72 protein-coding genes, 3 pseudogenes and 1 riboswitch are annotated in these 102,852 nt (G+C 69.0%); of the genes and pseudogenes, 36 read left to right on the forward strand and 39 right to left on the reverse strand.

Features of this window, described 5'->3' with window-relative positions; translation table 11 throughout:
• The 4 genes and pseudogenes from FFS72_RS17340 to FFS72_RS17355 all read right to left on the reverse strand — a co-directional run.
• Positions 1-188, reverse strand: a pseudogene (locus FFS72_RS17340) (methylmalonyl-CoA carboxyltransferase); the annotation flags it as partial.
• A gap of 190 nt (positions 189-378) precedes the next feature.
• On the reverse strand, positions 379-2,319 hold the full coding sequence (locus FFS72_RS26820; protein WP_249353379.1) for a DUF4185 domain-containing protein: 1,941 nt from the start codon (positions 2,317-2,319) through the stop codon (positions 379-381).
• A 91-nt stretch (positions 2,320-2,410) separates the two neighbouring features.
• Positions 2,411-5,242, reverse strand: a complete 2,832-nt coding sequence (locus FFS72_RS17350) for a CHAT domain-containing protein (protein ID WP_137875092.1) — start codon at positions 5,240-5,242, stop codon at positions 2,411-2,413.
• Positions 5,243-5,252: 10 nt separating this feature from the next.
• Positions 5,253-6,644: a lipase/acyltransferase domain-containing protein gene (locus tag FFS72_RS17355; RefSeq protein WP_137875093.1), complete on the reverse strand. Its 1,392-nt coding sequence runs from the start codon at positions 6,642-6,644 to the stop codon at positions 5,253-5,255.
• 252 nt (positions 6,645-6,896) lie between these two features.
• Here FFS72_RS17355 and FFS72_RS17360 point away from each other — a divergent pair, with 252 nt between their 5' ends.
• The 4 genes from FFS72_RS17360 to FFS72_RS17375 all read left to right on the forward strand — a co-directional run bounded on the left by FFS72_RS17360 (position 6,897) and on the right by FFS72_RS17375 (position 14,597).
• Positions 6,897-7,100, forward strand: coding sequence for a cold-shock protein (locus FFS72_RS17360; protein WP_137875094.1), 204 nt, complete (start codon positions 6,897-6,899; stop codon positions 7,098-7,100).
• 187 nt (positions 7,101-7,287) lie between these two features.
• Positions 7,288-9,012: an Ig-like domain-containing protein gene (locus FFS72_RS17365; RefSeq protein ID WP_137875095.1), complete on the forward strand. Its 1,725-nt coding sequence runs from the start codon at positions 7,288-7,290 to the stop codon at positions 9,010-9,012.
• A gap of 113 nt (positions 9,013-9,125) precedes the next feature.
• Positions 9,126-10,826, forward strand: coding sequence for an Ig-like domain-containing protein (locus FFS72_RS17370; RefSeq protein WP_137875096.1), 1,701 nt, complete (start codon positions 9,126-9,128; stop codon positions 10,824-10,826).
• 192 nt (positions 10,827-11,018) lie between these two features.
• Positions 11,019-14,597, forward strand: coding sequence for a serine/threonine-protein kinase (locus tag FFS72_RS17375; RefSeq protein WP_137875097.1), 3,579 nt, complete (start codon positions 11,019-11,021; stop codon positions 14,595-14,597).
• A 36-nt stretch (positions 14,598-14,633) separates the two neighbouring features.
• Here FFS72_RS17375 and FFS72_RS17380 read toward each other — a convergent pair whose 3' ends face one another.
• On the reverse strand, positions 14,634-15,650 hold the full coding sequence (locus FFS72_RS17380; RefSeq protein WP_137875098.1) for a beta-ketoacyl-ACP synthase III: 1,017 nt from the start codon (positions 15,648-15,650) through the stop codon (positions 14,634-14,636).
• Between the two features lie 355 nt (positions 15,651-16,005).
• Between FFS72_RS17380 and FFS72_RS17385 the strand changes: the two genes are divergently transcribed.
• The 4 genes and pseudogenes from FFS72_RS17385 to FFS72_RS27135 form a co-directional block, all read left to right on the forward strand.
• Positions 16,006-17,148 (forward strand): glycoside hydrolase family 183 protein, encoded by a 1,143-nt coding sequence (locus tag FFS72_RS17385; protein WP_137875099.1) that lies wholly within the window; start codon positions 16,006-16,008, stop codon positions 17,146-17,148.
• A gap of 36 nt (positions 17,149-17,184) precedes the next feature.
• Entirely contained in the window at positions 17,185-17,802 is a 618-nt protein-coding gene (locus FFS72_RS17390; protein WP_137875100.1) for a class I SAM-dependent methyltransferase, read from the forward strand.
• A gap of 129 nt (positions 17,803-17,931) precedes the next feature.
• Positions 17,932-19,767 (forward strand): acyl-CoA dehydrogenase, encoded by a 1,836-nt coding sequence (locus tag FFS72_RS17395; protein ID WP_137875101.1) that lies wholly within the window; start codon positions 17,932-17,934, stop codon positions 19,765-19,767.
• Positions 19,768-19,901: 134 nt separating this feature from the next.
• Positions 19,902-20,301, forward strand: a pseudogene (locus tag FFS72_RS27135) (DUF8020 domain-containing protein); the annotation flags it as partial.
• Between the two features lie 84 nt (positions 20,302-20,385).
• Here the strand turns inward: FFS72_RS27135 and FFS72_RS17405 are convergent.
• From FFS72_RS17405 to FFS72_RS17445, 9 genes are all read right to left on the reverse strand, one after another.
• Positions 20,386-22,155: an alpha/beta hydrolase gene (locus FFS72_RS17405; RefSeq protein WP_137875102.1), complete on the reverse strand. Its 1,770-nt coding sequence runs from the start codon at positions 22,153-22,155 to the stop codon at positions 20,386-20,388.
• A gap of 124 nt (positions 22,156-22,279) precedes the next feature.
• Positions 22,280-22,600 carry a GYD domain-containing protein gene (locus FFS72_RS17410; RefSeq protein WP_137875103.1) on the reverse strand — a complete coding sequence of 107 codons (321 nt, stop codon included), beginning with the start codon at positions 22,598-22,600 and terminating at the stop codon, positions 22,280-22,282.
• Positions 22,601-22,767: 167 nt separating this feature from the next.
• A complete protein-coding gene (locus tag FFS72_RS17415; RefSeq protein ID WP_137875104.1) occupies positions 22,768-24,978 on the reverse strand; it encodes a VanW family protein in 2,211 nt (736 codons plus the stop codon).
• A 306-nt stretch (positions 24,979-25,284) separates the two neighbouring features.
• The gene (locus FFS72_RS17420; protein ID WP_249353380.1) at positions 25,285-27,084 is read right to left on the reverse strand and encodes a GMC oxidoreductase; all 1,800 of its coding nucleotides are present in this window, start codon (positions 27,082-27,084) and stop codon (positions 25,285-25,287) included.
• Positions 27,081-28,604, reverse strand: coding sequence for a flavin-containing monooxygenase (locus FFS72_RS17425; protein ID WP_137875105.1), 1,524 nt, complete (start codon positions 28,602-28,604; stop codon positions 27,081-27,083). The genes FFS72_RS17420 and FFS72_RS17425 overlap by 4 nt, the downstream gene beginning before the upstream one ends.
• Entirely contained in the window at positions 28,601-29,179 is a 579-nt protein-coding gene (locus tag FFS72_RS17430; RefSeq protein ID WP_050063926.1) for a TetR/AcrR family transcriptional regulator, read from the reverse strand. The genes FFS72_RS17425 and FFS72_RS17430 overlap by 4 nt, the downstream gene beginning before the upstream one ends.
• Before the next feature lie 77 nt (positions 29,180-29,256).
• Positions 29,257-30,084, reverse strand: a complete 828-nt coding sequence (locus tag FFS72_RS17435) for a glycoside hydrolase family 19 protein (protein WP_249353381.1) — start codon at positions 30,082-30,084, stop codon at positions 29,257-29,259.
• A gap of 664 nt (positions 30,085-30,748) precedes the next feature.
• Positions 30,749-31,744, reverse strand: a complete 996-nt coding sequence (locus tag FFS72_RS17440) for an aldo/keto reductase (protein ID WP_137875107.1) — start codon at positions 31,742-31,744, stop codon at positions 30,749-30,751.
• Between the two features lie 94 nt (positions 31,745-31,838).
• Positions 31,839-33,164, reverse strand: a complete 1,326-nt coding sequence (locus FFS72_RS17445; RefSeq protein WP_137875108.1) for an acetyl-CoA C-acetyltransferase — start codon at positions 33,162-33,164, stop codon at positions 31,839-31,841.
• Positions 33,165-33,295: 131 nt separating this feature from the next.
• Here FFS72_RS17445 and FFS72_RS17450 point away from each other — a divergent pair, with 131 nt between their 5' ends.
• Both FFS72_RS17450 and FFS72_RS17455 read left to right on the forward strand, forming a co-directional pair.
• On the forward strand, positions 33,296-34,642 hold the full coding sequence (locus FFS72_RS17450) for a 3-oxoacyl-ACP reductase (protein ID WP_137875109.1): 1,347 nt from the start codon (positions 33,296-33,298) through the stop codon (positions 34,640-34,642).
• Positions 34,642-35,544 (forward strand): MaoC/PaaZ C-terminal domain-containing protein, encoded by a 903-nt coding sequence (locus FFS72_RS17455; RefSeq protein ID WP_137875110.1) that lies wholly within the window; start codon positions 34,642-34,644, stop codon positions 35,542-35,544. Before FFS72_RS17450 ends, FFS72_RS17455 begins: the two co-directional genes overlap by 1 nt.
• Positions 35,545-35,626: 82 nt before the next feature.
• Here the strand turns inward: FFS72_RS17455 and FFS72_RS17460 are convergent, their stop codons facing one another.
• The 3 genes from FFS72_RS17460 to FFS72_RS17470 all read right to left on the reverse strand — a co-directional run bounded on the left by FFS72_RS17460 (position 35,627) and on the right by FFS72_RS17470 (position 37,792).
• Positions 35,627-35,836, reverse strand: coding sequence for a hypothetical protein (locus FFS72_RS17460; protein ID WP_137875111.1), 210 nt, complete (start codon positions 35,834-35,836; stop codon positions 35,627-35,629).
• Between the two features lie 2 nt (positions 35,837-35,838).
• Positions 35,839-36,432 carry a TetR/AcrR family transcriptional regulator gene (locus FFS72_RS17465; protein ID WP_050063932.1) on the reverse strand — a complete coding sequence of 198 codons (594 nt, stop codon included), beginning with the start codon at positions 36,430-36,432 and terminating at the stop codon, positions 35,839-35,841.
• A 175-nt stretch (positions 36,433-36,607) separates the two neighbouring features.
• The gene (locus FFS72_RS17470) at positions 36,608-37,792 is read right to left on the reverse strand and encodes a glycoside hydrolase family 3 N-terminal domain-containing protein (protein ID WP_137875112.1); all 1,185 of its coding nucleotides are present in this window, start codon (positions 37,790-37,792) and stop codon (positions 36,608-36,610) included.
• An 89-nt stretch (positions 37,793-37,881) separates the two neighbouring features.
• On the opposite strand from FFS72_RS17470, the gene FFS72_RS17475 reads away from it, so the two are divergent.
• The 3 genes from FFS72_RS17475 to FFS72_RS27060 all read left to right on the forward strand — a co-directional run bounded on the left by FFS72_RS17475 (position 37,882) and on the right by FFS72_RS27060 (position 43,054).
• Positions 37,882-38,349, forward strand: coding sequence for a universal stress protein (locus tag FFS72_RS17475; protein ID WP_050063934.1), 468 nt, complete (start codon positions 37,882-37,884; stop codon positions 38,347-38,349).
• Positions 38,350-38,467: 118 nt separating this feature from the next.
• Positions 38,468-38,638, forward strand: coding sequence for a DUF2613 domain-containing protein (locus FFS72_RS17480; protein WP_084734126.1), 171 nt, complete (start codon positions 38,468-38,470; stop codon positions 38,636-38,638).
• A 36-nt stretch (positions 38,639-38,674) separates the two neighbouring features.
• Positions 38,675-43,054, forward strand: coding sequence for an alpha-(1->3)-arabinofuranosyltransferase domain-containing protein (locus tag FFS72_RS27060; protein WP_137875113.1), 4,380 nt, complete (start codon positions 38,675-38,677; stop codon positions 43,052-43,054).
• A 23-nt stretch (positions 43,055-43,077) separates the two neighbouring features.
• Here the strand turns inward: FFS72_RS27060 and FFS72_RS17490 are convergent.
• Positions 43,078-44,139, reverse strand: a pseudogene (locus FFS72_RS17490) (acyltransferase family protein); the annotation flags it as partial.
• Between the two features lie 199 nt (positions 44,140-44,338).
• On the opposite strand from FFS72_RS17490, the gene pgfA reads away from it, so the two are divergent.
• Positions 44,339-45,496, forward strand: a complete 1,158-nt coding sequence (gene pgfA, locus FFS72_RS17495; RefSeq protein WP_137875114.1) for a cell envelope lipid trafficking protein PgfA — start codon at positions 44,339-44,341, stop codon at positions 45,494-45,496.
• Positions 45,497-45,670: 174 nt separating this feature from the next.
• On the opposite strand, the gene FFS72_RS17500 is transcribed toward pgfA, so the two are convergent.
• Positions 45,671-46,852, reverse strand: coding sequence for a polysaccharide biosynthesis protein (locus FFS72_RS17500; RefSeq protein WP_137875115.1), 1,182 nt, complete (start codon positions 46,850-46,852; stop codon positions 45,671-45,673).
• 33 nt (positions 46,853-46,885) lie between these two features.
• Here FFS72_RS17500 and FFS72_RS17505 point away from each other — a divergent pair, with 33 nt between their 5' ends.
• Positions 46,886-48,667, forward strand: a complete 1,782-nt coding sequence (locus FFS72_RS17505) for an MmpA family trehalose lipid delivery protein (protein ID WP_137875116.1) — start codon at positions 46,886-46,888, stop codon at positions 48,665-48,667.
• Here the strand turns inward: FFS72_RS17505 and FFS72_RS17510 are convergent.
• A complete protein-coding gene (locus FFS72_RS17510) occupies positions 48,599-49,840 on the reverse strand; it encodes a glycosyltransferase family 4 protein (RefSeq protein ID WP_137875117.1) in 1,242 nt (413 codons plus the stop codon). The two genes, FFS72_RS17505 and FFS72_RS17510, sit on opposite strands and share 69 nt — an antisense overlap.
• Positions 49,841-49,977: 137 nt before the next feature.
• Here FFS72_RS17510 and FFS72_RS17515 point away from each other — a divergent pair, with 137 nt between their 5' ends.
• From FFS72_RS17515 to FFS72_RS17530, 4 genes are all read left to right on the forward strand, one after another.
• Positions 49,978-50,748 (forward strand): class I SAM-dependent methyltransferase, encoded by a 771-nt coding sequence (locus FFS72_RS17515; protein WP_249353382.1) that lies wholly within the window; start codon positions 49,978-49,980, stop codon positions 50,746-50,748.
• 65 nt (positions 50,749-50,813) lie between these two features.
• The gene (locus tag FFS72_RS17520; protein WP_137875118.1) at positions 50,814-51,701 is read left to right on the forward strand and encodes an ROK family protein; all 888 of its coding nucleotides are present in this window, start codon (positions 50,814-50,816) and stop codon (positions 51,699-51,701) included.
• A 140-nt stretch (positions 51,702-51,841) separates the two neighbouring features.
• The gene (locus FFS72_RS17525; RefSeq protein WP_137875119.1) at positions 51,842-53,008 is read left to right on the forward strand and encodes a phosphotransferase family protein; all 1,167 of its coding nucleotides are present in this window, start codon (positions 51,842-51,844) and stop codon (positions 53,006-53,008) included.
• A gap of 117 nt (positions 53,009-53,125) precedes the next feature.
• The gene (locus tag FFS72_RS17530) at positions 53,126-54,574 is read left to right on the forward strand and encodes an aldehyde dehydrogenase (protein ID WP_137875120.1); all 1,449 of its coding nucleotides are present in this window, start codon (positions 53,126-53,128) and stop codon (positions 54,572-54,574) included.
• 79 nt (positions 54,575-54,653) lie between these two features.
• Here FFS72_RS17530 and mgtA read toward each other — a convergent pair whose 3' ends face one another.
• Both mgtA and FFS72_RS17540 read right to left on the reverse strand, forming a co-directional pair.
• Positions 54,654-57,338, reverse strand: a complete 2,685-nt coding sequence (gene mgtA, locus FFS72_RS17535; RefSeq protein WP_137875121.1) for a magnesium-translocating P-type ATPase — start codon at positions 57,336-57,338, stop codon at positions 54,654-54,656.
• 309 nt (positions 57,339-57,647) lie between these two features.
• A riboswitch (M-box (ykoK) riboswitch) is annotated at positions 57,648-57,817 on the reverse strand.
• A gap of 186 nt (positions 57,818-58,003) precedes the next feature.
• Positions 58,004-58,588, reverse strand: coding sequence for a hypothetical protein (locus FFS72_RS17540; RefSeq protein ID WP_137875122.1), 585 nt, complete (start codon positions 58,586-58,588; stop codon positions 58,004-58,006).
• A gap of 212 nt (positions 58,589-58,800) precedes the next feature.
• On the opposite strand from FFS72_RS17540, the gene FFS72_RS17545 reads away from it, so the two are divergent.
• Positions 58,801-59,778, forward strand: coding sequence for a cation diffusion facilitator family transporter (locus tag FFS72_RS17545; protein WP_137875123.1), 978 nt, complete (start codon positions 58,801-58,803; stop codon positions 59,776-59,778).
• Positions 59,779-59,833: 55 nt separating this feature from the next.
• On the opposite strand, the gene epsC is transcribed toward FFS72_RS17545, so the two are convergent.
• The 7 genes from epsC to FFS72_RS17580 form a co-directional block, all read right to left on the reverse strand.
• The gene (gene epsC / locus FFS72_RS17550; RefSeq protein ID WP_050063945.1) at positions 59,834-60,418 is read right to left on the reverse strand and encodes a serine O-acetyltransferase EpsC; all 585 of its coding nucleotides are present in this window, start codon (positions 60,416-60,418) and stop codon (positions 59,834-59,836) included.
• Between the two features lie 3 nt (positions 60,419-60,421).
• Positions 60,422-61,357: a cysteine synthase A gene (gene cysK, locus FFS72_RS17555; protein WP_137875124.1), complete on the reverse strand. Its 936-nt coding sequence runs from the start codon at positions 61,355-61,357 to the stop codon at positions 60,422-60,424.
• Between the two features lie 163 nt (positions 61,358-61,520).
• On the reverse strand, positions 61,521-63,347 hold the full coding sequence (locus FFS72_RS17560; protein WP_137875125.1) for a phosphoenolpyruvate carboxykinase (GTP): 1,827 nt from the start codon (positions 63,345-63,347) through the stop codon (positions 61,521-61,523).
• A 318-nt stretch (positions 63,348-63,665) separates the two neighbouring features.
• Entirely contained in the window at positions 63,666-64,388 is a 723-nt protein-coding gene (locus tag FFS72_RS17565; RefSeq protein WP_171018729.1) for a hypothetical protein, read from the reverse strand.
• 287 nt (positions 64,389-64,675) lie between these two features.
• Positions 64,676-64,990 carry a DUF6802 family protein gene (locus tag FFS72_RS17570; RefSeq protein ID WP_137875126.1) on the reverse strand — a complete coding sequence of 105 codons (315 nt, stop codon included), beginning with the start codon at positions 64,988-64,990 and terminating at the stop codon, positions 64,676-64,678.
• A 43-nt stretch (positions 64,991-65,033) separates the two neighbouring features.
• Complete coding sequence (locus FFS72_RS17575) at positions 65,034-66,428, reverse strand: hypothetical protein (protein ID WP_137875127.1); 1,395 nt, start codon at positions 66,426-66,428, stop codon at positions 65,034-65,036.
• Entirely contained in the window at positions 66,421-67,173 is a 753-nt protein-coding gene (locus tag FFS72_RS17580; RefSeq protein WP_137875128.1) for a hypothetical protein, read from the reverse strand. The genes FFS72_RS17575 and FFS72_RS17580 overlap by 8 nt, the downstream gene beginning before the upstream one ends.
• A 217-nt stretch (positions 67,174-67,390) precedes the next feature.
• On the opposite strand from FFS72_RS17580, the gene trmB reads away from it, so the two are divergent.
• From trmB to FFS72_RS17595, 3 genes are read left to right on the forward strand one after another with little or no spacing between them, the layout of a single operon-like run.
• Positions 67,391-68,170, forward strand: a complete 780-nt coding sequence (gene trmB, locus FFS72_RS17585) for a tRNA (guanosine(46)-N7)-methyltransferase TrmB (RefSeq protein ID WP_171018731.1) — start codon at positions 67,391-67,393, stop codon at positions 68,168-68,170.
• The gene (locus FFS72_RS17590) at positions 68,167-68,868 is read left to right on the forward strand and encodes an NYN domain-containing protein (protein WP_050063953.1); all 702 of its coding nucleotides are present in this window, start codon (positions 68,167-68,169) and stop codon (positions 68,866-68,868) included. Before trmB ends, FFS72_RS17590 begins: the two co-directional genes overlap by 4 nt.
• A complete protein-coding gene (locus tag FFS72_RS17595; RefSeq protein ID WP_137875130.1) occupies positions 68,868-71,873 on the forward strand; it encodes an MMPL family transporter in 3,006 nt (1,001 codons plus the stop codon). Before FFS72_RS17590 ends, FFS72_RS17595 begins: the two co-directional genes overlap by 1 nt.
• Before the next feature lie 16 nt (positions 71,874-71,889).
• Here the strand turns inward: FFS72_RS17595 and FFS72_RS17600 are convergent, their stop codons facing one another.
• From FFS72_RS17600 to macS, 4 genes are all read right to left on the reverse strand, one after another.
• Positions 71,890-72,537, reverse strand: coding sequence for a DUF1707 SHOCT-like domain-containing protein (locus FFS72_RS17600; protein ID WP_137875131.1), 648 nt, complete (start codon positions 72,535-72,537; stop codon positions 71,890-71,892).
• Positions 72,538-72,591: 54 nt separating this feature from the next.
• Entirely contained in the window at positions 72,592-74,481 is a 1,890-nt protein-coding gene (locus FFS72_RS17605; RefSeq protein ID WP_137875132.1) for a DUF2339 domain-containing protein, read from the reverse strand.
• Between the two features lie 111 nt (positions 74,482-74,592).
• Complete coding sequence (locus tag FFS72_RS17610) at positions 74,593-75,222, reverse strand: response regulator (protein ID WP_249353383.1); 630 nt, start codon at positions 75,220-75,222, stop codon at positions 74,593-74,595.
• Positions 75,223-75,245: 23 nt separating this feature from the next.
• Positions 75,246-76,400, reverse strand: a complete 1,155-nt coding sequence (gene macS, locus FFS72_RS17615) for a MacS family sensor histidine kinase (RefSeq protein WP_137875134.1) — start codon at positions 76,398-76,400, stop codon at positions 75,246-75,248.
• 191 nt (positions 76,401-76,591) lie between these two features.
• Between macS and FFS72_RS17620 the strand changes: the two genes are divergently transcribed.
• A complete protein-coding gene (locus tag FFS72_RS17620) occupies positions 76,592-78,046 on the forward strand; it encodes an adenylate/guanylate cyclase domain-containing protein (protein ID WP_050064503.1) in 1,455 nt (484 codons plus the stop codon).
• A gap of 56 nt (positions 78,047-78,102) precedes the next feature.
• Positions 78,103-79,278 (forward strand): lysylphosphatidylglycerol synthase transmembrane domain-containing protein, encoded by a 1,176-nt coding sequence (locus tag FFS72_RS17625; RefSeq protein ID WP_502704129.1) that lies wholly within the window; start codon positions 78,103-78,105, stop codon positions 79,276-79,278.
• Positions 79,279-79,285: 7 nt separating this feature from the next.
• Here FFS72_RS17625 and FFS72_RS17630 read toward each other — a convergent pair whose 3' ends face one another.
• On the reverse strand, positions 79,286-79,975 hold the full coding sequence (locus FFS72_RS17630; RefSeq protein ID WP_137875135.1) for a FadR/GntR family transcriptional regulator: 690 nt from the start codon (positions 79,973-79,975) through the stop codon (positions 79,286-79,288).
• A 165-nt stretch (positions 79,976-80,140) separates the two neighbouring features.
• On the opposite strand from FFS72_RS17630, the gene FFS72_RS17635 reads away from it, so the two are divergent.
• Complete coding sequence (locus FFS72_RS17635) at positions 80,141-81,853, forward strand: 2-isopropylmalate synthase (RefSeq protein ID WP_137875136.1); 1,713 nt, start codon at positions 80,141-80,143, stop codon at positions 81,851-81,853.
• 122 nt (positions 81,854-81,975) lie between these two features.
• Positions 81,976-82,530 carry a YceI family protein gene (locus FFS72_RS17640; RefSeq protein WP_137875137.1) on the forward strand — a complete coding sequence of 185 codons (555 nt, stop codon included), beginning with the start codon at positions 81,976-81,978 and terminating at the stop codon, positions 82,528-82,530.
• Positions 82,531-82,593: 63 nt separating this feature from the next.
• On the opposite strand, the gene FFS72_RS17645 is transcribed toward FFS72_RS17640, so the two are convergent.
• Positions 82,594-84,141, reverse strand: a complete 1,548-nt coding sequence (locus FFS72_RS17645) for an FAD-binding protein (protein WP_137875138.1) — start codon at positions 84,139-84,141, stop codon at positions 82,594-82,596.
• A gap of 105 nt (positions 84,142-84,246) precedes the next feature.
• Here FFS72_RS17645 and FFS72_RS17650 point away from each other — a divergent pair, with 105 nt between their 5' ends.
• From FFS72_RS17650 to FFS72_RS17660, 3 genes are all read left to right on the forward strand, one after another.
• Complete coding sequence (locus FFS72_RS17650; RefSeq protein ID WP_137875139.1) at positions 84,247-84,624, forward strand: DUF3054 domain-containing protein; 378 nt, start codon at positions 84,247-84,249, stop codon at positions 84,622-84,624.
• Between the two features lie 64 nt (positions 84,625-84,688).
• Positions 84,689-86,158: a peptide MFS transporter gene (locus FFS72_RS17655; protein ID WP_137875140.1), complete on the forward strand. Its 1,470-nt coding sequence runs from the start codon at positions 84,689-84,691 to the stop codon at positions 86,156-86,158.
• Positions 86,125-87,534, forward strand: coding sequence for a chloride channel protein (locus FFS72_RS17660; RefSeq protein ID WP_502704127.1), 1,410 nt, complete (start codon positions 86,125-86,127; stop codon positions 87,532-87,534). The genes FFS72_RS17655 and FFS72_RS17660 overlap by 34 nt, the downstream gene beginning before the upstream one ends.
• A gap of 1 nt (position 87,535) precedes the next feature.
• On the opposite strand, the gene FFS72_RS17665 is transcribed toward FFS72_RS17660, so the two are convergent.
• Together FFS72_RS17665 and FFS72_RS17670 are read right to left on the reverse strand one after the other, a co-directional pair.
• Complete coding sequence (locus FFS72_RS17665) at positions 87,536-88,273, reverse strand: sulfite exporter TauE/SafE family protein (RefSeq protein ID WP_137875141.1); 738 nt, start codon at positions 88,271-88,273, stop codon at positions 87,536-87,538.
• Positions 88,270-90,153, reverse strand: coding sequence for a penicillin-binding transpeptidase domain-containing protein (locus FFS72_RS17670; protein ID WP_502704128.1), 1,884 nt, complete (start codon positions 90,151-90,153; stop codon positions 88,270-88,272). The genes FFS72_RS17665 and FFS72_RS17670 overlap by 4 nt, the downstream gene beginning before the upstream one ends.
• Before the next feature lie 132 nt (positions 90,154-90,285).
• Here FFS72_RS17670 and abmR point away from each other — a divergent pair, with 132 nt between their 5' ends.
• The 3 genes from abmR to FFS72_RS17685 all read left to right on the forward strand — a co-directional run bounded on the left by abmR (position 90,286) and on the right by FFS72_RS17685 (position 94,020).
• Positions 90,286-90,837: an ATP-binding transcription factor AbmR gene (abmR, locus tag FFS72_RS17675; protein ID WP_137875142.1), complete on the forward strand. Its 552-nt coding sequence runs from the start codon at positions 90,286-90,288 to the stop codon at positions 90,835-90,837.
• 198 nt (positions 90,838-91,035) lie between these two features.
• Positions 91,036-92,616 (forward strand): ABC-F family ATP-binding cassette domain-containing protein, encoded by a 1,581-nt coding sequence (locus FFS72_RS17680; protein WP_137875143.1) that lies wholly within the window; start codon positions 91,036-91,038, stop codon positions 92,614-92,616.
• A gap of 9 nt (positions 92,617-92,625) precedes the next feature.
• Positions 92,626-94,020, forward strand: a complete 1,395-nt coding sequence (locus FFS72_RS17685) for an amidase (RefSeq protein ID WP_137875144.1) — start codon at positions 92,626-92,628, stop codon at positions 94,018-94,020.
• Here the strand turns inward: FFS72_RS17685 and FFS72_RS17690 are convergent.
• Positions 94,010-96,052: an MMPL family transporter gene (locus FFS72_RS17690; RefSeq protein WP_137875156.1), complete on the reverse strand. Its 2,043-nt coding sequence runs from the start codon at positions 96,050-96,052 to the stop codon at positions 94,010-94,012. The two genes, FFS72_RS17685 and FFS72_RS17690, sit on opposite strands and share 11 nt — an antisense overlap.
• 145 nt (positions 96,053-96,197) lie before the next feature.
• Between FFS72_RS17690 and FFS72_RS17695 the strand changes: the two genes are divergently transcribed.
• The 3 genes from FFS72_RS17695 to FFS72_RS17705 all read left to right on the forward strand — a co-directional run bounded on the left by FFS72_RS17695 (position 96,198) and on the right by FFS72_RS17705 (position 98,962).
• Positions 96,198-96,635 carry a MarR family winged helix-turn-helix transcriptional regulator gene (locus FFS72_RS17695; RefSeq protein WP_137875145.1) on the forward strand — a complete coding sequence of 146 codons (438 nt, stop codon included), beginning with the start codon at positions 96,198-96,200 and terminating at the stop codon, positions 96,633-96,635.
• Positions 96,636-97,053: 418 nt separating this feature from the next.
• Positions 97,054-97,710, forward strand: coding sequence for a M50 family metallopeptidase (locus FFS72_RS17700; RefSeq protein WP_137875146.1), 657 nt, complete (start codon positions 97,054-97,056; stop codon positions 97,708-97,710).
• Positions 97,711-97,822: 112 nt separating this feature from the next.
• The gene (locus FFS72_RS17705) at positions 97,823-98,962 is read left to right on the forward strand and encodes a metallophosphoesterase (RefSeq protein WP_137875147.1); all 1,140 of its coding nucleotides are present in this window, start codon (positions 97,823-97,825) and stop codon (positions 98,960-98,962) included.
• A gap of 76 nt (positions 98,963-99,038) precedes the next feature.
• Here FFS72_RS17705 and FFS72_RS17710 read toward each other — a convergent pair whose 3' ends face one another.
• On the reverse strand, positions 99,039-102,485 hold the full coding sequence (locus FFS72_RS17710; RefSeq protein WP_137875148.1) for a DEAD/DEAH box helicase family protein: 3,447 nt from the start codon (positions 102,483-102,485) through the stop codon (positions 99,039-99,041).
• Between the last annotated feature and the right edge of the window lie 367 nt (positions 102,486-102,852).

The raw sequence follows: 102,852 nt of genomic DNA on the forward strand, positions 1-102,852 counted from the left end.
AGCAGCGCCTCGATGCGTTCGCGGGCCGTGAGCTTGCCCTTGGCGTGCACCCGCTCCACAGCGGCTTCACCGGAGGGGAAGTGCGCCTCGGCCTGGCGGCGGTGCAGATCCGCAAGCTTGCCCGCGGTGGTGTGGATATCGGGGACGTTCGACGCCGCGGTGGCGGCGGGTTCCTGGACGGTGGTCACGGGCAGAACCTCTCGACTTAACTCGGATGTGCGACTCGATTGTGGGTCACGATACATGGCCCCAGTTAGTTAACTAGGTTGTATTTGTTAGCTGATCAGGGGTCATATCTTCGCTGTACAACGTGCAGTCTGACGTAACTACAGCCCTGACCGCCGCACTTTCGGCGTCCCAATCCGCCCGCGGATTCCGCTACGTCGGACGAGCGCCGGGCTCGGGGCCCGCCACGACGGGAATCTTGAACTGGAGTACCCGGTACGGCCATCCCACCTCGGTGTTCCACTGACTCAGCAGAATGTGGAACCCCCCGCCCGGCCGGGAACCGGGCACGATCGACGGTCCGTACAACTGGGCGACCGCGTCATCTCCCTCCTGTCCCCAGGCGACTCCCCGGATCGGCGTGCTCGTGTGCACGTCGTAGAGGTTGTCGGTGATGTTCGGAAACACCCTGACATCGATGTCGTACCCGTCGACGTCGGAAGAATCGAAGTTGACGAGGACCCACACGCCGTCGGTTCGGCGCAGGCACAGTTCCCCGAATTTGCCTGCGGCACCGTCCCCTTCGAGTACGGGTGTCGGCTCGTTGCCCCACGCCCACACGCCGTCACGCCACCCCCAGCCCTCGTAGGCCGAGGGGTCCGCGACCCGACCCCTCGGGACCCGACGCAGGATCAGCGGTGCGTCGCGCTGAAAGCCGGTGGACATCACGTACACCCAGCCGTCCTCGGCGACGTCCCAGGTCCACAGCTGCGCCAGCCCTCCATGCAGGCCGGCGTCGAACTTCGCTCCGGTGTGCTGCCAGGTGCGACCGTCGTCGACGGACCGCCAGATCTCGGTCCACACGACGTTGCCGAGGCCCTGGTTGACCATCACGTGCAGATACATCGAATCCCCGACGGTGAGGACGTCGGACGGGAGCACGGTCGAGAACACCGGGTTGTCGTGCGGGTAGTCCCACAGCTGCCGGGCGTAACCGGGGTCGCTGCCCGCCGCCTCGCTCCACACGATGCCCTCGTCCAGATTCTTCGTGTCCGAGAACAGCGCGACCGGCGCGCGCCAGTCCCCGTCACCCACCGCGGGTCCGGTGAAGGTGTCGCCGAACACCGCCAGTATCCGTCCCGACGGGGTTCGCGCCATGACGCCGAGATCCGTCGCCGCCATACCGAACCGATCGGTCAGGCCCGGACCGGTGACGGCCTTGACCATCCGCGAATGTCCCACCGGCGGCCCCGGGTCGATGGGTGACGCCTGCGCGGGCGAGGGCAGCCTCCAACCGTTCCGGACGACCTCGTTCCACTCGCCCTCGTAGACATGTCCTGTCACGGGCCACCCGAACGCCCGCTGCATCCGGATGGCCGCGTCGCGGGTGGCGTCGTCGTAGACACCCGTCTGCGGGATTCCCAGGGCCGCTTGCCACCGCGCGAGCGCGTCCTTCGAGTACTGGGGTTCGGTGCCGAAGGAGTTGGACCACGACTCGTTCGGGCCGTCGAGCGGCCCCCAGTAGTGGCCGGGCGGTAGCGGGAACCTGTCCGGGTCGTCGGGCATGGCCGCGTAGCGACGCGCGGCGGCCAGCACCACGTCGTACGGGAAGGTGTCCGGCACGTCCCAGTGCGTCCCGTCCTTGAACCCCTTCAGTGCCACAGATCCGTACGTGTAGTTGTTGTGACTGCTCACGCCGCGGCGGTTGGCGCCGACTCCCGCGACGTCCACACGTTCGATCGGTATACCGCGTTCCCGTGCGACGGTGGCGATGACGAACGCCACCATGTCGAGCATCTTCTCGTGTTCGAGCCACTGCTCTCGGGACTTGGGCCGGTCCTCCCGGTTCGGGTTGGGGCCACTCCAGTTCCCGACTGCACCCGACGTGCCCACCATCGCGATCTGCACGCTCACAGGGTTGTCGTCGAGCACGCCCCACGCGGTGTTCCCGATGTCGACGGTGTTGACGATGTGCGAATCGTCGACGAGGTAGTGATAGCTGCCGTCCCGCACGCGGGCCTGGTAGTCGGCGACGTCCTCGGCGCGGGTGATCCAGTCCTGATTCTCGGTGGTGTGCAGGTAGATCCGCAGGTACGGGCCGTGACCCGGCGTGTAGCCGGGCCCTGGATACCGGGTGATCGGGTATCCCTGCATGGTGACCTCGCCAGTCGGTCGGGGGACGGTGTCCGAGTCGCGGCTCTCATCATCCCTGCTGACACCGACACGGTGGGGCTCCCGCGATCGGCTATCTGACCGGATCGGGTGCCGCCTCGAACTGCTCCACACCACCACGTACGACTTGGTGAACGGCACCCGCGGCAACGAGGTCGTCGAGAATCGGCACGGCCAGTTCGGGGCGGACGGATGTCTCGGCGAGCAATTGACCCAACTGCATCGATTCGCCACCGAGCGCCCTCTCGACCGCCTTGCGGCGGGTCGCCGTGAGAGCCCTGTCGATGCTCAGACTGCCGGGCTTCGTGCCTCCGCCCGCGGCGATCGGCGACGAGGAGGCGATCAGGATGTCGCGGACCTCGCCTGCTGCGAGGTCACGATCAGTCGCCCAGACCAGCATGGCTGCGACTGCGACGTAGAGCGCGGCGCACGTCGTGCCCTCCAACTCGAGTACGGGAGCGGCTGATTCCTTCTTCGTGATGGTCCTCGGCGCGTACAGGTACGGCATTCCCGCCGCGGCACGGCCACCGTCCTCGCGGCCGAGGAACACCGGGGCGTCAGGGTGATCCCCGGATTCGATGACCAGCTTCCCGTTCACCGCGACCACCTGGACCAGCGCGTCGCCGTCGGCGATCTGTTCACTCTCGCCGTGATCGACGACAACGATGTCCGCACCGGCCTGCGAGACGTCGCGCAGCAGACGATCGGCGTCGCTGGTTGCCTCGTCGTGGAACGCCTGCTCTGGCGGAACCAGCTCCCCCAGTGCAGATTCGCCGTACCCTGTCGCCCCGGACACCACCACGCGCCCGGGCACACCCTGCGCGATGGCGCACTGGGTGACCACGGAGGCGATCTCGTCGTGGCGGTCCGCCGTGTGCGGTCCGGCGACCGCCAGCCGAAGGGGCCGCCGGAGCGCCGCCCCGTAGAACTCACCACCAATCGGCGCCGAAGCCGCCTCGTGCACGACATTCACGCTGAAACGACGGACCAGTTCCCTCAGATCGTCCCCCCTGTCCAGTTCGTCGTCGGAAACGGCGCCTGCCAGCCGTTCCCAGTCTTCGAGGTGACGAATGTCGTCGTAGTACCGGCGCAGATCCGCCTCGCCGAATCGTGCGAGCGCGGGCAGGTTTCGCCGGATCCACTGCCACACCTCCGACCACGACAGCGGATCGAGCCGGATGACGCGGACCTCCGAATCCTTCATGCCCTTGGTGAGACCCTCCAACTGCTGTGTCGCGACCACGGCCAGCCGGGCGCTGCCACGCCGAGAAGTCAGTACACCGAGCGCCTCCAGCACGTCCTTGCCGCCGGGTTCGCCACCCGCCAACAGGTCGCCGTCGTCGATCACGATCGCCAGACGCACCTTGTCGAGTCCCCCGACCACCCGGTCCCACCATTCACTCGAATCGCGGTCGCCCCGCGGCACCGTGGACACCCCCTTCATCTCCAGCACCTCGACGACGAGCTCGGCGAGCATCGCCACCGGATCGGGTTTGTCGAGCAGGGTCTTGGAACTGATGAACAGGTACGCGATCGAGGGGTCGAACTCCTCGATCACCCGGTCCAGCAGCGCGCTCTTTCCCGTCGCGGGCATACCGACGACGTGCAGCAGTCGCGCGGGGGTGCGCCCCGACAGGACGTCGACCGCCTCACGCAGCTCGGCGAGTCGGGAGATGAACCGCAACTCCCCCTGCCGCACGCCGAGCCGCAACCCGACCTGCTGCCGCACAGCCACCGGGGTCGCGGCAGCGTCCGGGTCGACGACCGGGCCGGGTGTACTACCGCCGACGAGAAGTGAGGGCACCGCCCAGTTGAGCAGTGGACCTCCGCAGTCCTCGTCGCCGTCGATCGCCAGCCGCGCCAGGCGCAGCGACTCCGCCACCGAATGCCCCGCGGTCAGTGCCTGGTAGAAGAATCGGGTGAGCAGCCGCTCCGTCCCGAACGGCAGGACGGCCCGCATTCCGATCACCATCGGGCTGGCGTCCCGGACACACAGGTCGGCCGTGGACACCGGACCCGCCCACCCGTCATCCGCCCGCTCCTCGTCCGGCGCTCGGGCGGTCTCGCAGCCGGCGAACACCGCGAGACGCAGATCCGGGAGTTGGTGCAGCAGCATGGCGAACTCGCGGCTGTGCACCAACGTGCCTCGCCCGTTGGGCCGTTCCAACTTGAGCCCACTCGGGTTGGCGTGGCCCAGATAGTGCAGCAGGTGAAAACCATTGCGCTGCTGACCCATCAACGCGCGTAGACCCTCGACGGTCGGGCGGTCCTCGACCACGATCCGCAGCAGTCCCGCCTGTTCGAGAGGTCGGAGTTCACGGAGCAGGCTTCGTTTCTCGGCGTACAGGTCGAAAGGCGTCTCCGTGTCCGCCGACCCTTCCTTCGGAGGGCTCGACATGACCAGCAGCAGGTTCAGCGGTGGCGCGACGGGCTCCTGCCGGACCGGGTATGTACGCGACCGTCCCGATCGCACGACGTGCACATCGCGTGCCATCGTCAGGTACCGACCCGGCCGCTCCGGATCATGCATCAACTCCCACGGCCAGGCACTCACCTCGTGCGGCGCGGCGAGAACACGAACCAGCACCTGTGCCCCCGAGGTCCCGGCCACCCCACGCGTGCGCTGAAGGAGCGCTCCGATCTCCGGTACACCGAAGACGAGGTCGGTCAGCGCCCGTCCCACCGAACGGGCTTGCGTCGCAATATCGCCGTCCTTACGGGCGTATCGGACCGCGTCCCGCAACCAACCCGCAGGCGACGGCCTCCCGTCGACACCCAGGACATGGGACCAGTTGGGCGGCCTGCAGCGCACCGCGAACACGGCGCCGAGCCGCGACTGCGCCGACACCCAGACGTCGCCGCCCGTCGCGAGGACGCTGATCTCGAGTTCCTCGAATCCCACCATCGCGAGTCACCTATATCCCTACGGAGTGCTCGACCGCAGCGAGGTCGACAACACTGGCGACATCGGTGACCGGTCGCACGCCGTCGCCGTGCACGGTGATCCGGTAGTCCTGGGCGGCGAGCCCCTCGATCGTCGCCTCCTGCCACCCGTCGCCGTGCAGCGGCACCTCGCGTCGCTTCCCGGAGGCCCCCTCGACCGTCGCCGTCAGCGCGGCGCCGCCACCCTTGACCTTGGCCCGGACAACCATCGGTTCCGTGGTCGTGACGTCGTCGACCTCCAGCGACACCGCGAGGTAGTCCGCGGGGAACACATCCGGGCCGGTGAGATCCGCCGCTGTCAGCAGACCGCCGACGTGATTGATCACCGATTCGTCGTTCTGCAGTGACGCGTGCCGCTGCCCGACGAACGTCGCGTTGCGCCACCCGTCCATCGCCTCGTGCGGGATCGCGGAGACCTTCGGCACAGTCCCGTCACCCATACTCTTGTCCGGGCCCATCGTGAACACCGACTCGATCGCGTTCCCGTCGAACCGGGCCGCCCACCTCGTGCGCTGGAAGTCCCCGATGACCGGACGGATGTCGTATCCGGGTTCGCCGGTCTGCAGTCGCTCGTTCACTCGGGCCCGCAACTGCCGGTGCAGGGTCACGGCCTCACGCATCCTGGTGCCGTCCATCGCGGTCCCGGCCCAGTCGATGCTCGGGTCGTCGAGATTGAGCCACGAATCGGCGGGACCCTCGACGCAGCGGTACGACGGCAACAGTTGATAGGTCGAGGTGAACGACCGGATCAGGTCGCCCAGGTCGATGCTCAGCGGACCCCAGCCCTTGCGGAAGCCGTTGACGAGGAACTCGAGCGCATTCACCGAGCCGGAGTACGGCGTCCCGAACGTGACGAGGGATTTCGTGTCCTGCCACCCGTCCAGCATCTCCAGGTACAACCGCGCGACGATCCCTCCCATCGAATGGCCCACCAGGATCAGCTCGGCATCGGAGTTGCCGGACTTCTCCCGCCATGTGGCGAGCCAGTCGTGGGACAGCCGTGCCAGGTTCCGTGCAGCGACGCGGTTGTCGCGACGCCAGTCGTAGGGAAACTCGAAGTAGTTCTCCCCCGGCACCGCACCGAACTTCTCCACGAGCTCGTTCCGGACCCTGGTGTAGCCGTCGATCTTCCAGTCGAGCCCGGGCAGGACGTGCAGGTCCGGGACCAGGCGGGTCGCGACGACGCCGTCGCCGAGGTCGTCGGCATCTGGGTCGTCCCCGTCGAGTTGCAGTTTCTTGATGCTTCCACCCAACGACAACGCAGCTGCCAGCGCGGCGCCAGGAGTGGGCGCCCACACCTCCTTGCCATCCTTGGCGAGTACGGACCCGGTGATGCCGGGTATGAGGACCACGATGTCTTTCATGCTCGCTACTCCGATCCCAGACGATCCCCCCGTCGCTTTCCCCTGCCAGGGTCCACCGCGTTGTCTGCGACGTCACGCGTAGCCGACTACTCGTTTTGTTCGTCCACCGGGGATCCGTTTCCGAGTGGCGACGACGCGCCGAATGACCGCGAAAAACCGCCCCACCGTCGACACAAGCGTCGCAACCTGGCATTCTGTATATGAGACCCGCTCTCGACCTGAGGGCAGGCTCGCAGTAACAGGAGCAAAAAAGTGGCACAAGGCACCGTCAAGTGGTTCAACGCGGAAAAGGGATTCGGATTCATCGAGCAGGACGGTGACGGACCCGACGTCTTCGTCCACTACTCCGAGATCCAGACCAACGGCTTCAAGACCCTCGACGAGGGCGCGCGCGTCGAGTTCGAGATCGGCCAGGGCCAGAAGGGCCCGCAGGCCACCGGAGTCCGCGCAATCTAAGCGACTTCCAACCCGAAGGGCGTCTCCATTCGGAGGCGCCCTTCGGCGTGTCCGGACCGGCGGTAACCGCGCCGTTGCTGGACGGGTGTTCATCCTATTTTTCCATTCCCCTGTGCCGGGGCAGGTCGACGTGCTGCAATCGCGGGCAGTTTGTGCCCATCATTGACACGAAAGACCCGGTACACCGATGCATCGACCTTCCCTGCGCGGCAGCGTGGCGCCTATCAGCGCCGTAGCCCTGGCCGCGGGACTCGCCCTGATCGGCACTCCCGCCTCCGCAGGCACCGTTAACTTCCAGACGTCCTGCCAGGCCACCCCCTCGACCTCGCTGGCAGGCCCGCAGCACAAGGTCGTCGCGGCGTCCGCGATCGTCACCGCGCCCGCGACGGTCAACTCGGGGCAGACCTTCACCTACCGCATCCAGCCCGGACCCGGCTCCTACCCGGACTCCGAATCCGGCGGCACCACGGCAGGCCTGTCGCGACTCAAGTTCGACTTCGAGATCCCCGCGAACACCACCTTCGTCGACGCGACCGTCGTCGCGGGCACCGGCGGCAACCTCGCAGGCGTCGCCCCCAACGTGTTGCGGATCGGAACCTCGGGCAGCGTCGACGCCGCGGGCCCCCTGCTGCGCCTGTCCGGCAACAACCAGGTCATCGGCAACAGCCCCACGTCGAGCGGCAACAGCGAGGGCGGCATCACCGCCCCCAAGCTCAAGAAGAACCTCGACGGCACCGCCAACTCGGGCGGCAACAGCATCTTCCAGTTGCCCGCCGTCGACGTCACCGTCGTCGCCGGGTCCGCAGGCACCATCACCCCGAAGCTCCGGGTGGCCGGCAACGCCGCGAGCTACAACTCGGACGAGAACTACAGCACCTCCCTAGCCAAGGCCAGCGCCCCCTTCGTCGGCACGGTGTGGGCCCCCACCCGCTGCTCCCCCAGGGACTCGAGCTCCGGCGCACTGAACGCCGGTGGCGGAGCCCTGGCCACGATCGCCGTCTCCACCCCCGAGGTCTCCACCACCACCGCCGTCACCGTCCCCGCGACGGCGACCGCAGGCGCCCCGGTCACACTGTCCGCGACGGTGTCCCCCGCCCCGAACGGCGGCACCGTGCAGTTCAAGGACGGTGACGCGAACATCGGCGCCCCGGTGACGGTCACCGGCGGAACCGCGACCCTGAACCACACCTTCGCCACCGCGGGAGCGCGCTCCGTCAGCGCGGTCTTCGCCGGAGTGGCCGGGTTCACCGGATCCACATCGGCCCCGCAGACCGTCGACGTGCAGCCGGCTGCCGTCGTCGCCGTACCGACGTCGACGACCGTCACCCTGCCCGCAACCGCGACCACCGGTTCCGCAGCAGGCCTGACCGCGACGATCGCACCGGTCCCGGCAGGCGGCACCGTCCAGTTCAAGTCCGACAACACGCCGATCGGCGCACCGGTCGACGTCGTCGGCGGGGTCGCCACCCTGGCGCACGCCTTCACCACCGCGGGACACCACAACATCACCGCGTCGTACAGCGGGGCGATCGGGTTCGCTCCCTCCCAGTCCGCTTCGGCGACTCTCTCCGTCGACGCCCCGGCGCCGTCCGATGTCGCCACCGTGACCACCGTGACCGCGCTGCCGAACGCAACCGTCGGCACCAACGTCGACCTGTCCGCCACCGTCGCACCGAGCACCGCAAGTGGCACCGTGCAGTTCAAGGACGGCACCACCCCGATCGGTGGCCCGGTCACGCTGGTCAACGGCGTCGCCATCCTGCCGCACACCTTCACCGCCGAGGGTGGTCACTCGATCACCGCCGAGTACAGCGGGGCGGACGGCTACGTCGCGTCCACCTCGTCCGCGTTCGCCGTGACCGTCACCGGCGCATCCACTGGCGGCGGCAGCAGCAACCCGTTCGGTTCGTGACCACTCGTCCTCTTCGCACCACCACATTCAGCAGTTCCCCTATCCACTCGAAGCCCGAGCTTTGAACAAGCCTCCGCTTCCAGTTGGTCGTTCCCATTGAGAGGTTCGAGAGAATGCAGAACAGAAAACTGCGTCGGCTGGTAGCCGCCGCGAGCACGGCAGCGATGGCGGCGGGTTTCGCCGCATCGTTGGGCGTTGGGGCGGCATCCGCTGCGCCCGTGAGCCAGTCGACGAACTCCGGTGACTGGACGTTCAACCGGACCATCAGCAACGGCACGCCGGCCCCGGGCGAGACGATCACCGTCACCAACAACATCCGTTGGAACGGCGGCCTCGCGCCGACCATCTCCTCCTTCAAGGACTACCACCCGGCCTGCCTGACCTACGTCGCAGGTTCCTCCCGAGTGACCGGCAAGACCGTCACCACCAACGTCACCAACACCACGTTGGTGACCATGACGGGATCGTGGATTCGTAGTGCCGTCGACCGCAACATCGACTACACCGTCCAGTACACCGTCGGCGCGGACTGTGGCCGCGACCTCGCCCTGACCACGGGTGCGGGCATCTCCGCGAACCAGGGCCTGAGCTCCGAGAATCAGACCGCCGGTCCGTCGCTCACCGTTCCGAAGTCCGCCTCGACCGCCAGTGTCGCGGTGTCCCCGGCCCCCAAGGCCGGTGCCGCCTCGACCCTGACGGCCACGGTCACCGCGGGCGCCACCGGCACCGTCGAGTTCGCCGACAACGGCACCGTCCTCGGCACCGGAACCGTCAACAACGGCACCGCCACCTACGCCTGGACCCCCAGCGCCGCCCAGCCGTACTCCATCACCGCGAAGTACCTCGGCGACGCCGCCTACCTGCAGTCCACGTCGGCTCCGCAGACCGGCACCGTCTCCGCACCCGATGTTGCGACGGGCACTGCCCTCGCCGCGCCGGAGACCGCGAACAACGGTGCGCCCGTCGACCTCACGGCCACCGTCAGCCCTGCCCCGGGCGGCGGCACCGTGCAGTTCAAGGACGGCGCGACCGACATCGGAGCGCCCGTCGCCGTGACCGGTGGCAGCGCCACCCTCTCGCACACGTTCAGCACCGACGGCGCGCACGAGGTGACCGCGGTGTACAGCGGCGCCGACGGATTCACCGGATCCACCTCGGCGGCGCGCACAGTGACGGTGAGCACCCGTGCTGCCGACACCACTACCGCACTGACCGCGCCCAGCCACGCGAAGACCGGTGTCGCGGTGAGCATCGCGGCCACCGTCGACCCGGCGCCGAACGCGGGCACCGTGCAGTTCCTCGACGGCGGTACGCCGATCGGCGACCCGATCGCCGTCGCCGGCTCCGTCGCGGTCCTGGCTCACACCTTCGACACCGCCGGATCGCACTCGATCACCGCAGTCTTCAGCGGCGCAAAGGGATTCGCGACGTCGACGGCCGCAGCCGCGACCGTCCAGGTCGCCGTCCCGGCACCGAACGAGGTGGCCACGACCACCGCGCTGGCGGCGCCCGCGACGGCAGGTGAGAACGAGGCGGTGACACTGACCGCCACCGTGGATCCCGCACAGAACGGCGGCACCGTCCAGTTCTTCGACGGCACCACCGCGATCGGTGGCCCGGTCGCCGTCACCGGCGGCACCGCGACCCTCTCGCACGCCTTCGCCAGCGCAGGCGCCCACGGAGTGACCGCGGTCTACAGCGGCACGCCGGGCGTTCTCGGATCGTCCTCGGACGCGCGCGTGGTCAACGTGTCCGCGCCGACCGATCCCGGCACCGGCGGCGGCACCGGATCGCTGGGCAACCTGTTCGGCTGATCCGCTCCGCAGTACAACGGCGGCGGGCACCTTCTCACGAAGGTGCCCGCCGTCGTTTCGTTCTCCGCGCAGGTCGGAGGGGCCTTTCCGAGCTATTCTGGACTGCGACCGCACGACGAAACGACCCATCATGACGACGGAACCCCTCGACACCGGGTCCGCGCAGGTCACCGCGGCAAGCCGGGGGCCGCGATGAACGCGGACGGCACGGGCGCGACCGGTCGAGATGCCCTCGGCGGCGTCCCGGAAGACCTTCTCGCGGCCGGATTCGCCGATGCCGAGGAGATCGGCCGGGGCGGCTTCGGCGTCGTGTACCGGTGCGTCCAGCCGACGCTCGACCGAACGGTCGCGGTGAAGGTCCTCGGCGGCGACCTCGACGCGGACAGTCGCGAGCGGTTCCTCCGCGAACAGCGTGTGATGGGCGCCGTGTCCGGGCATCCGCACATCTGCAACATCCTGCAGGTCGGAACCACCGCGGCCGGGCGGCCCTACATCGTGATGCCGTATCACCGGCACAACTCCCTCCAGGAACTCATCCACCGCACCGGCCCCCTCGACTGGCCCGACGTCCTGGTGCTCGGCGCGAAGATGGCGGGTGCGTTGGAGACCGCCCACCGGTCCGGCACGCTCCACCGGGACGTGAAACCCGCGAACATCCTCCTCACCGAATACGGAGAACCCCAGCTCACGGATTTCGGGATCGCCCGCACCACAGGAGGATTCGAGACCGAGACCGGTCTCATCACCGGGTCACCCGCATACACCGCACCCGAGGTTCTCGAAGGACGCTCGCCCAGCGTGCGCTCCGACGTCTACAGCCTCGGTGCAACCCTGTTCTGCGCGATGACCGGGCACGCCGCGTTCGAGCGACAAGAGGGAGAGCAGGTCGTCGCTCAATTCGTCCGCGTCACCACCGAACCCGTTCCGGACATTCGCGGCGGGGACGTTCCCGCCGACGTGTGCTCGGTGATCGAACAGGCGATGGCACCGGATCCCGCGGATCGACCTGCAAGCGCCGCAGATTTCGGCGCGCAACTGCAGGATCTCGCCGCAGCACACGGACTCGGCGCCCTCGAGATGGCACTCCCCTCGTCCGACGCGGGATCACCCGGCGTCACCGGAGCGCCGACCCTGACGCGCGGACGCACCGGGACGCGATCCGACGCGGCGCCATCGCCCCTCCCCGGTGTGCGATCCGGAACCACCGCCTCGTCCAGCACCGGCGGCACCGCCGCCTCGTCAGGCACCGCCGCCCTCGGACCACCCACCCCTGCCACCCGATTCCGCGCACCCGTGATCGGTCGCACACTCGTCACCCGGCAGCGGCTGGTCGACATGCTGCGGGCGGGAGAACGTCGGCGGCTCACCGTCATTCACGCTCCGGCAGGATTCGGGAAGACGACCCTCGCCGCGCAGTGGGGAGGCGCCCTCGTCGACGAGGGCGTCACCGTCACCTGGTTGACGGTCACCGCCGACGACGACAACGTCGTGTGGTTGCTCACCCACCTCGTCGAATCCGTTCGCCGGGCCGCCCCGGAATTGAGTGCCGAACTCGACCAGGTCCTCGAGGACCACGGCAGCGACGCGGCCGACTACGTGATGTCCACCCTCATCAATCGAATCCACGACGCACGGCGACGCGTCGCCGTCATCATCGACGACTGGCATCGCGTCACCTCGCCGGAATCCCGTGCAGCACTGGACTACCTGCTCACCAACGGCTGCCACCACCTGCAGATCGTCGTGACCACCCGCACCACCACCGGCCTCCCACTCGCCCGGATGCGCGTCCAGGACGAACTCGTCGAGATCGATTCGACCGCACTGCGGTTCGAAGAGGACGAATCCCAGCAGTTGCTGGTGGGACTCGGCGGGCTCCACCTCACGAACACCGATGTCGCGGGCCTGTGCCGCTCGACGGAAGGTTGGGTCGCGGCACTTCAACTCGCCTCGTTGTCCCTGCGCAGCGGCGACCGCCCCGAAGACCTCATCGACACCCTCGTCGGCAGGCACGCGGTCGACGAGTTCCTCACCGAGAACGTCCTCGACACCCTCGAACCCGACGTCCTCGACTTCCTGCTCGCCACCTCGATCACGGAACGGATCACGGGGTCGCTGGCGTCCGCGCTCGCGGGCGTCACGAACGGTCGCGCACGACTCGAGGACGTCGCAGGCCGCGACCTGTTCCTGGTGAGACTCGGCGACGACGAGTCGACGCCTCTGTCCACGGGCCCGATCGACACCTGGTTCCGCTACCACCACCTGTTCGCCAAATACCTGCGCCGACGCCTCCAACGCGACCATCCGGAGCGGTACCCCGCGCTGCACAGGATCGCGGCCGACTGGTTCGCCGACCGCCACCTGCTCAGCGAGGCCGTCGACCACTGCCTCGCCACGGGTGACGCCGACGCGGCGGTGAAACTCGTCGAACGCGACGGGGTCTTCCTCATCGAGCACTCCCGGATGACGACACTGCTAGGACTGGTCGACAAACTGCCCCCGACCACGGTCGTCGGACGCCCGCGACTCCAACTGATGCTGGCCTGGTGCAACGTCCTGCTACAGCGTCCCGGCGCAGGCCGCCGCGCACTCGCCCTCGCGCGCGGCGCGCTCGAGGGCTCACCCGAGGGCGCCGACGGCGAGCTGTCCGTGGAGGCCGATGTCGTCGAGGGGGTGGTCGCCGCCTTCACCGACCACCCCGCGGGCATCGAGCACTTCACCGAACGCTGCCTCGCGGCGCCGCAGCGACACAACCCGTGGGTGGTGACCGCCGCCGCGAACACGCGAACGTTCGCGGCGCTGTACCGATTCGACTTCGACGACGCACGCCGCTGGCAGAAATGGGCGACCCCGTACCACGAGGCGATGAGCGGCCCGTTCGCGACGATGTACAGCTACTGCATGGTCGGGATGGCCGCGAACGAGGAGCTCGCGACCGAATCCGCCGAGGACTGGTTCCGGCGTGGCCTCCGGGTGGCCCGCGAATTGTCCGGTCCGCGTTCGCATTCCGCCCGTCTGGCCGCGGCGATGCTCGGCGAACTGCTGTACGAACGAAACGAACTCGTCGAGGCCGAGCGCCTTCTCGACGAGGGGTTCGAACTCGGCGGCGAAGGCGGGATCGTGGAGTTCATGATCGCGCGGTACGTCACCGGTGCGCGGCTGAAGGTGTGCCGCGGCGACCGGGAGGCCGCCGCGCAGCGCCTGGCGGAGGGCGCGAGAACCGCGGACAGCCTGGACATCCCGCGACTGCGCGCACGCATAGACAACGAACGGATCCGGCTCGGCTTCACCATCACGACCCGCACCCGGACGCCGCGCTACCCGACTCTTCCTCCGGTCGATTCCGTCCCCGACGGGAGCGCCGAGATCACCGCGCAACTGGAGGATGCGACGACCGCGCGACTGCTGACGGGCACCGGAACGGGGGCGAACACCGCACAGGCCTGCGAGATCGCCCAGGCGTGGGTGGACCGGCTCGCCGAAACCGGCCGAGCTCGCGCCCTCCTCATGGCCGACCGACTGCTCATCGCCTGCCTGTTCGCGGCAGGACGGGACGAGGAGGCCCTGGTCGCGCTCGCGCGGCTGACGGCGCAGTGCGCTCGGCACGGACTGGTCAGGTACCTGCTCGACGGAGGTCCCGCTGTGGTCGCCGGCCTGGCCGTGCTGCAGGCCAGGGCGACAGCAGGCACCTGGGATCCGGGGTGGGAGCCTGAACCCGCCGGGTTCATCGACGACTGCCTCGAGGTCGCGAAAGCAGACGGCGCGATGTGACTCCCACCCGGTCCGGTGGGATCGAGAAGAAGTGCCCTAGCCTGCGAGCACCGGCATCGTGACGACCTGGCCCGCGTAGGCGAGGCCGGCACCGAACGCGAGGAGCAGGGCCGTGTCGCCCGGCTTCGCCTTGCCGGTGCGCAGCATCTCTTCCATCGCGAGCGGAATCGACGCGGCGGAGGTGTTGCCGGTCTCGGCGATGTCGTTGGACACCGCGACCGTCTCGGGCAGGTGCATGCTGCGGGCGATGACCTCGGTGATGCGGGCGTTGGCCTGGTGCGGGACGAACGCATCGATGTCGTTGACGGTCATTCCGGTCTTGTCGAGGATCCGCTGCGCGACCTTGCCCATCTCGAAGGCGGCCCACCGGAACACGGAGGTGCCCTCCATGATGATCCACGGGCGCTTCTGCGTCGGGTTGGTCGCGAAGTCGACCCAGTCGGGCTCCTGGCGGATGGCCCGGCCCTGGGCGCCGTCGGAACCCCAGACGACGGGACCGATACCGGCTTCCTCGCCGCGGCCGACGACGACGGCTCCTGCGCCGTCACCGAAGATGAATCGCACGGACCGATCGGTCGGCTCGGTGGAGTCGCTCATCCGCTCGACGCCGACGACGAGGACGTACTCCTCGCTGCCGGAGCGGACGAGGTCGTTCGCGAGCCCCAGCGCGTAGCAGAAGCCCGCGCATCCGGCGGCGACATCGATCGCACCCGCACCACCCGTACCCAGTTCCTCCGCGACGAGCGCCGAGCACGCCGGGGTCTGCACGGGGTAGGTCGAGGTCGCGATGATGACGGTGCCGATCTGCTCACCGGTCAGGCCCGCGGCCTCGAGCGCCTTGCGCCCGGCCGAGATCGACATGGCCAGCACGCTCTCGTGCGGACCGGCGAAACGTCGGGTCTTGATTCCGGAGCGGGACTGGATCCACTCGTCGGTGGAGTCGATCTGCTGGCAGATCTCCTCGTTCGTCACGACACGCTCGGGCCGGTAGACACCGAGCCCGAGGATCGAGGTGTGCCGAAGCTCGGTGGGGTTCGTGATCGCTGCACCCATTGACCTTTGTTCTCCTTCTTTCTCCGGATGCTCGGGCGAATCCACGAACGCTCCTCGCCCGACACGGTACTGCGCGTCGGTCGGCCGTGGTGACGCCTTCGCAGATGAACTGGACGGTTCACCATTTCCGTGTGCAGTTTCCCGCCTGTCGGATGCGCGTTGTCGCACGCGAAGCGTGGGTCCGACGCCACCTGCGGATCGCCACACCCGTCACTCCAGTCGACACCCGTCTCACTCATCCCCACAAAGCACGAAGGAGTTCATTAGCATCGTGCTGCGGCGGGAGTCACATCCTCCAGTCCACGCTATTCGTGCAGCACGACCGAGAGCGACGCAAGTCGAAGGGTGAACGAGCATGGATCAACGTGTCATTGGCCACCGCATTGCGGCGCGTGCGGGCGCAGTCGGCGCCACCGCGACGCTGGTCGCGGGGACATTACTCGCAGTAGCCGCTCCTGCGGGCGCGAATCCGAACACCGTCAATCCAATTCCCGGCCTGAACGGAACCAGCGGCCTTCCGCAGCTCCCGGGCCCGGCCAACGCGGTAGCCCAGGCCACCGGGATGCTCAGCCCGAACCGGACGCAGGACGAGAACGTGCTCGGCACGGATCTCGGCATCATGTGGGACAACGGCAACGGTGAGATCCTCACCGCGTTCGGCGACTCCGCTGGTCTCGGAGTACCCAATCTCCTGGCGGGCAGCCTGTGGTCGTGGCGGAGCAACACCCTCTTCCGCAGTGCGGACCGCGACCTGTACGACGGGATGACGTTCGACAGCACCCCCAGGGACCTCCTGGGCCAGTCCAAGGAACTGATATTCAGCCCGAAGATCCCGTACGTCGAGATCAGCCGCATTCCCACGGCGGGCGTGGCCGTCGACGGCGTGCAGTACATGTCGACGATGTCGGTGAAGAACTGGGGCGACCCCGGCAAGTGGGAGACGAACTTCGCGGACATCGCCGTGTCGACGGACAACGGCGAGAACTGGGTCGAGGCACCGGAGACGAGACGCCCGAACGCGGAGGGCAACCGGAACTTCCAGATGGGCGCCTTCATGAAGGACGGCGGCTACGTCTACCAGTACGGCACCCCGCCCGGACGAGGACAGCTGGCGTACGTGGCGCGGGTGCCCGAACGGGAGATCCGGAATCTCGGCGCGTACGAGTACTGGAACGGCGGGGAGTGGAAGAAGGGCGACGTGAACGCCGCCGCTCCGATCGTCTTCGGCGGCGTCGGGGAGCTGTCGGTCCAGTACAACCAGTACCTCGGCCAGTACCTGATGCTCACCACCGACAACCTCAACTCGGTGGTCATGCGCCGTTCTCCGACACCGACGGGCCCGTGGGGACCGCCGGAGGTACTCGTGGACACCCGCGCTCTTCCGTCCGCGTACGGCGCGTACATCCACCCGTGGTCCAGCGGCCCCGACCTCTACTTCCTCACGACGGTGCACTCGAACTACAACGTCCTGCTGCTCCGCACCACCCTGAACCGCTGACGCCGTCCGGGACGTCGGGGTCGCTACGGTCGCGGCATGGACGCACACGAGTGGGATCGGCGGCATCGCGAGGAAGTGCCGGCGTCGGGGTCGGCGCCCGACCCCGACGTCGTCGAGTTCGTGACCGCACTGCCCGCGGGTCGGGCACTCGACCTGGGCTGCGGCGCGGGCAGGCACGCACTGTGGCTGGCGCTGCACGCCTGGCAGGTCCACGCGGTGGACTTCTCGACCGCGGCACTCGCCGCATCGGTCAGGGCCGCCTCCCCGCTCCCGCGTGCGACGCGCGACCGGCTGACCTGGGTCGACGCGGACGTCACGACGGTCGAGTACCGCCCCGAGTACGACCTCGTGCTCGCATGTGACCTGCATTTGTTGCCGGAATCACGCCGCGGCCTTCTGCGCCGCGCGGCGGGCGCGCTCCGACCCGGCGGCACCCTGATCGCGCGGACCGAAACCATCTGGGAGGAGGAAACCGGCACCCACGGATCACCTTGCACCCCCGAGGAACTCGCGGACGACGTCCGCGACCTCGTGACGATCGTGGCATCCCGTCCGGCATCGGTGGAGACGCCCGCCGGAATCGCCGGGGCAGGCCCGCACCAGCCGCGGGCCGGTGCCCTGTTGGTCGCTTTTCGCCGATCTGTTGGCAGCTAACTGAATCGCGAGTAACATCGGCTAAGTTACCGACGAGTAGCCGCTAGGGCGGTACTACGCAGGCTGGACCAGACCAGAACGTGGTCACCCACCAAGGCTGGACCGCACCATCTCAGGGAGACAGAAGACATGGGGCATTACAAGAGCAACGTTCGTGACCTGGAGTTCAACCTTTTCGAGGTCCTCGACCTCGCGAAGCCGCTGAGCGAAGGTACGTGGGGCGACCTCGACGCCGACACCGTCAAGAACATGCTCAGCGAGGTCGCGCGGCTCGCCGAGGGACCGCTGGGCGAGTCCTACGCCGACGCCGACCGCAACCCGCCGGTCTTCGATCCGGAGACCCACGAGGCCACCCTCCCCGAGTCCTTCAAGAAGTCCTTCAAGGCGATGTGGGACGCCGAGTGGTACCGCATGGGCCTGAGCGAGGAGATCGGCGGCGTGCCGGTGCCCCGGTCGGTCGTGTGGGCCATCGCCGAGATGATGCTGGGTGCGCAGCCCGCCGCCTTCATGTACCAGGCAGGCCCGTCGTTCGCGGACGTGTTCTTCAAGAACGGCACCGACGAGCAGAAGAAGTGGGCCGAGACCTGCGTCGAGCGCGGCTGGGGCGCCACCATGGTCCTCACCGAGCCGGACGCCGGCTCCGACGTCGGCGCGGGCCGCACCAAGGCGATCAAGCAGGACGACGGCACCTGGCACATCGAGGGCGTCAAGCGGTTCATCACCTCCGCCACCTCGGACGACCTCTTCGAGAACATCTTCCACCTCGTGCTCGCGCGCCCCGAGGGTGCAGGCGCGGGCACCAAGGGCCTGTCCCTCTTCTTCGTCCCGAAGTACCACTTCAACTTCGAGACGAACGAGATCGGCGAGCACAACGGTGCGTTCGTCACCAACGTCGAGCACAAGATGGGCCTCAAGGCCTCCGCCACCTGTGAGCTCACCTTCGGTGGCCACGGCGTTCCCGCCGTCGGCTGGCTGGTCGGTGACGTGCACAACGGCATCGCGCAGATGTTCGACGTCATCGAGCACGCCCGCATGATGGTCGGCACCAAGGCGATCTCCACCCTGTCCACCGGTTACCTCAACGCACTCGACTACGCCAAGCAGCGCGTCCAGGGCGCCGACCTGACCCAGATGACGGACAAGGCCGCCCCGCGCGTCACCATCACTCACCACCCCGACGTTCGCCGCTCGCTGGCAATGCAGAAGGCGTACGCCGAGGGCCTGCGCGCCGTGTACCTGTACACCGCCGCCCACCAGGACGTCGAGGTCGCTCAGCAGGTCTCCGGCGCCGACGGCGACCTTGCGCACCGCGTCAACGATCTGCTGCTCCCGATCGTCAAGGGTGTCGGCTCCGAGCGCGCGTACCAGTACCTGACGGACTCGCTGCAGACCTTCGGTGGCTCCGGCTTCCTGCAGGACTACCCGATCGAGCAGTACATCCGCGACGCCAAGATCGACTCGCTGTACGAGGGCACCACCGCGATCCAGGCGCAGGACTTCTTCTTCCGCAAGATCGCCCGTGACCGCGGCGTCGCCCTGGCGCACGTCGCCGGCCAGGTCAAGAAGTTCATCGACCTCGAGGGCGGCGACAACCGCCTCAAGACGGAGCGCGCTCTGCTCGCCACCGCGCTCGAGGACGTCCAGGCGATGGTCGCGACCCTCACCGGCTTCCTGATGGGCGCCCAGGAGCAGCCGACCGAGCTGTACAAGGTCGGCCTCGGTTCCGTCCGCTTCCTCATGGCCGTCGGCGACCTGCTGATCGGCTGGAAGCTGCTGGAGCAGGCGGAGATCGCACTCGGCGCGCTCGATGCAGGCGCGTCGGACAAGGACAAGCCGTTCTACGAGGGCAAGGTCGCGACCGCGTCCTTCTTCGCCAAGAACGTGCTGCCCGAGCTGACCGCCTCGCGTGGCATCGTCGCGAACGTCGACAACGACATCATGGAGCTCGACGAGGCTGCTTTCTAAGAGCAACACCACAATTCGGGTAACAGACCCGAACAGAACGGTGGCCCACGATGCCGCCCACCGAATTTCGGTGGGCGGCATCGCCATTCCCGCGTCAACAGAATGCGAAGATGTCGGAATCGGGTAGATCGACCGAGACCCTCCTCGTCCACACCACCGCAGGCTCGCTCACGACCGAGGGCAATCACCTCGTCGTCCGAGACGGCGCAGGCAACCTCGTCGACTCCGTGCCGCTGACCTTCACCTTCGACGGCACTGCGCACCCGATCTCGGCCCAGGTCGACGGCGGATTCATCGGTGGCGCTGCGGGTCTGGCCACCGGCTGTGTGCTCGGCGCAACCGCTGCCGGAGTCGTGTCGGCCCCGCCGCACTGCTGTTCGGTGCGGGCCCCTGGCCGGCTGTGTGGGTGGCGCACTGCTGGTCGGTTCCGGTGCCTCGCTGCTCGGGACCGCTGTCGGCGGCCTCGGCGCCGTCGCGGCGAACGCCCAGCCGTTCATCACCCTGCTGAACGCGCCGCCTGCCGCGAAGAAGTAGTCGCCGCCGAAACCGGATCGGCCCGCCTCCCCCTGTCAGGGAAGGCGGGCCGATCGGTGCGCAGGGGGCAGCGCCCCGCCGCTGTCAGTCTCCCGTCAGTGCCGCGTCGATCCGCTCGAGGTCGGCGTCGGTCATCCCCTCGGGCTGGAGGACCGCGTTCCAGCCGTCCACGTACTCGGTCGTGTAGTGATGCCCGTGCCCACCGGGGACGCCCGTGGAGAACGGAAGGTCCGCGGACACCTGCCAGAAGGTGACGAACGGCAACCACACCATGTCCTCGAGGACGTCGTCCCCCGGCACCTCGCGAATCCAGTCGGGTTCGCTGAAGATCAGGTCCGGGCTCCACCACACGATGGGGTCGGACGGGTGCATCAGGTACAGGACGCGGGTGCCGTCCCAGGGCTTGTCGGCGGGCGGGATGTCGGCGGCCGCGTCATTGGCGAAGCGGACCGTCCGGCCGTCCTTGTAGATGGGTTCGCCCGCGCGACTGCCCGCGTCACGCCCCTCCCGGAACTCGGCGAACAGGGTGTTGAAGTTGGGCGGGCCCGCGAAGAGCGTGCCCGACGTCCGGTTGCGCAGGTCGTACTCCCCGCTGAAGGCGGTCTCGCCGCCGAAGGAGCCGAGCGACTCGCCCGCGACGTACAGGCGCGGGCGCTCGTCGGCGGGCAGTCGCAACCACCGGTCGTAGACGGCGTCGAACAGGTCCCGGCCCGCATCGCGCGCCTTCGACTGGTCGACGAGATACGAGATCCACGACGGCAGGTACGAGTACTGCATCGAGACCGTCGCGGAATCGCCCGCGGTGATGTACTCGAACGAGTCGACCGCCGCCGGGTCCACCCAGCCGCTGCCGGTCGTGGTCATCACGAGCAGGTTCTCGCGCTCGAAGCCACCGGCGCGAGCGAGGTCGTCCACCGCGAGCGCGGCCCGCGCCTCGCTGTCGTCCGCCGATTCCAGGCCGGCGTACGCCCGAATCGGCTCGCTCGCCGGACGCCCTGTCACCTCGGTGATCTCCTGGGCGGACGGCCCCCCTGTGACGAACTTCTGCCCCTCGTAGCCCAGCGTGTCCCACGGCACGAGACTGTCGGGACCACCCGATCGGAGCCCGGTCGTCGGCGCTTCGACTCCTGCGGCGGTCGTGTCGTTCTTCACCGAGAACGCGCTGTTCGCCATGTCGGACAGCGTGCTCAGGAGCACACCGGACACCACCAGCCAGACCGCGACGGCGACGGCGATCCACCCGACCACGGCTGCGGACCTGGCGCCGATCCACCGCTCGAGCAGCGTCGCGAGCCGGCGATACGCGCTGCGGATGCCGCGGCCGAGGGCCAGAAGAAGGCAGAACACGATCACGGCGATCACCGGGGACGCGACCACGAGAACGAGGTTGTACTCGGTGACGCCCATCAGGGCCCGGATCTCGTGCTGCCAGTACTGACCCGCCGCGAACGCCGCGACGACCGCCACGGACCCGACCACCACGAACACCAGCCACGACCGCGGCCTGGCCGGACGTGCCGGACGGTCGGCGAGCGCTCGCCACATCGCCGCGAACCACACACCCAGTCCGTACCCGATCGCGGCCGTGATGCCGCAGAGCAACCCCTGGAGGAATCCACCGCGAGGCAGCAGCGACGGTGTGAACGAGAAGCACGCGAGGATCAGCGCACCCCAGCACCCCGGCAACGTGAACCGTCCCACGTAGCGGCGCCACCAGGACGGGCGCGCCGCCGCATCCCCACTCGCCGGGCCACCTCCACCCGGACTGCCACCACCTGGACTGCCACCACCCGGATCGACCCCGTCGTCACCCGGTGGCGCCACCTGAACCCCGACCGACCCGGTTCCGTCCATGCGTCCTCCTCGCGATCAGTACCGCCATCCAGATCTGGTACATGGTCGCGTGGAATCCCTTCGGACGCGCGGCAACATGCGGGAGTGTCGAGCATTCAGCGTGGATCACGTGCGGGTGGCGGGGTCAGCGTCCCGGTGGCCGGTAGTCCGCGGGGCGCTTGACCGCCTCGTCGATCTCGGCAGGTGTCAGTAGCGCGATCGTCTCGGTATGGGCTCCACCCGCCGCGGCGGTGCGGATGCTCATCGCCGCGGCCGCGACCGCGTCGGGGACGTCGCCGATGACGTACAGGTCGTCGGTGCCGAACGCGAAGTAACAGCACTCGACGGTGCCTCCGACGCTCTCGACTGCGGTACGTATCGCGTCGCGGCGGGCGGCCCCGCCCTCGGCGAGCAGTCCGCCCGCGCCTTCCGCGGTGTAGCCGACCCGCCACAGGTACTTGGGCATGATCCTCGACCTCCTCGGTTGCCGGAGATTCCATCGTGCTCCTCCGAGGCGCCAGCGGTACTGACAACAGTTGTTGTCAGTACCGCGGCGAGATCGCGGACGTGGCACCGTTTCCGTCGGTGGATTCCCGCCGACCCGGAACTACGTGAAGATGCTCACGCAGCGGGTCACTCGTCGTCCCGGTCGCGTTCCCGTTCGCGCTCCCGCTCCTGTTCCCGTTCCTGCCTGCGCTCGGCCGCGGACGGCTGCGAGGTGTTCGCGGCCGGCGCGGCGGGAGCGGCAGCCGGAGCGGGGGCCGCGGCCGGAGCGGGTGCGGGTTCGGGACTCACGCAGCGAACGATCGGCACCGGGTCGTACTTCACGGTCCGCGTGTTGCGGGACAGTTCCGCACCGGTCGCGGCGTCCGTGATCACCCGGGTGTCACTGGTCGTGAAGCCCTGCGCACCACCGGAGGCGATGCAGTCGGACCCGGCGGGCAGTGTGATCGTGTTCGGCGACGTGGCCGCGTAACGGTCCCCGGTGATCGACTCGACGTCGACCCGCTTGGTCCCCCACAGCCGCACGGTGATGTCGGAACTCGTGCCGATCGTCTGGATGAGAACGCCTGTGTCCGTGTCGTTCTTGAACTTCAGGTCGATCGCGCCCTCGAAGACCGTCGCCTCGCGAGCCTCCGGGTACCGCGAGATGTAGTAGCTGTGCTCGGTGTGGTCCACGTCCTCCATGCCCGCGAAGTAGGAGGCGTTGTAGAGGGTGGTGGCGAGCTGGCTGATGCCGCCACCGACGGCACGGTCCGGCCTGCCGTGGTTGATGATGCCCGACGCGACATAGCCTTCCGCTGTCCCACGCGGACCCGTGTGGCCGTTGAGAGAGAACGTCGCACCCGGCTTGACCAGTGCACCGTCGATCTCGCTCGCCGCGAGGCGGATGTTGACTCCGGATGCGTATTCGAAACCGCCCGAAGTGAATTCGCCGATCACCTCGGTGATGCCGAGCTTGTTCGCGGCCTCCGTCGTCAGCTCCGGCTGCTTGGGCTCGTAGACCGCCGCGGCCGTGCGCGGACCGGACTGCGCGAGCAGTGTCGGCAGCGATTCGAGCGTCTTGTGCCACTCGATCATCTCGCCTGCCACTGCAGGAACCACCGTGGGTGACCCACTGGCGAGAGTGAACGACGCATCCTTCGGTGCCACCTCGGTGCCCGCCAGCTGTGGGCCGAGCAGACCTGCCGCCGCATCGACGTCGAACTGCGGCGCGAGACCACCGTCGCCGTCGGGCGCGAAGGACACCACGGTCCCGACCTGATCGCGCGCGAGCACCGCCTTCTTGTCGTCGCGGCCCGTGACAGTCAGGTCGGCAGCGACCGCGGGCGTCGCCACGTCGTTCAGTGCGCGGTCAACGCCGGACTGGGTGACGGTGACGGCCGAGACCGTCACCGGCACGTCGACGCCGTCGACCGCGGCCCAGCCATCGGCCAGCGCGTCGGCCGCGGCGCCTGCATCGAGCGCCTGCCCTGCCTGCGGGGCCACCCCGACCGGCTTCGCACCCTCGAACACGACGGTGCCCTCGACCGGCGCCCGGTCGACCCGGGGCCGAAGCCCCTCGACCGCCGCCGAGAGGGCCGCGTCGTCACGCGTCGACGTGACACCCACCTCCTGGTGGGTGAAGTACGAGGTGAGTCGGGTGATCGGATTGAGCGGCTGGGATCCGACACGGTCCACGGTCGCCTCCCAGTCCACGGCGAGCCCCGCCTCGGCGGGAACCAGTTCCGTCGTCACGTCACCGGCCCGCACCGTCACCGCCTGCTGGGCGCGGGGATCGATCGCTGCACGCAGGGTGGCCTCGGCGTCCGCATGGGACTGCCCGCCGACCGCGACACCGGCAACGGTGACTCCGCGTGGCACCTGACCCGACGACGTTGCGAGGTCGACGACGTACCAGGCTGCCCCGACCGCGAGGACACCGGCAGCGGCGCCGATGGCGATCCGTCGCCGCTTGGCGGAGTCGACGCCGCCGGAACCATCGGAACCGCCGGAATCGGCACCGGGCGTCGGAGGTGCGGACGGAGGCGGGGCCATCCCGCCGGGCGGGGGCCCGGACGGCGCCGGCCGGCCGGTAGCGAGCCGAGGAAGGACGGTGGTGGGCACGTCCTCGGGGAGGACGTCTTCGGCGGTGGGGGCCTCGACGGTGATCGCCTCGGTCACTCCGTCCGGGCCGCTGTTCTCGGCGACGGGGCCGGGGGCGTCGACCGGGGCGTCCGCGTCGACCTGGGGATCCGAGTCGGCGATTTCGGCACCGTCGCGTTGCACGGCGTCCGAGGACTGCCCATGCGCAAACCCCGGGCGCTGCTGGGCACCCGAATGCTTGCCGATTCCGCCTGACATTCGCGGACCTCCCGGTATCGTCGTTCTGCTGGGCCAGGACCCGCTTCGACTGCCAGGGTAACCGGGCACCGGGCGGCGCGGCACCGAGGTGTGCGCCCGCAGAGCCGATGCGACGACCACGAAACGCAGGTGTCCCGCGCTGCAACCGGGTCGGGGGTCTGGCTGCAACGCGGGACGACCTGACTATCGACGCCCCGTAACGTGGCGTTACATCGCGTCCGAAGAAAATCCGTGCGCATCGTTACCGGTCCCGGTGAACCAGTGCCCACCTGGGCGAACGCTCGATTCGACCGAGTGAAACGTGTCCTAGCTCACGTCGGTGGGCCGCACTCGAGGCAAGGGAAGGACCAGCGCCCCCGGGGCGCCTGCGGGCACGGCGGGCCGCCGCGGCGCGACCGGGTCGACCCTCCGGTAGGGCGCCCCCGGCGCAGGTCGGGCGTCCACGTCACCCCGGTTGGGCCACAACGCGAACGCACGCTCGGCGAGCGCGGTGATCGTCAGCGACGGGTTGACTCCGAGGTTCGCGCTCACCACCGACCCGTCCGCGACGTGCAGACCCGGATGCCCGTGGACGCGCTGGTACGGGTCGACGACACCGGACTCCGCGGTGTCCCCGATGGGGCACCCACCGAGGAAGTGCGCCGTCATCGGGATGTTCGCCAGATCGGCGAAGGACCCGCCGGGATCGCCGTCGATCCTGTCGGCGACCGACCGGATGACCGCATGACCTTGCGGGATCCAGGTCGGCGGCGGCTCACCGGGCCCGCGGCGACTCACGAGGCGGAACCCACCCCTGGGCCCCCTCTTCACTCCGAGTTCGAGCGAGTTCTCACCGGTCTGCATCACCAGGGCGATCACCGTCCGCTCCGACCACCGGCGCACGGACAGTCCCCGGGCGAATGTCACCGGGTGCCGGACCACCGCGGCCAACGCCTTGAGCGGGCGCGGGACCCGACCCCCTCCGTCGACGAGCAGTGTCTGCAGCAGTCCGATCGCGTTGCTGCCCTTGCCGTACCGGACCGGTTCGATGTGGGTGTGGTCGTCGGGATGGAATGACGACGTGATCGCGACACCGCGGTGATAGTCCGCGGGTTCTCGTGCCGTCGCCGCGAGCACCGCCTCGGAGTTGGTCCGGACCTGGGTACCGAGCCGATCGGACAGCGCAGGAAGCTCGCCGGTCACCTTGGTGCCGAGGAGCAACTTCTGGCTGCCGTACGTACCGGCAGACACGACCACCTGCGCGGCCGTCATGACCGTCTCGCGCCTACGGAGCGATCCGGTGCGCCGGGTGCGGACCTCGAAGCCGCCGCCAGGCAGTGGCCGCACCCCCGCGACCGTGGTCAGCGGGTGAATCCGTGCCCCCGCCCGCTCGGCGAGATGGAGGTAGTTCTTCACCAGGGTGTTCTTCGCACCGACCCGGCACCCCGTCATGCACGACCCGCATTCCGTGCACCCGGTACGGTCCGGACCCGCGCCGCCGAAGAAGGGATCGGACACCGCCCGGCCCGGTTCGTCGAAGAACACACCGACGGGCGTCGCCGTGAACGTGTCCTCGACCCCCATCTCCCGGGCGACGTCCCGGACGATCCGGTCGGCGGCGGTGACACCGGGATAGGTCCGGACACCGAGCATCCGGGCCGCCTGGTCGTAGTAGGGGCCGAGTTCGTCCTCCCAGTCGGTGATGTGTCCCCACTGTGGGTCCTCGAAGAAGGGCCGCGGCGGCCTGTAGAGGGTGTTCGCGTAGTTGAGCGAACCGCCGCCGACGCCCGCACCCGCCATCACCAGCACATCCGCGAGGAGGTGGATACGTTGAATTCCGAAGCAGCCCAGTGCCGGTGCCCACAGGTAGCGACGCAGACGCCAGCTGGTCTCGGGGAGCTCGTGGTCAGCGAATCGCCTACCCGCTTCGAGCACGCCGACCCGGTACCCCTTCTCCGTCAGCCTGAGTGCGGCGACGCTGCCACCGAATCCGGAACCGATCACGACGACGTCGTAGTCGCAGCCGCCGCCAGCGCTCGTGTCACCGCCGCCACCGGCGCTCGTGTCACCGCCGCCACCGGCGCTGGTGTCACCGCCGCCACCGGCGCTCGTGTCGCTGGCGCTCATGCGACCTCCTCCGCGGGTCGGGGCTCGATCGCACGGTAGTTCTCGGCGTCGAACCTGCGTACCTGCGCGCGGTACCTCCAGGTGAAGGTCGGCCACATCACCGAGTTGCGGCCACGCTTGTCCATGTACCAACTCGAGCAGCCACCGCTGTTCCACACCGTCGTCGCGAGCGCACCCCCGACCCGGTCGGCGTAGCGTTCCTGCACCGCGGCGTCCACCTCGAGCGCGGGTACACCCTGAGATTCCATGTACCCCAGCGCCTTCCGGACATAGGATGCCTGACTTTCGAGCATGTAGACGATCGAGCTGTGCCCGAGATTGGTGTTCGGGCCGTACATCAGGAACAGGTTCGGGAACCCGCTGACCGTGATCCCGCGATGAGCGCTGGGGCTGCCGTCCCACCGTTCCGCGAGGGTGCGTCCGTCCCTACCGTGCAGGAGCTTCGCGATCGGCGGCTCGGTGGGGGTGAAGCCGGTGCCGAAGATGATGGTGTCGACGTCGCGCTCGACTCCGTCGGAGCCGACGACACCGGTGCGGGTGACGCGCTGCAGACCCGAGTCGACCAGGTCCACGTCATCGCGTGCGAGCGTCGGCAGCCACTCGTTGGACAGCAGCATCCGCTTGCACCCGATGGTGAACGCGGGCTTCAACTTTCGGCGCAGGCCCGGGTCGCGAACCTGCGTGCGTAGCTGCGCCTTCGAGACGAGCGCGATCGCGGGCAGCAACCACGTCAGGTAGGCGAAGACCACCACGTATGCCTCTCGCATGCCGTAGACGAGGCCGCGTACCACCTTCTGCGTGAGGGGAATTCGGCGATACAGCGCCTTCTCGAACCTTCCGAGTGTCCGGTTACGTCGCGGGATCACCCAGGAGGCGGTGCGCTGAAAGACTGTGACCCGCTGCGCCTTGACGACGATCTGCGGCACGAACTGAATGGCGGACGCTCCGGTGCCGACGACCGCGATCCGCTCACCGGTCAGGTCGTGGTCGTGATTCCAGGCCGCCGAATGGAAGACGGTGCCGCCGAAGGTGTCCAGTCCGTCGATGTCGGGCAGGTTCGGCGTGGACAGTGCACCGCTGGCGGCGACCAGTGATTGCGCGGTGATCTCGCCCCGACTGGTCGTCACCCGCCACAGGGCGGAGCGCTCGTCCCAGCGGGCACCGAGAAGTTCGCAGTCGAAGAGGGTGCGCGCACGGATTCCGCTGCGCGTCGCCACGCCCTTGAGGTACTCGAACAGTTCGGACTGCGCGGCGAAGGTGTGACTCCACTCCGGGCTCGGGGCGAATGACAGCGAGTACAGCGACGTGGGCACGTCGCAGGCACAGCCGGGGTAGGTGTTGTCTCGCCACGTGCCACCGACCTCCCCTGCGCGTTCGATGATCACGACGTCCACCGATCGTCCGTCGCGGACCAGGGCGCCCGCGGCCGCGAGGCCGCCGAAACCGGCTCCGACGACCAGGACCCGGGTGTGCGCGGGGAGTTCGGTCAGGGTCTGCGTGCTCGGGTTCCGTGCGCTCATCGCGACGTCACCATCGCTTCCCAGATGGGAAGCAGACGTTCGCGGCGCTCCGCTTCCTCCTCCGGAGTGCGGAACAGCGCCGACACGGCGAAACCGCGAGCCAGTTCGATGCTGAGCTCGATGGAGTCGGGTCCGAAGCTCTCGCCCATCACCTCGGCGGCGCCGCCGGTGAGTGCGTCCGTGACGCGACGTTCGAGGGGCACCATCGCCTGGAACAGTTCGGCGTCGGTACGGGCCGCCACCCACAGTTCGAGCGCTGCGTAGAAGAGCGGGCCGGTGAACGCGCCGGCCAGCACCTCGAGTCCGCGTTCGGGGTCGGGGTTGGTCGCGAGGATCTCGGCGAGCCGTTTCTCGACGAGATGTTCGACGGCGGCCACGACGAGGGACACCTTGGTGGGGAACTGGTGGAGCTGGGCGCCACGCGACACCCCGGCTCGTCGGGCGATGCCCTGCGTGCTCGTCCCTGCGTATCCGAGTTCGACCAGGGAGTCGATGGTCGCGTCGAGGAGCTTCTGTCGCGTCTCGGCGCTGCGTTGCGCCTGCGTCCGTGTTGGACGATCCGTGTCCTGGGTCACACACTCACGGTAGCAACAAACAGTCTGGACTGCTTGTAAATCGTGAATTAGTCACCTCGGGCCACCGGCCGCAGGCGTCAGGGATGCGCCAGGACGGCCAGGCCGCGAGCGAAGTTGTCCATCCGCTGGGCCAGCGCGTGATGACCGCCGTTGACGAGCTCCGACACCCGCACGATGCCCGGGCCGTCGGCGACATTGTTCAGATTCCGCGAGGACCAGTACCAGACTGCCGTGGTGAAGGCGTTCTCCGGCGCGGCGACCAGTTCGGGGTGCGCGACGAAGTCGATACCGGTGAACCGGCTCACTTCCTCGTAGTTGTGACGACCGGTCACCTGGATCGCGCCGCGACCCTTGTACCGCTCACCGTCGCCGGGCTGTGTGTTCCCGAGGTCCGAGCGGCCCTCGTAGGCCCGTCCGGAGGCGTACTCCTCGAAGGTGCGGAACGAGTCGGATTCGACCGCGAGCTGGGCGATGAACGCCGCCTGGCGCACGGGGGTGTCGATGCCACCGCGCACCATGGCGTCGTTGAGCGGTGCGACGAACTGCGCGATCTTGTCGCCGGGCATCTGCGGCACGATGCGGGCCAGCTCGTCGCCCGACACTGCAGGCTCCGGCGCAGGGGCAGGCGCAGGCGCGGGCTCGGGGGCGGGAGCGGGGGCGTCGACCGACTCCTCGACAGGGGCCTCGGCCGCTTCCTCGGAGGTGGACCCGACGCTGGGCAGTTCGGGGAACTGCAGCGCCGTGAACAGGTCGCCCGCCTCCTGATAACGGGGCGCGACCGACGTGGCCACCGGGTCTGCGTTCGCAGCGGATGCGGCGCCCACACCGGTGAGGGCGGTGCCGGTGGCGATCAGTACGGTCGAGGCGACGGCGGCACGGAAATGGCGCGACTGTGAAACGTGCAAGACTCTGCTCCAAGATTCGACCGAGAACATGGCTCGGCCTCCGAGGGGTGTCGTCAGCGTGATCAGAGGGAGGCTTCCGGCCCTCGTCGATCACTGCAACGCACCAATAAGGTCACAACCAGGTAACGCGGGGGGTTACGAAGTTTTCAACCGATCGTGACGAGCGCCACGTTGACAGCGTAAAAGTGACCCACTTCACATTTGCTGAAAGTTCGCCCAATTCGGACCCGCAGGCCCGAGCGGCGACGCACCGCCAACCCCCCAGCGGGTGAGAGCTACTACACACGGTCACAGACAGCGCGCATGATCCGCCAATCACATTGCAGCAGAGTCGTATTGGCGAATACTGATCACGTGCAAATTTCCGTCACGTCAGGCTGGGTATCGACCGGCGCGCCATCGTTTCCCTCACAGTTGCCGGACCGGACCCAGAGGGGGCACCCTCGCCCAGCCGCCCGAGCACACCGATCGGTTCGTGTTCCACGCAACACCTGGGGCCGACACCTTGCCGTGACCATCACGGCCCCGCGATAACGCTCCGGGCGTGATTCGTGACCATTCGAACCGCGCAAACAGGCACTCCGGCGGCGCCCGGTGCCGATAGCCGCCGCCCGGCGCCTCACGGCACCGGGCGGCGGAACAACCACTCACTGTCCTGCCGGCATCACTCCCGGCCGAGGGAGACCCACGTCGGGTCGGCAGCGCGGGCGCCGACGGTGAGCTCGGCGAGCTCGTCGAGCCGTGACACCTGGTCCGCCGTCAGGTCCAGTTCCAGCGCCGCGGCGTTCTCGCTGACCCTGCTCGCGAACCGCGTCCCCGGAATCGAGACGACGGGCAGCCCGAACTGCCTGCCCTTCGCGTCGAGCCACGCCAGGACGACCTGCGCAGGTGTGGCCTCTGCGTCGCGAGCGACGTCCTGGACCACCCCGAGCACCTTCGCGTTGCCTGCCAGCGCCTCGTCCGTGAACCGGGGGAAACGGCGACGCAGGTCCGACTCACCGAGCACGGACGGATCGAATGTGCCGGTCAGGTAGCCGCGACCAACCGGCGAGTACGGGACGAACCCGATACCGAGCTCGGCCGCCGCCGGAATCACGTGCCGCTCGACGTCGCGGCTCCACACACTCCATTCGCTCTGGATCGCGGCGATCGGATGCACCGCGTGCGCCCGGCGCAGTTCGTCGCCTGTCGCCTCCGACAGTCCGATGTGCCGCACCTTGCCCGCGGTCACCAGTTCGGCGATGGCGCCGACGGTGTCCTCGACAGGGACGTTCGGGTCGACGCGATGCAGGTAGTAGAGGTCGACGCTGTCGACACCGAGACGACCCAGCGACGCGTCGAGGAATCCGGCGACGTGCTCGGGGCGCCCGTCGATGCCGCGCTGGCCGGCGGCGATGTTGCCGACGAGTCCGAACTTGGTGGCGAGCTGCACCTCGTCGCGTCGGGTGCGGAGCACCTCACCGACGGCCTTCTCACTGGCGCCGTCGCCGTACACGTTGGCGGTGTCGATGAAGGTGACGCCGATGTCGATCGCGTGATGCAGGGTGGCGAGGGCTTCGGCCGGATCGACCGGCCCGTAGACGGGGGCCACCGACATGGCGCCGTATCCCTGAGCGCTGACGTCGAGGCCGGGTGCGAGTGTGGTGCTGCGAACGGTCATGTCCGCATTCTCGTCGGGCACGACAGACGACGCACGGCCTGGAATCAGTGTGATTCCAGGCCGTGCGTGTGCGGTCTCCCCTACCGCTCGATGATCACCGCTCGATGATCGCCGTGACGCCCTGGCCACCCGCCGCGCAGATGGAGATCAGGCCGCGGCCGGATCCCTTCTCCGCCAGCATCTTCGCGAGCGAGGCCACGATGCGTCCACCGGTCGCCGCGAACGGATGCCCCGCCGCCAACGACGAACCGTTGACGTTGAGCTTGCTGCGATCGATCTTGCCGAGCGCACTGTCGAGGCCCAGTCGCTCCTTGCAGTACTCGTCGGACTCCCACGCCTGCAGTGTCGCGAGCACCACGGAGGCGAAGGCCTCGTGGATCTCGTAGTAGTCGAAGTCCTGCAGCGTCAACCCGTTTCGGGCCAACAGACGCGGCACCGCGTACGTCGGAGCCATCAGCAGACCGTCGTCGCCGTGCACGTAGTCGACGGCGGCGGTCTCGGAGTCGACGAGGTGCGCGAGCACCGGCAGGTTCCGCTGCGCCGCCCACTCGTCGGTGGACAGCAGCACCGCGGACGCACCATCGGTCAGCGGGGTGGAGTTGCCCGCCGTCATCGTCGCGTCGCCGAGCTTGGTACCGAACACCGGCTTGAGAGTCGCGAGCTTCTCCACCGTCGATCCGGGCCGCAGGTTGTCGTCGCGGGTGAGGCCGAGGAACGGGGTCACCAGGTCGTCGAAGAACCCGCGGTCGTAGGCGGCTGCCATGTTCTTGTGGCTGGCGGCCGCGAGCTCGTCCTGATCCTCACGGCGAACACCGAACTCCTTGGCGGTGATCGCGGCGTGATCACCCATCGACAGTCCCGTACGCGGCTCGCCGTTGCGGGGGATCTCGATGCCGACCATGGACGGGCGGACGTGGCCGAGCAGCTTGACGCGCTCACCGGTGGTCCGGGCACGGTTGACCGAGAGCAGGAACTCCCGCAGCTCGTTGTTCACGCCGATCGGAGCGTCCGACGTGGTGTCGGTACCGCCGCCGATGCCGGCATCGATGCGTCCCGCTGCGATGGCGTCGCCGACCGCGACGATCGACTGCAGGCCGGTGCCACACGCCTGCTGCAGGTCGTAGGCCGGGGTGTAGGGGCTCAGCGCGCTGCCGAGCACCGACTCACGGATCAGGTTGAAGTCACGGGCGTGCTTGAGGACGGCGCCGCCGACGACCATGCCCAGCTGCTCGCCCTGCAGGTTGAAGCGGCTCACCAGTCCGTCCAGTGTGGCCGTGAACATGTCCTGGTTGGACGCCTGCGCGTACGCCTTGTCGGACCGCGCGAAGGGGATCCGGTTGCCGCCGACGATGGCGACGGGACGCAGCTGACGGCCGGTCGGTGCGGCCGGCTTCTTGGTGGTGCGCGCTCTGGGGGTCACGGTGTCTCCATCTGGACGAGGTCTCCAAGTCGGCGTTTCCTGCCTCGACACCAAACTTACTTCAGAGTAAGTTAGTTTGTCGACACCGCATCCGCACTGGATGCACGAACACGCGACGAAGAAGGTGGACCGTGGCAGCCAGCAAGGGCGCTCCCGACCTCTACTCCCAGTTCCTCAACTCCGCGCCGGGCGCATTCATCGCCAAGCAGGCCGGTCTGCCGCAGCCGGAGAACCTCCGTCGGTACAAGGCAGGCGAACCCGCCCTCGCAGGCCCGATCGTCATCGGCGGCAGCGGCAGGCTCGTCGAGCCGTTGCGCGAACTGCTCTCCGACTACCCCGCCGCCCTCCCCCACGACGACCGCTACGGCGCCCTCGTCTTCGACGCCACCGGCATCACCCAGGTCACCGAGCTGGTCGAGCTGTTCGAGTTCTTCCAGCCGATCGTCCGCAAGCTCGCCTCGTCCGCCCGCGTCGTCGTCCTCGGCACCACCCCCGAAGAGACGTCCGGCATCGACGAGCACATCGCGCAGCGCAGCCTCGAAGGCTTCACCCGTAGCGTCGGCAAAGAGGTCCAGCGCGGCGCCACCGCCCAACTCGTGTACGTCTCCCCGAACGCGTCGACCGGGCTCTCCGGGGTCGAGTCGACGCTGCGATTCCTGCTGTCCGCGAAGTCCGCGTTCGTCTCCGGCCAGGTCATCCGTGTCGGCGCCGCCGACTCCACCGCCCCGCAGTCGTGGGACAAGCCGCTCGACGGGAAGGTTGCCGTCGTGACCGGTGCCGCCCGCGGCATCGGCGCCACCATCGCCGAGGTCCTCTCCCGCGACGGCGCGCACGTCGTGTGCGCGGACATCCCCGCCGCAGGTGAGGCACTGTCCGAGACCGCGAACAAGGTGGGCGGCACCTCCCTGGCGCTCGACGTCACCGCCGCGGACGCCGCGGACGTCCTCGCCACCCACCTGCTCGAGCGCCACGGCGGCGCCGACATCGTCGTCCACAACGCGGGCATCACCCGCGACAAGCTGCTCGCCAACATGGACGAGTCCCGCTGGAACATGGTGATCGGCGTGAACCTGCTCGCACCGCAGAAGATCACCGAACACCTCGTCGCCAAGGGCGCACTCAAGAACGGTGGACGTGTCATCGACGTCTCGTCCATCGCGGGCATCGCGGGCAACCGCGGCCAGACCAACTACGGCACCTCCAAGGCAGGTGTCATCGGCCTCGTCCAGGCCACCGCACCCGTGCTCGCCGCGAACGACATCACCATCAACGCCGTCGCCCCCGGCTTCATCGAAACCGCGATGACCGCGGCGATCCCGTTCGCCACCCGCGAGGCAGGCCGCCGCATGTCGTCGCTGCTGCAGGGCGGGCAGACCGTCGACGTCGCCGAAACCGTGGCGTACTTCGCGAGCCCGGCGTCGAACGCGGTCACCGGTCAGATCGTCCGCGTCTGCGGCCAGTCCCTGATCGGCGCCTGATGGCCGGCCGCAAGGGCACGGTCGTGCAGCTGCGTGAGCAGCCCGGCACCCTCGACAACTACGCGCGCGCCGCGTTCGGCGCACTGCCGTTCGTCAAGCCGTCCGGCCGCCGCAGCCTCCCGAAGGACACGCTCTCACTGTCGGGCCTGCGAATCGACACCGACAACCTGGCGGCGTACGCGAGGGTGTGCGGGCTGCGCTTCGGCGACACACTGCCGATCACCTATCCGTTCACCCTCGTGTTTCCCACCGTCATGCGGTTGCTCACCGAACGCGAGTTCCCCTTCCCCGCAATCGGTTCCGTCCACATCGAGAACGTGATCGAACAGCTGCGCCCGATCTCGGTGTCGGAACCGCTTGACATCGCGGTGCATGCGGAGAACCTGCGCCCGCACCCGAAGGGCACCCAGGTCGACTTCGTCAGCGAGATCAGCGTCGGGCGGGAACTGGTGTGGCGTCAGGTCAGCACCTTCCTGAAGATGCATCCCACCGACGCACCGAAGGAGCCGAAGCAGGTTCACGCGGACGAGGTGCCGCCGCGCCCGATGCGGACGCTGCGCGTCGACCAGAAGGCGATCAGCCGATACGCGGCCGTCTCGGGAGATCGCAACCCGATCCACGTGTCGTCCCTGGGCGCCAAGGCCTTCGGGTTTCCGGGCACCATCGCGCACGGCATGTGGAGCGCTGCGGCCGTGCTCGGCGCGGTCGAGGGACGCATCCCCGACGCCGTCACGTACAGCGTGAAGTTCGGCAAGCCGGTGGTCCTGCCCGCGACGGTGAACGTCTACGCGGACGCCGTCGCCGGTGCGGAATCGGCAGGCACCGGTAGCGGCTGGGACCTTGCCCTGCGGAACCCGAAGAAGGGCTACCCGCACCTCACCGCAACCCTGCGCCCGCTGTAGCGGCGCCGCACTCGGCGCTCCGGAGTCGCAGGACTCCGGAGCGCCGAGTGGTCTCGGTCCGGCAAGTGTGGCCGTCAGGCCGTCATCTCAACCTGCGTTTCCGGACAACGGCCGCAGTACCCCCCACCGCGACAGCGACAGCGACAGCTGCGACGACGAGGTACCAGATCTCCGAGGTGGGTGAGTACGGCGTGCGGTCGACCGCATCGAGCCCGACGCGGACGACGCCGCCGCCCGCCACCCAGCAGAGTGCGACGAGGCCGGCCGTACCGAGCCGACGTCTCACGTTCACTGCTACTTCTTCTTGCCCGCCAGACCGCGCCAGGCGAGGTTCTCGAGCAGGTCCGCGGCCTTCTCCACATCGATCTCGCCGCCGGCGACCCGGTCCGCGACCGCCTCACCCGCGCCGACGAGCGCGACGGCCATGATGCCGAAGTCGGTGCCGGGATCGGGATCCTTCGTGCTCGACTCGAGCAGCTTCGCCGTCAGTTCGATCAGGCGGGCCCGACTGGTCCGAACCTGTGAGGCGAACGCCTGCTCGCCCATCGACTGCCGGTACAGCACCATCCACGACGGGCGGTGCTCGTCGACGAAACCGAGAAATCCGAGGAGTGCCGCACGCAGCTGCTCGCGCGGAGTGAGGGTCGGATCGGCAGCGGGGGTGATGGCTTCGACGAACCGTTGCCCCTCGCGGGCGATGCCTGCGGCGAACAGTTCGTCCTTCGAGCCGTAGTAGAGGTAGAGCATCGGCTTGGAGATCTCGGCTGCGGCGGCGATCGCGTCCATCGAGGTGTCGTGATAGCCCTTGGCGGAGAAAACCTCGACGGCCGCGTCGAGCATCTGCTGCTCGCGCACGGCCCGCGGGAGTCGTTTCGTTCCGCCTGCCATCGTTCCTCCAGAGTATGGGCACCGACCTCGGCCGAGTCCCCAGTGGTCGATCTTACTCTAGAGTAAGAATTGGTGTCTCACCTGGCATTGCGCCCGGAGCGTCACGACCATTCTGCCCGGAGCCTCGCGACCCCTGCGCACCGGAGCGTCGCGGCGATCCTGAACGGCACTGCCGTCAGCAGTGCACGACACCCTTCGCGGTCGCCACCCGCAGCACCGACGCGTCCACCTGGGACTGCGGCAACCGACCCGCAGCCATCTCCGCCTCCAGGTGATCCAGCACGTCGGGCACCTCATCCGTCGTCAGCCACAACGCAACGTCCGCGCCCGCCGTCAACGCCGCCGCCACGGCCTGCGGAACATCCATCCGATCCGTGATCGCCCGCATCCCCGACAGGTCGTCCGTGAAGATCGGCCCCTCGAACGGCGGCGCCCCGTACCCGGTACCCGTCCGCAACAACGACATCGCCGCCGGACTGATACTCGCCGGAACCCCCGGCGCCGTGAGACCCGGCACCTCCAGATGGCCGACCATCACGCCGACGCCCGTCGTCACGAGCGTGCGGTACGGAACCAGGTCCGACGTCTGCAGCTCGTCGAGCGGCGGAGTCGTCACGGCACCGGTGTGCGAGTCCCCCGACGCCGAACCGTGTCCCGGGAAGTGCTTGATCACCGGGAACACCCCGGCGTCGCGCAGCCCGTCGGCGTACTCACCCGCATAGGCCGTCACCACCTGCGGATCGTCGGAGAAGGAGCGGTCACCGATCACCGAGTCCGCGGGTTGCGCGCTGACGTCGACCACCGGGGCGAAATCGACGGTGATCCCGAGATCGCGCAGTCCGCGACCACGCTCGAGTGCCATCTCGTACGTTTCCTCGGGCGTCATGGTCTGCGCGACCGTCCGCGGCGCCGGGTCCGCCCCGAGCAGGTCCGACACCCGCGACACCCGCCCGCCCTCCTCGTCGATGCTCACCATCACCGGCACGGTCGCCGCGGCCTGCACCTGCGGAACCTGACGGTTCGCGAGCATCGACTCATCAGTCCAGCTTCCGACGAAGATGCCCCCGACCTGCTCGTCCCGGACAACCGCGACGGCGTCCGCGGTCCCGGCCACTCCCACGTTGAGCAGCTGCGCCAGCCGCTGCCTGGGCGTGAGCCTCGCGAGGAAGTCGGTGCCGCACATCGGAGCCGCCATCGACGCGATCTCGGTCGTCGGAGCGGGCTCCGTCGTGGTGGCCGTCGTCCCGGTCGTCGAGGAGTCGGGGGCCTCACCCTCCCCCGACTCCGAGTTCGCGCACCCGGCCACCAATCCGAGACCGAACAGCAAGGCCAGAACACGGGTCGAACGGGTTGCAGTCACCCTGCCAGGGTAGGCCACGGCACCCGCCCGACCCAGCCCGGAACAGGTAGCCTGGCACCAGGATCGTTCCCCGGCACCAGGAGGTTTCGATGCCCGCAGATCTGATGCTCATCGCCTACGACGGAACCGAGAACTCCAGGCGCGCAGTCGAATACGCCGGCCGCTTCCTCAGCTCCGAACGCGCCGTCGTCATCACAGCCTGGGAACCGATGGTGCGCCAGGCGGCCCGCATGTCGGGACTGTCCGGTGTCATGCAGCCCGAATGGGTGCCCGACGAGGACACCGAGGACATCGCCCTCACCGACGCAAAGACCGTCAACAGCGAAGGCCTCGAACTCGCTCGCAGCGTCGGCCTCAATGCCGAAGGCCGCACGGTCGAATGCGTCACCACCATCTGGACGACCATCGTCGAGACCGCCGACGAACTCGACGCCGACATCATCGTCACGGGCACCCGGGGCACGACGGGACTCAAGTCGCTGCTGCAGTCGTCCGTCGCCGACCACGTCCTGCGGCACAGCCACCGACCGGTGCTCATCGTCCCGCCCGGACGCTGACGTCACGTTCACCGCGAATCGGGTGCACGGACCTGCGCCTGCCGACCCGAATCCGGGCCCGCAGGTGATACCTTGGCGCGAACGTTTCCGTCAGGCAGCAGCAATTGGGAGATCCGAGATGAAGTTCCTTGTCCCCGGTGTGGCAAGTGCAGTGATCGGCGCGGTCCTCGGACTGGCCGCGGTCTTCGGCGTCACCGCCGCCGCCTCGGACAACACTCGCCCCGACGTCGACCGGAGCGGCAACGCGAACTCCTCGCTGCTGAACCAGGTGGAGTACGGCAGCCGTTAACAGCAGTCCAGGGGAGAGCGGCCCGATCGCTCACCCGTGACGAACGCGCACCATTCGACCGCCGAGGCGCCGAACACCGAACCGCTGACCAGGCGGTGGCTGTTCGGTGTCTCGGTGGTCGCGTTCGTTCTGGCCTTCTTCCAGGCGCCCGGCCTGCTCGTCGCCGACACCAAGTACGACCTGACGCAGAATCCGCTCGGCTTCCTGGAGCGGGCGTCCCACCAGTGGTCGTCACTCGCACCGCTCGGCCAGGTGCAGAACCAGGCCTACGGGTACTTCTTCCCGCACGGCGCCTTCTTCAGCGTCGGCCACATCCTCCACATTCCGCCGTGGATCACCCAGCGGATCTGGTGGGCACTGCTCCTGATCGCCGGGTTCTGGGGCATCGTGCGGCTCGCCGAGGCACTCGGCGTCGGTAGTCGCAGTTCCCGCATCATCGCGGCGCTCGCCTTCGCACTCTCCCCGCGCGTCCTGACCACCCTCGGGTCGATCTCGTCGGAAACCCTTCCGATGATGCTGGCCCCCTGGGTGTTGCTGCCGGTGGTCCTGGCGACGTCGTCGCCCGTACGACTTTCCGGTAGCCCCCACTACCGAACAGGCACACAGGCGCGGCTTGCCGCGCAGTCCGCGGCCGCGGTCGCGTTGATGGGCGCCGTCAACGCCGTCGCGACCGCCGCGGCCTGCCTCGTCGCCGGGCTCTGGTGGATCGCGCACCGCCCCAACCGGCGCTGGTGGATCTTCACGGCCTGGTGGCTGCCGCTGTGCCTGGTCGCCGTCGCCTGGTGGATGGTTCCGCTACTGCTGCTCGGCCGCGTCAGCCCACCGTTCCTCGACTACATCGAATCGTCGGGTGTGACGACGCAGTGGACCAGCCTCACCGAGGTTCTGCGCGGCACCGACAGTTGGACACCGTTCGTGTCCCCCGAGCGGATCGCCGGCGCCGTCCTCGTCACCCAGCCCGCCGCCGTCGTCGCGACCGGTGCGCTCGCCGCCGCGGGCATGGCCGGACTGGCGATGCGCTCGATGCCCGCGAAGGGCCGCCTGGTCCTGATCCTGTTCGTCGGTCTCGCAGGCCTCGGCGCCGGCTACATCGGTGAACTCGGCTCGCCCATCGCCGACTCCGTTCGACTGTTCCTCGACTCCGGCGGCGCGCCCCTGCGCAACGTGCACAAACTCGAACCGCTGGTCCGGCTCCCCCTCGTCCTGGGGCTCGCACACCTGCTCGCGAAGGTGCCGCTCCCCGGATCGGTGTCGTCGGCGCGGTGGCGCAGCGCGTTCGCTCACCCCGAACGCGAACCGATGGTCGCGCTGACCAGCCTGATCCTCGTCGCGCTCACCCTCGCGACCTCGCTCGCCTGGACGGGCAAGCTGGCACCGCGAGGCGCATACGACGAGGTTCCCTCGTACTGGCACGAGGCCGCCGACTGGCTCGGGGACAACGCCGCCGGGAACTCGCCCGACGGCTCCGACGCCGTCCGCGCGCTCGTCGTGCCCGGCGCCCCATTCGCGACGCAGATGTGGGGTCTGACCCGCGACGAACCGCTGCAGGCCCTGGCCACGACGCCGTGGGCGTCGCGCGACGCGGTCCCGCTGGTGCCGCCCGGCGCCATCCGCGCCCTCGACTCCGTCCAGCGCCTCATCGCCGACGGCACCCCGTCGGACGGCCTCGCCGCGACCCTGCGCGGCCAGGGCATCGGATACGTGGTGATCCGCAACGACCTCGACCCCGAGACCTCACGCTCGACCCGTCCACTGCTCGTACACCGGGCGATCGAGGGATCACCGGGCCTGACGCGGGTCGCGACGTTCGGCGACGACATCGGTCCCCCCAAGATGGACGACATCGTCACCGACGGCGACCTGGACCCCGACTACCCGGCGATCGAGATCTATCGCGTCGACACCGTAGATGCCGCCCCCGCAGGCCCCTACACCGTCGACCTGGCGGACGTCCCGCTCGTCCAGGGCGGCCCCGAGTCGGTACAGCGACTCGCCGCCCGCCGGGCTCGCGACGGTGACGGTGTCCCCGCCGGGCCGGTCCTCCTCGCCGCCGACGCCGCCCGCGCCGGGCTGCCCGTCGACGCCGTCACCGTGACCGACACACCGACCGACCGCGAAACCGACTTCGGTCAGGTCGACAACCACAGTTCGGCGCTGCGAGGGCCCGACGACGCGCGGCGCACCCACAACCTCGTCGCCGACTATCCCGTCCCGGACGCCGACCTCGTCACCGCCCGATGGGAGGGCGCGCGGATCACGACATCCAGCTCGGCGGCCGACGCCACGCAACTGGGCGGGACGGCGCCGGGCAGCGGGCCTGCCGCGATGATCGACGGCGACCAGGCCACCGGCTGGTTCAGCAACGGTCTGGAAAGCGCGCTCGGCCAGTGGGTTCGCCTCGACTTCGACCAACCGGTCACGAGCGGGCTGCTCAACCTGCGCACCAGCGCGGCCGCACTCGGTGTTCCGGTCCGGCAACTCGAGGTCACGACCGCGAACGGCAGCACCGCCGTCCGGATCGGCGAGCCCGGCGAACCGGCCGTCGTGTCCCTGCCGCCGGGCCGCACCGACTGGGTGAAGGTCACCGCGACGCACACCGAGGACGGGTCCGTCGGAACCCAGTTCGGGATCAGTGAGATCTCCGTCGACGACTACAGCGACCGCGACAACCCGGTGACCATTCCGATCCGGCACCTCACCGTCCTGCCCCCCACCCCCGCGGGCGCAGCCGTGACGGGATGGGACCTCGGCCAGGAACTTCCCGGGCGCACCGCCTGCATCGACGGCCCGGATCGCGTCCGCTGCCATCCCGGATTGGGACTGCAACCCGAGGAGCCCGGCACCTTCGAACGGACGCTGTCCGTGCCGGCCGACACCGCCGTCGCGCCGCGACTCCTGGTGCGGTCCCGGCAGAGCCCCGAACTCGACGACCTGCTCGCGGACCCGACGCGTGCCCGCGCGAGCGGCGACGCCACCGTCGTGGACGTTCGCGGGTCCGCAGCAGCGAGCGTCGACGGCGACGACCGCACCAGCTGGACCGCCTCCCGCGACAGCATCACCGCGCCTGGAGCGAAACCGACTGTGACGGTGACCCTTCCGGAGCCCACCCTGGTGTCGGGACTCGATCTGACGCCGAGCCTGGGCACCGTTCCCGCGCACGCCACCCGGGTCGCGGTGAACCTCGGAACCGGTCCGCAGGTACGCGACCTGGACTCGGACAACCGAATCGGCCTGGCGCCCACCGTCACCGACCGCATCGTGATCAGCGTCGTGGACTGGGACGACGTCCTCGACCGGACCGCACTCGGATTCGCCCAGCCGCACCCGCCCGGATTCGCCGAGATCGGCGTGCTCACCAGCGGCGGCGCCACCGTTGCAGGCACCGGAATCACCGAGGCCCCCGGCGACCGTGTCGTCACCGTCGGCTGCGACGCCGGACCCGTCATCTCGTTCGCCGGATCGGTGGTCCGCACCACGATCACTGCGACCGTCGACGAACTGCGCTCCGGTGCCACGGTTGCCGCGACGGTGTGCGATGCCGAGAACGCGTCCGGAGCACCGGTGCCACTGCCCGCAGGCGAGCAGTCCGTCGTCGTCGCGCCCGGTCCCACGTTCACCGTCGACAGCCTCCGACTCGACGCCGCGCCCGCGACGTCGCAGGCACAGCACCTCGTGCCGACGTCGACGAGCGCCTGGACCGCCAACCACCGCGAACTGACCGTCGACGCGGGCGACGGTCAGTCGACCGACGGCGACCGCATGCTGGTCAACCCCGAATCGCAGAACGTCGGCTGGATCGCCACCGCGCCCGACGGCACCGAACTCACCCCCGTCGTCGTGAACGGGTGGCAGCAGGGCTGGATCGTGCCCGCAGGCACCGCGGGCACCGTCACGCTCGAGTTCCCCACCGACCGCTGGTATCGCCTGGGAATCTTCGCGGGCCTGCTGGCACTGATCCCGCTCTTCGCGCTCGCGCTGTGGCCGCGCGGGCGTCGCACCGACTCCGATCCGGGTCCCGCACCGCGCACCTGGCACAGCACCGGTGTCGGCGCGGCAGGCGTGCTCGTCACCGCGACCGTCGTCGCGGGATGGGTCGGCGCACTGGTCGCCGTCCTGACCGCCGTCGCGGTCGTGCTCGTCGGACGACGACGCGGAGCCCGCGTCGCGTCACGCTCCCTCGTCGCCGCGGCAGGAATCGGGACCGCCCTCGGCGCCGCCCTGCTCTCGACCGGACCCTGGCGGTTCCCCGACGGCTACGTCGGGCACGCATGGCTGGTTCAGCTGGCCGCGCTGGTCGGCGTCGTCGCCGTCGGCTGGTCCGCGGTGCCGCTGCCCCGGACCGCCTCCCGGCTGCTGCGGCGGCGAGCCTCCCACCGGGCCAACGCCACCCGCGATGGCTCCTCGACGAGCGCGTAACTCGCCGACGCCACCGCCAGGCTCAGCACCACCGTCACCACCAGCACGAACACGAAGTCACCCTGGAACGGGACGATCCCGAAGACGGGGAACACGATCGACAGCACCAGCAGGTGCCAGATGAACACGCCGTACGACCAGCGTCCGACCGCAAGCGCCAGCGGCGACCCGAGGTACCGATGCCGGCCGTGGTCCCCGAACACCAGCGGAGCGAGCAGGCCGAACGCGATGACCGCGCCCAACGCGATCTTCACCGTGTACTGCCACGGCTGCGCCCGCTGCAACCCCTCCGGTCCCGCGAGATCGGTGCACGTGAGACCGAACGCAACCAGCACGATCAGCATCATCAGGCCGCGCCTGCGCAGGAACCGGTGCACCGGCCCCTCCGACAGCATCACCAGCTCGGCCAGCACCATGCCCGCCCCGAACCACGGCAGATAGCCGGGCAACCAGTTGTCGGAGTGGATGCCGTCCGGGGTCGACACCGGCACGAACCCCCACCCGAGACTCACCGCCATCGCGCCGAGCAGCACGGGGATCCGCCACCGCGCCGCCGCACCCCGCAGCCGGACGAGGGTGAACGCCAGCAGTGGCAGCACCAAGTAGAACGCCACCTCCACCGACAGGCTCCACATCTGGGTGAGGCCGTCGGTCAGTGTCAGCGGCACGAAGACCTGCACCAACCCCAGATTCGACAGCCACACCCGCCAGCCGCCGCCCGCGCTCGGCAGGAACGTCAGCACCACCACCACGACCACCCAATAGGCAGGCAGGATGCGGACCGCACGGTGCAGGAAGTACCGTCCGACGGCCGGGCGGGTGGCGAACCCGCGGGCGGTCGCGGCATGCGGACGCCACAGCAGGAACCCCGACAGCGCGAAGAACACGGCCACAGCCAGATCGAAACGCCCGAAGATCCGGCCGAGGACGGGAATCGACACGGCACCCGTCTGGAATGCGACGTGAGTGACGAGGACGCCGAGCGCGGCAAGCCCACGCATCCCTTCGAGGGACGGCACGAACCCTCGAACCGCCTGGTGAGGCGGGGCCGAAGGCTGGTCGACGTGGTCTGCGGAGGTGTTCATATCGCGTCCAGTGTGCGCGGAGGTCGCCGATTCGACCTACCGGTGAGTTTTCTACGGTGCCCGATATTAGGCGTGCCAGCGCAATCGAACACCGGACACTGTTACTGTCTCGTCTCACTGGGTGTCTCAGGACACTCCGCGATCAGTGCGGCCACCGCGCCACGCTGATGGGGCCATCAGGAGACTAAGGAGATTCGGTATGGCGGAACGCTCAGGGCCGAGCAGGATACTCGCCTGCATTCTGGTGGGGCTCGGCGCTTTCCTACTGGCTGCCGCCCTACTGATCCCGACCTACACCGTCGGCAAGCTCAAGAAGACCCCGCTCGACCTCGAGGTCACCACCATCGCCGAAGGCACCGGTGACGTCCTCGACGCCAAGTCGCTGACCTCGGGCAAGGCCGTCGTCAACACCGGCGTTCCGCTCGTCGCGCAGCGCTACGTCACCGTCGTCGACCCCTCCGACGCCGACCGCATCACGGTCCAGGCCGGTCAGACGCTGCGTCGCACCGACAAGCAGGGCGACACCGGCCTGCTGACCGCGACGATCGACCGCGTCACCCTCGACCGCGTCACCTCGATGCCGATCCAGGACCCGATCGGCACCATCCAGACCGACGCCAGCAAGCCCGCCGAAGAGGTCGAGCACACCGGCCTGCAGTACAAGTGGCCGTTCGACGGCGAGCAGAAGGCGTACCCGTACTTCGACCTCAACTCCCGCTCCACGCAGGACATCGACTTCGTCGAAGAGACCGAGATCAACGGGATGAAGGTCTACCACTACAACCAGAAGGTCGGCCCCGTCGACCTGTCGAAGGTCGTGGCCTCGCCCACCAACAAGCTGTCCCTCCCCGCCGACACCTGGGGTGTCGAGGGTGGCGCCGCGCCGATCACCATGTCCCGCTGGTACGAGAACGAGCGCGACGTGTGGGTCGATCCGGTCACCGGCGTCGTCGTCAAGGGCCAGGAGAAGCTGTTCCAGTACTACGCCCGGGCCGCTGGCAAGCCCGAGGTCACCGTCCTCAAGGCCACGCTGCCGTTCAACGAGGAGACCATCGAGTACCAGATCGGTCAGGCCAAGGACGGCGCCGACAAGCTGTCGACCTTCGGCCGCACTGTCCCGATCGTCGCCGGCATCCTCGGCGTCATCGCACTGGCCGCGGGCATCTTCCTCGGCACCCGCGGTGGCCGTGGCCCCAAGGACGCTCCCGTCGACGGCGGCGCGCCGGTCACACCGGCACCGGCCTACCAGGGCGACGCCGACACCGAGCTGATCCCCCGCCACGACTACACCTCCGACCAGACCGTCGAGATCCCGCAGGTCCGCCCGGACCAGGATCCGCCGACGACGCGTCAGTAGTAGCTCCACACGACTGGGCCCCGCACTCGACTCGAGTGCGGGGCCCTTTCGTATGTCCGGACGGGTGACGCCCATCTCGGCGTCGGGCAGCGTCGTCGCCTGCCACCGTTCCCTGATGTCACATCGGGTAACTCAGCGGTACCCGATGTGACATCAGGGAACCTCGGGAGGCGGTCAGGCGGGGCTGCGTAGGGCCAGCAGTGCCGCAGCCGCCGCGGTGAGGGCAGCCACGGACGCTGCGACCGCGATCAGCTGCGCGATGGTGGACACCGCCCCGAGGATCAGTGCCACCTCCGCGGCGAGTCCGATCCACGCGACGGCCGCGAGCCTGGTGCGCTCGCTGGCGATCGCGGACAGCAGTGCGCCCTGCAGGACGGCGAGGCACGCCCCGTTCAGCGCGAACGCCCACAGCAGGCCCTGCACGGGCGCGTACGACTCCCCGAGCAGGGCCGGCACGAGGGGCGCGGCGACGGCGGCAGCACCGACGGCGAGGGCGCCGATTCCCACGAGGACACCCAACGCGGACCGCACCGCCTGCCCCGAGTGCGCCGGATTGGCCATGCGCGGGTAGAGAACGACGCCGACCGCGGCGGGCAGCCAGAACGCAACCTTGGTGGCGACGGCGCCGAGGGCGTACTGCCCGGCGGCCTCGTCGCCGAGGACCACGCGGGAGAGCAGGACGTCCACGGACGACAGCACGATCAGCGCCAGCTGCACCTGCGATGCGCGCAGGACCGCCGCGACTCCGACGTCGGCGCGTGCGGTGTCGGTCGCGGGCACGCGACCGACGAACAGCCGGGCCGCGACGGCGACGACACCCGTGCCGACGGCCGACGCGGTGAGCGCTGCGCCCGGACCCCCTCCGACGGCCAGCACCGCGACCGCGGGCGCGACCTTGCCGAGTCCGGCGACGGCGAGAACGACTGCGAGGGCAGCGAATCGGCCTGCTCCCTGCAGCAGACCCTGTTCGCCCGCCAGCAACACAAGCATCGGCGCGGTGAGCAGCGCGGCCGCGGTCGCGGCGACGCTGGTGCCGAGGGCCGCGGAGATCGGTACGACGAGCAGTGCCGCGAGGACGACGACGATGGCCGTGCACCGCCAGGCCAGTGCCCGGAGCGCGGCCGGGTGGCGTCCGAGGACCACCTCGCGCGCGACGACGGTCTGCAGGGCGAGGGCAGGCACGGCAAGGACGAGTTGCGCTGCGGTGAGGGCGGCGAACTCGCCGTAACCGGCGGGCCCGAGCCACCGCGCCGCGAGCAGCGCGAGGAGGTAGGACGCGACGTTCGCGGTCATCGACCCTGCGGTCACCATCGTCATCCCGGCCACGGCAGAAGTCGTGGCGGGCCGCGGAGTCATCCGCCAATGATGACACCCATTAGTCTTCGGTCCATGATCGCGCGGCCCGCGGGGCTCACCCGGCCGGCCGAGCCCGCGTTCGGTCTTGCTCTCGCGTTGGTGATACTGGGGCCACTGCTCGGGCCGGGTCACCTACTGGTGCGGGATGCGGTCAGCACCCCTCGGTCGTACCTCACCGACTCGGCGTTGGGCCTGTCGGACGCTGCGGCGCGCGCGGTACCGCAGGACGCGGCGCTGGCGGTCGCGTCGACGGTGGTCGACGGCGGCGTGGTCGTGAAGGTCGTTCTGCTGCTCGCACTGTGGGCGGCGGGGTGGGGCGCGGCGCGCATGGTCGCGGTGCTACTGCCGACCGTCACCCTGCCCGCACGACTGCTGGCGTCGACGGTGACGCTGTGGAATCCGTACGTCGCGGAACGCCTGCTGCAGGGGCACTGGAGTCTACTGACGGGGTATGCGGCGTTGCCGTGGATCGTGGTCGCGGTCGTCGCGATCAGGCGGTCGACGCCGGGAGTCCTGGTGTGGTGTCCGCTGGTGTTCGCGCTGGCCGCCGCCGGGTTGACGCCGACGGGCGCCGTCATGGCGTCCCTGCTGGCGTTGCTGCTGCTCGCGACGCCGGGCGGTCGGTCGAGGCGCGGCGTTCGCGTTCTGGTCGGAGCACTGATCGCAGCGGGGGTGTCGGCGCCGTGGCTCGCGGCGACCGCCCTGTCCGGGGCGGGCGCGCAGGGCGCCGATCCCGCGGGGGTCGCGGCGTTCGCGGCGCGCGCCGAGCCGGGTCTGGCGACGGTGGGCAGTCTCGCGGGGTTGGGCGGGATCTGGAATGCGGACGCCGTACCGGGCAGCCGGACGTCGCTGTGGGCGTTGATCGCCACCGCCGTGCTGCTGACGCTGGTCGCGTGCGGGCTACCCGCGCTGTGGCGCAGGCGCCGGAATCCGATGCTGGTGGTGTTGGCCGCTCTTGCGGCGGTCGCCGTGGTGCTGCCCGCGGTCGGGGCGACCGGGTGGGGACTGACCGTCGCGGAGTGGGCGGTCGTGCACGTGCCGGGGTTCGGGCTGCTGCGCGACGCCCAGAAGTGGGTCGCGCTCGCGGTGCCGTTCTACGCGCTCGCGGCAGCGGTCGGAGTCGGGGTGCTCGCGGCGTTCGGCCGTCGGGTGTTCACCCCCGACCGGGCCGACGCCGGCCCGCCTCGCGCTGCGGCAGGCGTCGCGATTGCCGTCGTTCTGTTGTCACTACCTGACCTGGCGTGGGGTGTCGGGGGCGCACTGCGGCCGGTGCACTATCCGGACTCCTGGCAGCAGGTGGCGGCCGTGCTCGACGGTGCCGACGGCGACGTCGCGGTGCTGCCCGCCGGGACGTTCCGCCGGTTCCCGTATTCGGGGTCTGCACCGGTGCTCGATCCGGCACCCCGGATGCTGCCCCTCGACGTCCCGCAGACGGGGGAACTCCTGGTCGTCGGCGCCCGTGACTCCGACGTCGCCGGGGAGGGTGGCCGGGCAGCCGAGATCGAGGAGCTGCTCGAGAAGGGCGGTGCGCCGGAGGATCTCGCGGCACGCGGTGTCGGATGGGTGCTCGTCGAACACGGCACGCCGGGTGAACCGGGGGACACTCACCTGCTGGACGCGTTGGAGCCGGCGTTCACCGACGAGCACCTCACGCTGTATCGGGTTCCGGGAGACGTTGCACCGCAGGACTATTCATCAACGCATCGGGCCACCCTGGTGGCCGCGCACCTGCTGTGGGCGCTGCTGCTAGCCGGCGGCGCGCTCGGCTGCGTAGTCGGCGCGGTCCGTCGTCGGGTCCGCCCCGATCAGTCCTGACACGTGCCGTCCCGCCGCCGATTCGGCGAGGACGGTGTGCACCCCGGCCGCGGTCTGCGCCCAGGAGAACTCGGCGGCCCGCACCCGCGCCTTCTCCCCCAGTTCGGTGCGACGCTCGGCATCGAGCAGTAGCTCCTCGACGGCTCCGGTCAACGCGGCGACGTCCTCGCCGCCGCGGTCCGGGTCCGCGATCTCGGCGCCGACCACGACACCGGTGACGCCGTCCACGATCGAATCGGTCAGTCCGCGGGACGAGCGGTAGCCGACCGTCGGGACGCCGTGCTGCGCCGCTTCGATGACGGCGAGCCCCCAGCCCTCCTTGCGGGACGGCATCACGTGTACCCATGCCCGGGCGAGGAGTTCGTGCTTGCGCTGTTCGGGCACGTGCCCGTGGAACGTCACCGCGTCGGCGATGCCGAGTTCGGCGGCGCAGTCGCGCAGGTTCTGCTCCCACCAGCCACCGCCGACGACGTCGAGGTGCAGCCCCGGGATTCGTGACCGCAGCGTCGCGACGGCGTTCAGCGCGTCTTCGATCTGCTTGTGGGGCACGAGACGTGACAGGACACAGATGCTGGGGTGCGCCGTGCGGGTGGCGTCGTCACCGACGGGCGCGGTCGGCGGGACCGCGTCGACGCCGTTGCGAACCACGGCGACCCTGCCTCGGTCGACGCCGAGTGCATCGAGTTCCTCCGCGGACGGCAGCGACACCGTCAGGTACTGGTTGCTGCTGTGTACGCGCGGCGACAGTCGGGATTCGACCCACCAACCGATCCGGCCGACGAGCTTGCCCGCGACGGGCCACTGCTCGCGGTGGCAGTGGTGCACGAGGACGGTGCTGGGTGCGCCTGCGACGAGCCGGGCGAAGAACGGGATGCCGTTCTGGGTGTCGACAACGGCGTCGGGCCTGATGCCCTTGAGCGGGCCGAAACCGAGCCGACCTGCGGCGATCGCGGCGAGCGCCCGCGGATAGACCGTGAACCGTCCGCCACCCCGGCTGATCCGGATGCCGTCGACGACCTCGTCGCGGGGCGCCCCCGGGTACGAGGCGGTGCGGAGAGTGACGGTGATCCCGCGTGCGGCCAGCCCGGCGCCGACCTGTTCCAGGTAGCGTTCGCTGCCGCCGCCCTGGGGATGCCCGGTGTCCCGCCAGCACAGCAACAGAACCTCGCGCACGGCACTACTCCTGGAACCCTCGGGTGTGTCGACCGCGGCGGCGGCCGTTGCACACCTTATCGGCTTTGTCCTGCCGCGTGGTGCGGGTCGGTGCCGACGTGATCGCGTCGTTGTACGTGTCGATAGGCTGGCTCGCCGTGACCGCGCTCCCCGTGACCCGCCTCTTCGCCCGTCGGGCCACCCTCCGCCGCTCGGTGCGGCTGCTGTCGGACTTCCGGTTCGAGCAGACCGATCCGGACCGCTTCTACGGTGCGCTGGCGACGGATTCTCTCGAACTGATCGGCGACCTGCACGCCGGTGCGACGGGCCGGACGTTGGAAGGCCTGACGGTTCTCGATGTCGGCGGCGGTCCCGGCTACTTCGCGGACGCGTTCCGCGGCGCCGGTGCGACCTACGTTCCGGTGGAGCCGGACCCGACGGAGATGCACGCCGCGGGTCTGCCCGCACACGGCGGCATCCGCGGGTCGGGGATGGCGTTGCCGGTGCGGGACGCGTCCGTCGACATCTGTTTCTCGTCGAACGTCGCCGAGCACGTGCCGCAGCCGTGGACGATGGCCGACGAGATGCTGCGGGTGACCAAGCCGGGCGGGCTGATGGTCCTGTCGTACACGCTGTGGTGGGGTCCGTTCGGCGGACACGAGACGGGTCCGTGGCACGCGTTCGGCGGCGAGTACGCGGCCCGTCGTTACGCCCGCAAGCACGGCAGGGAGCCGAAGAACCGGTTCGGGGTGTCCCTGTTCGACGTCGGGGCCGCGGACGGTTTGACCTGGGCGCGCTCGACGACCGACGGCGACCTGCTCGCCGCGTTTCCCCGGTATCACCCACGCTGGGCGTGGTGGCTGGTCAGAGTCCCACTGGTGCGCGAATTCCTGGTCTCGAACCTGGTCCTGGTGGTGCGTCGACGCTGACGCGCTTGTTCGCCTTTCCGGTGGCCGGAACGACGACACAGGTGCACGGGCGATAGCCTGCGGCGATGACCGCACTCGCCCTCGACATCGGCGGCACCAAGTTGGCGGCCGCGCGGGTCGAATCGGACGGGACGCTGGCCGGCGAACAGCAGGTCGCGACACCGGACGTCGGCGTGTGGGCGGCCGCCGAATCCCTGCTTGCCGCCGTGGCAGCCGGGCGCCGGGTCGAGCGGGTCGGGATCGCGTCCGCCGGACCCGTCGACGCTCTGGCAGGCGCCGTCGGCCCCCTCAACATCGCGGAGTGGCGTCACGGTTTCCCGCTCGTCGACGCGGTGCGCAGCCTGTTTCCGAACGCGGACATCACCCTCGCGATCGACGGCGCGTGCTGCACCCTCGCCGAGTACCGGTTCGGCGCGGGACGCGGCATCGACAACCAGATCGGGATGATCGTGTCGACCGGCGTGGGCGGGGGGATCGTCCTGGAGGGTCGGATCCTCGGTGGGCGAACCGGCAACGCAGGCCACATCGGGCACGTCGTGGTCCCGGGAGCGGAGGACGTGCCCTGCGCGTGCGGCGGTTTCGGGTGTCTGGAGGCGGTCGCGTCGGGTCCGTCCGCGGTCCGGTGGGCGAACGCCAGGGGTTGGGTGGGGTCGACCGGCATGGAGTTGGCGCGGGCGGCGAAGTCCGGGGACCACGTCGCCGCGGCGGCGCTGAGCCGATCCGGGACGGCGATCGGCGCCGCGATCGCGTCGACGGCCGCCGTCCTCGACCTCGATCTGGCCGTCGTCGGCGGCGGCTTCGGTCAGGCCGGAGCGCAGTTGTGGGGTCCGATGAGGGACGCGGCGCGGCGCCACGCCGGGCTGTCGTTCAGCCGAGGCCTGCGGGTCGTCCCGGCGACGCTCGGCGCGCGGGCAACCCTGATCGGCGCCGGCGTTCTGACCTGCGGCGATTAATTCCGTTACAGGCCCAACCGAAATGGGTGGTGATTTCACCCCCACGACTCTGTAACGTGTTCTAGTGTGCTTCTCACCACACTCAGCCTCGGAGGCCGGGATCGCCCCGCGTCCGCCGAGGACGACGGAACGAGGGCACTGTGAGCGCAACCGAGATCGCCGAGGGTGACAACCACGCCGAATTCTCGCGACCCAGCGAGTCCCGGCGCGACCCGGAACAGCTCCGCGATGCACTGCAGACCTGGCTGGCCGGCCGCCTCCCCGCCGACGCGGACCCGCAGATCCTCGAGGTTCGCCTCCCCGACGCGAACGGCATGTCCAGCGAGACCGTGCTCCTCGATGCCGAATGGACCGAGGACGGCACTCGCCGCGTACACGAACTGGTCGCCCGGATCGAACCCGGCGCATCGTCGATGCCGATCTTCCCGAGCTACGACATGGGCACCCAGTTCGACGTCATGAAGGCTGTCGGTGACCTGTCCGACGTCCCGGTCCCGACCGCGTACTGGTCCGAACCGGACCCGACGCCGCTCGGCGCGCCGTTCTTCGTCATGCAGCGCATCGAGGGTGTCGTCCCGCCGGACGTCATGCCCTACAACTTCGGGTCGTGGCTGTCGGAGGCGACGCCCGAGCAGCGCCGAACCCTGCAGGACGCGTCCGTCGGTGTCCTCGCCGCACTGCACGCGATCCCCGACGCTGCCGAGAACTTCGGTTTCCTGCACCTGCACGACGCGGGCCCGACCGCCGAGGACGCGTTCCGAGCGCACCTCGCCCGGCAGCGCGGCTACTACGGGTGGGCCACGTCCGACGGGCCGCGGTCGCCGCTGATCGAGCGCGCCCTCGACTGGCTCGAGGCGAACGTGCCCGCCGACCCGTCACCCGCGGTCCTGTGCTGGGGAGACTCCCGCATCGGCAACATCATGTTCCGCGACTTCACACCTGTCGCGGTGCTGGACTGGGAGATGGCTGCACTCGGCCCCCGCGAGATGGATGTCGCGTGGATGATCTTCCTGCACAGGTTCTTCGAGGACCTGGCCGCCGTCGCGGGACTACCCGGACTTCCCGACTTCATGCGCCGCGACGACGTCGCCGCCACCTACGCGGACCTCACGGGGTACACCGCCGAGAATCTCGACTACTACAGCGTCTACGCCGCGCTTCGGCACGCAACGATCATGTTCCGCGTGCAGAGCCGGGCGATCGCGTTCGGGCACGCGACGCTGCCGGACGATCCCGACGACATGATCATGCACCGCAAGACACTCGAGGACATGATCGACGGCACCTACTGGGCCAGGGTTCCGTGACGCCCGCAACAGCGACTTCAACGACGCACGCACCGGGGGAGGCCAGCACCTGATCCCTCGTTCCACCGCATTCGACGACCCGCACGAGCCGAAATCCGCACCAGCAAGGAAGAACTCATGACCGACTACGACAAGCTCTACATCGGCGGACAGTGGACGCAGCCGTCCACGTCCGAACGCCTCGAGGTGTTCTCGCCCGCGACCGAGGAGCGGGTCGGCAGCGTGCCGGTCGCCGCCCCCGCGGACATCGACGCTGCGATCGGCGCCGCCCGCGCCGCCCTCGAGTCCGGCCCCTGGCCGCAGACCACCCCGACGCAGCGCGCCGAGATCCTCGTCAAGGCCGCGAAGCTGATCGAGGAGCGCGCCGACGAGCTGTGCACGCTGATCTCGGCCGAGATGGGCGCGCCGCGGGCGAGCGTCGAGCTGATGCAGAAGACGCCGACGCTGGCGGTGCTGAACAGCTACGCGGCGCTGGCGGAGACGTTCACCTGGGAGGAAGAGCGCACCGGACCGTTCGGCGTCTGCAAGGTCGTGCGCGAGCCGGTCGGCGTCGTCGCCGCCGTCATCGCCTGGAATGTCCCGCTGTTCCTGCTGGTGAACAAGCTCGCGCCTGCGATCATCTCCGGCTGCACCCTGGTGCTCAAGCCCGCGCCGGAAACCCCGATGAACGCCAACCTCGTCGCCGAGATCTTCGCCGAGGCCGGCCTGCCCGAGGGCGTGCTGTCCATCGTCCCCGGCGGCGCGGAAACCGGCGAATACCTGGTCTCGCACCCCGACGTCGACAAGATCACCTTCACCGGCAGCAGCGCCGTCGGCCGCAAGATCGGCGCGATCGCCGCGCAGAACCTCAAGCGCTGCTCGCTCGAGCTCGGTGGCAAGTCCGCCGCGATCCTGCTCGAGGACATGGACGTCGCGACGGCCATGCCGATGCTGGTGCTGTCCGGCCTGATGAACTCCGGCCAGGCGTGCGTCGGCCAGACCCGCATCCTCGCCCCGCGCTCCCGCTACGACGAGATCGTCGAGGCGATGGTGCAGTTCGCCGGGTTCTTCCCGGTCGGCGGACCCGACGACGCGGCCGCGCAGCTCGGCCCGATCATCACCGCCAAGCAGCGCGACAAGGTCCTCGGATACATCGAGAAGGGCAAGGAGGAAGGCGCCCGCCTCGTCCTCGGCGGCGGCGTGCCGGCCGGCCTCGAGAAGGGCTACTTCGTCGAGCCGACCATCTTCGCGGACGTCGACAACTCGATGACCATCGCGCGCGAGGAGATCTTCGGACCCGTGCTGTCGGTGATCCCCTACGACACCGTCGACGAGGCCATCAAGATCGCCAACGACTCCGACTACGGCCTCGCCGGCTCGGTGTACACCACCGACGTCGAGAAGGGCCTCGAGATCGCCAAGCAGATCCGCACCGGCACCTACGGAATCAACTGGTACGCCTTCGATCCGGGCTCCCCGTTCGGCGGCTACAAGAACTCCGGCATCGGCCGCGAGAACGGCCCCGAGGGTCTGGACGAGTACTGCGAGATCAAGTCGATCCTGATGCCGCCCGGCTACGGCGCCTGATCTCCCACTGACGCGAACGCGCGCCGCACCGAAAGGTGCGGCGCGCGTTCGCGTTTGTCGGCCGAGGGGTGTGAACCCCTCACATCCAGCCGCGGCGGATGAACAGCATCTTCGCGATCTGGGTCGTCGCGCAGTACGCCGCGAGGATTCCGATCAGCCACGGGAAGTAGCTCCACGGCAACGGAATCAGCCCGAGCGACCCGCCGAGGCCGGTGAACGGAAGCATGAGCCCGAACACGCACGCGAGTGCTGTCGTCACGAGGAGTGGCACCGACGCCCGGGACTGCAGGAAGGGAACTCGCCGAGTGCGAATCACGTGGACGATGAGAGTCTGCGTGAGAAGTGACTCGACGAACCACCCGGACTGGAACAGCGCGGCGTGTTCCGGCGCGTTGGCGGCGAAGACGAACCACATCAGCGCGAACGTCGCGATGTCGAAAATCGAGCTGATCGGGCCGAAGGACACGATGTACCGGGCCAGGCTGCGGGTCTCCCACTTACGCGGCCTGGTCAGGAACTCACGATCGACGCGGTCCCAGGGAAGCGCAAGCATCGCGAGGTCGTACACCAGATTCTGCACCAACAGGACCAGCGGGATCATCGGCAGAAACGGCAGCATGGCACTCGCAACCAGCACGGTGAACACGTTGCCGAAGTTCGAGCTGGCGGTCATCTTGACGTACTTGAGCATGTTGCCGAACGTGCGACGACCCTCGAGAACACCGTGCTCGAGTACACCGAGATCCTTCTCCAACAGGACGATGTCCGCGGACTCACGAGCGATGTCGGCAGCGCTGTCCACCGAGATGCCGACGTCCGCGGCGTGCAGTGCCGGTGCGTCGTTCACCCCGTCGCCGAGAAACCCGACGGTGTTCCCGCATTGCTTGAGCGACCGTACGATTCGCGCCTTCTGCGTCGGATCGATCTTCACGAACACGGCCGTCTCCCCCACGAGCGCGGCGAGTTCCACGTCGCTCGACCGGTCCACCCGGTCACCGTCGACGACGGTGCCGACCTCGATTCCCGCCTTGCGGCACACGGCCTCCGTGACCAGCTCGTTGTCGCCGGTGATCACCTTGACCGCGGTGCCGTGGGCCTGCAGCGCCGCGACTGCCGACGAGGCCGACGCCTTCGGCGGGTCGAGGAAGGTCAGGAACCCGACGAGGGTGAGGCCCGACTCGTCCACGCTCGTGTAGTCACGCCGCCCCTCTCCGTTGACGCGAACATGCTTGCGGGCCAACGCAAGTACTCGCTTGCCCTCGCCGTTGAGGCGTGCGACGAGCTCCTCGATCTCGGATCGGGACGTCGCGTTCAGCTCGCGCGTCCGGTCATTCGCCAGGACCGAGTCGCACAAGGCAAGGACCTCTTCCACCGCACCCTTGGTGACGAGGAGGTCCAGTCCGCCGTCCTCGACCACGACGGACATGCGGCGACGCGTGAAGTCGAACGGGATCTCGTCGACGAGGCGGTGATTTCGCCCGATCCACTCGGACAACGGCTTTCCCGCCGCAGCCAGCACGGCCTCGTCGATCGAGTTGCGCAGCCCCGTCTGGAAGTGGGCGTTCACCGTCGCCAGACGCAGGGTCGACCTGCTGCGCTGCCCCACCGGATCCAGGTGGTCGGCCAGCGCGATCCGGTCCTCCGTCAGGGTCCCCGTCTTGTCGGTGCAGAGCACATCCATTGCGCCGAAATTCTGAATCGCCCCCAGCCGCCTGACGATCACCTTGTGGCGCGACATGTGCAGCGCGCCCTTCGCGAGCGTCGCGGTGACGATCAGCGGCAGCATCTCCGGTGTCAGTCCGACCGCGGTGGCGACGCCGAACAGCAGAGCCTGGCTCCAGTCCTTGGTGAGGCCGTTGATCACGAAGACAGCCGGAACCATGACGACCATCAACCGGATCAGCAGATAGCTGACCTTCCGCACTCCGACGTCGAATTCGGTGTCGGGCCGGGAATTGTCCAGGCACTTCGCCATTGCGCCGAAGTAGGTGCGGCGTCCGGTGTTCACCACGACCGCCGTGGCCGAGCCCGAGACAACCGAGGTCCCCATGAAGGCGAGGTTGTCCGCGTCCAGGATTCGCCGCGCGTCCGCCCCGTGGATGGCTGCTGCCGTCTTCTCGACCGGCGCCGACTCCCCGCTGAGCATCGACTGGTTCACCTGCAGGTGCGTGGCCCGCACGACCCGGACGTCGGCGGGGATCATGTCGCCCGCGGCAAGGGACACCACGTCGCCGGGTAGCAACTCGTCGATCGGGATCTCGCCGCTCACCACCTTGCCGTCGAGCCGCCGGGTGGTCGTGGCGGTGACGGTGACCATCTTCTCGAGTGCCGCCACGGCCCGACCCGAGCGGTGCTCCTGCCAGAACCGCAGCAGAACGCTGACCAGGACCATCGATCCCACCAGCACGATGCCGTCGTAGGACGGGCCGTCGTCGGCCCACAGGACGTCCGTTGCGAACATGACGACACAGAGGAAGACCAGAATGAGAACGAAGGGGTTCGTGAACGCCTTCAGCAGCTGGATGAACGCAGGTGGGGGTCCGTCCCGACGAATGCGGTTCGGACCGAACTCCTCGCGCAGCCGGTCCAGCTGGTCGGAGCGCAATCCCTGGAAGGTGGTGCCGAGATCGGCGTGAACGTCACGCGGCGCCCGCCCGGCGAGAGCGGTCAACCGACGGGCGTCGTCCGGTGCCAGCGAGGTGGTGTGCGAGCGCTCCGCCGCCTTCTCTCGCCGAGGGAACGTGAGCACAGTGGTGAATGACATGGCTGTGTCCTTCTCCGCGCCGGCTCCGAAACGTCAGGAGCGCAGCGCAAAACTTCTCCGCGACAAGACAAGTCGCGCGAGTGGGCACGGCGGTTGGCCGTGGAGGAAAGGACCGAGGCGGGAGACGGCTAGAGCGCGCGGCGACCGCCGTCGGTCATCGAGATGCGAGTCGACAGTCGACTGGGGGGTTCGTCCACGGCGGTCACCTCCTTGAGACACGGGCGCCGGTCGGTGGACCATCCGGCGCCGAAAAGTTCCGGCGAGCACACGAGGTCGTGAGTCCTTCTTGCGGAACGCATTTCGTGAAACACGTCACCTCCACGTAAAAGCTTCGGCACTGCACGACGTGTCCCGACTCCGGGAAGCCACCTTGGATCACCCCTTAATCCGGGGAGACCTGTCCTAACCTTGGGCGTCTCTCGACGTCGTCAGATCAGTGGCCTGTGTTCGTGCAGGAGCCTCGCCTAACGAGGTGCTGCGCCATCCAACCAACCACCACGGTCGGACGACTGTCAAATCGAGCCTCGACGCGATTGGCAAGGCGGACCCGTCACGGGACCGGCCCTGCCGAGGCCGGGGACGGGGTCGTCGCGGCCGCAGACCCTACCGAACGTGAAACGCGCGCCGCACCGAAAGGTGCGACGCGCGTTCATGTTTCCCGGGGATCAGCTGCCGGCGCTCCCGCTGTCGCCACTGCTCGCGGTCGACACACCGAGCAGCGTGAGGAAGACCGGAATGGCCTCCGGGTTCTCGAGGACCGTGCTGCCGAAGTCGGCGACACCGGCGACACTGCCGAGGCCGGCAGGGACGATCACCGGCGCCATCGCAGTCGCCGCGTCCTTGCCGATGCCCGCGCAGGCACCGACCGCGGCGTAGACGCCGTTGGGCAGGTCCTGAACCGTCACACTCGCGGAACGATCCAGAATGGTGGTGATCGCGGGTGCGCCCTTGATGACACCGCTGTTGAGGATGCCGAGGAAGTTGGCCGGATCGGTGATGTTCGCCAGCAGTGCACTGATCTCCACCGCGCGGCCGGCGTCGACGAGACCGGCTGCGCACCCGTCGAGGATGCCGGTGTTGGGATCGTCGAGTGTGAACGTGACGTCCCCGCCGCTGACCGACGCCTTCAACACGGGCGCGGTCGCGGTCGCGGCCGACGCCGTCGCCGGCATTGCGAATGCCAGTGCAGCGGTGGTCGCGGCGGTGATCGCGGCGCCGCCGACGATCCTCGTCAGGGTGGTACTCGGCATGGTGAACCTTCCTGTGGATGTGACCGCAACCCCCCGCTATGCGGTCCGACTTGGAGAGAGCGCCCGCACCCTATTGGACAACCGTCCGAATCGCGGGAAAACACGCCGACTGCCCGGAGATTCCCCGCCAAACCGTTACTCCGCCAACACGGACCGCTCGACACGGCTCCAGCCGAGGCAGAACGCCCACTGCTCGTCGTAGGGTTCCACGAATGACGGATCCGGACGTGACGGCGGGCTCCGAGCGGTCGGATTCCGGCCAGGAGAGCACGCTCACTGTGGTGCTGGCGTTCGGCGCGAACCTCGCGATCGCCCTCGCCAAAACTGTGGCCGCGGTGCTCACCGGGTCGGCCTCGATGGTCGCGGAGGCGACCCACTCCTGGGCGGACACGGGAAACGAGGTGCTGCTGCTCATCGCGAACGGACGATCGCGGCGGGCCGCGGACCGCGCCCACCCGCTCGGATACGGACGTGAGGCATATATCTGGTCGATGTTCGCGGCACTCGGACTCTTCGCGCTCGGCGCGGGGGTGTCGATCACGCACGGCATCCAGGAACTGGTCCATCCCGAGCCCGCCGCCGACTACGGCATCGCCTACGCGGTACTCGGCATCTCCCTCGTACTCGAGGCGATTTCGTTCCGGCAGGCGTATCGGCAGGTCCGGACCGAGGCGGCGTCCGCGGATCGCGACCTGTTCGAGCACGCACTCCACACGTCCGACCCGACGGTGCGGGCCGTGTTCGCGGAGGACGCCGCGGCCCTGATCGGCCTACTGATCGCGTTCGTCGGAATCCTCCTGCACCAGATCACGGGGTCACCGGTGCCCGACGCGATCGGGTCGATCCTCGTCGGCATCCTGCTCGGGGTGATCGCGGTGATCCTGATCGACCGCAACCGACGATTCCTCGTCGGCGAGGAGGCGTCACCACAGCTGCGGAACGCAGGCCTGCGGTCCCTGCTGGATCTTCCGGAAGTGGAGCGGGTGACGATGCTGCGGATGGAGTACCTGGGTCCGCGTCAGGTGTTCGTCGTCGGGGCCGTCGACCTGGTCGGCGACGGCGCCGAGCACACCGTCGCGGAACAACTGGACCGATGCGAGAAGGCCCTCGAACAGCATCCGTACATCCGCAAGGTCGTGCTGTCGCTGTCGACGCCCGGCGACCCCGCGCTCACCCCCGACAACGGGTGAGGGGAGTCCATGCCCGGTCGGACCGGACATGGACTCCCCTCCCCCTGGGGTCAGCTCAGATGTACATCGCAGGGTCGATGTAGCTGTTGGGGTCGACCAACTGCTCGTGCTGGCGACCGCTGCGGTGTCGCACGGTCGCCGGAATTCCTGTCGCGATCGAATCGGGCGGCACGTCACGGGTGACGACCGCATTGGCGCCGACTGCGCTGTCGTCCCCGACGACGACCGGGCCCAGGATCTTCGCTCCCGCGCCGACCGTGACGCGGTTCCCGATCGTCGGGTGACGCTTCGTCTTCGCCAGCGACCGACCGCCGAGAGTGACTCCGTGATAGAGCATCACGTCGTCGCCGATCTCGGTGGTCTCGCCGATGACGACACCCATCCCGTGGTCGATGAAGAACCGCCGGCCGATCGTCGCGCCGGGGTGGATCTCGATGCCGGTCAGGAACCGGGTGAACTGGGAGAGCATGCGGGCCGGACCACGCAGCGCGGGCTTCGCCCACATGCGGTGCGCGACCCGGTGCGACCAGATTGCGTGCAACCCCGAGTAGACGATCGCGTTCTCGACGTTGCTACGCGCGGCCGGGTCCTGGCCGCGCGCGGCCTGCAGGTCCTCCCGAACCGTGCGCAGCACTCCCATGTCTCAGTCCCGGATGTGCTCGAACAGCGGCGTCGAGATGTACCGCTCACCGAAGTCCGGCACCACCACGACGATCAGCTTGCCCGCGTTCTCGGGACGCTTCGCGAGCTCCAGCGCGCCCCACACGTTCGCGCCCGCGGAGATGCCGCCGAGGATGCCCTCGTCGGTGCCGAGGCTGCGTGCGGTCGTGATGGCGTCGTCCAGCTTGACGTCGATGATCTCGTCGTAGATGTCGCGATCGAGGATGTCGGGCACGAAGTTGGCGCCGAGACCCTGGATCTTGTGCGGGCCGGGCTGTCCGCCGGTCAGGATCGGCGAATCGGCGGGCTCGACGCCCACGATCTTGACCTCGGGGTTGCGCTCGCGCAGTGCGCGGCCGACACCGGTGATGGTGCCGCCGGTGCCGATGCCCGCGACGAAGATGTCGACCTTGCCGTCGGTGTCGGCCCAGACCTCTTCACCGGTGGTGGCCTGGTGGATGGCCGGGTTGGCCGGGTTCGCGAACTGGCGTGCGAGAACCGCGTTCTCGGTCTGCCCGACGATCTCCTCGGCCTTCTTGACGGCACCGGCCATGCCCTCGGAACCCGGGGTCAGCACGATCTCGGCGCCGTAGGCGCGCAGCATGACGCGACGCTCGGTGGACATCGTCTCCGGCATCGTGAGGATGACCTTGTAGCCGCGGGCGGCCGCAACCATGGCGAGCGCGATGCCGGTGTTACCGGACGTGCCCTCGACGATGGTGCCGCCGGGCTTGAGCTCACCGGACTGCTCGGCGGCGTCGATGATCGCGACACCGATGCGGTCCTTGACGCTGTTGGCGGGGTTGTAGAACTCGAGCTTGGCCACCACCTGCGCCTGCGCACCGTCCGTGAGGCGGTTCAGGCGGACGAGCGGGGTCCGCCCGACCAGTTCGGTGACGTTGTTGTAGATCTGGCTCATCGCTGATCCTCTCCCCGTGCGTATACGCCGGGCGTCGCTGTTCGTTGGATGTATTCCACCACTGCCACCTGGGTTCGGCGACACCACCCCCGGAAACGGGTGAGGGGAACCTTCAACCGGATCAACCGGTCGAGGGTTCCCCTCATCACGAAGCTGGACTACGTCAGCCGAGACGCTGCTTCAGAGCCTCGAACTCGTCGCGGACGCCCGACGGCACCTTCTCTCCGAGGAACTCGAACCATTCCTCGATGAGCGGCAGTTCGGACTTCCACTCCTCGACGTCGACCGCGAGGGCCTCGTCGACATCGGCGGCAACGACGTCGAGGCCGTCGAGCTCGAGGTCCGCCGCGGTCGGCACGTAGCCGATCGGGGTGGTCTGCGCGCCCGCCTTGTGCTCGATGCGGTCCACGATCCACTTGAGGACGCGGGAGTTCTCGCCGAAACCGGGCCACAGGAAGCGGCCGTCGTCACCGCGACGGAACCAGTTCACGTAGAAGATCTTCGGCAGCTTCTCCGAGTCGGCGTTCTTGCCGAGGGTGATCCAGTGGTTCAGGTAGTCGCCTGCGTTGTAGCCGATGAACGGGATCATCGCCATCGGGTCGCGGCGGACCGTGCCCACCGCGCCCTCGGCAGCGGCGGTCTGCTCGGACGAGAGCGTCGCGCCGAGGAAGGTGCCGTGCTGCCAGTCGAAGGACTCGCTGACCAGCGGGACGGTGGTCTTGCGGCGTCCACCGAACAGGATCGCCGAGATCGGCACGCCCTGCGGGTCGTCCCACTCGGGGGCGAGGATCGGGCACTGCGACATCGGGGTGCAGTAGCGCGAGTTCGGGTGGGCGGCCTTCTCGCCGGACTCGGGGGTCCAGTCGTTGCCCTTCCAGTCGATCAGGTGCGTAGGCTCGCCCTCGAGGCCCTCCCACCAGACGTCGCCGTCGTCGGTCAGTCCGACGTTCGTGTACAGCGAGTTGCCCGCCTCGAGCGTCTTCATCGCGTTGGGGTTCGAGCCGTAGTTGGTGCCCGGCGCGACGCCGAAGAAACCGAACTCCGGGTTGACGGCGTACAGACGGCCGTCCTCACCGAAGCGCATCCACGCGATGTCGTCGCCGAGGGTCTCGGCGCGCCAGCCGGGGATGGTCGGCTGGATCATCGCGAGGTTGGTCTTGCCGCACGCGGACGGGAACGCCGCCGCGATGTAGTACGCCTTGTCCTCGGGCGAGATCAGCTTGAGGATCAGCATGTGCTCGGCCAGCCAGCCCTCGTCGTGGGCCATGGCCGACGCGATACGCAGCGAGTAGCACTTCTTGCCGAGCAGGGCGTTGCCGCCGTAACCGGAACCGTAGGACCAGATCTCGCGGTCCTCGGGGAAGTGGGTGATGTACTTCGTGTCGTTGCACGGCCACGGGACGTCGGCCTGGCCGTCGGCGAGCGGCGCGCCGACGGAGTGCAGCGCCTTCACGAACGGCTTGTCCGAGCCCAGCTTGTCGAGCGCGGCCTGGCCCATGCGGGTCATGATGCGCATCGAGACGACGACGTACTCGGAGTCGGTGATCTCGACGCCCAGCTTCGGATCGTCGGCGCCCAGCGGACCCATGCAGAACGGCACCACGTACATGGTGCGCCCGCGCATGCAGCCCCGGTACAGGTCGGTCATCAGGCCGCGCATCTCGGCCGGGTCCATCCAGTTGTTGGTGGGGCCGGCGTCGATCTCTTCACGCGAGCAGATGTAGGTGCGAGACTCGACACGCGCCACGTCGGACGGGTCGGAGTTGCCGAGGAACGAGTTGGGCTTCTTCTCGTCGTTGAGACGCGTGAAGGTACCTGCCTCGACGAGCTGCGCGGTCAGGCGGTCCCACTCCTCGTCCGAACCGTCGGCGAAGACGACGCGATCGGGCTGGGTCAGCTCCGCCACTTCGCGTACCCAGGCGAGGAGTTCGCCGTGCGAGGTGGGCGCGGTGTCAGTGCCAGTCAGACCTGGAATGGTCGCTGAGGTCATCAAACTCTCCCTGGGGTGTTCCGGAATCGAGTCACGGCGCCCTGCCGGACGACAGTGCGCGGCGGATCGCGATTACCCCTCTCGGTGGGGCACCACCCGCTGTTCCATCGACCGTGTGCGAGTGGTTTCACACGGTTGACGACGACACGGGCGCCGGGTGTCCTGAATAGAGGTTAGCTCTGCGCGTCCGCGATGTGGGAATCGGGTCACGTCCGATCGGTCACAGGACCGATTCAGTGATCCGAGCAGATCCACCGAGACAACTCTGGCGGTGACGACCGAGGTCGTCACCGCCAGAGTTGGACGTCGTGCGTCAGATCAGCTCAGCGAGCCTTCGATCACCTTGAGGATGGTGTCACCAAGGACGTCGCTGATCGAACCGGTCGAGGACAGCTGGCCGTCGCCCGAACCGGTGCCCGTCTCGTCGGCGACGCTGAGCACGGTCTCGCCGGCGTTGGGCAGACGGACCTTGAAGCAGGCGTTCAGGTTGGGCAGCTCGTTGCTGACACCGACGGTGCCGGCGACACCGATGCCGCCGCTGGTGATCGCCGAGCCGGGGGTCGCGTTCTTCGGAACCACGTAGGTGGTCTCGAGGGTGACCGGGTTACCCGAGTTCACGAACCAGCCGGTGCTGGTGAACTTGTAGCCGGCGCCGTTCGGGGTCGCGGTCACCTCTTCGGGCTGCTGACCACCGATGAGGTTGTAGGCGGTGATCGTCGACTTGACGGGCGCACCGAATCCGGCGGGCGGGAACTCGGTGATGGTGTTGACGTACGGGTTGCCGATGCTCGTGGTGCCGATGACGGTCTTGTAGGTGACCTGGGTGCCGCCTGCGGCCTCGGTCACGTTGACCGAGCGGTCGTAGGTGTGGGTAATCCAGACGGTGCTGGCGTTGTTCTTCTCGGCATGGGTGGACTGTGCGCAGGTATCTGCGGCTGCCGCGACACCGGTTCCGAGGCCGAGGCTCAGCGTTGCGCCGCCGAGGACCAGCGCGCTCGCAGCGGCCGCGGCGGTGACGCGGCGCAGGGAGGATCGAGACATGGAAACTCCGTTCACGATTCGTTCGGGACCCAACGCGACTACCCAGCGACGAGTCCTGATAGTCAGTTATCTGTGCGCAATCATCAGATAACGCACCGAGACCTTTATACGGACGATCGTCCAGTTGCCTGACCGTTTTCACGGAATTGGCCGCAATACGCCCCGGAAAACGGGGCATCGGATCCGACTCGGACCGCACAGCGGTCGAACGGCGAAGGATTCCTTCACACCGACTCGTCGGCCCGGCGACACAACCGGGCCGGTTGAACAGCTATTCGCGCCGGCGTCTACCGCTCGAACGACAGCCGTCCTTCGTCGACGGGGTCCCAGCGAACCGTCCCGTCCGGGTCCCGCTGCGGCTCCCACGCGGCGTATGCGCCGTCCGCCTCGATGCGGGTGACGTGGTCCGCCCAGCCGTCCTCGTCGAGGTCGGACGCGATCGTCATTCCGCCGCCGTCCGAATAGACGCGGGTGTCGAGAATGCCGTCACCGTCGAGGTCGACGGTCGGTTCGGTAAGCATGAGGTCTCCGGAACCCGGACCGGCCTCGACGGTCACCGGGTACTGGTCGTCGATTCCCGCCACCAGCGTCTCGTCCTGCATCTCGGCATCCTCTCGATCGCCCGCGTTCCCCTTTCGGGGCCGGTCACTGTGGACTTGGACGCAGCACACGGTCCGCCGGTTCCTCGAACGGGCGATCGTGTTCCACGAGTGCGCGGTCGAGGACCGCGAGGTCGCGCTCGACGGCCGCGAGACGCCCCGAGGTCCGCGCGACACCGTCCCGCAACTCCCGGTCGAGTTCGGCCAGCGAGCGTTCGGTCGTCCGGGCGCGCTCCCGATGCGCCCGCTGCACGGCGTCCACGATCTCGGCTTCCGACTCGACGAGCCGCGTCAGCGCCCGTTGCTCCAGACCCGACCTGACCTGCGTCATCGCTTCCGCCAGCCACTGTCGGAGGTGGGCCCGGTCCGCGGCCAGTCCGCGCATCCGTGTCAGCGCCCACGCCGCGACACCCCCGATCAGGAGCGTCACGGGCAATGCGACGAGGTCGAACGCGGCGATGTGGGACATCGGTGACACCACGAGCCGGCCGAGTCCGGCGCCGGCCGAGGCACCGACCACGATCATCATCCGATCCTCGACGCCCCGGTGCCGCGGCTCCGGATCGTCCACGACGGGAGGGCGACGGTTCGGGCCTGCCACCGGATGCGGCGCACCCATCACCGCGGCCGCGAGGTCACCCAGCACCGCATCCGTCGTCGCGTCCACCGCGGTAGTCAGCACGTCGACCTCCTCGCGCACTCGACGAGGAAACTCCCCCGCCATCGACCGCCCCGACCGGTCCACCTCCGCGCGCAGGGCCGCGGTCGCGGCACGGACCCGGTCGCCGACGAGATGGGTGAGGTCGACGCGGGCGAGCGCGGACAGCCGCCGCAGCGCCGCCGCGGACTCGGTGCGGGGTCCGTCCCGGTCCGCGATCAGCGCTGCGCGACGTTCGCGCAGCGCCGCGGTGGCGTCGTCACGGCGCAGGTCGTCGGCGGTCGCCCGGACCATCGCCCGGACCCGGTCGAGTTCGACGTGACGCGGCGTGGCGCCGCCGTCGTCCAGAGCGCGCTCGACCGCTGTCCGCAACTCCGGCAGGCCGAGGCCCGTAGACACGGACACCGGGAGGATCGGCCCGGCAACGACGCGGCGTGCGTGCCCGGCGAGCACCGCCTCGTCCCGGTCGAGGACCGACTTCCAGTCGTGGTGGGCGTCGATCCGGGTCACGACGGCGATCGCCACCGATCCCGTGGCGGCCGCAGCGGTGAGCAACCCCAGTTCCTCCCGGCCGATCGGCGCGGACGCATCGAACGCCACGACGACGACGGACGCAGCCGGATCCGAGCCGTCACGAACCCGGAACGCGGGCAGCAGCGACGCCAGCGCATCGGCCAGCGTGCTGCGACCGCTGCCAGGCGGCCCGACGACGGCGACCGTGGGTGCGCCCGAGCCGGGAAGCTGCCAGCGTCGCAACACCTGCTCGACGTCGAGGTCAGGCATGGCGCGCCCACTCGCGGACGGCATCGCGGTGCAGTGCCACTGCGGCGCGCACGGCGTCGGGATCCTGTTCGGTGTTCATCCGCGTTCGCCAGTATCGGGCCCGGGTCTGCGCGTCACCGTCCGGGCTCGCCAGACCTGTTGCCCGGGCCGCGAGGCGCACTCCCTCGTCGCAGGCGAGGAAATCGTCGACGGCCGCGCGGGCACCGTTCCGATCGGCGATCGTCCGCAGGTGGCTGAGCAGCTCCGCGGCCCGCGCGGCCCGGATCACGCGAACCCTGTCGTCCAGAGCCGTACGCAGCCGCGGCAGACCGGTGTCCGGGCCGACGGTGGTGACGGGCAGGCACGGCGCCTCGAGGGCCGACGCCGCCCGGGCGAGCGCGCGGTCGGGATCGGTCAGGGTGTCGGTCTTGGCCAGCACCGGCACCAGGCGTCCCGCTGCCTCCGCGGCAGCCGCTCGGTCCACGTCGCGCGGCGGGTCGAGAACCACGAGCACGACCACGTCTCCGGTGAGGACCGGATCGACGGACCCGGGGCGGTCACGGGCGGCCGACTCCACGATCTCCGCGCCGTCCACGGATCCGAGCGCCGCGACGAGCGTGGACCTGCCGACACCCGCGCGGCCGGTGAACTCGACGAGGACCGCGGCGTCCGCGGCAACCGACAGCCGTTCGAGGCCGCTCGCGTCCTTCCGCGCGGTCGCACCGAGGGCGAGCAGCACCCCACCCAGAGAAGAATCAGTCGACACCTTCACGCCACCCCCAACGTGTTCCGAGTCCCGTGCGCGGCTCCCCCGACACGCGTGGTGATGATGACAGCCGGTCAGTGCAAACGGGAGACGTGTCACTCCGAACAAGACGCCTCCACCGGGAAAAGGCCTGCTCCCGTGGGATGACCACCCCGAACAGGGGTGCCGTCGGAGGCCCGTCGAAGCGTCAAACCCTCAACTCACACTTGAGACCCAGCTGCCGGAATCGGTGGTCATGCGTGACAATGGTCGGGTGAATGACGCCGAACCCCGGGTGGAGGGTGCCGCCGACCGCGGATCCCGCCTGTATCCCCGGGTGACCAGTTTCCGCTCCCGACGTGGCTCCCTCACCGATCCCCAGCAGCAAGCGTGGGACCGGATGTGGCCCGCCATCGGCGCCGATGTGTCCGACACCCCCCTCGATCTCGACGGGTGGTTCGGCAGGCAAGCGCCGACGATCATCGAGATCGGCTGCGGTACCGGAACGGCGACCACCGCGATGGCCCAGGCCGAGCCGCACATGAATCTGCTTGCCGTCGAGGTGTACCGCCCCGGCCTGGCGCAGCTGCTGCAGTCGGTCGAACGCGAGGACATCTCCAACATCCGAATCCTGCGCGGCGACGCGATGGACGTGCTGGAGAACATGCTCACCCCGGGATCGCTGGTCGGTGCTCGGGTCTTCTTCCCCGACCCGTGGCCCAAGGCACGCCACCACAAGCGGCGGCTGTTGCAGCCCGCGACGTTCGCGCTGATCGCGGACCGACTCGCGGACAACGGTGTGTTGCACGTGGCGACGGACCACGCCGAGTACGCAGAATGGATCGCCGAGGCCGGTGACGCCGAACCGCGGCTGACCCGACTCGACTGGGAGCAACTGGCAGGCGGCGCGATCGACTCGCCGATGACCCACGAGCGTCCGGTGACCAAGTTCGAGGACAAGGCGCACCGCGTCGGGCGTCCGATCACGGAAATGATCTGGGGAAAGGCCACCGGATGAGCGTCAGCGAACGATTACCCGATTCTCTCGGGGCCGCGGGCGACGACGCCACGGAGCAGCCTCGACAGCCACGCCGGGTACTCCTGGTCTGGGACGCGCCGAACCTCGACATGGGGCTCGGCGCAATTCTGGGTGGCCGTCCCACCGCGGCCTACCGACCTCGCTTCGACGCGCTCGGACGCTGGCTGCTCGGTCGCACCGCGGAACTGTCCGGGACGAGCCCGGTGCGGCTCGAGCCGGAGGCGACGGTGTTCACCAACATCGCGCCCGGCAGTGCCGACGTCGTCCGGCCCTGGGTCGAGGCACTGCGCAACGTCGGTTTCGCGGTGTTCGCGAAGCCGAAGATCGACGAGGACAGCGATGTCGACGCCGACATGCTCGCGCACATCGAGCAGCGCGCCGCAGGCGGCGGGCTGGCCGGTGTCATGGTCGCGTCGGCAGACGGCCAGGCATTCCGGGAGCCCCTCGAGGACCTCGCGGCCGCGGGCGTCCCGGTGCAGGTGCTCGGGTTCCGGGAGCACGCCAGCTGGGCGGTCTCCTCGGAGATCCTCGAGTTCGTCGACCTGGAAGACATTCCGGGCGTGTTCCGTGAGCCGCTGCCACGGGTGAGCCTGGACTCGCTGCCCGACGAGGGCGCGTGGCTGCAGCCGTTCCGTCCACTGTCGGCCCTGCTCATCGGGCGTCAAGGAGGGCAATAGTGTTCGCGACCTGGGGCCAGCTCGTCTATCGCCTCCGATTCACGGTGATCGGGGTGATGGTCGCGCTGATGCTCGGCCTCGGCGCGTACGGCCTCGGGCTCGAGAAGAACCTGAGCCAGAGCGGTTGGGACGACCCGGGTTCCGAGTCGGTCACCGCCGCGAAGCTGGCGGACGGCACCTTCGGCCGCGACACCACGGCCGACGTGGTGCTCCTCTACACCGCACCCGACGGCAAGACCGTCGACGATCCGACGTTCGCCTCGAAGATCACGAAGAACCTCGAGGACGCGGTCGCGAACAATCCGGACCAGATCCTCAAGGTCAACGGCAGCTACTGGACGACGAAACTGGCCCAGCTGGCCGATGCGACCAAGCAGCACGCTATCGCGAGCGTCGCGATAGCCGGCGCCAACGACACCGAGGTCGCGGCCAATTTCCGCGAGGTGCGCGATGTGTTCTACATCGATGGCATCGACGTGCAGCTGGCAGGCCTGCAACCCGTCACCGGAACGCTCAACGACACGATGGCGAACGACGTCCATCGCATGGAGCTCCTCGCCATCCCGGCCGTCGGTGTGCTGCTGTTCTTCGTCTTCGGCGGCGTCGTCGCCGCGGCACTCCCGCTGATCGTCGGTGGACTGACGATCATCGCCGCGAACGGCATCGTCAAGCTGTTCACCCTGTTCACGGACGTCAACGCGTTCGTGGTTCCGGTGGTGTCGCTGATCGGCCTCGGCCTGGCGATCGACTACGGCCTGTTCATGGTGAGCCGGTTCCGGGAGGAGATAGCCGAGGGCTACGAGACCGGCGACGCCGTCCGCCGCACCGTGATGACTGCGGGCCGGACCGTGGTGTTCTCGGCGACGATGGTGACGGCGAGCCTCGGTGGGCTGCTGATCTTCCCGCAGGGCTTCCTCAAGTCCGTCGCCTACGGCGCGATCGCCGCGGTGATGCTGGCAGCGCTGATCTCGGTGACGGTGTTGCCTGCGATCCTCGCGATCCTCGGTCGCCGAGTGGACGCCCTCGGGCTGAAGTTCATGCGGAAGACCAAGACCGCCGAGGAGATCGAGAACAGCTACTGGGGCCGCTTGACGCAGTGGGTCATGAAGAACCCGCTGAAGGTGGCGATCCCGATCGTGATCGGGCTGCTGCTGCTGACGATCCCGATCTCCGGCATCAAGTTCGGCGGCATCAACGAGACCTACCTCCCGCCCGACAACGCAACCCGGTTGGCGCAGGAGCAGTTCGACGAGCTGTTCCCGAACAACCGCACCGAGCCGATCAAGTTGGTCGTCGAGGGCGCGCAGGGCGCTGAGCTGACGCAGATCGTCAGGGAGGCCAGCGAGGCACCCGGCCTTGTCGAGAAGTTCAGCATCAACAATCCGACCAAGGACGGCGTGACCGTCTTCAAGGCCGGGTTGGTCGATCGCAACGACTCCGAGGCGACGATCGAGTACCTGCGGGCAATGGACGTCCCCGACGGAGCGACGGTGCTGGTCGGTGGCACGCCCGCGATCGAGCAGGACTCGATCGCCGCACTGCTCGACAGCCTGCCGCTGATGGTGGCGCTGGTGGTGCTGCTGACGACGCTGCTGATGTTCCTCGCGTTCGGATCGCTGGTGCTGCCGATCAAGGCCGTGCTGATGACCGCGCTCGGTCTCGGCGCGACGCTCGGCATCCTGACGTGGATCTTCATCGACGGACACGGCGCGAGCTTGATGAACTTCACGCCCGGCCCGATCATGTCGCCGGTGCTGGTGCTGATCATGGCGATCATCTACGGCCTGTCCACCGACTACGAGGTGTTCCTGCTCTCCCGCATGGTCGAGGCCAGGGCGCAGGGCGCGAGCACGACGGAGTCCGTCCGGGTCGGCACTGCGCACACGGGTCGCATCATCACCGCAGCGGCGTTGATCCTGATCGTGGTCACGGGTGCGTTCGCGTTCTCCGAACTGGTGATGATGAAGTACATCGCCTACGGCATGATCGCCGCGCTCGTCCTCGACGCCACCGTGATCCGCATGTTCCTGGTGCCGGCGGTGATGAAGCTGCTCGGCGACGACTGCTGGTGGGCGCCTGCCTGGATGAAGCGTATTCAGGAGCGCATGGGCCTGGGCGAGCCGATCCTCGACGACGAACGCATCCCCGCCGACGTCCCGGAGATCGCGCCTGTCGGTGTGCCCGCACCACGTCCGCAAGGTGCTCAGCGGCAGCGTTCGACGCCGTTGACGAGGGAAGCCGTCGAGCGGGTGTTGCCGCCTCGAACGGCAGCGGCGTCACGGATCGCGGCGACTGTGGAACCGCTGACCGGCGAACCGATGACCGAGCCGATCCCGCAGGTCGCACCGCGCCCGGCGCCCGAACGTCAGGCACCGGAACGGCCCGCGCCCGAGCAGCGCCGGGAACCCGAGCAGAAGCAGGCGTCGCGGCTCCCGCAGGATGCGGTGCGTCCGCCTGCACAGACGCCCCAGCAGCAGCGACCCCCGCAGGCTCCGGTGTCGCCGAGGCGCGGTACCGAGCCTCCCGCGACGGAGAATCGTCCGATCGAGAGCTGGCTGTCGAGCCTCCGGGTTCCGACAGGGTCGCAGGCGAACGGGAACGCGGTGTCGGAAGCGCACGCAGGCGCACCCGGGCAGCAACCGCAGGCACGCCCGGCACAGCCACAGGGCCGAGCGCCGCAGGCAGGCCCGGCCCAGCCGCAAGGCCAGCAGCTGCCGCCCCGACCGGCCCAGCCACAGGGTCAGCAGACGCAAGCCCGCCCGGGCCAGTCACCGCAGGGTCGACCGGCTCAGCCACCGCAGGTTCGTCCGGCTCAGCCGGAGCGGACCCCTCAGGAACGCCCGACGCAGGCGGCGACGGCAGCGTGGCCTGCCCCCACCCCGCCCGCCCCGGCGACCGAGTCACAGCCGGCCGACGATCCGTCGAACTCGGGCCGGCACCGTCACACGGACGGGGCGCCGACGGTCAGCGTCAGCGAGCTGCTCGCGCGCCAGCGGCGCGACTGACGGACAGGTCGGGTCGTCACCCGAGCATGCGTCGGAGGCCCGTCCCGAACGGATGCTTCGCGGTGACGGACCCGAACCGCATCTGACCGCGCACCACGAGGTGCAGCGGCCCGATGTTCGGACCCGTGCGCACCTTGTTGGTGGTGCTGCCGCCGACGGTCTCGATGCTGTTGAGGTCGACGGTGGCGTCCCCGGGGACGACGACGGTGACGGAACCGCAGTAGCCGTCGATCGTCACCTCGACGACCTGGGTCTGCATGACCGCGGACGTGAAGTCGAGGGTGACGTTCGACAGCCAGTTCTCGACGTGGAGGGTCGCCGGCACCTGCCAGGCCCCCTTCCTGGTCACGCTCGACAGCTTCGCGCGGATGACCGTCGGCGCATCGGCCTGGTACGCCGCCGCGACCGGGGTCGGCGGCCGGGGGCTCGGCCGCCGGGGGCTCGGCGTGGGGGCCTGCGCTGTGTGGTCGGTGCCGACGACCCGGATGCCCGGCAAGTCGAACAGCACACTGTTGAGTTCACCGCGCGTGCGGGCAGCGAGAGCGGTGTCCATGCGTTCGGTGAATTCGCCGAGCGAGAGCATCCCCTGACCAACCGCGCGCTGCAGCAACTGGCCCACGTATTCACGTTCGGCGTCCGACACCCGAAGATCCCTGTCCTCCATACGGCACAGGATATGCGCGCCGTGAATGGGGCCGTCGGCGCCGTGCGATCGCGCTCAGGCCGCCGCGCTCCCGCCCTGACCACCGGACGCGAACGCCCGCGCATACCTCGTGCCTGCCGCGAGCAGCAGCAGTCCCGCTCCGAGGAAGGCAAGGACCCGGTAGACGCCGTCGAGGGTGGCGAGGTCGAAGAGGAACAGCTTTGCCAGCGCGGCCCCGGTGAGCGTCAGCCCGGACACGAGGGCGAGCCGTGCATGCTCCGGATGGGTCAGGCCCCAGCGCAGCATCGCGGTGGCGAGCACCATCCACGCCAGCGTCGCCGCGGTGTGCCCGGCGATGAATCCCGTTGTGGCGCCGAGAGCGGCGACACCCGCGGTCACCACGGTCGCGGTGCCCGCGTACCCGGCCACCAACCCGGCGACGATCGCGGCGACGGCGGTCCGATCCGCACCGAGCAGGCCGAGTGACCGCGCGGTCGCGGCGAGCGCCACCACGGTGGCCGCGAGCAGAACTCCGGCGACGACGACCACGAGGGACGAACTCGCATCGTCCTGGTCCGTCAGCGCTTCCGGCGGCGCGATGCCGAGGAACAGCAGTCCACCGAGCACGCCGAATCCGGTTGCGGCGGTGAACGCGATGCGGGATCCGGTCCTGCCCGAGACCGCGACCAGTCCCAGCGCGAGGGTCAGTAGTGCCACCGGCAGCACGTCCCCGGAGGTGGCGGCGACGCACGTCTGCAGTGCCGCCAGGGCCGCGACCGCCGACGCGGCGATCCGGGTGTGACCAGGCAGGTCGGGAACGGCCACGATCAGCACGACGAGGCTCGCGGCCGTGACCACCAGCACCGCGACCTCGGTCCACCGGGTGAGCACCCCTCCGGTGAACAGCAGCGGCAGGGTCGTGGCCGCGAGCATCACGCTCGAGGTGACGTCGGCGGCGTTGCGGCGCACCACGATCACGGCAGTGCCCGCTCCGACGACCGCAACGGTCGCGGCCATGGCGAGCAGGAGCGCGACGGTCGGCCGATGTCCGTCCGGCCACAGCCCGATCCCCGACCAGGTGGCGTCCGCGAACACCACGAGCACCGCGACGACCGCCGGAAGGGTCCGTGCGACGTGCAGGTACGGCCAGTCCTTGCCTAGCTGGGGGAAAGCGCCTGCGATCTGCACCACCACCAGGAACGCGAGCAGCGACATGGTGATGCCGTCGGTGAGCACGGGCGCCAGGACCGCGATCGCGGTCGTGACGAGCGCTGCCATCGGCTGGGACTCCCACCGGGTCGCGATCAGCATTCCGGCGGCGGCGATCGCGGCGGCCAGGGCGAGGCCGACCAGCGGCGGGAACCAACCGTGGTAGACGGTCGCTGCGGTGACGGCGAGAAAGCCGCCCGCGAGCCCGGTCACGGCCAACGCGATCGCGCCGACCCGCCCACCGCTGCGGTCGTACACGCGCAGTCCCGCACCGACCAGAGCCGCCGAGAACACCGCACCCGCCACGACTCTCGCGACAGGACCGAAGAAGCCGGCTTGCGCGGCGAGCACCAGCAGCATCACCACACCGATCAGGGTGACGGCCGCGCCCGCGGCCGCGAGAACGCGGCTGACCATGCCGTCGCGCTGCCACCACGGCTCACGCGGCACCGGCGGAGCGGGGGCCGGGCGCGGGGGCGCCTGCCGTGCCGGAGGACCGGGCTGCGCGTACATGGGCTGCGCATACATCGGTTGCGGATACATCGGTTGCGGGGCGTAGACGGGTTGGGCCGAAAGGTGCTGGACCGGCTGCGCCGGATACACCGGCGGTGTCTGCGCGACCGGGACCTCGAGCTGCGCCCGAAGTCGCGTCAGGTCCTCGGAGACGCCGCGCAGGTGCTGCCCGAGCGCAGCGAACTCGCCGGACAGCCTGGCGACCAACTGTGGATCGATCTGGGTACCACCGGGATTGACCATGGTTCCAGCATCGAGTTCTCCGCTTCCGCGGACATGAGTAGTCCTACTCGAACGGACCGGGGACTTTCCGTGGACGCGGCGACCCGGGTGTGTCGATCGGGAGACGTGCCGCTAGTCGAGTCCGTTCTCGATCGCGTACCGAGCCAGGGCGACACGGTTCGCCAACTGGAGTTTCCGCAGGGTCGCCTGGACGTGGTTCTCCACGGTCCGGTGACTCAGACCGAGCCGGGTCGCGATCTGCTTGGCGCTCAACCCTTTCGCGACGAGCCGCAACACCTCGGTCTCGCGGTCCGTCAGACGCGGCACCGGGACGGACGGCTCCGGCTCGGCCCCCGCGATCCGCCGGAACTCCCCCAGGACGAGCCCGGCCAGGCCCGGAGTGAACACGGCCTGTCCGGACGCGGTGGCGTGGACGGCCGCAACGAGTTCGGCCACGGAGGCACTCTTGACGAGGTACCCGGTGGCGCCGGACTTGATCGCGTCGAGCACGTCCTCGCGTTCGGCCGATGCGGACAGCACGAGCACCCGGGTCTCCGGGGACACCGCGAGAACCGCGGCCGTCGCCTGGGCGCCGTTGCCGTCCGGCAGCTGCATGTCCATCAGCACGACCGCGGGGAGCACGGCGGCCGCTCGGCGCGCGGCGGCGGCGACACCGTCCGCGGTGGCGACGACGTCGAAGCCTGCCGACCCGAGATCGCGTGCCACCCCGTCCCGCCAGATCGGGTGGTCGTCGACCACCATCACCGTCACCTGCTCGGCCACGCTCACCCCTTCCCCGGCGCGCGTTTGCCCACCCGGATCTCCCATTCGACGCCCTCACCGACTGCGGTGTCCAGCGTGGCGTCACCGCCCAGTGCGGCCACCCTGCCCAGGATGGACCTCGACACTCCCATGCGCCCTTCCGCCTCCGCTGCGGCGAGTCGGTCCGCCGCCATCCCGACGCCGTCGTCACGCACGGACACGATCACATCGACGCCGAGGTCCTCCAGCAGGACATACGCTTTCGCGTTCGCGCCTGCGTGCAGCGCGACATTGGACAGCGCGGTCCGCACCACGGCCGCCAGTTCCTCCGCCCGGTCGCGGGGCATCGTGACGGCACCGCCGGGCGTCGACACCGACACCGCGGTCCCGGCCTGCGAACGCAGCAGCGTCCGCAGGTCCACGTCGGCGCTGTCGCCCGCGACCGGCACCGCCTGCTCGGAGATCAGCTCCCGAAGCGCGACCTCCTGCTCACCGGCCAGCGTGGACAGCTCCAGGGTCGGACCGCCGATCTCCGCGCCGCGGCGCCGTACGTACGCGAGCACCTGGAGCACTCCGTCGTGTACCTCGCGCCCCAGGCGTTCCCGTTCCTCGGTCGCCGCCGCCAGCCGGGCGGCCCGCTCGAGTTGGCCCTGCGCGCGTCGCGCGGTGTTCGCCGCCAGCCCGACCGCGAGTCCGACGGACATCAGTACGGGTGCCGTGGCATCCCCCGCGAGGTCGACGTCGATCGTCCCGCGCACGGCGACGGCGACGATCGCGATCCCGAGTCCCGCGAGGACGCCGACGAGCGGCCCGCTCAGGATGGCGGCCGAGATCACCGCGTTGGTGGCCCACAGGGTGGTGGGGAGGCTCTGATGTGCGGAGTACCAGTCCTGGTCGGCGACCAGACGCGTCGCCGCCATCGCACCGACAACCACCGCCACGTCGGCGACGACCCACCAGCGCCGCGCCGCGCCGTCCCGGGACAGGACGACGGCGGCCACCCCGGACCACACCGCCATGAGTGCGACGATCACCCAACTCAGGGTCGGTCGAACGTACTCGGACACCGCGTGCGCCTGATAGCCGATCGCATACACCAGCGTGGCCAGCCGGAACACCTGTCCGGCCCGCCACAGTGGCTCGGTCGGTCGACTCCGCTGCGGGTCGTTCACGGTCACTCGGGCGACCCTACGTCCCCTGGCGTCGCCCCACGTCTCTCGCGGCGCTCGGTCCGGACGAATGTGCCCCCGGTCATGGTTGGGCCCTCCGACTCTCCTCCCACCGGGTATGCCCAGCTAAATTGGTCGCTGTGCTGGCATCCTCCTATCGAGCGGTCGCGCTGACCATGCGCAGTCGTTGGCCGCTCTACATGGGGTCGATGATTCTCGCGAACTTCATCGGTGCGGTGCTGGTGCTGGCGTTCATCCGATACGGACTTCCGATCGACGAGTCGGCGGCGATCATCGACGACCGGGTTCGGAACGTCGTCATCTTCGGCGTCTACCTGATCCTCGCGGGCATCGTGAGCCTGGGCGCGGCCGCGATGATGCTGCGTTCGGTGATCCGATGGCAGTTGCGCGGCGGCCCGCCGACCCGAAACGAGCAGATGGCAGCGCTGCACGCGCCGCTGCGCCAGGCGATCGTGCACCTGATCCTGTGGGTGGTCGGCGGCATCCTGTTCGTGGTCCTCACGGTGACGGAGATGCCGGAGCTGGCCGTCGCGGTGATCGTGACCGTATGTATGGCGGCGACGACGACGTTCGGTTTCACCTACATGCTGGGCGAGCGGATTCTGCGGCCCGTCGCCGCGCAGGCCCTGTCGGAGGGCCGGTTCGACCGGACGCTCGCGCCCGGTGTCGGCACCCGGATGGCGATGACGTGGGGCCTGGGCACGTTGATGCCGGTGATCGGCATCATCCTGCTGTGCGCGACGCAGCTGAGCACCGATCTGCAGTTCTCCACCAACTCGTTGGCAATCGCGATCCTGCTGCTGTCGGGGATGACGATCACGACGGCGTTCGTGCTGTCGATGCTGACCGCGAGCCAGGTGTCGGATCCGATTCGCCAGCTGCGGCGGGCGATCGAACGGGTCCAGCGCGGCGCGACGGACGTGCAGGTGGAGGTGTTCGACGGCAGCGAGATCGGGCGTCTGCAGGTGGGGTTCAACCGGATGATGCAGGACTCGGCCGAACGCCGGGTACTGCGGGAACTGTTCGGCCAGCACGTCGGCGAGGACGTCGCGCGTCGCGCATTGCAGTTCGGAACCGAGCTCGGCGGCGAGACCCGGTTCGTGGCGGTCCTGTTCGTCGACATGGTGGGGTCGACGGGTGCGGCGGCGGAACGGCCACCCGGCGAGGTCGTCAGCCTGCTCAACGAGTTCTTCCGGGTGGTGGTCGATGTCGTCGACCGCCATCACGGGTTCGTCAACAAGTTCATGGGTGACGCCGCGCTCGCGATCTTCGGTGCGCCGCTGGACAGGCCGGACGCGCCCACGGCGGCGCTCGCTGCTGCCCGTGAACTGCGATTCGCGCTCAACGGCATCACCGCGCTCGACATCGGTATCGGCGTCTCCGCAGGTCTGGCCGTCGCGGGCAACATCGGCGCTGCCGAGCGGTTCGAGTACACGGTCATCGGGGATCCGGTCAACGAGGCGTCGCGGCTGACGGAGCTGGCGAAGATCCACCCCAGCCGCGTGCTGGCATCGACCAGCGCGCTGTACTTCGCCGACGAGGAGGAACAGTCGGAATGGGAACTCGGCGACCAGGTCCAGCTTCGGGGCCGCAACCGGGTCACCCACCTGGCGTCGCCGGTGCAGTATCCGTGACCCGGAGTTCGCGCTTCTGAGGTGAACCAACCTCGATTGGCTACGCTGGCCTGGTGGTGACGCCGGAGCCGGACCGGAGTGGGGACTCCCCCACCGATCAGGCTGTGCCGGACACACCCAGGCGCCGCGGTCGCTACTGGTGGCTGAAATGGCTTGCCGGCGTCGCGTTGCTGGCGCTGCTCGTCGCCGAGGGCATCTACCTGTGGCCGCGGCTGCACGATTCGTGGCGCGCCCTGACCGAGATCCACTGGGGTTGGCTGGCGGCGTGCGTGATTGCGCAGGCCATTTCGCTCAGCGGGTACGGGCGGGTGCAGAAGCAGTTGCTGCACGCCGGCGGCGTCGATGTCGGCCAGCCCAAGTCGGTCGCCGTCGTCTACGCCTCGACGGCGATGGCCGTCACGCTGCCTGCCGGGCAGGTGTTCTCCACCGCGTTCACGTACCGGGAGACGCGCCGCTGGGGAGCGAATCCCGTAGTGGCGTCGTGGCAGCTGGCGATCTCCGGGGTGATCGCGGGCATCGGGCTTGCGCTGATCGGGCTGGGCGGTGCACTGCTCGTGGGCGGCTCCGTCAGCCCGGTGATGCTGGTGCTGTCCGTCGTCGGCCTGATCGCGCTGGTCGTCGCGATCCGCTACGTCTCCGCGCACCCGAGCGCGATCGAGGCGGCGGCCCGGTGGGTCCTGGTCCGCGTCAACCGGATGCGGTCGAAGCCCGCGAACACCGGGATGCACGCGGTGCGCGAGACACTCTCCCAGCTCGAGTCGGTGCAGCTGGGCAAACGCGACGGGGCGATCACGGCCGGGTGGTCGGTCGTGCATCGGACCGCGGATGTCGCGTGCCTCGCTCTGGCGTGTTGGGCGATCGGCGCTGAGCCGACATTGGCCGGTGTGCTCATCGCGTTCGCCGCCGGCAAGGCCGTCGCGACGATCCCCCTGGCGCCCGGCGGCCTGGTGTTCGTCGACGCCACCCTGATCGCGACGCTGACGACGGCGGCGCGGATCAGCGCTTCGGAGGCGGTCGCGGCGGCCTTCGTCTACCGCGGGGTGAGTTTCATCCTGGTGGCGATCGTCGGCTGGATCGTCTTCGCCTTCTTGTTCCGGGGACACCAGCACGAGGACCTCGAGTTCGACGTCGAGCTGGAGCGCCGCGAGCAGCGGGAGCAGTTCGAGTTCGACCAGCGCGAGCAGCATCTGACGGCCCGGGACGACACCCCCAACGACCCCCGCTCGGGCTGACGGAACCTCACCCCGGTTTCTGGACGGCGGCGAGCATCGCGTCGAGATGCGCGCGACTGATCGCGACCGCGGCGGCCGCATCCCCGGTGGCGACGGCATCCACCAGTGCTCGGTGGTCGTCCGCGTCGGGTTCGGGGTCGTGGGTGCGGGTCCCGAGAAGTTCGACCATGTCGATCATCGCCTCGGTCAGCCGTGGCACGAAGGTCTCGAACAGTTCGGACAGCACCCGGTTGTGAGCGGCGGCGACGACGGCGCGGTGGACCTCGATGTCGGCCTCGACGAAGGCGCGGTCCCCGAGCGGGAAGGCCTCCTCGCGTCGCGTCAGCGCCCGGCGCATGGCGGCGACGTCGTCGGCGGTGGCGCGTGCCGCCGCGAGCCGTGCGGCCTCGACCTCGATGGCGTTGCGGACCTCGACGACCTCGGCGATCGCCTGGCCACGCAGCACCCCTTCCCATGCGACAGCGGGGGTGGTGCGCTCGACGTAGACGCCTGCGCCCTGCCTGGCCCGGAGCAGGCCCTGACCAGCGAGCATGCGCAGGGCTTCGCGGATCGTGGAGCGTCCGACACCGAGTTCGGCGGCGAGGGTGGTCTCGCCGGGCAGCTTGGCGCCGACCTTCCATTCCCCGTCCGCGAGTCGGCCGAGCAGTTGATCGGCGGCCTGGTCGGCGAGCAGGTTGCGGCGCAGCGGGGCGGTCACCGGGATAACTCCTCGGGTTGTCAGACAAGTTGTTTCGGTCTAGCCTACCTTCCGTGGCTTTTCGTGGACTGCTCCTCGACCGCCGCGGCGGGGTCTGACCGGACCGGCACCCCGCCGCGGGGTTCGGTCGTGCCGGTCGCCCGATCCGTACCTGGAGCACCTGCCATGAACGTGAACCGCCAGACCCCGTCGCCGATGCCGTCCCACCGCTACCGCTCACACACCGAGCGGGTGACCGTTCCTCCGATCGAACGACACTGGCCCACACATCAACTCACCGAGGCACCCCTGTGGGTCCCGGTCGACCTGAGGGACGGGAACCAGGCGCTCGCCGAGCCGATGGACCCGGACCGCAAGCGCCGATTCTTCGAACTACTGGTCGCGATGGGCTACAAGGAGATCGAGGTCGGCTACCCGTCTGCCAGCCAGACGGACTTCGACTTCGTCCGCGCCCTCTCCGAGCAGAACCTGGTGCCCGACGACGTCACCATCGTCGTGTTCACCGCCGCCCGCACCGATCTGATCGAGCGCACCTACGAGTCGGTGCGCGGACTTCCGAACGTGGTGCTGCACATGTACACGGCGACGGCTCCCACGTGGCGCGACGTCGTCCTCGGACACGATCGGGAGTCGTTGCACCGCTTGATCGTCGACGCCGCCGGGGAGGTCGCCCGCGGCGGCGAGGCACACCCCGGCGTCCGGTTCGAGTTCTCCCCGGAGGTGTTCAACCTGACCGAACCGGACTACGTGCTGCAGGTGTGCAACAGCCTCACCGAACTGTGGGACGCCAGCCCGGACCGGCCGGTCATCCACAATCTGCCTGCGACCGTGGAGATCTCGACGCCGAACGTGTACGCCGACCAGATCGAGTACATGCACCGGAATCTCGCACGCCGCGAGTCGGTGATCCTGTCGGTGCACCCCCACAACGACCGCGGCACCGGCGTCGCGTGTGCCGAACTGGCGGTACTGGCCGGCGCCCAGCGAGTGGAGGGCTGCCTGTTCGGGAACGGCGAACGCACCGGGAACGTGGATCTGGTGACCCTCGCCCTGAACCTGCACGCGCAGGGGGTCGATCCGATGATCGACTTCTCCGACATCGACGCCGTTCGCCGAACAGTGGAGTACTGCAACAGGATCGACGTGCACCCACGACACCCGTACGGCGGCGACCTGGTGTACACCGCATTCTCCGGAACCCATCAGGACGCGATCAAGAAGGGCTTCGCGCACCACTACGCGCAGGCCGAGTCCGCGGGACTCGATCCGGGACGGGCGCCGTGGGACGTGCCCTACCTGCCGATCGACCCGCGTGACGTCGGCCGCGACTACGAGGCGGTGATCCGGGTGAACAGCCAGTCCGGCAAGGGCGGCGTCGCCTACCTGCTGCAGTCGGCATTCGGTGTCGACCTGCCACGCGGACTGCAGATCGACTTCGCCCGTCACGTACAGCGGGCAACGGATGACAGCGGCACCGAGGCGACGGCGGATCAACTCTGGAAGCTCCTGCGCGACACGTACTGCAGGCACGAGAGTCTGCAGTCGTGGGCGGTCGATCACGTCACCGGCGGGGACCGGTTGCGTGTCCGCGCGACCGTCGACGGGCTGCCACTCGACGACGAGGCAGTCGCGTCCGGCCCGGTCGATGCCCTGACCCGAATCATCGGCGGACACGGGGTCGAGGTGGAGGTGCTGTCGGTGACGCAGCAGTCCGTCGGCTCCGGAGCCGACGCGGAGGCAGCGACCTTCGCCCGGTGCCGGGTCGGCGACCACACCGCGTGGGGTGTCGGCGTGGACCGATCGGTGACGGCATCGAGTCTTCACGCCGTCCTCGCCGCTGTCGCCCGCGCCCGCACATCGGCGACCGTCCACGTCTGATTCTCCTGCTCACACACAGGCAGAAGTGACGGGGCTCACATCCGGTTGCGGGAATCAGTCCGCGGCTGCCACCGTTGAACACACCAGTGCTTGAACATTCAATCAACTCGCGAGGAGTTCCCATGACCACCGCCACCGCCACCCTCCCCACGCTCACCGCCGGCACCTGGGCCATCGACACCACCCACTCGACCGTCGGCTTCTCGGTCCGGCACCTCATGGTCAGCAAGGTCCGCGGCACGTTCAACGACTTCTCGGGCGCGATCACCGTCGCCGAGGACGGCACCCCGTCCGTGACCGCCGAGATCCAGGTCGCGTCCATCGACACCAAGAACGAGCAGCGCGACGGCCACATCAAGTCGGCCGACTTCTTCGACGCCGAGCAGTTCCCGACCGCGACCTTCGTCTCGACCGACGTCCGCTCGAAGGGCGACGACTACGTCCTCACCGGCGACTTCACCCTCCACGGCGTGACCAAGCAGGTCGAGCTGACCCTCGAGTACAACGGCGTCAACCCCGGCATGGGCAACGGTCCGGTCGCCGGCTTCGAGGCGTCCACCGTCCTCAACCGCAAGGACTTCGGCATCTCCATCGAGATGCCCCTCGAGGGTGGTGGCGCCGTCGTCGGCGACAAGATCACCATCACGCTCGAGATCGAGGCCGGCCTGCAGGCCTGATCCCTCCCCCGCTCGCGCCCAACGCCGCCGTCCCCCTCCGGCTGCGTTGGGCGCTTTCGTGTTTCAGCTCCCGCGGACACCTCGGGCCATGTCGAGTGCGGCGAGGTGGCTGAACACCATGCTCGCGCCGATGGGGTTTCCGCCACCCGGGTAGACGGTGCCGCTGACCGGCGCCATCGTGTTGCCCGCCGCATACAGCCCAGGGATCACGGTGCCGGACGCATCGAGGACCCGCGCCGACGTGTCGGTGACCAGACCCCCCTTCGTGCCGAGGTCGGAGATGCCGAACGCCGCTGCGTGGAACGGGCCTTTCTCGATCGGCACCAGCGGGGAATTGCCGCCGGAGAACGACCTGTCGTACGGTTCGTCGCCGCGACCGAAATCGGCGTCGGTGCCGGTGGCGGCGAACTCGTTGAAGCGTTGCACCGTGGCGGTGAGATTCTCCGCCGGGACTCCGATGAGTTCGGCGAGTTCGGCGAGGGTGTCGGCCGTCTTCCACAGACCTGCGGCGAGGTAGTCCTCGGTGGCCGAGAGCGGGACGTTGGGCGCCTTGACCGGCGGAACGAGGCCCTCCCGGTCGTCGTAGATCATCCAGTACCGCGCCGCGGACGCGTCGACGTCCTCGTGCGCGATGACGTCGCGACCGAGCCGGTCGTACGGGGACGACTCGTTCACGAACCGCTTGCCCGCCCCGTCGACGAAGATGCCGCCGGTGAACCAGAGCGCGAACGCCGAGCGACCGTCGGGGTGGGTCAGTCCGGGCGACCACCAGGCCTGGTCCATCAAGCGGGTGTCGGCGCCCACCGCGATTCCGGCGCGATGCGCCTTGCCGAGATTGCCCCACGGACCCATGGTGTCGCGGGCCGAGCCGGGGACACCGTACTCGTCGCGCAGTCCCTGGTTCTGCTCGAAACCTCCTGCTGCCAACAGAATTCCGCGCCTGGCGCGGATGGTTCGGCGTTCGCCGTCGCAGGAGACGACTGCCCCGGCGACGACGCCGTCCTCCACGACGAGCTCCTCGAGCGCGGTACCGAGCCGGAGGCGCGCGTTCGCCATGTCCTCCATCGCCCACAGGAACCGGCCGACGAGGGCGCGGCCGCCCACGAGGTAGTCGCCTGCGGATTCGTCCGCCCAGTCCCGCCCCAGCGGCCCACGGACGGTCTCGCCGGAGTCGGCGAGCTTGGCGGCGCGTAGCGGCCTCGGGACGATGTGCCTGCCTCCCGCCCTGGCCTTGGGCGCCCGGCCGAAGTAGTCGGGCCACGGCAGCACCTGGAAGACGAAGTGCTCGTCCGTCTCGAGGTAGTCGATGAGCGGGGCGCCGGAGCGTACGAAGGTCTCCTGCATCTCGTCCGGACTGCCGTCGCCGACAACGGCCCGGAAGTACGTCAGCGCGTCGTCGAGGGTGTCGTCGTCACCGGCACGCCCGAGGACCGCATTGCAGGGGAACCACATGCCGCCACCACCCGAGTAGGCCGTCGTCCCGCCGAACCTGTCGGTGGCCTCGACGAGGATCACGTCGAGGCCCTCCCGGGCGGCCGTGTACGCGCCGGTGACGCCTCCGGCCCCCGACCCGACCACCAGGACATCGCATTCGTCGTTCCACTGCCTCATCACGTGCTCCCCACTGGCGTCATCGCATCACTCCCGTGTTCAGGTCGCAGTATCGCGGTTCGGCCCGGACCCCGTCCGCAAAACTGCGTCGCTACGCTGGACTGCGTGAAGAAGGTGCTGCCGATCCTGCTCGTCGACGTCGTCCTGGTCATCGTGTTCTGTGCGATCGGGCGCCGCAGCCACGACGAGGCGAACGCCCTGACCGGGCTGCTGACGACGGCATGGCCGTTCCTCGGTGGACTCGCGCTCGGTTGGATCGCCAACGAGGCGCTCTACCGGAACAAGTCGATGCCCGCGTCCGTGGTCCCTGCCGGAATCGTCATCTGGCTCTGCACGCTGGTCGGCGGCATGCTGCTCCGCGTCGTGTCCGGCCAGGGCACCGCATTCAGCTTCATCCTGGTCGCCGCGACCGTGCTGGGCGTGTTCCTCCTCGGCTGGCGCGCCGTCTACGCGGCCGTCGAGCGCCGCCGTGCGGTGGTCTAGGCCGCCCCGCAACAAATTGGCGTCGTAGCCGCCGCACCCGCGACGTGCGTGGCACAGTTTTGGGATGAGCGAACTGGCGTCGCCTCCGCACGACCCGAAGCGCGACCACGGGTTCTTCGGTCAGCCGTTCGCGCTGGCGAACCTGTTCTCGGTCGAACTCTGGGAGAGGTTCTCGTTCTACGGGATGCAGGGCATCCTGATCTACTACCTCTACTACTCGGTCGCCGACGGCGGGTTGGGGATCTCCGAGGCATCGGCCGTCTCGATCGTCGGCGCGTACGGCGGCACCGTCTACCTGTCGACGGTTCTCGGGGCATGGATCGCGGACCGGGTGCTCGGTTCGGAGCGGACCCTGTTCTACAGCGCTGTCCTGGTGATGCTCGGACACATCGCGTTGGCCGTCATTCCCGGGCTCTCGGGGGTCGGGGTCGGCCTGATCCTCGTCGCGGTCGGCAGCGGCGGATTGAAGGCCAACGCCACGTCCCTGGTCGGCGACCTGTATTCCGAGGGTGACGAGCGCCGCGACGCCGGGTTCTCGATCTACTACATGGGCATCAACATCGGCGCCTTCATCGGGCCGCTGCTCACCGGATGGGCCGAGGACAACTGGGGCTTCCACGTCGGCTTCGCGCTGGCCGCGGTCGGCATGGCGATCGGTCTGATCCAGTACACGCTCGGCCGCAAGCACCTCGGAAACATCGGCGCCTCGCCGTCGAACCCCCTGCCACGCTCGTTGCTGTGGAAGTACGGGGTAGCCGCGGCGGTGGCCGTGGCAGCGCTGGTCGTGCTGTGCCTGGTCGGTCTGATCACCACCGGCAACCTCTCGGACGTCGTGGTCGGTCTGACGATCGCCGCGGCGGTCGGCTATTTCGGGCTGATCCTGTCGAGCAGGCAGATCACCAGCACCGAGCGCAGCCGGGTGGTCGCGTTCATCCCGATGTTCCTGGCGAGCGCCGCGTTCTGGTCACTGTTCCAGCAGCAGTTCACGGTGGTTCCGATCTACGCGGACAAGTTCCTCGACCGCAACCTGTTCGGCTGGGATTTCCCGCCCTCGTGGGTGCAGTCCATCAACCCGGTCTTCATCATCATCTTCTCCGGCGTGTTCGCGGCGATGTGGACCAAGCTCGGCCCGCGGCAGCCGTCGTCGCCGCTGAAGTTCGCGGTCGGCACCGGACTCATGGGCGTGGCGTTCCTGGCGTTCCTGCCGTTCGCGGACGGGCAGCCGAACGGAACTCCTCTGCTCGCCCTCGTGTTCATCCTGCTGCTGTTCACGTTCGCGGAACTGTTCCTGTCCCCGGTGGGGCTGTCACTGTCGACGAAGCTGGCGCCCAAGGCTTTCCACACCCAGATGGTCGCCCTGTTCTTCCTGTCCGTGGCGCTGGGCAGTTCGATGGCAGGCACGCTCGCCAAGTACTACGACACCGACAACCAGGCCCCGTACTTCATGTGGATCGGGCTGGTGTCGATCGGGGTCGGCCTGGTGATGGTGGTCCTGTCGCCGTGGATCAGTCGGATGATGCGCGGGGTGCACTGACGGTGATCACCCGCGCGGGGGCACGAATCGGGCTGTGGCTCACCGGGTACACCCGAACCTGGCTGGTCCTCGGCGTCGCGATCGGAGTGATCGCGGGGCTCGGCGCGGCGGCATTCCTCGTGCTCCTGAACTGGGCGGGACAGCTCCTGCTCGAGGGCATCGGCGGGTACGTCCCGCCGCAGGCGAGCGGTGACGGCGGGAGCTCGGGTTCGGACGGCTTCCGGCGCTGGTGGGCGATCCCACTCGTGGTGTGCGGGGGCGCGCTGCTGTCGGCGATGCTGGTCGCGCGATTCGCGCCGGAGGCGGAGGGACACGGCACGGATGCGGCCATCGAGGCGTATCACAGCGATCCGGGCTCGATCCGGGCTCGTGCCGTCCTCGTGAAGATGATCTCCAGCGCCCTGACCATCGGCTCCGGCGGATCCGCCGGCCGAGAAGGTCCGACGGCGCAGATCTCCGCGGGTTTCGGGTCGTTGCTGACTCGCTGGCTGCACCTGCCTGCCGACGTGGGGCGCATCGCTGTCGCGATCGGCATCGGCTCGGGCATCGGTGCCATCTTCGGCGCACCGCTGGGCGGCGCGGTCCTGTCGGCGTCCGTGCCCTACCGGGAGGACTTCGAATTCCGCGCCCTGATTCCCGGCCTGATCGCGTCGATCACCGCCTACGGTGTCTTCGGGTCCTTGCTGGGCTACGAGCCGCTCTTCGGGTTCGCACTGCCCGACTACCGATTCGACGACGCGTCACATCTGTTCTGGTTCCTCCTGATCGGGGTGCTGTCGGGGTTCGTGGCCCTGCTGTACACCGGGGTGTTCTACGGCGTGGCAGGGGTGAGTGCGCGCCTGCCTGGTGGGCGGATCGCGAAGCCCGCGGTCGGCGGACTCCTCGTCGGCCTGCTCGCGTTGGCGGTGCCGCAGGTGCTCGGCAGCGGGTACGGCTGGGTGCAGGAGGCGCTCGGCCGCGAGTCGCTGCTGGCGTTGCCGTTGTGGATCGTGGTGGCGCTACCGCTGCTGAAGATCATCGCGACCTCCCTGTCGATCGGCACGGGCGGCTCCGGCGGAATCTTCGGTCCCGGCATGGTGATCGGCGGGTTCGTAGGAGCTGCGGTGTGGCGGCTGACCGAGTCGTGGGTGCCGTCGGTGCCGGACAGCCCGGCACCGTTCGTGATCGTCGGCATGATGGCCTGCTTCGGCGCGGGCGCGCGGGTTCCCCTGGCGGTGATGGTGATGGTCGCGGAGATGACGGGTGGATGGGCGGCGCTTCCGGGTGGAATGGTGGCGGTCGCGGCCGCGTACCTGATCGTGCGTCACCGGGACAGCTCGATCTATCGGCGGCAGCGACTGAACCGTGCGGAGGCCGAGCGCGAGAACTCGGCGTGAGTCACCGCAACGCCAGCCACCCGGCGAGCCCGAATCCCGCCAGCGCCACCGCCACCCTCAGCACGGACGGCGGGATCACCTTGACGACCGGTGGGCCGCACCAGCCTCCGAGCAGGCACCCGAGCGCCATGGCCGCCGCGGCACCCCAGTGCACCTCACCCGACCCGGCGAAGATCAGCGCGCCGACGAGGTTCGCGATGCCGAGCAGGAAGCTCTTGAGGATCGTCGCCTGCCACACGGACATCGCGGTGCAGATCAGCGTCAACGCCAGGAAGATCACCCCGGCGCCCGCGCCGAAGTAGCCGCCGTAGACGGCGACGACAGCGAGTGCAATCGGGAACAGGACCGGGAACTCCCTGCTGCCGGCCAGCTTCCGGATCCACGGCTGCGCCAGCAATGCGATCGACGCGATCACCACCAGGTAGGGCACCACGGCCTCGAACGAACCCTCGGGCGCCCACAGCAACAACACCGCCCCCGCCAGCCCGCCGAGAGCGCAGACCGCCGCCCACCGCCACAGCTTCGGCCCCATCTCGGTCAACTCCCGCAGCGAGTTCGCGGTGGAGCCCACCCCGACCGCGACGAGTGCGACGGTGTTGGTGACGTTCGCCGCGATGGGCGTCAGCCCGACGGCGAGGAGCGCCGGATACGACACGATCGACGCGAGTCCGGTCACGAATCCGACCAGCCCGGCCCCGAATCCGGCGACGACGAGGAGCAGGTAGTCGAGCGCACTCACCGGGGCAGTTGGGTCTGGATCGGACGCAGGAACCGGCCGGCGGCGTCGACGGCGGGCGCGGAACTGTCGGCGCCCGCGACGAACACCGCGAACGCGACGTCCTGATCGATGCCGACGAACCAGCCGTGGGAGGGCTGCCCGGCGACCTCGGCGGTACCGGTCTTGCCGCGCACGTCTGCGATGTCGGCGAGTTGTGTTGCGGTGCCCGAGGTCACGGTTTCGCGCATCATCGTCTTCAGGTCGTCGGTGACGGCTGCGGGCGCCGGGGCAGGCGCCGCGTCCCCGACACCGGGCTGTCCCTGCACGAGCATCGGGGCCGGTGTCGACCCGCGGGCGATGGACGCGGCAACGAGTGCCATGCCGAACGGCGACGCCGTCACCCTGCCCTGGCCGATCGCGGATTCGACCCGCTCGGCGGGGGTGTCGGCCGGGGGGACACTGCCGGTGACGGTGGTCAGTCCGGGCGTCACGTAGTCGATGCCGAGGCCGAACTGCTGGGCGGCGTCGTGCAGGGCGTTCGGCGTCATCGACACCGCGAGCTGCCCCATGGTGGTGTTGCAGGAGCGGGCGAAGGCGGTGTGCAGGGGCACCGAGCCGAGGTCGAAGTTGTCGTCATTCGGGATGGTACGTCCCTCGATGTTCGCGACACCCGGGCACGGCAGGACGGTGTCTGGGGTGACCGAACCCTCTTGCAGGGCAGCCGAAGTCGTGACGGTCTTGAAGGTGGAGCCGGGCGGGTAGAGCCCCGTCAGCGCGATCGGACCCTGGCCGCTGGCGGCCGAGTTCTGCGCGACGGCGAGGACGCCACCGGTCGATGGCCGGATCGCGACGATCGCCGCCTGTTGCGGCAGGGTGTCGATGGCGGCCTGTGCGGACGCCTGGACGGCGGGGTCGAGTGTCGTCGCGATGTCGGGAGCGGCGGCGCCGTCCTGCCCGGCGAGCCGTTCTGCCGTCCCGTCGGACCGGACGAGTTGCACCGCCCATCCGGCGGTGTCGGCCTGAGCCTGCTCCCACAGGGTGCGCAGCCCCTCGAATGCCGGTGACTGCGTTGCCTTGTCGACGGTCAGCAACCGCGACTGCTTGACCAGGGTGACGCCGGGCGTCGCGGCGAGTTGCGTCTCGATCGGCGCGAGGTCCGCGTCGCGAAGGGTGATGACCGTCAGCGGACGACCCTGTGCTGCAGCGAGATCAGAGCTGATCGACGCCGCGGTCACCGTGGGGGCTACGGGCTGGAGCAGCGGCGCGAGGGCAGCAGCCGACGCGGTGGGGTCAGGCACCGCTGCGGGGTCGAGGGTGACGAGGGTGACGGTCTGCTCGGTCATCAACGGAGCTCCGTTGTCCGCGAGCACGTCGGGAGACCCTCCGGCGAGGGTGGTGTAACGCAGGGAGGTGTCGGCCGTGAGGCCGGGCGCGAGCAGCGCGGGGTCCCACGGGATGGCGCCGCCGTCGGCGACGGCCTGCCCACCGCCGGTGGTCGTGTACGTCCATTCCCGATCCGCCGCTACCGAGGGCGCTGAGGATGCCGAGGGTGCAGTGGTCGGGGTTGCCGTGTCGTCGACGTCGTCCGCGGTGCCACCGTCGAAGGTCCAGTCGGCGTCGAGCGTGAAGGTGCCCGCATCACTGTCGGTGCTCGCGACCGTGAACTGCGCGTCGGTCGGGTTCAAGCCCTCGAACATCTGCCCGATCGCGGTCGCGGCGGCGGTGGGGTCGGAGGTCAGGGCGGCCGCCGCCTGCGCGTCGCGTCGTGTCAGGGCGTCCGCGAAGCCCTGCGCTGCGGTCTCCGTCTCGGACGGTCCGGTGCTGCAGGCGGCCCCGCCGAGGACCAGGGCGGACACCGACATGGCCGCGACGCCGACGCTGACTCGAGGGTTCATGCGCATCCCCCGACCCTAGGCGGCTCCGCCGACTGTGCGCGTTTCCTGTGGCCGGAGCCACCGGACGGACGCACATGCGCGACCCGAACGGCGTATGGTTGTAATCAAGTAATCATTGCAACTGTAGAGGTGAGAGCAATGGGATACTCGTCGAACAGCCGCAGGTTCGGCCGCAGCGGCGGCTGGCAACAGGCCGAGGCCCCCGACACGCGCGACGTCAGCGACTGGTTCGCCGGACGCCTGCCCGACGACTGGTTCACCGGTCCCCCGACCATCGAGGTCGATCGGGAGGAGATCGTCGTCACCGGCGAACTCGCGCCTCCCGACGACGCCACCCCCGCCGCGGTCGAGGGACGGGTCTCCCGATTCCGCGAGTCGACGCGCTCGCAGCGCATGCAGATCGCCGACGAGGCGGAGGCCCGCTACGGCCGCAAGGTCGCCTGGGGCGTCACGCTCGGCGACCATCACGTCCTCTTCACGCACCTGGCGGTGCCGGTGATGACGCGACTGCGCCAACCCGAACGCAAGGTCCTCGACACCCTCGTCGACGCTGGCGTCGCCCGCTCCCGCGCGGACGCCCTCGCGTGGACGGTCCGCCTCGCCGGCCAGCATGCGGAGGAGTGGCTCGCGGAACTGCGGGACGCGATGCGCAAGGTGGACGACCTGCGCACCGAGGGTCCCCAACTGTAGGGACGGAGGCCACCGATCGGGCTCGTGATCAGCTGCGGATCGACGAACTGACGAAACTCGGTTGCGGGGTCACCACGCCTCCCCTACGGTGGATGGCGCCCTGTTGTCGACGATCGGACGGACCATTGCTCATTCGGAGGTAGTTCCCGCGCGCCGCGTCTTTCGCGTGCGCTCCGCAACCACCCCGTTGGAGCTTTCATGCCTTCACTCGTCCTGTCCGACCTCACTTTCTCCTGGCCCGACGGCGACACCGTGCTCGACGGTGTCGACGCGGTGTTCCCTGCCGGCCGAACGGGCCTCGTCGGCCGCAATGGCGCAGGCAAGTCGACGCTGCTGCGCCTGATCGCGGGCAGACTCACCCCGGATCGTGGTTCCGTCACCGTCGGCGGTGACCTCGCCTATCTGCGACAGGATCTCGCCCTCGACCCCGGGCGCACCGTCGATGCCGTCCTCGGAATCGCGGAGCAGCGTACGGCGTTGCACCGCATCGAATCCGGCGAGGGGACCGATGACGACTACGCCGCGATCGGCTCGCACTGGGACGTCGAGGAACGCGCCGTCGCGACGCTGGACCGCCTCGGCCTCGCGCGCATCGCCCCGACCCCGGAGGCGTTGGGCCGCACCGTCGGAACCCTGTCGGGCGGCGAGACGATGCTCCTCGGCCTGTCGGCGGCGCTGCTCACCGAACCGGACGTCCTCCTGCTCGACGAGCCGACGAACAACCTCGATCTACAGGCGAAATCGCGCCTCTACGCGGCGGTCGAGCAGTTCGCGGGAATCGTCGTGGTCGTGAGCCACGACCGCGAACTGCTGAACCGGATGAACACGACAGCCGAGTTCCGCGACGGCGAATTGCGTTTCTTCGGAGGCAATTTCGACCACTATCGGCAGGTGGTCGAGGCCGAGCAGGAGTCGGCACGCGCCGCCGTCCGAGACGCCCGCGCCGATGTGCGTCGGCAGGGTCGAGAGCTGGTCGAGGCGCAGATCAAGATCGATCGCAGGCAGCGGTACGGGAAGAAGATGGAGTCGAGCCTGCCTCCGATCCTCGCCGGTCAGCGCAAGCGTCAGGCGCAGGAATCGGCGGGCAAGCTGCGGGGCAACCATCAGGGGAAGCTGGACGACGCCCGTCGCACCCTCACCGAGGCGGAGGACGCACTGCGGGAGGACAAGGAGATCCGGATCGACCTGCCCGACAGCGTGGTTCACGCCGGACAACGGGTGCTGGACCTCGATTCCCCTCTGCCGACGGGGCAGCACGTCGAGCTGGGCATCACGGGTCCGGAGCGGATCGCCGTCGTGGGCCGCAACGGAATCGGCAAGACCACGTTGCTCCGCGCGATCGCCGACGCCGTCCCGGCGGTGCCGTGGCGGGTGCTGCCGCAGCGGCTCGACGTCTTCGACGAGTCCCGCACCCTCGCAGAGAACGTCTCGGATGCGGCGCCGCACGCGTCGGGCGAGGAGATCCGGGGCAGATTGGCGCGCTTCCTGTTCCGTGGCCGGGATGCGGATGTGCCCGTGTCGGCGTTGTCGGGTGGCGAACGGTTGCGGGCCGCGTTGGCGACGATCCTGCTGTCCGAGCCGGCGCCACGTCTGCTGATGCTCGACGAGCCGACCAACAACCTCGACCTGCCGAGCCTGGCGCACCTGACGGAGGCATTGACTCAGTTCCGCGGCGCACTGGTCGTGGTGAGCCACGACGTGCCGTTCCTGCGCGACATCGGCATCACGCGATGGCTCGAGTTGGGCGACGACGGCCTCGCGGAGACCGATCCGCTCTAGAGTCGGGCCATGACTGCAGTGCATGCGTTCGGTGACGACGCCCTCGGCGACCTCGATGCGACGGGGGTCGCGGCGCGAATCGCGTCCGGTGAGATCACGTCCCGCGAGGCGGTGGACGCGGCGATCGCCCGCGCCGCCGCCGTGACCGAACTGGCCGCGATCGAGGTTCCCGACTTCGATCGTGCACGCAGCGCCGTGTACCGGCCGGGTCCGTTCGCGGGGGTACCGACGTTCGTGAAGGACAACGTCGACGTCGCGGGGCTGCCGACCGGTGAGGGCAGCGCCGCGTTCACGCCGCGTCCGGCGCGGACGAATGCGCCATCGGCGACTCAGCTGCTCTCGACCGGATTGGTGGCGTTGGGCAAGAGCAGGTTGCCGGAGTTCGGGTTCAGCCCGACCACGGAGTTCGCGAACGCCGAGCCGGTACACAATCCGTGGAATCCGGACTTCTCGTCGGGCGCGTCGTCGGGCGGTGCTGCGGCGCTGGTGGCGTCGGGAGTGGTGCCGATCGCGCACGGCAACGACGGCGGCGGGTCGATCCGCATTCCGGCGGCGGCGTGTGGGCTGGTCGGGTTGAAGCCGACCCGGGGCCGGATGCGGGCGGACAAGAACGACCTGTCGATGCCGGTACGCATCATCGCGCAGGGCGTCGTGACCCGCACCGTCCGCGACTCGGCGAATTACTACGCAGCCGCCGAGCAGCACTACCGCAATCCGGCCCTGCCGCCGATCCGGCTCGTCGAGGGTCCGAGCAGCACCCGACTGCGGGTCGGCGTGGTGATGGACTCCGTGCACGGCACTCCCACCGACGACGACACCCGCGCTGCGGTGCGCGCGACCGCGGATCTGCTGTCCGGCCTCGGCCATCACGTCTCCGAGGCGCCGCTTCCGGTCGGTCCCGAGTTCGTCGACGACTTCAGCATCTATTGGGGTTTCCTGTCCTTCGCGCTCTGCACGGGCGGGAAGCGGATGCTCGGCCCGGACTTCGACAAGGACCGCACCGACAACCTCACCCGGGGCCTGGACGCGCTGTACCGTCGCAACATCGCGAAGACGCCGCAGGTGCTGTACCGGTTGCAGCGGACCGCGTGCCGGGCGAGGCAGCTGTTCGCGACCTACGACGTGATCCTGTCCCCGGTCGTGTCCCACACGACACCGGAGCTCGGGTTCCTCTCCCCCACACAGCCTTTCGACGAGCTGTTCGAGCGGATCGTCACCTACACGGCGTTCACGCCACTGAACAACGCCGCGGGCACGCCCGCGATCTCGCTGCCCCTGCACACCACGTCGACGGGACTGCCGCTCGGGATGCACTTCTCGGCTGCCCACGGCGACGAGCGGACCCTGCTCGAGTTGGCGTTCGAACTCGAACAGGCCCGCCCGTTCGCACGGATCACCGGCTAGCGACCAGCTCGCCGTCCGGCTCGGCCCTGCGGGACAGTGCGCTCGGCCACCACACCCGCGGGCCGATGTCGTAGACGAGGGCGGGCACCAGCAGTGAGCGCACGAGCAGGGCGTCGAGGAGCACACCGAACGCGACGATGAACGCGATCTGCGCCAGGAAGATCAACGGAATCACGGCGAGTGCCGAGAACGTCGCGGCGAGAACGACTCCGGCGGAGGTGATGACGCCGCCGGTGACGGTGAGTCCGCGGAGCACGCCGCGGCGCGTCCCGATCCGGTGCGCTTCCTCGCGGACCCTGGTCATCAGGAAGATGTTGTAGTCGATGCCGAGTGCGACGAGGAAGACGAACGCGAACAGGGGGACGACGGGGTCGGCGCCGGGGAAGCCGAGGATGTGGTTGAACACGATCGACGAAATACCCAGTGTCGCGGCGAAGGACAGGATCACGGTGCCCATGAGCAGCAGCGGCGCGAGCAGGGAGCGCAGCAGCAGGCACAGGATCGCGAGGACCACGAGGCTCACCACCGGGATGATCAGGTTGCGGTCGTGGGTTGCCGTGGTCTTGGTGTCGAGGTCGGTTGCGGTGGGTCCGCCGACGAGTGCGTCGGCGCCGTCGACGGCGTGAACCGAGTCCCGCAGGCGCTTCACGGTGTCCTCGGCGGCGAGCGAGTCGGCGGCGTCGGTCAGCGTCGCCTCGATGGCGACGCGTCCGTCCACGATCAGGGGTGCACCACCGGAAGTCACGACCGTGACGTCCTCGACGCCGGGCACCTCGGCGGCCGTGCGCACCGTGTCGAGGGAGTCGGCGTTCGCGATGATCACGGCGGGCGATCCGCTGCCTGCGTCGAAGTGTTCGCCGAGCACCTGCTGTCCGGCGCTCGAGTCCGCCTCGAACAGGAAGGTGTCGGACTGCGCGATGCCACTGGCCTTGAACTGCGGCAGGAAGAGAGCGAACAGGATCAGCACGAGCGTCGAGCCGACCCAGAATCGGCGGGGGTGCCGTCCGATGCGTGCGGCGAGCTTCGCCCAGAATCCGTGCTGGGCTTCGACTTCCGTATCGCCGGTGTAGCCGGGTCGACGCGGCCAGAACGCGGATCGCCCGAACAGCACGAGTGCCGCGGGCAGGAACGTCATCGACGCGACGAACGAGGCGGCGATGCCGATGGCGGCGACCGGGCCGAGACCGCGATTCGAGTTCAGGTCCGACAGCAGCAGGCACAGGACGCCTGCGATGACGGTGCCCGCGGACGCGGCGACGGGTTCGAGGGTCGCCTTCCACGCGGTCCGCATCGCGGCGTACTTGTCCTCCTGCACGTGCAGTTCCTCCCGGAACCGCGAGACGAGCAGCAGTGCGTAGTCGGTGGCGGCGCCGAACACGAGGATGAACAGGATGCCCTGGCTCTGGCCGTTGAGGGTGATGGCGCCGGCGTCGGCGAGCACGTAGACGAGGAGGCTGGCGAGGACCAGCGCGAACAGTGCGGAGAAGATGACGACGAACGGCAGGATCGGACTGCGGTAGACGACGATGAGGATCAGCATCACGACCGCACCCGCGACGAGGATCAGCAGTCCGTCGATGCCCGCGAACGCCGAGCTGAGGTCCGCGGCGGTGCCCGCCGGGCCGGTGACGTGAACCGTCAGGCCGTCGGGCGCGTCCGCGAGGGCGTCCCGCAGTTGGGTGACGGTGTCTTTGACCTCGCCTGTGCTGTCGACGGGGACGAACACCTGCAGCGCCTGGCCGTCCTGCGACGGGAGCGGCGGCGACACCTGCGGCCCGAAGCCCTCTGTTCCCGCGAGCACTCCGGTGCGGTCGGCGAGGAACGCGGTGTCGGCGTCCTGGATTCCGCCGTCGCGTTCGGCGACGACGATGGCGGGCACGAATGTGGTGTCCTGGAAGCCACTCTCGAGTCGCGCGACCTCCGTGGCTTCGGCGGATGCGGGCAGGAACGATGTGGGGTCGTTCGACTGCACGTCCGTGAGCTTGCCCGCGAAGGGCCCGCCCATCCCGGCTAGTGCGAGCCACGCGAGGATCAGCAGAGCTGGCAGAATCCAGCGCAGTCGCCGAGTCCGGGTGGGTGCCGTGGTTGTCACGATCGTCCTCTCGAGGGATCCGGTGCAATGTCCGATTCGTGATTTTGCTCAGCCTGCTGAACAAATGCAACCCCGGGAGGACGAGATGGGTCCCGACGCCATCGACACCTGGCCCACCGGCCGACTGCTGTCCACCGCGGCACGGCTCGTCGAGCACTCCTGGGAGTCGGTGCTCCGCGCACACGACCTCACCCACGCCGGGCTCTTCGTCCTGCACGCGGCGTCCCGCGCACCGGCGTCGCAACGCGAACTCGCCCGCACCGCCCGCGTCACCGACCAGACGATGAGCCGTACCGTCGAGAAGCTCGAACGCGCCGGCTACGTCACCCGCGAGACGGATGTCGCCGACGAGCGCCGCAAACTGGTCACCGTCACCGACACGGGGCGCGACGTGTACGGGCGGCTGATCGACCTCGAACGCGACGACGCCACTCTCACCGCAGCCGTCGGAGACGCGTCGGCCCTGCGTACCCAACTCCTCGCCCTCGTCCGAGCGCTGCAGCCCCCTGCCGACCGCTCGTGACGCGGGGGGACCCGACGTCGGCCGACGGAAAAGTCCCACACCCGATTCGGGTGTGGGACTTTTCACATCGTCGATGGTGTGGACGCGCTGCCAGGACAGGCGCGTTCACACACGACCTGTCAGGACTGCGATGCCAGTCCTGCACCGACCGCGACCGCGATCAGGCCAAGTCCCGCGATGCCGGCGAAATAGCTGATGGCGGCGAGGCCGTCATCTTCGGACGAACCCATGCTTGAACTCCTTCTGAACGGGGATGCTGCTCACCGGCGTCAGGGTGCCGAATACTGCTGGGCTACCGGCTCGCAGGGTCATTGCTACCCGCATGACCGCCCACCCGCAAGGCCTGGAACCTGGCAAATTCCTCGGAAACCGTTTTCGGCGTGAGCATTCACCTCGAACACCTTGGCACCATGGTCCGGTGAACTCGTACTGGGCCGACTGGTCGGCGTACCTCCCCCTCGCACTGGCGGCGCTGCTCGTCCTGTGGCGTCCGCTGTGGAATCTGACGCGGCACGTGGTGACGCTGGCGCACGAGGCGGGGCATGCGATCGCCGCGGTCGCGACGGGGCGCCGACTCACCGGCATCCGCCTGCACTCCGACACCTCGGGGCTGACCCTCTCCCGCGGCAAGCCACGCGGTCCGGGCATGGTGGTGACGGCTGCCGCCGGCTATCTCGCCCCGTCACTGCTCGGCCTCGCGGGCGCCGCCCTCATCGCCGCCGGACGCCTGCCGATCCTCCTGTGGGGCGCCGTGGCACTGATCGTCGCGATGATCCCGTTCATCCGCAACGTCTTCGGGTTCCTCGTCCTCGTCGCCGCGGGCGGAGCCGTCGGCGTCGTCGCCTGGTACGGCTCCGACACCCTGCAGCTGCACTTCGCCTACACCGCGATCTGGCTGCTGCTCGCGGGCAACCTCCGCACCATCGTCGAAGCGGCCCGCACCCGCAGCGGGCACTCCGACCTCGACCAGCTCCGCCGGCTCACCCACCTTCCCCGATTCCTGTGGACGGCAACGCTCATGGCAATTGCCGTCGGCACCGGCGTCCTCGCGTGGCGGGCGCAGTACATGGCGTGACGGGCGAAACCTTCTTTCCACTATTGAACATTCGTCCACATTCGGGTTTGCGGCCCTGTTAACTCGTGGGCGAGTCAGCCATGCCCACCCCTTCCCCGAGGAACGAGGACACATGACGGAGTTCAACGGAATCGATCGACGCCATTTCCTGACCGGTGCCGCGGCCGCGGGCGCCGCTGTTCCGCTCGCCGCGATGCTGCCGTCCATCGCGTCCGCGGCCGACACCGGCAGCGCAGATTCCCTGTCCGCCGCCGTGGCCGGTACCGGAAGCGCCGATGCCCCGTTCCCCACCGACCTCGACAAGTTCGACTTTCCCACCGAGTCGACGCTCCGCGTCCTCCTCTGCGGTGACGCAGGTACCGGGGCGCCGCCGCAGTGGGCGGTGGCCGATGCGATTCGCGACCTCCACGCCCGCGAACCCCTCTCCATGGCGCTGGGCCTCGGCGACAACATCTACGAAAGCGGCCCGACCAGCGACACCGACACCCAGTTCGCCACCAAGTTCGAGGACCCGAACCACGGCCTCGACTTCCCGTGGGTGATGGCACTGGGCAACCACGACAACAGCGCGGTCTTTCCCGGCGACGGCGGCTGGCTGGGACGGGGCGACGAGGAGGTCGACTACCACCGGCGCTCCCGGAAGTGGTGGATGCCCAGCCGGTACTACTCGGTGCGGCTGCCCGAGCAGAACCCGGTTGTCGAGTTCTTCGTCCTCGACCTCAACCCGCTCGCCGCGTACCTTCCGCCGCTGCTCTCGCCGTACTGGGCACCCGACGGACAGTTCATGACAGAGCAGCGGGCCTGGCTCGACGCCGCGATCTCCTCGTCGACGGCGAAGTGGAAGATCGCGGTCACCCATCATCCGTACCTCAGCAACGGATCCCACGGCGATGCCGGCATGTACGACGGGATCCCCATCGAACCGCTGAACGGCGTTCACGCGAAGCGGTTCTACGAGGATCACGTCGTCGGCCGATGCAACCTCATCCTGTCCGGGCACGATCACTCGATGCAGATCCTCGAGCCGACGACGGCGTCCAAGGGAACCCGTCAGATCGTGTGCGGCGCATCGGCGAAGAACAGCCACGGCAAGGCCGGCTCCGCCGTCGATCGCCCGAACCTCTTTCAGAACTACACAGACGTCGGATTCATGGTGCTGGACCTCGACCCGGACGCCGTCACCGTCCGGGTGTACACGGTGGACATCGCCACCGCGACGTCGACGATGACGTTCGAGCGTCGCCTGGCCTGATCGACCGACCGTCGCACCGGCGCACGTTCGAGCCGGCTGCGACGGCCCGTCAGCCGGGCCTCGCCGAACGGGGCGCCTACGCGGTGGCGGCGTCGGCCGCGTCGTTGATCGACGTGATGACGTCGACGAGCTTGCGCGTCTGGTCTAGGTCGAACAACTGCGTCGGCCCCTGGGGTGCGGTGTCGGTGAACGGCGCCTCGAAGAGCAGACTCGGATCCATCTGGCCGTGCCGCGTCAGATGACTGACGACCAGGTTGACGAAATCGATCTGGCTCACGGTCGCGGTGCGTCCGGCGAGGAACTCGGCGAACGCCTCCTGCACGGCCTTCTGATCGAGGCCGACGAGCGAGCGGATGAACCGGCCGAGTCCGTGAGCATTCTCGACCGCGCGCGCGAGGTCCTCGGGTTCGCCCGCGCCGCTGCTCGCGAGCAGCCCTTCGAGGGAGTCCAGATCCGCTGCGGTGAGCGCCTTCCCCGACCTCACCTTCTGCAGGGCCAGGTTGTCGGGCTGGCGACGCAGGTAGTCCCGCACCTTCGCCGTGTAGCGCTCCACATCGGTGCCGGACCGCATCTCCGGCATGTCCCGCTCGACGACTTCACCAAGCGTGTCGGTGAAGTCGGTGTAGACGACGACCCGCTTCTTCTTCTCCAACAGTCCGACGATGGAGCGGAGTTCGCGCCGCGCGTGTTCGAGCATCTCGACGGTGACGTCCTCCCACCATTCGTCGCTCGCCACGTCCCGCAGGAGTTCCTCCTTGGCCTTGACCTTGGGGATGGCAAGCCCCTCGTCGAGAAGCCCGTCGGCGACCCCGCGGATCGTGTCTGCGTATCGGGTCACCGTTCCGTCGGCGACCACGACGGCCAACTGTCCGCGCAGCACGACGAGGTCGAACCGCTTCGCCATCTCGTCCGTGTCGCGGACCGTGGTCGGCAGCCCGGCGAGGTTCTCGACGATCTCGGCGGCCTGCCGTTCGGTGACGGATTCCCACGCTGCCCGATCCGCATACCTCTCCACCTCGCGGCGGCGAGAGCGGACGATGAAGTTGTCCAGCCGCATCCCCGCAACCTGCCCGTGCAGCAGGTCGGCGGTGTCGCGGCGTAGCACCGGTGCGGATCCGGACCGGTCGAGCGCGGCAAGCAGTTCGGTGCGGGTGGTGAACAGTCGCTGCGAAAGAGACGGGGCGAGAGCGCCTTCCGATGCGTCGGGGTTCTGCTCGAAGTAGTCGAAATTGCCGCACACGTCGAAGATGAAGAAGTCGGTCTTGTCCTGCCCGGGGCCGTAGAGGTCGGGCCGCAGGCGGGTACCGCGGCCCACCATCTGCCAGAACTTGGACTTCGAGCGCACCGGCTTGAAGAACACCAGGTTCACGACCTCGGGGACGTCGATGCCGGTGTCGAGCATGTCGACGGAGATCGCGATGTGCGGTTCCTGGTCCGGCTGAGAGAACTTGTCGATGAGGTCCTGGCTGAAGTTGACCGAGTGGGTGATGACGCGCGCGAAGGAACCCTTGAACTCGGGGTAGTTGGCGTCGAACCGGTCGGCGACGAACTGCGCGTGCCGCTCGTTCTTCGCGAAGACGATGGTCTTGCCGAGCCGGTCGCCACCCGCGACGCGATGCCCGTGGGTCATCAGGGTCTCGAGCACCTTGTCGACGGTGTCGGTGTTGAACAGCCACTTGTTGACGGCCTCCGCCTGGACGGCGTCGGGGATTTCGTCGTCGGCGACGTCGTCGCCCCAGTCGATGGACTCGTACCGCTTCTTCTCCTCGTCGGTGAGTGCGGCGTAATGGATGCCCTGCAGCGGGAACGTCAACGGCACGGACACCGCACGCGGTGGGACGAGGAACTTGTCCTCGATGGCCTGGTCGAGCGAATAGTCGTTCGTCGGGACACCGGTTTCGAGGTGGAACAGCTGATAGGTGTTGAAGTCCACCTCGTCCTTCGGGGTCGCGGTGAGCCCGAGGAGCAGCGAGTCGAAGTATCGGAAGATGTGCCGGTACTTCTGGTACACCGAGCGGTGCGCCTCGTCGATGACAACGAGGTCGAAGTAGCCGGGTCCGAACTTCCTGGTGCCACCGTCGGTTTCGTCGATGAGGCCCATCATCGTCGGGTAGGTGGAGACGTAGACGCGGCCCTCGGTGTTCTTGTCGGTCAGCAGATTCACCGGCGACGAGTCGGGCAGGTGCGTCTTGAAGGCGCCGACGGCCTGCTTGACGAGGGCCTTGCGGTCGGCGAGGAACAGCACCCGCTTGACCCAGTTGGCACGCATGAGCATGTCGGCGAGCGCAACGACGGTGCGGGTCTTGCCGGAGCCGGTGGCCATGACAAGCAGCGCGGCCCTGTGGTTCTCGTTCTCGAACCGTTCGGTGACGGCACGGATCGCCTTCTCCTGGTAGGGCCGGCCTGCGATCTCCTGCGGGACGGGGATCTCGGCGAGCGGCTTCCGCGAAGCGCGCCGGGAGACGAGCAGTTCGAGTTCGTCGCGGGTGTGGAAGCCGGCAACATCCCGCGGCGGGTAGCGCGTGTCGTCCCAGAAGAGGTGTTCGAAACCGTTGCTGTAGTAGATGACGGGGCGACGGCCCGTCATTTGTTCGAGGCAGTCGGCATAGAGCTTCGCCTGCTGCTTCCCGGCGACCGGGTCCACGGACGTCTTCTTCGCCTCGACGACGGCGAGCGGCAGACCGTCCGCACCCCACAGCACATAGTCCGCGAAACCGTTCTTGCCCTCGGGCATTCCGGTGACCGGGTATTCACGGTCCCGCTTCTGATCGAGCGCCCATCCGGCCTCATGGAGCATGAGGTCGACGAGGTCACGACGGGTCTGTGCCTCGTCGTAGTCGTGGGTGTCGGGGGTTGCGGCACTCGCCGCCTGCGCGGCTGCGATCTGGGCGCGCAGTTCCGCGACGAGCTGCTCGTAGCTGGCCTTCTCGAGTACGGCTGTCTCGGCGGCCTCGTCGCGGGCCTTCAGCTGCGCGACGAGGTCCTGCTTCTCCGCCTCGGACTTCTCGAGCTGAGCGTCCTTGGCGGCCATCTCCGCTTCGAGCTTGCCGAGCTGCGCGACCGTCTTCGCGACGGCGGCACCACCACCGGGCTTGGGCAACCGATCGGGGTCGAACTGTTGCTGCGGCGACGGCTTGCTCGACGGCTGCGTGGCGTAGCTGCGGGCCAGCCAGGACAGGATGTGGAACAGCTCGGCGAGCGCCTTCTGACCGGCGTCCTTGGACACCGGCTTGGCTTCGTGGACGGCGGTGTTGCCGAGCTTCCTGATGAGGTCCATCTTCGACACGAGCGTGTGGCCGACCACGCCGACGAACTTCCCGTCGTGCAGCCGGGCAGCGAGGTCTGACTTGTACGGCTCGGGCAGGTTCTGGGTTCGGTAGATCCACTTGACCGTGTGCTCGACGGTGCGGCGCACGTAGAAGCAGGTCGTGCGCGGGTCGAAAAGCGCGTCACGCTCCGCCTTCTTGGCCTCGGCGTGCAGTTGCGGCCATTCGGCCTGCAGGAAGTCGAAGTTCCCCACCATGGACCCGCAGTCCTCTCCAAGCTCGTGTGCGCAAGGCGCAGTGACGTGTCCGTTCCGTGCTGATCTTGGCACAGGCGTCCGAGCTTTCCCGGAGCCGGCGAACGTTACGGCGAGAGTCCGACAGGTCGCCCGGCGAGAGCATCGCAGAAAACTTGTCGGTGGGCTCTGTCATTCTGTCCGGCTCTCGCAAATGCGAGACGCGTCGACTGCGACGCACCATCTCCACAGGAGCACGACATGACCGAGCCCTTCCCCGCCTGTATTCTATACAACTCTGACGCTGCCGAACACCTTACCGGCTTCGAATCTTACTGCTCTGCCTAAATGAAAACATAAACCAACGCGTAGAAATAAATTAAACAAATAA

Origin of the sequence: Rhodococcus sp. Q, assembly GCF_005503035.1 — a bacterium.
Classification (GTDB): Bacteria; Actinomycetota; Actinomycetes; order Mycobacteriales; family Mycobacteriaceae; genus Rhodococcus_G.

Coding starts and splice junctions, on each gene's coding strand:
- FFS72_RS26820 (WP_249353379.1), bottom strand. CDS start 2,319: ATGCAGGGATACCCGATCACCCGGTATCCAGGGCCCGGCTACACGCCG.
- FFS72_RS17350 (WP_137875092.1), bottom strand. CDS start 5,242: ATGGTGGGATTCGAGGAACTCGAGATCAGCGTCCTCGCGACGGGCGGC.
- FFS72_RS17355 (WP_137875093.1), bottom strand. CDS start 6,644: ATGAAAGACATCGTGGTCCTCATACCCGGCATCACCGGGTCCGTACTC.
- FFS72_RS17365 (WP_137875095.1), top strand. CDS start 7,288: ATGCATCGACCTTCCCTGCGCGGCAGCGTGGCGCCTATCAGCGCCGTA.
- FFS72_RS17370 (WP_137875096.1), top strand. CDS start 9,126: ATGCAGAACAGAAAACTGCGTCGGCTGGTAGCCGCCGCGAGCACGGCA.
- FFS72_RS17375 (WP_137875097.1), top strand. CDS start 11,019: ATGAACGCGGACGGCACGGGCGCGACCGGTCGAGATGCCCTCGGCGGC.
- FFS72_RS17380 (WP_137875098.1), bottom strand. CDS start 15,650: ATGGGTGCAGCGATCACGAACCCCACCGAGCTTCGGCACACCTCGATC.
- FFS72_RS17385 (WP_137875099.1), top strand. CDS start 16,006: ATGGATCAACGTGTCATTGGCCACCGCATTGCGGCGCGTGCGGGCGCA.
- FFS72_RS17390 (WP_137875100.1), top strand. CDS start 17,185: ATGGACGCACACGAGTGGGATCGGCGGCATCGCGAGGAAGTGCCGGCG.
- FFS72_RS17395 (WP_137875101.1), top strand. CDS start 17,932: ATGGGGCATTACAAGAGCAACGTTCGTGACCTGGAGTTCAACCTTTTC.
- FFS72_RS17405 (WP_137875102.1), bottom strand. CDS start 22,155: ATGGACGGAACCGGGTCGGTCGGGGTTCAGGTGGCGCCACCGGGTGAC.
- FFS72_RS17410 (WP_137875103.1), bottom strand. CDS start 22,600: ATGCCCAAGTACCTGTGGCGGGTCGGCTACACCGCGGAAGGCGCGGGC.
- FFS72_RS17415 (WP_137875104.1), bottom strand. CDS start 24,978: ATGTCAGGCGGAATCGGCAAGCATTCGGGTGCCCAGCAGCGCCCGGGG.
- FFS72_RS17420 (WP_249353380.1), bottom strand. CDS start 27,084: ATGAGCGCCAGCGACACGAGCGCCGGTGGCGGCGGTGACACCAGCGCC.
- FFS72_RS17425 (WP_137875105.1), bottom strand. CDS start 28,604: ATGAGCGCACGGAACCCGAGCACGCAGACCCTGACCGAACTCCCCGCG.
- FFS72_RS17440 (WP_137875107.1), bottom strand. CDS start 31,744: ATGACCGTTCGCAGCACCACACTCGCACCCGGCCTCGACGTCAGCGCT.
- FFS72_RS17455 (WP_137875110.1), top strand. CDS start 34,642: ATGGCCGGCCGCAAGGGCACGGTCGTGCAGCTGCGTGAGCAGCCCGGC.
- FFS72_RS17465 (WP_050063932.1), bottom strand. CDS start 36,432: ATGGCAGGCGGAACGAAACGACTCCCGCGGGCCGTGCGCGAGCAGCAG.
- FFS72_RS17475 (WP_050063934.1), top strand. CDS start 37,882: ATGCCCGCAGATCTGATGCTCATCGCCTACGACGGAACCGAGAACTCC.
- FFS72_RS17480 (WP_084734126.1), top strand. CDS start 38,468: ATGAAGTTCCTTGTCCCCGGTGTGGCAAGTGCAGTGATCGGCGCGGTC.
- pgfA (WP_137875114.1), top strand. CDS start 44,339: ATGGCGGAACGCTCAGGGCCGAGCAGGATACTCGCCTGCATTCTGGTG.
- FFS72_RS17500 (WP_137875115.1), bottom strand. CDS start 46,852: ATGACTCCGCGGCCCGCCACGACTTCTGCCGTGGCCGGGATGACGATG.
- FFS72_RS17505 (WP_137875116.1), top strand. CDS start 46,886: ATGATCGCGCGGCCCGCGGGGCTCACCCGGCCGGCCGAGCCCGCGTTC.
- FFS72_RS17520 (WP_137875118.1), top strand. CDS start 50,814: ATGACCGCACTCGCCCTCGACATCGGCGGCACCAAGTTGGCGGCCGCG.
- FFS72_RS17530 (WP_137875120.1), top strand. CDS start 53,126: ATGACCGACTACGACAAGCTCTACATCGGCGGACAGTGGACGCAGCCG.
- mgtA (WP_137875121.1), bottom strand. CDS start 57,338: ATGTCATTCACCACTGTGCTCACGTTCCCTCGGCGAGAGAAGGCGGCG.
- FFS72_RS17540 (WP_137875122.1), bottom strand. CDS start 58,588: ATGCCGAGTACCACCCTGACGAGGATCGTCGGCGGCGCCGCGATCACC.
- FFS72_RS17545 (WP_137875123.1), top strand. CDS start 58,801: ATGACGGATCCGGACGTGACGGCGGGCTCCGAGCGGTCGGATTCCGGC.
- epsC (WP_050063945.1), bottom strand. CDS start 60,418: ATGGGAGTGCTGCGCACGGTTCGGGAGGACCTGCAGGCCGCGCGCGGC.
- cysK (WP_137875124.1), bottom strand. CDS start 61,357: ATGAGCCAGATCTACAACAACGTCACCGAACTGGTCGGGCGGACCCCG.
- FFS72_RS17560 (WP_137875125.1), bottom strand. CDS start 63,347: ATGACCTCAGCGACCATTCCAGGTCTGACTGGCACTGACACCGCGCCC.
- FFS72_RS17565 (WP_171018729.1), bottom strand. CDS start 64,388: ATGTCTCGATCCTCCCTGCGCCGCGTCACCGCCGCGGCCGCTGCGAGC.
- FFS72_RS17570 (WP_137875126.1), bottom strand. CDS start 64,990: ATGCAGGACGAGACGCTGGTGGCGGGAATCGACGACCAGTACCCGGTG.
- FFS72_RS17575 (WP_137875127.1), bottom strand. CDS start 66,428: ATGCCTGACCTCGACGTCGAGCAGGTGTTGCGACGCTGGCAGCTTCCC.
- FFS72_RS17590 (WP_050063953.1), top strand. CDS start 68,167: ATGAGCGTCAGCGAACGATTACCCGATTCTCTCGGGGCCGCGGGCGAC.
- FFS72_RS17600 (WP_137875131.1), bottom strand. CDS start 72,537: ATGGAGGACAGGGATCTTCGGGTGTCGGACGCCGAACGTGAATACGTG.
- FFS72_RS17605 (WP_137875132.1), bottom strand. CDS start 74,481: ATGGTCAATCCCGGTGGTACCCAGATCGATCCACAGTTGGTCGCCAGG.
- FFS72_RS17610 (WP_249353383.1), bottom strand. CDS start 75,222: ATGGTGGTCGACGACCACCCGATCTGGCGGGACGGGGTGGCACGCGAT.
- FFS72_RS17620 (WP_050064503.1), top strand. CDS start 76,592: ATGGGGTCGATGATTCTCGCGAACTTCATCGGTGCGGTGCTGGTGCTG.
- FFS72_RS17635 (WP_137875136.1), top strand. CDS start 80,141: ATGAACGTGAACCGCCAGACCCCGTCGCCGATGCCGTCCCACCGCTAC.
- FFS72_RS17640 (WP_137875137.1), top strand. CDS start 81,976: ATGACCACCGCCACCGCCACCCTCCCCACGCTCACCGCCGGCACCTGG.
- FFS72_RS17645 (WP_137875138.1), bottom strand. CDS start 84,141: ATGAGGCAGTGGAACGACGAATGCGATGTCCTGGTGGTCGGGTCGGGG.
- FFS72_RS17655 (WP_137875140.1), top strand. CDS start 84,689: ATGAGCGAACTGGCGTCGCCTCCGCACGACCCGAAGCGCGACCACGGG.
- FFS72_RS17670 (WP_502704128.1), bottom strand. CDS start 90,153: ATGCGCATGAACCCTCGAGTCAGCGTCGGCGTCGCGGCCATGTCGGTG.
- abmR (WP_137875142.1), top strand. CDS start 90,286: ATGGGATACTCGTCGAACAGCCGCAGGTTCGGCCGCAGCGGCGGCTGG.
- FFS72_RS17680 (WP_137875143.1), top strand. CDS start 91,036: ATGCCTTCACTCGTCCTGTCCGACCTCACTTTCTCCTGGCCCGACGGC.
- FFS72_RS17685 (WP_137875144.1), top strand. CDS start 92,626: ATGACTGCAGTGCATGCGTTCGGTGACGACGCCCTCGGCGACCTCGAT.
- FFS72_RS17695 (WP_137875145.1), top strand. CDS start 96,198: ATGGGTCCCGACGCCATCGACACCTGGCCCACCGGCCGACTGCTGTCC.
- FFS72_RS17705 (WP_137875147.1), top strand. CDS start 97,823: ATGACGGAGTTCAACGGAATCGATCGACGCCATTTCCTGACCGGTGCC.
- FFS72_RS17710 (WP_137875148.1), bottom strand. CDS start 102,485: ATGGTGGGGAACTTCGACTTCCTGCAGGCCGAATGGCCGCAACTGCAC.